The following is a 113171-nucleotide window of genomic DNA, read 5'->3' on the forward strand; positions in this document are numbered from 1 at the left end:
TTTTGAAATTTAAAGCTTGCAAAGGAATCCGAAGACACTATACTAAGTATTTGCGCACCGACGCAGTGACATATTCCCCGGTGGCGCAGTGGTAGCGCAACTGACTGTTAATCAGTGTGTCGTAGGTTCGAACCCTACCCGGGGAGCCAGAGAATTCAGAGCCGGACTTCGTGTTCGGCTCTTTTTTCATCGAGTTCGCTCTGGCTGCCTGCAAACCGACAGGGCTGCCTTTCGGTGTTCAAGGATTGTATAAACTGCCTGCAGAAACGTCGAGCTTGTGTGCACTCAGCCGACAGGCCATATCAGAGGATGCAGGGGCTGTGCTAGCATACTTACGATAGCTTGATTTCATTGAACAATGCGTAGCAACGGAGGCATCTTGGCTACCAGCGCAGCTACAAAGAGCGGGAAACTCATATCGGGCAAGGATGCCTGGTATCCTCCTGCGAAGCGCGATCGCTTCATCATCCAGCAGCTTGTAAGCAAGGACTTCAAGCTCAGGTATCGCCGTTCGGTCCTCGGCGTCGCATGGTCTGTCCTGAACCCGCTCCTCATGATGATTGTCATGTCTGCGGTCTTCTCTACCTTCATGCGCTATGCAGACGATTCCATCGGCTGCTATCCGCTCTACCTCATTCTCGGCAACACCGCCTTCCAGCTCATGAGCGATGCTACGAGCCAGGGACTCACGTCGATCATCGGCGCTGCTTCGCTCCTGAAGAAGGTCAAGATAAACCGCTATGTGTTCCCGGTGCAGAAGGTCCTCTCTGCTGCTGTGAACTATGTATTCTCTCTCATCGCTATCTTCATCGTCATGCTCTTCTTCCAGATTCCTCTGACGCCTCTGGCACTCCTTCTGCCGGTAGCGCTTGTCCTTCTGGTGCTGTTCTCGATTGGCCTTTCGCTCCTGCTCTCTGCGCTTGCGGTATTCTTCCGCGACGTGATCCACCTCTGGAGCGTTGTCCTGACGGCTTGGACCTATGCAACGCCACTCTTCTATCCGGCAAGCATCCTTCCGCATTGGATGCAGGTCTTCGAGTCCTTCAACCCGATCTATCTCTATGTCACGTTCATCCGCGACATCCTGCTCTGGCAGACGCTGCCAACGCTGAGCCTGGTCATCCGCTGCGTCGTTTGGGCTCTTGCATCGCTCGCTCTTGGCTATGTCGTGTTCCATCGCCACGAGCACAAGTTCATCCTCTACATCTAGGCATTGGAGACCCATGGCTGACAACAAGCTTCCAGACGATATCGCCGTGCGCGTCGACGATGTATCGATGATCTTCAACATCGCATCGGAACAGTTCAACTCCCTCAAGGAATACTTCATCGCAATCATGAAGCACGAGCTGTCCTTCAAGGAATTCAGAGCTCTCAACCACATTTCGTTTGATGTACATAAGGGCGAGGCATTCGGTCTTGTGGGCACGAACGGCTCAGGCAAGTCGACGATGCTCAAGATTATTGCAGGCGTTCTCGAGGCATCTGAGGGCACGTGCACGGTCAATGGCACGATAGCCCCGCTCATCGAGCTCGGTGCAGGCTTCGATATGGAGCTCACGGCTCAGGAGAACATCTATCTGAACGGTGCACTTCTGGGATACTCCAAGGAGTTCATCGACCAGGAATTCGACCACATCGTCGAGTTCGCAGAGCTTCAGGATTTCCTCGAGATGCCGCTCAAGAACTACTCCTCTGGTATGGTGGCGCGCATCGCCTTCGCAATCGCGACGATTACGGATCCCGATATCTTGATCGTCGATGAGACGCTCTCCGTCGGCGACTTCCTGTTCCAGCAGAAGTGCGAGAAGAGAATCAACGAGCTCGTGCAGAACGACAACACGACGGTCCTTCTGGTCTCCCATTCTATAGATCTTGTCGAGCGCATCTGCTCGAGGGTCATATGGATCGAGAAGGGCCAGCAGCGTATGCTCGGTCCTGTCGACGAAGTCTGCAATGCCTATCGTCATCTCGGCCAGTAGTCAGAAAGAGCTTGGCATCATCTTGGAGAGCCCTGCAGCAGATGCTGCGGGGCTCTTTTTCATGCTGAGCTTTGGGGATGCCTTTCTTCGTTCTGTAGATGATGTTTTCTGTTGTGCCGGGCTAAGGTAGGGAGTATCCTGTCTCTAGCCTTTAATGCGCGGTACGAGATGCCCGAAAGGCGCTACATAAAGAGCGGTTTCCTTATGGGATCTCTCCATGAAGCGAAAAGACGGGGTGTCTGTGCCGCCATAAGGCGGACGGGCACCTTTTGCTTTATCGGAGGGAGACTCATGGAGCAGGAACCCAAAGCGGTCATCATGGATGCTCAGGCCATGGACCGCGCCATCGTGCGCATTGCGCATGAGATCATCGAGCACAACGAGGGAGCCAAGACCATTGCTGTCGTCGGCATCATCCGCCGCGGCGAGATCCTTGCGCATCGTCTTGTCGATGCCATCGAGGACATCGAGCATGTGAAGCCGCCCTTCGGCTCGCTTGACATCAGCTTCTACCGTGACGATTTCGGCATCAACTCTGCCCCGGTGGTCCATGCGACGAACATCCCGTTCAGCGTGGAGGGCAAGGACATCATCCTCGTCGACGATGTGCTCTACACGGGCCGCACGGTGCGCTCTGCCCTCAATGCCCTCATGGACTACGGCCGCGCAAAGTCGGTGCAGCTTGCCGTGATGGTCGATCGTGGCCACAGAGAGCTTCCGATCCGTGCCGACTATGTCGGAAAGAATGTGCCGTCCTCCCGTGAAGAGGATGTCCGCGTCTGCATAGAGCCGCTCGATTCCCACACCGCTGTGGAGATCTGGAACAAGGCAGACGAACCCAGCGATGGAGGCGTTCACTGATGCTGTCTGTAAAGAATCTCATCGATACGTACAGCCTGACGGCTGACGATATCACCCAGATACTCGATACCGCCCAGGCTTTCGAGTCCGTCAACAATTCCCGAACGATCAAGAAGGTCCCGGCACTTCGTGGTCGCACGATCGTGAACCTGTTCCTCGAGCCGTCGACGCGCACGAAGAGCTCCTTCGAGCTCGCAGAGAAGCGTCTCTCGGCAGACTCCCTCTCGATGGGCGGCTCCACGTCCTCGGTCGTGAAGGGCGAGTCGCTTGCCGACACGATCCAAACGATCTCCGCCATGAATGTCGACATGTTCGTCTGCCGTGCCCGCCTTGCCGGCACACCACAGCGCATCACAGAGAACACCGATGCTGTCGTCATCAATGCCGGCGACGGCAAGCACCAGCATCCGACCCAGGCCATGCTCGACCTCTATACGATGAGGAAGCACTTCGGACACCTCGATGGCCTCAAGGTCGCAATCGTCGGCGACCTCGCCCACTCCCGCGTCTGCGGATCTCTGGCACCCGCTCTCAAGACCATGGGTGCCGAGGTCACGCTCGTCGGTCCTCCGACCTTCCAGGTCGACGATCCCGACTGGTTCGGCTGCCCCCAGACGGCACACTTCGACGATGTGATCGAGGATATGGATGTCATCTACATGCTCCGTGTCCAGCTCGAGCGCATGGAAGGTGCTGCCATTCCGTCGAGGCGCGAGTACAATCGCCTCTACGGCCTCGATATGACCCGCGTGAACCGCATGAAGGACGATGCGATCATCATGCATCCGGGTCCCATGAACCGCGGCATGGAGATCAATGCGGATGTGGCCGACTGCAGCCGTTCGCGCATCCTGAACCAGGTCAATGCCGGCGTCCTTACCCGCATGGCCGAGATGTACCTGCTCCTGGGAGGAGAGAACAATGGCATTTCTGCTTAGAGGCGCGCATGTGGTCGACCCGCAGGTCGGACTTGACGGCGTAGCCGATGTCCTTATCGATGGAGACAAGATTGCAGAGGTCGGCCAGGGCCTCGAGCCGCCTGCTGACGCTGAGGTCATCGATGCGTCCGGCAAGTACCTCGTGCCGGGCCTCGTGGATATGCATGTCCACTTCAGAGATCCTGGCTTCGAGTACAAGGAGACCATCGATACCGGTTCCCGTGCTGCAGCACACGGCGGCTTCACGGATGTCGCAACGATGCCGAATACGGACCCGGTGACCGATACGGGAGCAGAGATCCGCTACCAGATCGACCGCGGCAAGCATGTAGGACTTGTGCATATCCGCCCGATCGGAGCACTTACGCGTGGCGAGAAGGGCGAGGCCCTCTCCGAGATTGGCGATATGGTCGTGGAGGGCGCAGCTGCCTTCTCTGATGACGGACACGGCGTGCAGAGCGCCGGCATGATGAGGACGTGCATGGAGTATGTGTCGCAGTTCGACCGTGCCGTGCTTGCCCACTGCGAGATCGACTCGCTCACGACGAACGGTGTCATCAACGAAGGCAAGGCATCGACCCGCCTCGGCATGTTCGGCTGGCCGGCACTCGGCGAGGAGCTTGAGATCTATCGCGACATCGAGCTTGCAAAGCTCACGGGCTGCCGCTTCCATGTCTGCCATATCTCGACGGCCAAGGGCCTCGATCTCGTACGCGCTGCCAAGAAGGAAGGACTTCCTGTCACCTGCGAGGTCACGCCGCATCACCTGTTCCTCAATGAGGATGACATCACGCCGACCTACAACACGAACCTCAAGATGAATCCGCCCCTGCGCACGAAGGCCGACATGGAGGCCCTCGTCGAGGGCATCTGCGATGGTTCCATCGACTGCGTCGTCACCGACCATGCACCGCACGCACCGCATGAGAAGGACTGCGAGTGGGAGATTGCCTTCTTCGGCTGCGTCGGCCTCGAGACGTCGCTTCCGCTCATGCTCACGAAGCTCGTCCTTCCGGGCAAGATGAGCTGGAGCCGCCTTGTCGAGGTCATGGCTGTGAACCCGAGGAAGGTGCTCACGCTCGAGCCGGTCAAGGTCGAGGCAGGAAGCACGGCAGACCTTACCCTTATCGATCCCGCTGCAGAGATCGAGGTCACCGAGGACTGGCTGCAGGGCAAGGCGAAGAACTCTGCCTTCCTCGGCTGGCATCTTACCGGTGCTGCATCCGATGTCTTCTGCGCCGGCAAGCGCACGCTCACTGACGGTGTGGTGACGCCCGCATGAGCGCGGCAGCAGGACCAAAGCTCGCGCCATACACGCTTGTCTGGAAGCATGAGGCGGCAGAGGATATCTGGGACATCTGCCTCGAGACGGAAGGCGAGCTCGTACAGGGGCTCAAGCCCGGCATGTTCGTGAATGTCGCCGTGCCGGGCGACCCCTCCCATATCCTGCGCATCCCGCTCTCCTTCTACCGCACCGATCCGGTGCGTGGCTGGATCTGCATGATCGTAGCTGCTGTGGGCGAAGGAACGCGCCGTCTCTGCTCGCTCGAGCCGGGCGAGGGCTCGACGCTTCTGGCTCCGCTCGGACATGGCTGGAGGATGCCGCAAGAAGGCGCCAAGCGTGCGCTTCTCGTTGCTGGCGGCGTCGGCGCTCCCCCTGTCTTTGCTGCGGCCCGCATGCTCCAGGCACGCGGCATCGACTGCGATGTCGTGATGGGCGCCAAGAGCGAACGCTTCCTCTGGAAGGAGGGAGCGCAGGCTCTGAGCGGCAATGATGGCGGGGCAGGTTATGAGAGCGCGCTTTCCCGTGGTGGCTTCTGCGAAGTGTTCCTGGCAACGGATGATGGAAGCTATGGCTACCACGGCTTCACGACAGGCCTTGCCGAGGAGCTTGTGGGCAAGCATAGCTACGACGTCGTCATGACCTGCGGGCCCCAGCCCATGATGGCAGGCGTCGCGAAGGTCGCAGCAGCAGCGCATATTCCTTGCCAGGTCTCGATGGAGCGGATGATGACCTGCGGGTTCGGTGCCTGCAACACGTGCAGCGTCCAGATGGCAGATGGCACCGTGCGTGCCTGCTGCCAGGATGGTCCCGTGTTCGATGCCGAGGAGGTGCTCTGGAAATGACAAAGGTCAAGATGGATGTCGATCTTGGCGGCGTGCATATGCAGAACCCCATCTGCACCGCTTCTGGCACCTTCGGCAATGGCCGCCAGTTCGAGAGCTTCTTCGATGTATCCGAGCTTGGCGCCATCACCTGCAAGGGTGTCGCCGCCGAGCCGTGGGCAGGAAATCCTGCACCGCGCTTGGCTGAGATTACCTCGGGCATCATGAATTCGGTCGGGCTCCAGAACCCGGGTGTCAAGGGCTTCGTCGAGGAGTATGGCGAATATCTCGCCGGGCTCGATGAGCGCGGCTGCCGTGTCATCTGCCAGGTCGCAGGACACTCGATTCAGGAATACATCGATGCGCTCGACCTCTTCGAAGAGCTTGCGCCCTTCGCAGCGGGATTCGAGATCAATATCTCCTGCCCGAACATCGCCTGCGGGGGCGCTGCCATGGGTGCCACGCCTGAAGCGGCAGCTGAAGTCGTCCGTGCCCTTCGCCCGCATACGAAGCGGCCGATCCTCGTGAAGCTTGCGCCGCACGATGTCGCCGATATCGCCCGTGCCTGCGAGGCAGAAGGCGCCGATGCCCTGACGCTCATCAACACGATTCCGGGCATGGCAATAGATGTGAGGACGTACAGGAGCAGGCTCTCGCGGCCGATGGCTGGCGTCTCTGGCCCCTGCATCCATCCTATTGCCGTGCGCATGGTCTGGGAAGCGGCACACGCCGTGAAGATTCCGATCAACGGCGTCGGTGGCGTCATGACTGGCGAGGATGCGGCAGAGTTCCTGCTGGCAGGAGCGACCGCTGTCTCGGTCGGCACAGCCAACCTCGTCGACCCTGTGGCAGCACCGCGCATTCTTTCCGAGCTCGAAGCCTGGGCAGAGTCCCAGGGTGTCAAAGATATCCACGAAGTGATAGGAGCATGCAGATGCTGAGCGAAGCTGAAGCACGCAATGCCGTGATAACCGCCCTCGACTGCGGACGCGACGAGGCGCTTGCCCTCGCCGATACGCTTTCTGGCCATGCGGGCTGGGTCAAGGTAGGCATGACCCTCTACTATGCCTGCGGACCGGAGATCGTCTCCGAGATACACAGGCGCGGCCTCAAGGTCTTCATGGACCTCAAGCTCCATGATATTCCGCACCAGATCAGGGGCGCTGCCGAGGCAGCATCGCGTGCAGGTGCAGATATCCTCTCGGTCCATGCCCTGGGCGGTGCCGAGATGGTGAAGGCAGCCCGCGAGGGTGTCGAGGCGGCAGCGAAGGACCGCGACGAGCGCACGAAGATCATCGCGATCTCGGTCCTCACGAGCATGGACCAGGCAGCCCTTGCCTCGATCGGCGTGGCTGATTCTGTTGCCAATGAGGTTGCACGTCTTGCAAAGCTTGCCTATGGTGCAGGAGCCGATGGCATGGTCTGCTCTCCGCAGGAGGCTCATGAGCTCCGCGAGCTTCTGGGACCTGATGCGCTCGTCGTGACACCAGGTGTGCGCCCTGCAGGCTCTGCCGTAGGCGACCAGAAGCGCATCGCGACGCCGGCGTCTGCTATCGCATCCGGTGCCTCGAAGCTCGTTGTCGGACGTCCGATCACGCAGGCTGAAGACCCGGCAGCAGCCTTCGAAGCCATCGTCTCTGAGCTCTGTGCATAGAAGCTTCTTCAGAGCGGGGCGAATTTCGTAGGAGTTGTGTAAAGTCCCTGCGTAAAGCCCGATATTTGGCATATCTGCACTTGCAAAATGCCTGATGGATTGCGAGACTATAGTATCGCATGATGGGTTTGAAGCAGCTTCGGCACCAAGAAGAGGTGCCTGCATGCGTTTCTAGTTTGGAGGAACAATGGCTCTCCCTCAACTTACCGACGAGCAGCGCAAGGAAGCATTGGAGAAGGCAGCTGCCGCGCGCCACGCACGTGCAGAGCTCCGCGAGAAGATCAAGACCGGCCAGGTCACGCTTGAGGAGGTCCTTGATTCCGACGATCCTATTGCCGCCCGTCTCAAGGTGAGCGCTCTCATCGAGTCCCTGCCGGGCTATGGCAAGGCCAAGGCAGCCAAGATCATGGCTGAGCTCGGCATCTCCTCCACGCGCCGCGTCAAGGGCCTCGGTGCCCGCCAGCGCGAGCAGCTCATCGAAGCGCTCTCCAAGTAGTGGGCGCGACACCACGACTTTTTGTCATTTCCGGACCGTCGGGCGCAGGAAAGGGCACGCTGCTTGCAGAGCTCCGCAAGCAGCGCCCGGACCTGGGCTTGACGGTTTCGGCTACTACAAGAAGTCCACGGCCCGGCGAGGTCGACGGCACATCGTATTATTTCCTGTCTGACGAGGAGTTCCGCCGCCGCATCGCGGCAGGGGAGTTCGTCGAGTGGGCAGAGGTCCATGGGCATCTCTATGGCACGCTTGTGAGCGAAGTGAAGCGTCTCCTTGCTAAGGGGCATTCGCTCGTGCTCGAGATCGATGTCCAGGGAGCGCTCAACGTCCGCAAGGTCTATCCGGATGCCGTGCTCGTCTTCATCGAGCCGCCTTCGCTTCAGTTGCTCGAGGAGCGCCTGCGTGGACGTGGCACCGAGGATGAGGCATCGATCGAGCTCAGGCTCAAGAATGCCCGCCACGAGATGGAGCTCGCGGACCAGTACGATGTGCGTATCGTCAATGACACTGTTGACCGTGCGGCACAGGAGCTTGGCTCTGTGATGCGCCGGTTCGAGATGGATGGAGGTTCCCATTAATGTCCGTCATCAAGCCTGAAATCGACAACCTGCTCGACAAGACCGAGCACAACCCGTTCCTGCTCTGCTCGATGGCATCGAAGCGTGCCTGCGATATCAACAACATGATCCGCGGCCAGCATCTGCGTGTCGTCGACGTCCAGGACTTCGACGATATCACGACCGTCGTCTCCGGCGAGGATCCTGTCTCCATCGCAATGAAGGAGATCGAGGATGGCACCCTCGGATTCGTGAAGGATGACTTCGACGAGGCCATCAAGGGCGCAAACAAGTCGGTCTTCTGATGAGCGAACGCGTCTGTCTTGTCCACTACCACGAGATTGGCCTCAAAGGGAAGAACCGCTCCATCTTCGAGAACCAGCTCGTGACGAATCTGAAGTGCGCCCTGCGCGACACGCCCCTCAAGTGCGTGAAGCGCATCTGCGGCTATATCCTCGTGACCTTCGAGGGCGGAGCGACCCGCGACTACCAGGACCTTATCGGCAAGGTTCCGGGCGTTGCCCGCGTCTCGCTTGCCCATGAGTGCCCGCGCGACCTCGCGGAGTACTCCCAGGCTGCCATCGTCTCTCTCGGCGAGGCAGGGAGCTTCTCCACCTTCAAGGTCCATGCACACAAGTCTTCGACCGACTATCCGGTCCATACCCTCGATATCAACCGCCAGGTGGGCGCAGCCCTCTGCGAGGCCTTCCCTGACAAGAAGGTCGACGTCCACAACCCCGATGTCACGGTCCACGTGAACGTCGTGCAGGGCTCGGTCTATGTCTACGCCGTCTCCGAGAGGGGAGCAGGCGGCCTTCCTGTCGGCACTGCCGGCAAGGTTGTGACGCTTCTGTCCTCTGGCTTCGACTCGCCGGTCGCGACCTGGATGCTCGGACGCCGTGGCGCCATCTGCGTGCCCATCCACTTCTCCGGCAGGCCCATGGTGTCCGATACGAGCGAATGGCTCACGCAGGATATCGTCAAGGCCCTCGCGCCTTCCGGCGTCGTCGGCCGTCTCTACGTGGTGCCCTTCGGAGCGCGCCAGCGCGAGATCTCTCTTGCGGTTGACCAGAAGCTCCGCATCATCACGTACCGCCGTGTCATGTTCTCCGTCGCTGAGCGCATAGCACGCATAGAGGGTGCCAAGGCACTTGTCACGGGCGAATCGCTTGGACAGGTCGCCTCCCAGACGCTCGAGAACATCGCTGCTGTGGATGAGACCGTATCCATGCCAGTGCTGCGTCCTCTCATCGGATCCGACAAGCAGGAGATCATCGAGCGCGCACAGCAGATCGGCACCTATGATATCAGCTGCCAGACGGCTCCTGACTGCTGCACGCTCTTCATGCCGCGCCGTCCCGAGACGCATGCAAAGCGTGACGAGGTGCACGAAGCCTGGGATTCCTTCGATCATGAAGCGATGATCGAGGATCTCGTCGACCACATCGAGTATGTGGACTTCGACCAGTGCCCAAGCTACCGTCCTCCCCGCAAGCTTCGTGTTCGTCATGAGGAGCTCGCACCTGCCGAGTGGGAGAAGAAGGGCATCGTGTCAGAGGGCTGAGCTGGCCTTCTGCGACCTTCCGCAAGATCTTTGCCAGATGTCTGGCAGCCCGAAGAACGCAATCCTGTCTGTCATATCGCCTTCCTCATCCAGTCTGGAGAGGGAGGCGATTTTTTCATGGCACAGAGAAGGCTTCAGGACAGAACAGCATCGAGGCTCAAGGCACGGATGCCGCGGCTCAATCTTGGAAACAGGAAGGCAGCCTGCGCGCTCATCGCGGCAGGCTCTGCGGTGGCGCTCTTCCTGGCGCTTGCGGCAGCGATCAGGACCTCTGCCTTCACGGTGGACAAGAGTGCAGCCGTGAGCTCTTCGACGCCTGCAGCAGAGGAGACGAAAGATGCAGCATCTGCAAGCACGGATGCCAGCTCGGAGGACAAGGCACCAAGTCCGGTGCTTGTAGATATCGACGGAGCGGTGGCACATCCTGGCGTCTACGACATTGCCGGCACGACCGAGCGCGTGAAGGATGCGGTCGAGGCAGCAGGCGGGCTTCTGGACGATGCTGACACCACAAGCGTCAATCTCGCGCAGGCTGTCAAGGATGGCATGAAGATCCATGTGCCGAAGGAAGGAGAGGCATCCTCCTCTGCTGCCTCAGCGGCTGGCACTGCCTCAGGCTCCACTTCTGCTGCCGGCTCTTCGGGCACATCCAGCACCTTGGCGTCCTCTTCCTCCGATTCTGCATCTTCGGGCCTCGTGAACATCAATACCGCCACAGCCGAGGAGCTCGAGACGCTTCCTGGCGTCGGCGAATCGACTGCCAAGGCAATCGTGCAGGACAGGGAAGAGCATGGCGCCTTCAGCTCGAAGGAGGACCTCATGCGTGTCTCCGGCATAGGCGAGAAGAAGTACGCGAAGCTCGAGGCGAATATCTGTGTATAGGGAGCAGAAGCCGCCTGAGCGGCCATTTCTGCCTGAAACGCTCCTGGCGCTGCTCTCTGCCATCTATGCCTCGAGGCTCGCGCTCTTGTGCCTGCCGTGGGACGGCATAGGTGCAGAGGTGGAGGCAGCTGTAGCCGTATCGCTCGTCGTAGGTGCGCTCCTGTTCCTGCGCAGGCAGAAGATGCTTGCGGCAGCAGTTCTTGCCTGCACGCTCGTGGCGCTCATCTCCTCTGCTGCCTTCTGTGCCAGGACGGAGGATGCGGCAGAGGCACTTCAGGCAACAAGCGCCTCGAAGCTTGTCTTCGTCGTCGAGGGAGACAGCTCGAAAGGGACGAGCGGCTGGCGCTGCCGCGCTGCGGCCGAGGAGGATGGGCACACTGTCGGCGATGTCTGGCTTGTTGGCTCGCGGGAGCTCACAGCGGGGGAGCGTGTGCGCTGCATCGGGCGCATGAAGCCGCTTGCGGACGATGACTATGGGAGAAGCTCGTTTGCACAGGGCATCTGCTGCACGGTCAAGATGGTCCGCATCACCGGCAGGGATGAGCCTCAAGGACTGCGCGCACTGGTAGAGCATATTCGTACCGCAGGCAAAGACGCGTTTCTTGGATCGGATACGCCGGAGCGGGCGCTCGAAGTGGGGTCGGTCCTGGGCTTCAAGGCGCCGCTCCAGGAAGAGGGGCTCTCCGATCTCTTCTCTGCCTGCGGCGTCTCGCATCTTGTCGCTGTCTCGGGTGGACATCTTGCTGTCATAGCCTCTGCCCTGGCGGTCGTCCTCGGGTGGCTCCGGCTCTCGCCGAAGTGGCGCATCGCGCTCTCCATCACCCTCACCGGCATCTTTGTCGTTCTCTGCGGCTTGCCGGTCTCTGCGATGCGTGCCTGGCTCATGGCCTGCGCTGCATCAGGAGCGGTGCTTGCCGGCAGAAGGAGCCATGCGCTCTCAGCGGTCTCTCTCGTGGGCCTCATCCTCGTCTGGGCATCTCCTGCATCCGCTGCCGATATCGGCTTTCTCCTGAGCGTCTACGCGGTCTGCGGGCTCTGCCTCTTTGCATCCTATCTGGCCTACGCGCTCACGCTCCTCGTGCCTGAGCTTCCCTGGCTCCATCGTGTGCCGAAACGCCTCATGCGCGCCTTGGGAAAGCTGCGCCAGAATGTGCTTGCGCTTCTTGCAGCGACGCTTGCCGCCCAGCTTGTCACAGCGGCACTCACCTCAGAAGTCTTCGGGACATTCTCGCTCGTGGCGCCTCTCGCAAATCTTGTCCTTGCGCTTCCGTTCTCCTGCATGATCGCACTGGCGCTTCTCGCCTTTGCAATGCTCCCGCTCCCATGGCTCTCGCATCTGCTTATGGCAGGAGCGGATCTCTTTGCCGGATTCTCGCTTGCTGCCGTCAGGTTCCTTGCCCATCTGCCCTATGCAAGCATCTCGGTTGCAGCTACGACAGCAGTGCCAGAGATTGTCGTCCTGGCATTTCTTGCGCTCTGGCTTGCTGCCTGGCCCGAGCTCTCTTCGGCCTGGCTCCGGCGTTCCGCTATCGCCTGCGCCTTCGGGCTTGCCTGCCTCATTGTCTCCTGGCGCTTCTTCGCGCCGGCACGGCTTTGCATCCTTGATGTCGGGCAGGGTGATGCGATTCTCGTGCAGGAAGGAGCCGCAGCGGTTCTTATTGACACGGGACCTGAAGGCGCGGTCGCAGAGACGCTCGAGAAGTCGCATGTGCTCCATATCGATGCGGTGGTGCTCACACACCTGCATGACGACCACACAGGCGGGGTGAAGGATCTGGGAAGCGTCGCTCCGGTCGGCACGGTCTATGTCGCCGAGGGCGTCAAGGGCTCCATGAGCGAGACGCTCAGAGGAGAGATCGAGGAGCTGACCGGAAAGGATGCAGAGGAGATCTCTGCAGGCTCTGTGCTCCATGCTGGCGGCTTCACGATGCGTATGGTCTGGCCAAAGGCGGATGTCACAGGGGAGGAGAACGGCGACTCCATCGAGCTCGTGCTCGAGCATCCAGAAGGAGGCGGCACCTTCAGAGCACTTCTGACGGGCGATGGAGAGGAAGACGAGCTCAGGCAGTTTGCAGATGAGGTCGGCGACATCGATGTCCTGAAGGTAGGGCACCATGGATCGGAGATTTCAATCGATGCAGGCGAGGCGCGGGAGCTTGCGCCCGAGCTGGCCGTGGCCTCTGCCGGCGAGAACAACAAGTATGGCCACCCGACGGAGCAGTGCATCGAGACGCTCGAAGGGGCACAGGCGCGCTTCCTCTGCACGAAGGACGTCGGCACGGTCGAGATACGTCCCCGTGAGGAAGGCTATGCGGTGTACACGGAGCGCTGATTCCGTCAGAATGGAGAAGAGCAGAAAGGGGAGCCATGGGAAAGGCGAGTACGCTCCTGCCGGTCTATCTTGTCATCGGCACGAACGAGATCAAGCGCGAAGAGGCAATACGGCGCATGAAGGCAAAGCTCGATCCAGGCCTTGCTGCCTTCAATCTCGACGAGCTTGCAGCCGGATCTGTGGCCGGGCCCGATGCGCTCAAGGCAAGCCTCGATGCGATGCCTGCAGGCGATGCCTTCCGTCTTGTGATCGTCTCGGAGGCAGACAGGCTCGCCAAGCCCGTTCAGGAGATGCTTGTCTCCTATCTCAAGAATCCGAACCCGACGACCGTGCTCATGCTCGTTGTGGGTGCACTTCCCAAGGGATCGGGCTTCACGCGCTCTGCGCTCTGCAAGGCCGTGAAGGCAGCAGGTGCGCATTCTGTCATCGACTGCACGCCGCCGAAGCCCTGGCAGCTTGCAGGAGAGCTCGTTCAGAAGGTGGCACCCCAGCTAGGCATCACGCTCGACCGCGATGCGGCAGAGGAGCTCGTGAAGCGCTCCGGCACCTCGCTCATGCTGCTCAGAAACGAGATCTCCCAGCTCGGCAATCTGGCATCCGAGCCAGGGCATGTGACGCTTCGGGACGTCGAAGCGCATATCGTGCGCACGGAGGACATCAAGCCCTGGGAGCTTGCCGATGCGGTATCGGCCCGCAACGTGAAAGGCGCGCTTGAGCTGCTTTCCGGCATGGACCAGGGAAGCTATATCGGATCTCTGAGCTATCTCGAGGGCAGGATACGCGAGCTCATCTGTGCGAAGTGCCTCGATGAGCGGGGAAGCGGGGCAAGCCTTGCCGCAGAGCTCGGAAAGCAGGACTGGCAGGTGAAGAACCTCAGGGGCTGGGCGAGGAGGTTCACGATCGAAGAGCTCGTCTCTGCCTTGAAGTCCTGTGCCAAGGCAGATTCCGGCCTCAAGAGCGGAGCCGACCCCAGGGATGCAATGGTACGCCTTGTCCTGGGCATCGCCCAGGGCTAGTGTCCAAAAGAAAGGCCCCGGTGCCAGCACACACCGGGGCCTTTGCATTGTCTGGAATGAAGAAGCCTACTTCTGGAGGGTATTCACGAGCTTCTGGACGCCCGACTTGCGCTGGGCAGCCTGGTTCTTGTGAATGACACCCTTGGATGCAGCCTTGTCGAGCTTGCGGTTCGCTGCGTAGGCAGCGGTCTGTGCAGCCTCGGCGTCGCCTGCTGCCACAGCCTCGCGGACCTTCTTGACGTAGGTCTTGAGCTCGGAGCGGACTGCCTGGTTGCGGACGCGGGCCTTCTCTGCCTGCTTGATGCGCTTCTTCTGCGACTTGATGTTTGCCACGGTGCGGTTCCTTTCAGTGCTTTGAGATGAGGCCTCTCTTTGGGTCGGAAGTGGGGTTCCGCACCCGGACACGGCGAGGTCAACCACGAGAGTATAGCAGACTCTCGAGCGAGCTATCACGTGCACTTTGCTAGAATGTGCCCTGACATCTGGAAATATCCATAGCTGCCCAGACAATCGCAGCAGATGATGCTGCAGCCATGCTGGGCCCAGGCAGGGCATGAAGGACGTATGAGCATAGATACCTCCCATATCCGCAATTTCTCCATCGTCGCGCACATCGACCACGGCAAGTCGACGATATCGGACCGCATCCTCGAGCTGACCCATACGGTCGAGGAGCGCGATCTCACCTCGCAGATGCTTGACTCCATGGACATCGAGCAGGAGCGCGGCATCACGATCAAGTCGAACGCCGTGCGCGTCATGTATGACGCAGATGACGGTAAGACGTATCTCTTCAACCTGATCGATACGCCGGGACACGTGGACTTCACCTATGAGGTCTCGCGCTCGCTTGCTGCCTGCGAGGGAGCCGTGCTCGTCGTCGATGCGACGCAGGGCGTCGAGGCACAGACCGTCTCGAATGCGACGCTTGCCATGAATGCCGGGCTCGATATCGTGCCGTGCATCAACAAGATCGACCTTCCGTCGGCGCACCCTGAGGAAGTCAAGCAGGAGATCGAGGACGACCTTGCGATTCCTGCAGAGGATGCCGTGCTCGTGTCCGGCAAGACAGGAGAGGGCATCCATGACCTGCTCGAGGCGATCGTCTACCTGATCTCTCCTCCGAAGGGAGATGAGAATGCGCCCTTGAAGGCTCTCATCCTCGACTCCTACTTCGACGAGTACCGTGGGGTCGTCGCGACGGTGCGCGTCTTCGATGGGCACATCCGCAAGGGCGACCATCTCAAGATGATGGCGATCGGAGACGAGTTCCTGGCAGACGGTGTCGGCTGCAAGCGTCCGCTCGAGACGCCGCTCGATGAGCTCTCTGTCGGCGAGGTGGGCTACGTCGTGACGGGTCTCAAGGACCCCGAGATGGTGCGCACGGGCGATACGATCACCGATGCAGACAATCCCTGCGCCGAGGCCTGCCCTGGCTACCACGAGGCAAAGCCCATGGTCTTCACGGGCCTCTTCCCGATCGACACGAAGGACTACGAGAACCTGCGCGATGCCCTCGAGAAGCTGAAGGTGAACGACCCCTCCCTGACCTGGTCGCCGGAAAACTCCGTCGCATTGGGCTTCGGCTTCCGTGTCGGCTTTTTGGGCCTGCTCCATATGGAGGTCGTGAAGGAGCGCCTCGAGCGCGAGTTCGGCCTTTCGCTCATAGCGACAAGCCCCTCTGTCGAATACCACGTCTTCAAGACGGACGGCACGATGGAGAAGATCACGAGCCCGCAGGACCTGCCCGAACCGACCCGTATCGACCACATCGAGGAGCCCTACCTCAAGGCCAAGGTCATCGTCCCGCCCGAGTACATGGGTCCTGTCATGCAGCTTGTCGTCGACCATAGAGGCACGACGCAGGACATGGTCTATCTCTCCGAGAAGTCGGTCGAGCTCCACTTCGATATTCCTTTGGCAGAGCTCATCCTCGACTTCTTCGACCAGCTCAAGAGCAGGACGAAGGGCTATGCCTCGCTCGACTATGAGATCGGCGACTACCGCACTTCCGACCTCGTGAAGCTCGATATCCTGCTTGCAGGGGAGGAGGTCGACGCCCTTTCCTTCATCGTCCACAGGGACAAGGCCTACGACCTTGCACGAGGGCTCTGCGACAAGCTCAAGGAGATCATCCCGCGCCAGCAGTTCGAGGTGCCTATCCAGGGCGCCATCGGCAACAAGATCATCAGCCGCTCGACCGTGAAGGCAGTCCGCAAGGACGTCCTTGCCAAGTGCTACGGCGGCGACATCACGCGCAAGAGGAAGCTCCTCGAGAAGCAGAAGGAAGGCAAGAAGCGCATGAAGGCCATCGGCACGGTCGAAGTGCCGCAGGAAGCCTTCCTCGCCGTCCTCAAGGTGGACGACGAATGAGCATGAGACCGCAAGAGCTTCTGGAAGATAGGGCAGCATCTGCCGGCCTCTCCTCCCATATCGAGCCTTTTGCAGAAGGGGAGAGCCTGCGCGAGCGCCTCGCGTCCCATCCCTTCCTCATGGCTCCCATGGCAGGAGTCACGGATGCGGCCTGGAGGCTCATGGCACGCGCAGGCGGTGCCGGCCTTGCCTATACCGAGATGGTCTCTGTCGCAGGCATCCACTACGGCGGAGAGAAGACGTGGGAGCTTGTCGTGCCCGAAGAGGCAGAGCCCGATATCGCGGTGCAGCTCTTCGGCTCGAAGCCAGACCAGTTCGCAGAGGCGGCAGAGGCTGTAAGCGAGCGGCTCGGATCAAAGCTTGCCCTCATCGATATCAATATGGCCTGCCCGGTGCCGAAGGTGACGCGCAAGGGCGAAGGCTCTGCCCTCATGCGCGACCCTGAAACGGCGGCCAAGATCGTCCGTGCAGTGTGCGAGCACACGGAAGTGCCCGTCACTGCCAAGATCCGCCGCGGATTCGATATGGGCGAGGAGCTTGCCGTGCCGTTTGCACGGGCTATGGAGGAGGTAGGAGTCTCTGCGATTGCGGTTCATGGCAGGTATGCCAAGCAGCTCTACCGCGGCAAGGCTTCCTGGGAGACCGTTGCCGATGTGGCAGCTGCTGTCTCGGTTCCGGTCATCGGCTCAGGCGATGTGCTTGCAGCACAAGCGGCACGCAGGATGCTTTCGGATTGTGGCTGCGCTGCGGTGATGGTTGCACGCGGATCCTACGGCAACCCCTGGATCTTCCGCGATGCTGAAGAGGATGCTGCACCGACGCACAGCCTTGAGGAGCGTCTTGCCGCATTCTCGCTCCATGTGCGCCTCCTGGAGGCAACGGATGCGCATCTTGCGCGGGCAAGGAACCTTGCCGGCTGGTATCTCAAGGGGCTTCCGAATGCAGCCGCATGGCGCGAGCGTGCCATGCACTGCCAGAGCGCAGAGGAATACCTCGAACTCATCGAGGCGGCAGGTGCCACGAACCCAGAAGCAGGCCAAGACCGTGCGTGAGAAAAGTGTCTGGGAAGAGCACACAGAGGCAGATGCGGCGTCTGCCCTCTATGTGCATATCCCGTTCTGTGCGAGGAAGTGCGCCTACTGCGACTTTGCCTCCTGGGCGACGCGTGCAGAGGATCCTCTCATGAATGCCTATGCCGCTTCTGTCCTGCATGAGCTCTCCTGTCTCGAAGAGGCGGGACTTCTCGAGGGGACCGAGACAGCCTACATCGGCGGCGGGACGCCGAGCTATCTCGGTGCACGCCTTCTGCCCATCGTGGAGCGGCTCTCATCTTTCGGCGTCTTGGAGCTCACATCAGAGGCCAACCCCGATTCCCTCACAGCGGATTTCGTCTCATCCCTCAAGGAAGCAGGGCTTACGCGCATCTCGCTCGGCGTCCAGTCAACAGACGACGGAGTGCTGGCGGCACTCGGGAGGATCCATAGCGCTGAAGAGGCGCTCCAGGCGCTTTCCTCAGCCGTATCGGCGGGACTTTCAGTCTCAGCCGACCTCATGTGCGCACTTCCTGGGGAGACCGACGAGATCTTCCAGAGGAGCGTCTGCGATGTGCTTGCACAGGACGTCTCCCACGTGAGCGTCTATCCTCTGATGATCGAGGAGGGAACGGCCTTCGGGCGGCGCTATGGCGGCGAGGAGCTCCCTTCCTGGAACGATCCCGACATCCAGGCCAGGCGCATGGAGCGTGCAGAGAAGACCCTCTGCACGCACGGATTCCACCGCTACGAAGTCGCCAGCTATGCGAAGGCGGGCCATGAGTGTCGCCACAACAAGGCCTACTGGACCGGCAGGAACTATCTCGGCATTGGCACCGGCGCTTCTGGAATGCTTTCGCGAGCAGCCTATAGGCGGCTGCGCACGTGCCTGCCGCAGCTTCCCGATATCGCAGATGATATCTATCGCGTGCGGCTCAGGAATACCTCCACAAGGCCGGACTATGCAGAAGGGCATTTGCAGCGCCTCCACTTCTCGATCGAGCTTCTCGACCGGCGCCAGGCGCTCGCCGAGGACCTCATGCTGGCGGCGCGCATGTCCGAGCCGATTGACGCAAGCCTCCTTGCTGCTGCACGTGCAGAGCTTGGAGGAACGCTCGATCGTGCTATCCAGACGGCCCAGGAAGAAGGGCTTCTGGGAGAGGGCCTGGCGGTCACAGAACGGGGCTGGCTTCTTGGAAACGAGCTCTTCGAGCTCTTCTGGGATCTTGCGGGAGAGGCTCCGACACGCACGCTTGCGGTGTAGAGAAGCTGTTTTATAGGTCCTGAAGCTGCAAAGCTTTGCCGTTCCGTGTCTTTCTGGCCTCCTTCGTGGATACAATCAGGCCATGTGCGTATCGATGAGAGAATTACTGAGCAAGGAGCCTAGCCATGGCATCCATGAACGAAAAGGACTACTACGCAATCCTCGGGGTCTCGAAGGATGCATCGACTGATGAGATCAGGAAGGCGTTCCAGCAGAAGGCGCGCAAGCTCCACCCCGATGTGAACAAGGCACCTGATGCAGAGGAGCGCTTCAAGGAAGTCTCCGAAGCCTACGCCGTGCTCTCCGATCCGGAGAAGCGCAAGCGCTATGACGCGATGCGCTCCGGCTCCATGTTCTCGCAGGGAGCTGCCCCTGGCACACAGGGATATGCCAGCCCCTATGGCACCGACCCCTTCGCCGGCTGGGGCGGCTGGCCTTTTGGCGGCATGAACTATGGCTATTCGGGCAGGCGCACGCAGAGCAAGAGGTCGCGTGCATTCAACCCGCAGGCAGGTGCCGATTTCGTCTACCATATCGAGCTCGACCCCGAGCAGGCAAAGCGCGGCGTCAAGCGTGGCGTGACTTACCAGCACTACACGAGCTGCACGCACTGCCACGGTACCGGCTCCATTGCTGCAGAGCATCCAGAGACTTGCCCGACCTGCCACGGCACAGGACACATCGACCTCGATCTGGGGAGCCTCTTCGGCTTCGGCGTGATGGACATGGTCTGCCCCGAGTGCGAAGGCACGGGCAAGGTCGTGGTCGACCCCTGCCCGGACTGCGGAGGCTCGGGCCGCGTCCTCACGGCATCCGAGCTCGTCGTCGATATCCCGGCAGGATCGCATGACGGGGACGAGGTCCGTATCAAGGGCATGGGCAACGCCGGCACGAATGGCGAGACATCAGGAGACTTCGTCTGCCGCGTCGGCGTGCCAGCAGAGCGCCTGACGCCGCGTCAGGCCATGGGCTTCCAGGTGCTCGGCTTCGATATCCCGTTCCTTGTCTTCGGCGCCCTCATGGACGTGCTTTCCGGCCTCTGGATATTCATTGTCGTGCTTGCTCTCATCGGCTTCATCTTTGCTGCCTCGGGCGGCGTCACGGGCCACGGCAAGACGTGGTGGAAGAATGCGGGATCTGCGATGATGAACGGGGCGGTGCAGGGCCTCTTCATTGCCATCTTCATCACGGCCATGGTCTCGTGCACGGCAAGCCTCGGCGCTTCGGGCTATGGATCGCGCATGGTGCCGCACTACTGATAGAAGCGAATGATAGGTATCCTATCGCGTGCAAGACGCACGGCTTTGGTGGGTACACCTTGCATGGTAGTTACAGAGGGGCGCAAGCGCGCCCCTCGCTTTGTGCTGTGGGAGTATGGTGAGTGTGAGTTCGAACAAGGATTACTACGAGATTCTCGGGGTCGAGCATGATGCTGACGCCCGTACCATCAAGCGTGCATTCCTGAAGAAGGCGCGCGAGCTGCATCCAGACGTGAACAAGGCACCGGATGCCGAAGCACGCTTCAAGGAAGTCAACGAGGCCTACACCATCCTGTCTGACGAGACAAAGCGTGCGAACTATGACCGCTATGGCACGCCTGACGGGCCTTCTGGCTTCGGATCCGACTACGTGGACATGTCGGACATCTTCAATGGCTTCGGCATGGACGATATCTTCAGCTCGTTCTTCGGCGGCCAGGGCCGTGGTGGCCAGGCCCGCCGCGAGCAGCGCTCGCGCGGCCGCGATATGGGCATCACGCTCCATATCACGCTCGAAGAGGCTGCCAAGGGCTGCACGAAGACCATCTCCTACGAGAGACTCGCACCCTGCGACGACTGCAACGGCACCGGCGCTGCCGAAGGCGGCAAGACCACGACCTGCCCGAAGTGCCATGGCACCGGACACGTCACGACCGTGCAGCGCACGATTCTGGGACAGATGCAGTCGACGACGGTCTGCCCTGAGTGCGGCGGCACGGGTCAGGTCATCGACCACCCCTGCGAGACCTGCTCGGGGCAGGGCAGGACGCCTTCGCATGAGAGCGTGAAGATCGAGATTCCGGCAGGCATCCATGCGGGCCAGACCGTGACGATCAAGGACAAGGGCGAGGCAGGACTCCGCGGCGCTCCAGGCGGCAACCTCGTCGTGAGCATCGATATCGAGGACAATGAGCGCTTCCAGCGCCAGGGTGACGACCTCTACTGCACCGAGGACGTCGACGCAATCTCTGCGATGCTCGGCTGCACGATGGAGATCGGCGGCATCCTTCCAGACGAGAAGGTCGAAGTCGAGGTTCCTTCTGGCTGCCAATATGGCCAGCAGATCCGCATCCCGCGCTGTGGCATGCCGCGCCAGGGAAGCCAGGCAAGAGGCTCGCTTGTCGTCGTCGTGCGTGTGACCGTGCCTGACGACCTTACCGAAGATGATGAAGAGGCGCTCAGGGGCATCCTCGAGCGGAGGCAGGCGAAGAGCGCGAAGGCGGATGCCAAGGAGCGGGCGCATGAGAGCCACAAGGCAAAGGAAGGCCACCGCAAGCATCCGTTCGGAAGGCGGTAGATGAGCGAGAAAGCACCGGTGGTAGCCTTCATCAATCTGGGCTGCCGCGTGAACAGGGTCGAGACGGATACGATTGCGCTTGCGCTCGAGGAGGCGGGCTGCCAGATAGGCACGCCTGAAGAGGCCGATGCGGTCGTCGTGAACACCTGTGCCGTCACAGGCGAGGCCGAAGCGAAGACCCGCCATACCCTCCGCCATACCATGAACCTGCCGAACAGGCCCTATGTCGTGGCGACAGGCTGCGCGGCAAGCCTCTTTGCTGACGAGCTCTCAGAGCTCGGCGATACGCTCGAGGTCGTGCCGCTCAAGGCCGAGGTGCCGTCTCATGTTCTTGCAAAGCTTCCGGAGACGGCAACCGATGCGCTGCCCTGCACGGGCGCTGCCCCGACGCCTACCGGAAGGACCCGTCCTGGCATCAAGGTGCAGGATGGCTGCGACAACCGCTGCACGTTCTGCATCGTCTGGAAGGCACGTGGCGCCGGGCGTTCCGTGCCGCTTGGCCAGGTCATCGCAGAGGTCGAGAAGACCCTTGCCATGGGCGCCAAGGAAGTCGTGCTCACGGGCATCAACCTGGGCCAGTACCATGTCGTGGAAGAGGGGACAGAGCTCCGCCTGCCGGAGCTTCTGGAAGCAATCCTCGAGAAGACCGCGGTTGGCAGGATTCGTCTCTCCTCGATCGAGCCGCCTGATGTGGACGAGCGTCTCATCGATGTGATGGCTGCGCATCCTGACCGGATTGCCCCCTTCCTTCATATCTGCCTCCAGTCAGGATCTGACTCCGTGCTTTCCCGGATGGGCAGGAAGTACGATACGGCACTCTATGAGAATGCTGTCAGAGCTGCGAAGGCAAAGATTCCCCATCTGGCGCTGGGCTGCGACCTCATTGTCGGCTTCCCGGGCGAGACGGATGAAGAGTTCGAGGAGTCGCTCGAATTCTGCCGGCGCATGCAGTTCGCCAAGATGCACATCTTCCGCTATTCGAAGCGTCCCGGCACGCCCGCCGCAGAGGCGCCCGACCAGGTCGATCCCCACATCATGGCAGAGCGTGCAAAGCGCATGCATGATCTGGCGGCCCAGATGCGCGCAGCTGAGGCGAAGCGCCTTGTCGGCGAGGAAGAGCTCGTGCTTGTCCAGGCAAAGGGCAGAGGCGTCACAGGCGGCCTCTTCGAGGCAGAGGTCGACCCCGCGCTTCCTGTGGATACGCTCGAGCGCATGAGGATTGCCTCTTCCGATGAGCGGGGACATGTCGTTGCCGAACATCTCTAGGAATATCGCGCTCTTTGCTCTCGGCGAGAGTCGCGCTATCCTTTGAGATGAACCAGCAAGGAGGAGCATGGAGCCCACACACGTCCGTCTGACCATACCTGATTCTGTCGATGCAGCGCTTCTCATGGGGCCTGCCGACAGCCTGCTCAGGCGTATCGAAGCTGCCACTGATGCAATCATCACGGTGCGCGGCAATGTCGTCTCCATCGAAGGCGACCCTGAGGAGATTCACGACCTCACGGCTGTCTTCACACAGCTCATCCAGCTTGCCGAGGCGGGAGAGGTTCCGAACGAGACCGATGTGGACCTGGCGCTTGCGGCGGTGGCAGAGAAGGGCGCGCCGCTCCTGCGCGAGCGCGATGCCATCCTCTTGAGCTGGAAAGGCATCGCCGTCAAGCCGAAGACCGAGGGCCAGAAGCGCTATGTCGAGGCAGCGCGCACGCATGAGATCACGTTTGCAGCGGGGCCTGCTGGCACGGGCAAGACCTATCTCGCGGTAGCGCTGGCAGTGGCTGCACTCAGAAGACATGAGGTGGAGCGCATCGTGCTCACCCGTCCGGTCGTCGAGGCAGGGGAGTCTCTGGGATACCTTCCCGGCACGCTCGAAGAGAAGATCGATCCCTATGTGCGGCCCCTCTACGATGCACTCTTCGACCTCATTGGCCAGGAGACGACGCTCTCGCTTGTCGAGCAGGGGACGATCGAGGTGGCACCGCTCGCCTTCATGCGCGGGCGCACGTTCTCGAATGCCTATGTGATATTGGACGAGGCGCAGAACACGACGCCGGTCCAGATGAAGATGTTCCTGACCCGCCTCGGATTCCATTCGCGCTTCGTCGTCACCGGCGACAGCACCCAGCGCGACCTCAAGGGTCCAAGCGGCATGGAATCGGCCCGCCAGATACTTTCCGGCATACCGGGCATCGCCTTCTGCGATCTTGGCCGTGCCGATGTGGTCAGGCACTCGCTCGTTGCACGCATCATCGAAGCCTATGACAAGGCAGCCAGGAAGGATGGTCCCCATGGAGCATGAGGTTGACATCGATGTGGAGGAAGGCACGACCCCTGCCATCGCGGAAGACGAGATGGAGCGAATCGCTGCGCTCGTGCTCGATGAGGAAGGGGTGACGCGTCCCTGCCTCGTGTCGGTCTCTGTGGTCGACGATGACAGGATGCATGAGCTCAACCTCGAGTGGCGCGGCAAGGACCGTGCGACCGACGTGCTCTCGCTCGAATGCGAGCGTCCAGACGACCCCGATCTGGCTGACGGGGAGCCCTGCGAGCTCGGCGACATCGTGCTTGCCCCTGCCTATATCGAACGCCAGGCAGAAGAGCTCGGCACGACCGCAGCCGATGAGACGCGGCTCCTCTTCGTGCATGGCATGCTCCATCTTCTGGGCTATGACCATATCGCAGACGACGAGGCTGAGGTCATGGAGGCCCGCGAGGACGAGCTTCTCCAGAAGGTCGCGACCGACGAGAACCTGGGCCATGTGATACTTACAAGGCACCGGGAGGATGCATGATCCCCGGACAGAAGGGAAACCATCCGACCTTCCGCCGGAGCTTCCTCTTCGCCATGCAGGGATTCCGCTTCACGCTCAGGACCGAGCGCAACATCAAGGTCATGCTTGCGGCAGGCGCTCTTGTCATCGTCTGCGGCTTCATCGTGGGCCTCGATCCTCTTTCCTGGGCCATCGTGCTTCTGTGCTGTGCCTGCGTGATCTCTGCCGAGCTCATGAATACCGCTATCGAGACAGTTGTCGACCTGGTCTCGCCTGAATACCATCCGCTTGCAGGACACGCGAAGGATATCGCGGCCGCAGCGGTCTATGTGCTCTCCGTGATCGTCGCTATTGCCGGCGCGATCGTATTCCTGAATGCCCTCCTGACCTAGAAGAAGGTGCCCATGAACGAGATGGATGAAGACGGGCTCGACCTCGATGAGGAAGAGCGTGCAATGATGGAGAAGTTCGGGGCCGCAGCAGCTCCGGCGAAAGGCGAGGAGGATTCTGACTTCAGGAGCGGCTTTGTCGCCCTTGTCGGCAGGCCGTCTGTCGGCAAGTCGACGCTTCTCAATGCCTGCATGGGCGAGAAGATCGCTATCACCTCTCCTGTCGCCCAGACGACGAGGAAGCGCATGCGTGCCGTCATCGACCGCCCCGGCTGCCAGCTCGTCGTCGTCGATACCCCGGGCCTCCACAAGCCGAAGGATGCCCTCGGCAAGGAGCTCAACAAGGTCGCCCTGGCAGAGCTTGCCGATGTGGATGTCGTGGCCTTCCTGATCGATGCGACGCGTCCGGTCGGCAGGGGAGACGAGTGGGTCGCAAAGCATGTCGCGGCCTCGAAGGCTCCCTTCAAGCTGCTCGTGATAACAAAGGCAGACAAGGCAGAGCCCGAGACCGTGCAGCAGCAGCTCGAAGCGGCCCGTGCCCTTGCCCCCTTCGACGACGAGCTTGTCGTATCTGCCCGCGAAGGCTTCAATGTCGATTCCTTCATCGATATAGTGAGCGCACACCTGCCATATGGTCCGCGCTGGTTCCCCGAAGGCATGGATACGGACATGACGGACGAAGACCTCGTCGGCGAGTTCATCCGCGAGAAGGTGCTCCTGAACTGCCGCCAGGAGGTGCCGCACTCGGTGGCTGTGAAGGTCGAAGACATCTCATGGCCGAAGCGCGACCAGCTCTCCGTCACGGCGACGATCCTCGTCGAACGCGAGGGACAGAAGGCCATCCTTATCGGGCGCCGCGGCTCCATGATCAAGAAGATCGGCACGGCAGCCCGCAAGGACATCGAGCGCCTCTTCGGCGCTAAGGCCTATCTCGATCTCAAGGTCCGCGTCCAGCCCGAGTGGCGCCGCGATGCGAACGAGATCCGCGAGCTCGGACTCGAGGCGGACGAGTAGCAGTGCGCCGCACGCTCCACACGAAGGCAATCGTGCTCGATACGGTAAAGCTCAAGGAGCAGGACCTCATCCTCACGATGATCGGGGAGGATGGCCAGAAGAGGCGGGCGGTCGCGAAGGGTGCCAGAAAGCCCGGCGGCCGCTTTGCATCGCGCTGCGACATCCTCTGCGAGTCGGACCTTCTGCTCTCTGCCGGAAGAGGACCTCTTCCAATCGTCTCGGAAGCCTCGCTGGTCAGTGCCCATGCACCGCTCAGGGAAGATCTCGACAGCCTGAGCGCCGCATCGGCGGCAGCGGAGCTTGCCGAGAAGAGCTCCTACGAGGACATGCCGGACCCCTTCCTCTTCAAGATCCTGTCGGCCCTGCTTTCCTCGCTCGAAGGAGCGGATGAACCGCACCAGATAGTGCTGGTCTCTGCCTATGCCTTCAAGGTGCTTGCACATGAAGGGTGGAAGCCGGAGCTTGAGTCCTGCATCGCCTGCGGAGAACCGCATCCGACGCTCTTCTCTGCGGCTGCAGGAGGTGCGCTCTGTGCATCCTGTGCCCGCGAGGTTGCTGGGGCGCATGAGCTCACAGAGAACGATTTCGCCTGGATGCGGGCGCTTCTGGCGGCGACCTTCAAGGAGCTGAAGGACGCTCCAATCGATGCAGCGACCGCCCGCCTTCTTCTGATGCTTGCCCATGAATGGGGGCAGACCCATCTCGACTGCCGCCTCAAGGCATGGGAGTTCTGGCGCGGGCTCTAGGACGTGCGGCGTCTGCTTGTGCGGAGCCTGTGAGTTCGCATGCGGCTCGAGGTTCTTGGACGCTCACGCCTTTCCCTGTGGTAAAGTACTTCTCGTTGTACGTACCCTGTACCTGGTCGCACGTTCATGCCAGACGGCGAACCCAGTTCAGGGCGAATCTCATGAAAGGTGGTTCCACACATGGCAGTTACCAAGGAGCGCAAGGCCGAGCTCATGGCTCAGTACGGCAAGAACGAGAAGGACTCCGGCTCCGCCGCCGTCCAGGTCGCTCTCCTCACCGAGCGTATCAAGGGCCTGACCGAGCACATGAAGTCCCATCAGAAGGACTTCCACACCCGCCGCGGCCTGCTGATGCTCGTCGGCAAGCGTCGTCGCCTGCTTGGCTACATCAAGGCACAGGACATCGAAGAGTACCGTAGCCTCATCAAGAGCCTGGGCATCCGCGACAACATCCAGTAAGTGGGTCATTGGAAGAGGGCGCCATCGAGGCGTCCTCTTCTTTCATATGCATCCCCGAGAAGCGGGGATGCCGCATGCAGAGATGCATGCAAGACGGCCCGTCTGCAATGGGGCAGACGGAGATAAGGGGAAAAATGAAAGTAACCCATGAATTCGACCTGTACGGCAAGCACTACACGCTCGAGACAGGCGAGCTCGCGAAGCAGGCTACCGGTTCCTGCCTCGTGAAGGCTGGGGATTCCACCGTCCTTCTGACGGCGGTCGTCTCCAAGGAGCGCAAGGACTACGACTTCTTCCCGCTGACGGTCGATTTCATTGAGAAGATGTACGCCGTGGGCCGCATCCCGGGCGGCTACCTCAAGCGCGAGGCGCGTCCGAGCGAGAAGGCAACCCTCACAGCCCGCATGATCGACCGTCCGCTGCGCCCGTCCTTCCCGGATGGCTTCAGGAACGAGGTCCAGATCGTCGCGACGACGCTCGTCGCAGACCAGATCAACCCGGTCGACACCATCTGCGTCATGGCAGCATCTGCTGCCCTCACCGTCGGCGGCGTGCCGTTTGAGGGTCCGCTTGCCTGCGTGAGGATCGGCCGCAACACCGAGACGGGCGAGTGGCTCGTGAACCCGACGTACGAGGAGCGCAAGACGAGCGACCTCGACCTCGAGCTTGGCGGTTCCGCCACGTTCATCTCCATGCTCGAGGCTGGCGCCCAGGAGATCTCCGAGGACGACATGCTCGCAGCCATGGCATTCGGCCAGGAGGCCATCGCTGCCTTCTGTGAGCAGGAGAAGATCTTCTTCCAGAAGGTCCAGGAGGCCAACGGCCCGTTCCCGAAGCATGACTACATCCTCGACGAGCCCATCCCTGAGGTGCACGACCGCATCTTCGCGCACTACGACGAGATGAGCGCAGCCCTCAAGGATCCGGACAAGCTCTCCCGCATCGACAAGGTCGAGGACCTCAAGGCCAAGATCACGGCAGAGTTCACCGACGAGGAGCAGGAGACCTGGAGCCGTGCCATTCCGGTCGAGCTCAAGAGCCTCGAGAAGCATGCAATGCGCCGCATGGTCGTCGAGACCGGCGAGCGTGTTGATGGCCGCAAGGCCACCGAGGTCAGGCCGCTCATGGTGAAGCCGGACTATCTGCCGCGCGTCCATGGCTCCGGCCTCTTCCAGCGTGGACAGACCCAGGTTCTCTCGGTCTGCACGCTTGGCATGCTCAACGAGTGGCAGCGCCTTGACACGATCGAGCCGGTCGAGGGCAAGCGCTACATCCACCACTACAACTTCCCGCCGTTCTGCACGGGCGAGACGGGCCGCATGGGCAGCCCGAAGCGCCGCGAGATCGGCCATGGCAACCTTGCCGAGCGCGCCCTTCTGCCGGTGATCCCCTCCGAGGAGGAGTTCCCGTACACGATCCGCGTCGTCTCAGAGGTCATGGAGTCCAATGGCTCCTCGTCGATGGCATCGACGTGCGGTTCCACCCTTGCCCTCATGGATGCAGGCGTCCCCATCAAGCGTCCGGTCTCCGGCGTTGCCATGGGCCTCATCCAGGAGGAAGGCAAGACCGTCGTCCTGACCGACATCCAGGGCCTCGAGGACTTCCTCGGCGACATGGACTTCAAGGTCACGGGCACGACCAAGGGCATCACGGCCATGCAGATGGACAACAAGGCTACGGGACTCACGCCTGAGATCCTGCGCGCTGCACTCATGCAGGCACACGAGGGCCGCATGTTCATCCTCGATGCGATGCTCGATGCCATCCCTGCACCGCGCGAGCACACGAAGCCGACGGCTCCGCAGATCATCAGCCTCCACATTCCGACCGACAAGATCCGCGATGTCATCGGCTCTGGCGGCAAGGTCATCCGTGGCATCCAGGAGGAGACGGGAGCCACCGTCGACGTCCAGGAGGACGGCACTGTCTTCATCTCCGGCATCAATGGTGCAGGAGATGCAGCAGCCGAGCGCATCAAGGCTATCGTGAAGGTCCCCGAGGTCGGCGAGGAGTACACCGGCCGTGTCGTCGGCATCCAGCCGTTCGGCGCCTTCGTCGAGCTCCTTCCGGGCAAGGACGGCCTGCTCCATATCTCCCGTGTCGCAAAGGGCCGTGTCGACAAGGTCGAGGATGTCCTGAACATCGGCGACGAGGTCAAGGTCAAGGTCCTCGAGGTCGACGAGAAGGGCAAGATCAGCCTCGATCGCCTTGACAAGCCTGAGGCACCTCAAGGCTCCGGCAAGAGCCGCGAGAACGGCGAGCGCGACGAGCACAGGACGCGCCACACGCGCCGTCCGGGCGACAATGGCGGCCGCAGGGCACAGTCCAATGAGGGCGATGCTCCCCGTGGACGCCAGCCCCGTCGCCACCACGACGCATAAGGCCTGAAGCAAGCCAGAATCATAGTTCCATCCAGCATGGGCGGGAGCTCTTCGGGGTTCCCGCCTTTGTTCTCAAGAATAATCATGGCGCTTTGCTGGTAGCGTCGTTTGGCGCTGCCTGCTCGGGTACTATCATAGAAAGCCTTGTGCCGGCCCTTTGGCCGCACGCTATCAGCATGGGAATGCAGCCTGGCAGAATCGACGCAGCTGGCTGCATGAAATGATCTGCATCACATCGCTACATGGAAGGAGCAGGCAGATATATGGCAAGAACTGAATCCATACCTCTCAAAGTCATTCCTCTCGGAGGCCTCGATGGCATCGGAAAGAACATGACGGCATTCGAATACGGCGACGATATGATCCTCGTCGATGCCGGCATCATGTTCCCGGATGACGATATGCCGGGCGTCGACCTCGTGCTTCCCGACTATACCTATGTCCTCGAGAACGAGGACAAGCTCCGTGGCATCATCGTGACCCACGGCCATGAGGACCACACCGGCGCGCTTCCGTACCTCATCATGGACCTCACGCACCGTGTGCCCATCTTCTCGAGCAAGCTCACCCTGAAGCTCATCGAGGGCAAGCTCGAGGAGCATCGTCTCAAGAACCCGGACTTCCGCGAGGTGACCGATGGCACGAAGATCGAGCTCGGCGCCTTCACGGTAAGCTTCTTCTCGATGACGCACTCGATTCCGGCATCTCTCGGCGTCTACATCAAGACGCCTGCCGGCACCGTCATGCACACGGGCGACTTCAAGCTCGATCAGACGCCGATCGACGGCGTGCGTCCCGACTACGCCGCCATCAACCGCTTCGCCTCCATGGGCGTAGACCTTCTGCTCTCCGATTCGACGAATGCGACAAGGCCCGGCTTCACGCCCTCTGAAGCAGCCGTCGGCCCCGCTCTTCGCCACATCATCAAGAATGCGCCGGGCCGCGTCTTTGTCGCCTCGTTCTCGAGCCACATCCACCGTCTCCAGCAGATCTGCGACGCTGCGACGGCTGTCGGCCGCAAGGTCGTCGTGACCGGCAGGTCCATGGTGACGAACACGGCCATCGCACGCGAGCTTGGCTACCTCAGGATTGCCGACGAGAATATCATCGATGCCTACGACGTCGAGAACATCCCTGACGACAAAATCGTCGTCATGTGCACAGGCTCCCAGGGCGAGCCGCTCTCGGCACTCTCGAGGATGGCAAACGGCGAGCACAAGTCGCTCTCGATCCACAAGGGCGATACCGTCATCATCTCTGCAACGCCGGTCCCTGGCAACGAGAAGAGCGTCCAGGGCGTCATCAACTCGCTCTCGAAGCTCGGCTGCTACATCTACGACAAGAGCAACACGCTCGTGCATGTCTCCGGCCATGGCTCCCAGGAGGAGCTCAAGCTCATGCTCGCTATGGTGCACCCGAAGTACTTCATGCCGGTGCACGGCGAGGCAGTGCACCTGAGGGCACACGCTCAGCTTGCCCGCGACATGGGCATGGACGACGACCACATCTTCGTCGTCGACAACGGCGATACGCTCGAGATGCGCCGCCACAAGGTCCGCCGTGGCCCTTCGGTCGATTCCGGTGTCGTCTACGTCGACGGCGGCTCTGTGTCCGATGCCGATCCTGTCGTGCTGCGCGACCGCAAGCGCCTGGCAACTGATGGCATCGTCACCTGCGTCGTCACGATCTCGAGCCGCACGCACAAGGTCGCCGATATCGAGCTTTCGAGCCGTGGCTTCTCTTCGGCAAACGATGTGGAGCTCTCCGATGGCGCGGTCGATTCCGTACGCACGGCAGTCATGAAGATTGCCGATACGGCAACGGTCGATGCCATGCGCAAGGCGGCAAGGAACGGCCTTTCGAACTATCTCTGGAACAAGACGCACACGCGGCCGATGGTGATTCCGGTCGTGCTGGAGGTGTAGGTTGGCAGCAAAGAGCAAGACAGCAGCACAGAAGAATATTGCCAGGGCCCAGAAGCCGCAGGTGCAGCATAGTGCAGCGCCTGTGATAGAGCCCTCTGTCAAGCAGGACATCCTCGCCGTGCTGCTGATCGTGCTTGCCGTCGCGATGGTCGTAGCGCTCGTCACGCCGACCTCTGCCGTCGTGACGACGCTTCTCGGACGTGCGCTGTCGCTGCTCTTCGGCGTTGGCGCCATACTCTGTCCGCTCGCCATTGCGCTTTTTGCTGCGACGCATTTCATGGACCGCTCGATCCTGGGCTCGAAGCGCGTGGCAGTGGGCCTTGGCCTCATCGTGCTTGCCGTCCTCGCCCTGATCTCCGTGAATGCCGGCGTTCCTGAATCAGCACCTCAGCAGGTGCTCGACCCTGCCTATATGGAGAGGGCAGGAGGCCTTCTCGGCGGAGCGCTTGCCTGGGTGCTCCTCGTCCTTGTCGGACGCATCGTTTCCAATGTCGTGCTCGTGGGCCTCATTGTCACGGGCGCCCTTGTCTGCGGCCTTTCGCTCACGAAGCTGAAGTCCGAGATGCAGGAGAAGATGTCCGCCCTGAAGCAGAGCCGCGAAATGTCCCGTGCCCAGAAGGCGGAGGCTGCTCCGGCATCTGTTGCAGATCTCGACGAGCTCTTTGCCGATGCACAGGATCCTGATGGCACCGCGCCGACGACGCTCTTCGATCCTTTGGGTGACGGCAAGACGACCTATATCGGCGACCGCAAGACGACCGTGCTCAAGAGGAACCGCAATAAGGCTCCGGTGGAGACCGAGAAGCCTGTCGATGCAGAAGAGAATGCAGACAGCAAGACGGAGAAGGCACAGAAGAGGCGCCATCCGCGTCTTTCGCTCAAGCATGTGCAGCCCGCTGCCGATATCGAGGATTCCTCCGATGCAGCAAACGAGACGCCCGATGAGGATGAGCCTGCAGCGCAGGCAGCAGCCCCTGCACCTGCAGCAGCACCTGCGCATGAGGCAGTGCCTGACTTCCTGAAGGAGGCAGCGGCGCGTGCCGAGGGCAAGAAGACGCAGATCCAGAAGAAGGATGCGTCAGCTCCCGCCCAGACTGCGGCAGCTTCCTCAGCCGAGCCCGGAGAGCTTCCGCCGCTTTCCCTTCTTGAATCGAATCCTGATTCTGCCCAGTCCATGAGCTCGCAGGAAGAGCTCAGGTCCACGGCAGAGAAGCTCCAGAGCACGCTTGAGGAGTTCGGCCTCACGGCCAAGGTCACGGGGTGGGTCTCTGGCCCTATCGTCACGACGTTCCAGATCTCCATGGGCGAGGGCGAGCGTGTGAGCCGCATCACGAACCTCGAAGACGATATCGCGCTCTCGCTTGCCGCTACCTCGGTCCGCATCTTCGCTCCGATTCCCGGCACCTCGCTTGTCGGCATCGAGATTCCGAACCATGAGAGGCAGAGCGTGTGCCTGGGCGATGTCCTGCCGTATGCAAAGAGCAAGAGCCCGCTCGAGGTCGCCTTCGGCCGCGATACGGAAGGAAAGCCGATCACGGTCGATATTGCAAAGCTTCCGCACCTGCTTGTTGCTGGTACGACCGGCTCGGGCAAGTCGGTCCTTCTGAACACGATCATCGTCTCGATGCTCATGAGGGCGACGCCCCAGCAGGTCCGCATGATCATGATCGACCCGAAACGCGTCGAGTTCACGGGCTACAATGGCCTGCCACATCTCTATGTTCCGGTCGTGACCGATCCGCACCAGGCTGCAGGAGCGCTCCAGTGGGGCGTCTCCGAGATGGAGCGCAGACTCAAGGTCTTCGAGCACTACAAGGTCCGCGACATCAAGACATTCAATGCGAATATCGACGGCGACAAGTGGGCTGACATGGAGCATCCGCCCGAGCACATGCCGTACTTCGTGATCGTGATCGACGAGCTCTCTGACCTCATGATGGTCGCCCGCAAGGATGTCGAAGCCTCGATTGTCCGTATCGCTCAGCTCGGCCGCGCTGCGGGCATCCATCTGATTGTCGCAACGCAGAGGCCTTCGGCCGATGTCGTGACAGGCCTCATCAAGGCGAACATCGACAACCGCGTCGCGCTCTCTGTCGACTCGTCCGTGAACTCCCGCATCATCCTCGATGCGACGGGAGCAGAGCGCCTGCTCGGCTCCGGCGACATGCTCTACCGTCTCCGCGGCAGGAAGCCGAAGCGTGCGCTTGGCTGCTATGTTTCGGACGATGAGATTGAATCCGTCGTCGCCTTCGTGAAGGACCACTTCGAGAGCGACATGCACGACGAGATTCTTTCCGCTGTCGCTCCGGGAGCTCTTCCTGGAGAGTCGAGCGGCTCGCAGGGGCCTGAGGACGACGACCCGCTCGTCTGGGAGGCAGCGCAGATTGTCGTGGATTCGCAGCTCGGCTCCACATCTGGCCTCCAGCGCCGTCTCAAGGTCGGCTATGCCCGTGCCGGAAGGATCATGGACATGCTCGAGGCAAAGGGCATCGTCGGGCCGCCTGATGGCTCGAAGCCGCGCGAAGTCCTGCTCGACGAGGCAGGCCTCGAAGAGCTCAGGATAGCTGAGGAAAAGTACCGGGAGGTCGTATAGCAATGGCAGCACGCTATAGCGCTATACTTCTTGAACGCCGCAGGCAGCTGGGCATCACGCTCGGCAAGGCAGCCCGCGACCTGCGCATGAAGGAGCAGATACTCCAGGCATTCGAGGAAGGCGATTTTGCGTCCATTCCGAGCAATGGCTATACGCAGGGGATGCTTGCCTCCTATGCGCGCTATCTTGGACTTGATGATTCTGCAGTCGTACGTCAATTCAATGAGGACCTATACGTGTACGAGCACGGAAACAATGAAAGGCGAAGACGCTCCCGCGAGCAGGTGCGCTCAAGCTATTCGGACCGCAGCAGCCGTGAGCGCTCGGGTGCCGCTGCGAGGAGCAGGAGCGCTGCTCCGCAGGGAGGATATGGACGTCCATCGCAGGGACAGCCCTATTCGCAGCGTGTGCCGCAGCAGGGCTATCCTTCGCAGCAGCGAAATCCCTACATCGATGAGACAGAGCGCTTCGGGAGGCAGGGCCAGCGCATAGAGACGCGCCCTGTCGAGCGGGGCTACACCGACGATATGAAGTACGGACAGACGACCTCTCCCTATGAGGCAGCAAACTCTGTCCGTGGCCGCGTGTCGTCGAGGAACATCGCGAACGTCCAGCGTCCGAATGTGGACAGGAGGCGTCCGCAGCCTGGACGCCATCCCCAGCGTCCGAAGTCGTTCCTCTCGAACGAGAACATGGTGATCGGCCTTGGCATACTCGTCGCAATCCTTCTGACGATCATCATCGTGATGTCGGTGAGCTCCTGCGTGAATATGGCAGCAGGGGAGAGCAGCTCGGCAGCAAGCTCCTCGGTACCGGTTTCCACAGCTGACACTACGAGCTCGCAGAGCTCGACCACATCGAGCTCTGATGCTTCCGGGACGAAGAGCTCCTCTTCGAATACCTCTGCCCAGACGACGAGCACGAAGTCTGGCGGCACGTCTTCGAGCACCACGACGACGCCGGAGAAGACGGAAGTCGTCGTGACGGTCGCCGACAGCAGCGTCTCCTGGGTGGAGATCGTCGTCGACGGCAAGAGCGTCGTCGCCGAGTCCGTGACGGGTCCCTGGACGCAGACCTACGAGCCGAAGCAGTCGATGAGCATCCAGGTCGGAGATACGTCTGCAGTGACGGTCACGAAGAACGGCGAGAACCAGAGCTTCGATGCGAAGACTTCGGGTCTTGGTACCATAACGATCAAGGTGCCGCAGACGCAGACGACCACGACCGATGCGAGCAAGGATTCGAAGGGTACGGATTCCTCGAGCACATCGACCGACTCCACGCAGTCCGGCACGTCCAGCTCGACGAACGGCACGACCAGCACGGGCAGCACGTCTGCCACTACGAACGGCGCTTCGGCTACGAGCACGAAGAGCGCCTCCACCACGACCAGCAAGGCTTAAGGAGGGAACATGGCAAAGGAATCGAGCTTCGATATCGTTTCCGAAGTCGATCTCATGGAGGTCGACAACGCCTTCCAGCAGGCTCAGAAGGAGCTTTCGCAGCGCTATGACCTCAAGGGCACCGGCTCTTCGATCGAGTACTCGAAGAAGGACGGCACCATCACCATCAGTGCACCGTCCGAGTTCGTCGCTGGCCAGGTTGCCGACATCATGAATTCGAAGGCTGCAAAGCGCGGCATCGATCTTTCTGCCATCAAGTGGCAGGAGGCCGTGCCGGCAGCAGGAGCAACCGTGAAGAAGTGCGCTACCCTTGTCCAGGGCATCGACCAGGACACGGCAAAGCGCATTGCCAAGGATATCCGAGGCACCAAACAGAAGGTCAAGGCGACCGTCGAAGGCGACAAGCTCCGCGTGAGCTCCGCCTCGCGTGATGCGCTGCAGGCCACCATCGCCTATCTCAGAGAGCAGGAATATGGACAGCCGCTCCAATATGTCAACTACCGCTAGCACCGAAGATCCCCGCATCCTCTATATCACGCTCGGCTGCGCAAAGAACGAGGTCGATACCGACCGCATGCGCTCGCTTCTCGGACGTGCTGGGTATGCGGAGACCCATGAGGTGGCAGACGCCGATCTGGCACTGATCAATACGTGCTCGTTCCTCGCTTCGGCGACGTCCGAGTCGATCGAGACAACGCTCCAGCTTGCCGAGGAAGCGACAGACGAAGGCGTCCGTGGCCTTCCCATCGTCATGTGTGGCTGCGTGCCGTCCCGCTATGGTGCAGAGCTTCCCGAAGAGCTTCCGGAGGTCTCGGCCTTCGTGAAGGCTGACGAGGAGGACGGCATCGTCTCGGTCGTGTCGAAGGTCCTCGGCCGCGAAGTGCCCAAGGAGGGTCCTGCCATCGACGCCGGGGCGCTCCGTACGATCGAGGGCGCAAGCGCCTATGTGAAGATCTCTGAAGGGTGCGACCGCTTCTGCGCGTTCTGCGCCATTCCTTATATCCGCGGCCGCTACCATTCGCGTCCGGTCGAGGAAATTCTCGAAGAGGTGAGGCACCTTATGGAGGGCGGTGTCCGTGAGGTCGTGCTCATCGGCCAGGACACCGGCATCTGGGGCTCCGACTTCGAAGACAAGAAGACGCTTGCCTGGCTCCTTCGCCAGGTTGCAGAGGCTGTGCGTCCCTATCATGGCTGGATCCGCGTGCTCTATCTTCAGCCAGAGGGCATGACCGACGAGCTCATCGCGACGATTCGCGATACGCCTGAAGTGCTTCCCTATATCGATATCCCCATCCAGCACTGCTCCGAGAGGATCCTGGCACGCATGGGCCGCTCCGGCTCAGAGCCTGAGCTCCGCGAGCTCTTCGCCAGGCTCCGCCGCGAGATTCCTGGCATGGTGCTCAGGACGACCGGCATGGCAGGATTCCCGGGAGAGACCGACGAGGAGGCAGAGGAGCTTCTCGATTTCCTGAAGGATGAGGAGTTCGACTACACCTCGGTCTTTGCCTACTCGCCCGAGGAAGGCACCCGCGCTGCCGAGATGGAGGACCAGGTCCCCGAAGATGTGAAGATGGAGCGCACCCAGCGCCTCATCGACCTCGCCGAGGAGATGGGCTTCTCTGCAACGGCCAAGCATATCGGCGAGACGGTCGATGTGATCGTCGACGGCATCGAGGAAGGCGACAACGGCCCCGAGCTCATCGGACATGCCTGGTTCCAGGCGCCTGATTCCGATGGCGCGGTGCATATCGAGAGCGGCGAGGCATCTGTCGGCGATATCGTGCGCGTGAAGCTCGTGGACAGCTTCTGCTACGAGCTCGTCGGCGAGCTCCTGGGGAGCGAGTGACGTGGCAGCATCGTCGAAGAAGCTCTGGACACCCGCAAACATCGTCACCTGCATCCGCATCGTCCTCATTCCGGTGTGGTTCATCCTCGCAGCACAGCTACCAGCTGCCACAAGCAGCTTCTCGGTGCCCGCCTTCGGCATCGCGCTCTTCTACATCGTGATATCGGGAACAGACAAGCTCGATGGGTATCTCGCACGCTCGAGAAACGAGGTCACGACATTCGGCAAGTTCCTCGATCCGATTGCCGACAAGCTCGTCGTGATCTTTGCCCTTGTCTATCTCCTCATGGAGGGTTCCATGGGACCCTTCATGCTGCTTGTTGTCATCGTGCGCGAGCTGCTTGTATCGGGCCTGCGCATGGTCGTTGCAGCCAAGGGGGTCGTGATTGCCGCAAGCAATCTCGGCAAGGCGAAGACCGCCACGACAATGGTGGGCATCTGCGGCATGCTTCTGGCGCGCTCCTTCCAAGCGGGCCTCTTCCAGACGGTGCTCTACGGCCTCAGCTGGTGGATACTCGTTGCGGCGACGATCCTCACCATCTGGTCCGGTGTGGACTATCTCGTGAAATCTTGGAGCTACATTACGGAGGGATAGATCATGCAGGGAGATCAAGGCGATATCGAGGTTCCAGACGAGCAGGAGCTCTACAAGGCAGCAGAGCGCGTGCTCGATTTCGGACACAGGAAAGGCCTCACGGTCGGAACGGCCGAGTCCTGCACAGGCGGCCTTGTGACAGGTGCGCTCACGGCAGTGCCTGGCTCGTCCGCTGTCGTGAAGGGCGGCATCACGAGCTATGCGATTCCCGTAAAGCACGCCGTGCTCGGCGTGTCTGATGGCATCCTCGATGCTCCTGGTGTCGGTGCTGTCTCCTCCGAGTGTGCTGAGGCCATGGCAGAAGGCGCCAGGCGCGTCCTTCTGACCGATGTCGCTGTGTCGGTGACGGGCATCGCAGGCCCTGGCGGCGAGGAGCCGGGAAAGCCTGTCGGCACGGTCTGGTTCGGGCTCTCCTGCGGCGGATTCACGAGAAGCGAGATGCACCTCCTTTCAGGCGACCGCAAGACCGTACGCCTGAAGGCAGTACGGATTGCCTTGGGCCTTCTCGCCGAGGGGCTCGAATCGCTCTGATCGAAGATGAAGCCGGCTGGGGGCCAAGGTCTCCGGCCGGCTTTCTGCTCATGGAAGATTCGTGCCAGAAACCTGCCTTCCCGGCATGCGAAGGCTGTCAGGCAGTTCCTGTATGCTGGACAAAGACGATTGACGGCGAACGATTGTTCGTCTAGCATGGCAGAGGCTGGCACAGAGCAAGGAGTAGCAATGGCTAAGAAGACCGTGACACGTGAAGTCCATCAGAAGATGTACGGCGAAGAGCGCGACAAGATGGTGGAAGCGACGACTGCCGAGATCGAGAAGAAGTTCGGCAAGGGCTCCATCATGAAGTACGGCGACGGTGCGCAGAATCTCGATATCGAGGCGATTCCGACAGGATCTCTGGCGCTCGACGCGGCGCTTGGCATCGGCGGCGTGCCACGCGGACGTATCGTAGAGATCTACGGTCCCGAGTCTTCGGGCAAGACGACGCTCTCGCTCGAGATTCTCGCTGAGGCCCAGGCCATGGGCGGTGTTGTCGCCTTCATCGACGCCGAGCACGCCCTGGATCCGGGCTATGCGGCACGCATCGGTGTCGATATCGATGAGGTGCTCATCTCGCAGCCGGATACCGGCGAGCAGGCGCTCGAAATCTGCGACATGCTCGTGCGCTCCGGCGCCATAGACGTCGTGGTCGTCGACTCTGTCGCAGCGCTCGTGCCCCGTGCCGAAATCGAGGGCGAGATCGGCGAGACGACTGTCGGCGCGCAGGCACGTCTCATGAGCCAGGCGCTCCGAAAGCTTGCCGGCTCGCTTGCCAAGTCGAACACGACCTGCATCTTCATCAACCAGCTTCGCGAGAAGATCGGCGTCATGTTCGGCAACCCCGAGACGACGCCAGGCGGCCGTGCGCTCAAGTTCTTCGCATCGGTCCGAATGGATATCCGCCGCATCGACTCTATCAAGCAGAACGGCGAGGTCGTCGGCAACCGTGTGCGCGTCAAGGTCGTCAAGAACAAGGTCGCAGCTCCCTTCAAGCAGGCCGAGTTCGACATCATGTATGGCACGGGCATCTCGAAGGAAGGCTCCATCCTCGACATGGGTGTCGATTACGGTATCGTCGACAAGTCCGGTGCCTGGTTCACCTATGAGGGGGAGCGCTTGGGACAGGGACGCGAGGCTGCCAAGGAGTTCCTGCGCGAGAACCCCGATCTTTCACAGGAAATCGACCACAAGGTACGCGTTGCCTGCGGCCTCGTGCTGGGAGACGAGCGTGTCGGCGAGCCGGTCGTGGATGCCGGCAAGAAGCCGTCTGACGAGGAATAGGCGAGATGGCAACCGAAGCAGAGGCATTCAGCTGGTCCTGCACGATGCCCGAGAAGAAGGCATCCTCCTTCGACCGCAGGCGGCCGCAGGCGACGCTTGAAGCCGATGGCATGGGAAAGAGGAAGATCCCTGTCGAGGTCGCCCGTGCCCTCAAGAAGGCTGAGGCTGACAGGAGCTCTGGCTATATGTCGGCAGACGAGCTCCTTGAAGCCGAGGGCCAGATCGAGGAGCAGTGTGCCTGGCAGAAGACGGCCGAGACCCTGAACAGGCGCGACTGCACGGTATCGGAGCTCACAAAGCGCCTGGCCGAGCGGGGCTACGGACGTCCTGCTATCGACTCTGCGCTTGCAATTGCCCAGAAGAAGCACCTCGTAGATGACAGGAGATATGCGAAGCGCTTCTGCGAGCAGAAGATCCGTGCGGGATGGGGAAGGCGCAAGATCGAGCTCGAGCTGGCGCGGCGCGGCGTTGCGCTCGGCGAGGACATCGGCTGGAGCGAGGCGGCAGGCGACGAGGACGAGGCCGAGCACGCCCTTGCGCTTGCGCGCAGGAAGCATGTCTCTTCTGGCAACGAGTACCAGAAGCTTGTACGCTATCTTGCGGGCAGAGGCTACAGCTTCGAGCTCGCGACGCGTGCCGCAAAGCAGGCGCTTGCCGAGAGGCGCGGCTCAGAAGATATCTGAGCTGCCATCCACAAAAAAAGAAGAGCTTGTGACCTTACGAACATTTGACAGTATAAGATGTCGAACATACGATTGAATTACCAGCTTTGGTGATTCACGCCTTCGGCAAGCTCCGCAAGACGTTGTCCATATAACAATGGTATGTGCGTTCTGGCAGTCTTCCATGCTGCCGGCAGTGACACCTCAGGTGGGAGGGGCCCGCATGTGCGGACTCCGCTGATGAGAAGATGAACGACTGAGGAGTCACCATGACAGTACTAATTGCGATTGCATGTCTGGCGGTGGGTGCCCTCGTCTGCTATTTCGCCGTGACAAGGCAGAGCAGCACGAAGGTGCAGGAAGCACGCCGACAGGTCGATGATGCAAAGGCCGAGGCAGAGAAGCAGCTCGGCGATGCCCGCACCCAGGCAGAGAAGATCACTGCAGATGCCAAGAGCGCAGCCGAGAGCGCGAAGCGCGAGGCCCTGATCGAAGCCAAAGAGAAGATCATGCAGATGCGCCAGGCTTCCCTCAATGAGGAGGAGCAGCGCAAGAACGAGATTCATACGCTCGAGAACCGGCTCGTCCAGCGCGAGGAGTCCCTCGACAAGAGGAACGACTCCCTCGACCGCCGCGAGCACCAGCTCCAGAGCTATCAGGGACAGCTCGACCGCAGGAAGTCCGATCTCGACAAGATGGAAGAGAAGACGACAACCGAGCTCGAGCGCATTGCTGGCCTCTCGAGCGACGAGGCCCACGACGAGCTCATCGGCAAGATTCGCCAGCAGAGCGTGCGCGAGGAGGCACAGATCCTGCGCGAGTCCGAGCAGCGCGTCCGTGCCAAGGCCGACAAGACCGCACGCGAGATCGTCTCAACGGCCATCCAGCGCTGCGCTGCCGACCAGGCAGGCGAGATCACGGTCACGTCCGTCCATATTCCGTCTGATGACCTTAAGGGCCGCATCATTGGCCGCGAGGGCAGGAACATCCGCACCTTCGAGCAGGTTACCGGCGTCTCCCTTGTCATCGACGACACGCCTGAGACCGTTGTGCTCTCGAGCTTCGATCCGGTCCGCCGCGAGACGGCACGCGTCACGCTCGAGAACCTCATCGCAGACGGACGCATCCATCCTGCCCGTATCGAGGACATGTACAAGAAGGCCGAGACCCTCGTGAACGAGCGCGTCCGCGAGGCTGGCGAGCAGGCTGCCTTCGATATGGGTATCCACGACCTGCATCCTGAACTCATCAAGACCTTGGGTGCCCTTCGCTACCGCACGTCCTATGGCCAGAATGTCCTTTCGCACTCCGTCCAGGTCGCGACGCTCTGCGGAATCATGGCTTCAGAGCTCGGCATGGACGAGGCACCGGCAAAGCGTGCAGGACTCCTGCATGACATCGGCAAGGCCATCGACCATGAGGTGGAAGGCCCGCATGCCGTCATCGGTGCAGACCTTGCCCGCCGCTACGGCGAGAAACCGGAGATCGTCCATGCTATCGAGGCACACCACGCAGACGTCGAGCCGGATACGGTCCTCGATGTGCTTGTCCAGGCAGCCGATGCCATCTCCGCTGCACGCCCGGGTGCCCGCCGCGAGTCTGCCGAGAACTACATCAAGCGTCTCGAGAAGCTCGAGGAGATCTCCAATGCCCATGAGGGCGTCGAGCGCACCTACGCAATGCAGGCTGGCCGCGAGCTCCATGTGATGGTCGAGCCCGAGAAGATCTCCGATGCCCAGGCAACGGTGCTTGCCCACGATATCGCGAAGCAGATCGAGGACGAGATGGAATATCCTGGCCAGGTCCGCGTCGTCGTCATACGCGAATCCCGCGCAGTGGATACGGCAAAGTAGGCAATGGGCACAGACGCTGAGAGCCTTGCCGCCTTCATTGCAAAGACGGGACATGCAGCTTCGCTTCGCGTCGAAGAGAGCTACGGTGACGGCTTCGTCCGCCTTCGGGTGGACGAAGCCGAACGTCGTCAGGCGAAGCATGATATCCGTTCTGTCGAAGACGCAGCGATAGAGCTTCTGCGGAATGCACGCGATGCCGGAGCCCATACGATTCTCTTTGCGCTCCAGAAGACCGAAGGCACGCGGACGCTCACGGTTGTGGATGATGGCGGAGGAATCCCTCACGACATGCAGGAACGGATCTTCGATGCCCGTGTCACCTCGAAGCTCGATACGATGCATATGGACGCTTGGGGCGTGCATGGAAGGGGCATGGCGCTCTTCTCGATAAGGCAGAACGCCGAAGCATCCCATGTCGTTGCATCAGATCCAGGCAAGGGCACCTCGATCCAGGTTTCCTTCGATACGGCAAAGATTCCCGAAAAGGCAGACCAGTCGTCCTGGCCCGAGTGCGAGCGGGACGAAGACGGAGCAATCAAGATTGTCCGCGGCCCGCATAACCTCCTGCGCTGCTCCTGCGAGTTTGCGCTCGAGGACAAGGGCGCCTGCGAGGTCTATATAGGCTCTCCTGCAGAGACCATAGCGGCAGCACGCAGACATGTCCGCATTCCGCGCGCTGTACGCGAACGCATCCTCCAGATGAAGATCTGCGACATGCCGCTTCTGCTCCAGCTCCGGCTCGCGCCTGACGCTGAGGAGCTTGCCGATATTGCCTCAGCTCTCGGCCTCGAAATCTCCGAGAGGACCGCGCAAAGGATTCTTTCTGGCGAGATTGCGCCGGCGCAGGGCGCCTATGCGTATCTCAGAGGCAAGAAGGTTTCAGCACGCCGCAGTCCCCGGAAAGTGGACCTCGAGAAGGATGCCCGAAGTATCAAGATCTCGAAGGAAGATCTCGACAAGTTCCGTGGCATGCTTGCGCGCGATTTCCAGTATCTGGAGGATCGCTACTATATCGAGCTTGCAGCACCGCCCGAGGTCCGTGTTTCTTCAGGCCGGCTTTCCTGTACGTTCGAATTTGCCGAGGATGACTAGGCCGTAAAGTATAAGATGTACGAAGTGGTATATGGCAAGACCATATGCAGTGTGTCCCGAGAATGAGGGGCACAAGATAGAGCGAACTTCCAGGAGCAGGTATGGACTTCCTCAAGGTTTCGAGCAAATCTTCCCCCGCATCGGTCGCGGGCGCCATTGCCGGCATGGTGAAGGACGGCGTGCCCGTGAATGTGCAGTGCGTCGGTGCAGGTGCGGTGAACCAGGCCATCAAGGCTGTTGCCATCGCCCGCGGATTTCTCATACCGACAGGAGTCGACATCTCCTGCGCTCCCACCTTCTCCGATATCGAGATCTGCGGCGAGAACAGGACGGCAATCCGCATTGCAATCTACGTCCACAAGCTGACGCCGCAGACACTTTCACAGACAGCCCCTACTGATACGAGGACGGTTTCATAGCATGCAGCATTACCCGCAGTTGGCAGGAAAGACCTACTATGTAAAGACGTTCGGGTGCCAGATGAACTTCCACGATGCTGAGCGGGTGGCGGGCCTGCTTGATTCGTGTGGCTGCCTCGAGGTCGGTACCGTCGAAGAGGCAGATATCGTCGTATTCATGACGTGCTCAGTGCGTGAAGGAGCCGATACGAGGCTCTATGGCACTGCAGCGAATGCAGCAGGGGCTGCGCTTCCGCCTTCCGGCAAGCGCATCGTGGCCGTCGGTGGCTGCGTAGCTCAGCGTGCAGGCGCAGAACTCAAGAAGAACATACCGAGTGTCGATGTCGTCTTCGGCACCGGCGCCTTGGCATCGCTGCCTGAGCTTCTTGTCGAGGCCTACTCGGAGAAGAAGCACAAGGTGCTCGTCGATACGAAGGAAGACACCGAGCATTTCTCGACCGAGCTTCCGAGCCATCGAGAGCTCCGCTATCACGCCTGGGTGCCGATCATGACGGGGTGCAACAACTTCTGCACCTACTGCATCGTGCCGTATGTCCGTGGACGCGAGCGCTCGCGCACGATGGAGTCCATCCTCCTCGAATGCAGCGGGCTTGTCGCTGACGGCGTGCGCGAAATCACGCTTCTGGGACAGAACGTGAACTCCTACGGCACGAACATCTACGGGAAGCCCCGGTTCGCAGAGCTTCTCCGCAAGGTAGGAGAGACCGGTGTCGACCGCATCCGCTTCACGTCTTCGAATCCCATGGACCTCACAGACGATGTCATTGCCGCCATGGCAGAGACGCCCAATGTGATGCCCCAGCTCCATCTTGCTGTCCAGAGCGGCTCTACGAGAGTCCTGAAGGCCATGAACAGGCGCTATACGAGAGAGCAGTATCTCGACCTTGTCGGACGCCTGCGCTCTGCCATGCCGGACCTTGCTCTCACGACCGACCTTATTGTCGGCTTCCCGGGAGAGACAGAAGAGGACTTCGAGGATACGCTTTCACTCGTCCGCGAGGCAGCCTTCGATGCGGCCTATACCTTCATCTACTCGAAGCGCCCGGGAACTCCTGCAGCGAAGATTGAAGATACGACGCCTCACGAGGTCATACAGGAGCGCTTCGACAGGCTGGCACGCCTCGTCGAGGACCTCTCCTACGCATCAAACCAGCGCGATCTTGGTACGGTCTCCGAAGTGCTTGTCGAGGGTCCCTCCAAGAGGAATGACGAGATGCTTGTCGGCCACAGCCGCAAGCTTCAGACCGTTCACTTCCCGCTGCGCGAAGGCCAGAAGGCAGAAGATCTCGTCGGCAAGCTCGTCGATGTGAAGGTCGAGGAAGCGAAGTCCTGGTATCTCGAAGGCACACAGACAGGCGATCCCCGGTGAAAGGCGACCGCGTCCTCTGCATCGTAGGCCCTACTGCATCGGGCAAGAGCGCGCTTGCAGATGAGCTGGCATTCCGTCTTGCAACCTCCGTCATCTCTGTCGATGCGATGCAGGTCTATCGCGGCATGGATATCGGCACAGCAAAGACGCCGGTATCGGAACGCAGGCGTCCGCTCCTTATGGTCGATGTCGCAGATATCGGCGATGCCTATTCTGCGCAGCTCTTCCAGGAGGAAGCGCGCAGCTGCATCGATAGCCTCTGCTCGGAAGGAAAGCTCCCCATCCTCTGCGGTGGTACGGGACTCTACCTTGATGCCACGATAGACGATATGGTCTTCCCGAAGGGCGATACGTCGTCTGAGACGCGCAAACGCTATGAGAAGATGGCTGAAGACGAGGGCAACGAGGCCGTATATGCACTCCTCGAGAGCCGGGACCCTGCTTCTGCCGAACTCATACACCCGAACAATGTGAGACGTGTCATCAGGGCGCTTGAGCTCCTCGATGAGGGAAAGAGCTACGCCGTGCAGCACGCTGGCCTCCATGAACGGGCACCATGGTATAACGCTTCGATCTGGGGCATAGCCATGGATCGCGAGCGACTCTACAGGAGGATCTCAGTGCGCGTGGACCAGATGCTTCAAGACGGCCTCGTGGATGAGGTGGAAGGTCTTGTCGCTGCTGGGTTCAGAGACACGCTTACCGCGATGCAGGCCATCGGCTACAAGGAGATCGTGGACTGCCTCGAAGGCTCCTGCACGCTTCCCGAAGCGACCGAAGAGATCAAGAAGCGCACCCGCCGCTATGCAAAGCGGCAGCTCTCCTGGTTCAAGCGCGATGGCCGCGTGAAATGGCTCGATCTGGACCAGATGGACACGAACGGCGCTGCAGATATGATCATGGAGAAGGAGATGCTCTGATGCCCCGATTCAAGGCGCAGCCGACAAAGCTCGAACCGGAGCGCGCGATTCTTGTCGGTGTCGATACCGGGACCGGCGAATGGTCTCTCGATGAGTCGCTGGCTGAGCTGGGGCGCCTGGTCGAGACAGATGGGGGAGAGGTCGTCGCCACGCTTGCACAGCGTCTCGAGGTTCCTGTGGCGCGCACCTATCTGGGTTCTGGCAAGGCTGAGGAGCTCAGGGACCTTGCGCGCTCTCTCGACGCGGATGTCGTCGTATTCGACGACGAGCTCTCTCCGTCACAGCAGTCAAATCTCGAGAAGATTGTCGGCTCCCATGTGAAGGTCATCGACCGTACTGCCCTCATTCTCGATATCTTCGCTGCCCATGCAACGACGAAGGAAGGACGTCTCCAGGTTCAGCTGGCCCAGGCAAACTACCTGCTGCCGCGTCTGAGAGGCATGTGGAGCCACCTTGTCGGCGAGCAGACGAGAGGTGGCATCGGTTCCAGGTTCGGCCAGGGCGAGAGCCAGCTCGAAGTCGACCGCCGTCTTGTCAGGAAGCGTATCAGCTTCCTCACGCAGGAGCTGAAGGAGCTCTCCTCCCAGCGCCATACCCAGTCAAAGGCACGCTGGGAATCCGGTGTCTGGAGGGTCGCCCTCGTCGGCTATACGAATGCTGGCAAATCGACCATGCTCAACAAGCTTACCGGATCTTCGGTATATGCGAAGGACGAGCTCTTCGCGACGCTGGATCCGACAACACGTGCCATCGAGCTTGAAGAAGGTCGAAAGATCACCATCACGGATACAGTCGGCTTCATCCAGAAGCTTCCGACCCTGCTGGTGGAATCATTCAAGTCGACGCTCTCCGAGGCTATCAATGCTGACCTGATACTCAAAGTCGTCGATATTTCGGACCCGCATGCGGAGAAGGAACTCTCGGTCGTCGACAGCATCCTGAAAGAGATCGGTGCCGACAAGATCAGAAGCGTCGTTGTCTATAACAAGAGCGACCTTGTTCCTGAGGAGGCTCTGCGCCAGCTCGAGGCAATGCATCCGGATGCTGTCTTCATCTCGGCACTCGATGGCAAGGGACTTCGCGGCCTGCTCTTCCGCATCGCACAGGAAGCTGCGAAGGGCGATATAACGATGACAGTGGAAGTGCCGTATGAAAAGGGCATCCTCATGAGCATGCTTCATGAGAGATGCCAGATACTTCATGAGGAATACCACGAAGGCGGGCTCAGAGCTACTGCCAAGGTTCCTGAGCGCCTTGCAGGCACTTTCGAGCCTTACCGTCTGGAGAGCTGAGAAAGCCTCGTGGTGCCGGGATGCATCATAAGAGCTGTGTCCCAGTAGCAGCTGCGCACATGAGAAGAATTGCGGGCTGGTGGAAGATATAGAACACAAGCGGGTGCCTGCCGACGAATTCGAGCGGCGGGCAGGCAAGCTTCCTTGCGGTCTCAGGATATCCCTGCCGCTTCCAGAGCTTTCCCAACGCTGCTCCCGAGAGATACATGAAGAGGAAGGGGAGCACGGGATAGAAGTCGCCCGAGGCAAAGCCTGGTCCAGGAATGCCGAGCCATGCAAGGCCACGTATCTGATAGAGGGCGCGGGGGAGCGGCACGGCAAGGGGAGGAAACCCGAAAGATCCTCTCGGCAGTCCATAAGAGATGAAGAAGGCGACCCAGAGAAGGATGGCAGCTTTCCATCCATCAGGAACATGCCCTGCCTTCTGCAGGAGCGCATAGATGAGCGTGCAGGCGCCCATGCAGAAGATGATGCCGAAATTTATCGGCGTATCGACAGCTGCAATGGTCGTGGCAGCCCAGATAGCTGCAGCAAGTGCCAAATAGCGTCCTGAGCGCTTCAGGTTGTTCCTCGAGAAGCTGCACATGACGCCTGCGATGAAGAGGAAAGTCCAGGAGATGGAGTCTCGCCAGATATCCTCGAAAGGCGGCACAAACCATGCAAGCCTGAAGCCGAAGATAGCAGTCAGGTCATAGCAGGCATGAAACCCCATCATCGAAATGACAGAGAAGCCACGGATGATATCGAAGAGGCGGAGGCGCCTGGATTCCGACACGGCGCTAGCTGATTGAACGGATGAGTGCCGTCACGCGACCCAGGATGCGCGGGTTCTCGGCGTAAATCGGCTCCATCGTGTCGTTCTCCGGCTGGAGGCGGATACGGCCATCTTCGCGGTAGAACGTCTTCACGGTTGCAGAATCGTCGATAAGCGCGACGACGATCTCGCCGTCATGTGCATCGTGCTCTTCCTTCACGACGATGTAGTCACCGTCGAAGATGCCGGCATTGATCATGGACTCGCCATGAACGCGCAGGACGAAAGATGATGCATCGCCGACGATGCTGGTCGGCAGATTGAGGCGCTCTTCAACATTCTGCTCAGCCAGAATCGGCTGGCCTGCAGCGACGCGGCCGACGAGCGGAAGCGAGATCGTATTGCTGTCTGGGTCTTCGGTGACCTTGGCAAGATGCAGGTCCTCGTCGTGCTCGGAAGGATTGTTCACGACCTCGATGGCACGGGGTTTCTTTGAATCCCTCTTGATGAGGCCCTGCTCCTGGAGGACCTGGAGATGCATATGCACGGTCGAAGGCGATGCCAGACCGACTGCGGCGCCAATCTCGCGTACCGAGGGTGGATAGCCATGCTCGGCGCTATAGGAGCAGATGTACTCGTAGATGCTTTGCTGGCGCTTGCTGAGCTTCTTCTTCATGGGAGTCCTCCTTTTCCCTGGTTCCATCATACGATATTTCACATTAATCTGCAAACAAATGTTCTGATAACTATTGACACGTACTAGTGTTCGAGCAATAGTATACAAAACAGATGTTCGCTCATGCAATGCTGTCGGCGGCGATTGCTATAAACGTCAGCAGCAACGATGAGAGAAAGGCTCCAACATGATCGATGGAAACAGCGCACTGTTCGATGGAAACGCAGCACTTGCAATGGACCCAGCACCCGCATTCGTCCTGCACGAGGGAAGGGCGCCTCGCGCGGAACAGGCAAAGCCTGGACGCGGCAGCAAGGTCTTCACTGTTCTGGCTGCCGGAGCAATCGCCGCTGCATTCCTCGGCGCTTGGTATGCAGGAGATGCACTCCAGAATGCAAGGCTTCGCCAGGCAGAGGCTTCCATCGAAACGGAGAGCTATACAGTGAAGGACCAGGATACGCTCTGGAGCATTGCTGCGGCACATGGTGCTGACGGCATGAGCACCGACCAGATGGTACACTGGCTCCAGGACGAGAACGGCCTGGATTCCTCTTTCCTCCAGCCGGGCCAGACGCTTACCGTTTCTGCTGCTCAGGCATAAGCTGCGACCGTCTTAACGGCGAATTGCTGTATTACATTTCGACTCAAATTTAAATATGGACAGCGCGGACCCCGCTTTATGTGATATGTTCTTTCTGTTGAAGAGCACAAGGGGGATTCATGCGCTGTCCAAAGTGCGGGTGCGAAGAATCGAAGGTAGTAGATTCGAGGCCCTCTGAAAACAACGATGCCATTCGCCGCAGGCGTGAATGCATCCAGTGCGGCTACAGGTTCACGACCTATGAAAGGCGAGAGGAGACTCCGCTTACTGTCCTCAAGAAGGATGGCACCAAGGAGACATTCAACCGCCAGAAGCTCATGCGCGGCCTTGTTGCCGCAACCGTCAAGAGGAACATTCCTATATCGAAGCTCGATTCGCTTATCGACGATATGGAATCGGAGCTTCGTGATTCCGGCGTCTCCGAAGTGAGCTCGAAAGAGATTGGCGACATGGTGCTCAAGCGCCTCGTGAACCTCGATAAGGTTGCCTATGTGCGCTTCGCTTCCGTCTATCGCGACTTCAAAGATATCGATGAGTTCAACGAAGAGCTGAGGAGCCTGAGCAAATGAGCGAAGACCATATCATCCTGCCGATAAAGCGCCTTGACGAAGAAGTGGAACTGCCAAGCTACGCCTATGAGGGTGATGCTGGTCTCGATCTGCGTTCCGCCGAAGATGTGGTCCTGAAGCCGTTCGAGCGCCGTCTTGTGAGCACAGGCCTCGCCATCGCCATTCCTGATGGCTATGCAGGCTTCGTGCAGCCACGAAGCGGCCTCGCGCTTCGTGAGGGCCTGTCGATGGCAAACACCCCAGGCCTCATCGATGCCCATTACCGTGGCGAGCTCAAGGTCTGCGCCATCAATCTCGACCCCGAAAGAGAGATTCATATCACGAAGGGCGAGCGCATAGCCCAGCTCGTCATCCAGAAAGTCCCCCGCGTCAGCCTCATGGAAGTCGATTCGCTTGATGAGACAGACCGCGGAGTGGGCGGATTCGGATCTTCCGGCGCCTGAGAGGGGCGTCGTCGATCGGCATGCAGCGCCCGTTTCCGAGCCGGGCGCCGCATGCTTTCCCTGCAAGGTTTTTCAAATAGGAAAGGACCTCAAGGATGGAGCAATTCTTCAAGCTCAAGGAGCGTGGAACGTCTGTCGGCCAGGAAGCACGTGCCGGCCTTACAACGTTCCTGGCGATGGCCTACATCATCGCCGTCAACCCCGCACTCATGGTCATCGCGGGCGTGCCTGCCAATGCTGCCGTCACGGCAACGTGCATCGGCGCCGGCATCATGACGATCCTCATGGGCGTCTTCGCAAACCGCCCGCTTGCCTGCGCTTCCGGCATGGGCATCAACGCAATTGTTGCCTTTTCGCTCACCGCTCTTGATGGCGGAGACTGGCATGCCTCCATGGCAGTCATCTTCATCGAGGGCATCGCGATCCTCGTCCTCGTTCTCTGTGGCCTGCGCGAGGCTGTCATGGATGCAATCCCTGTGCCTCTTCGCCATGCCATCTCCGTTGGCCTTGGCCTCTTCATCGCAATGATCGGCCTCAAGGACGGCGGTATCATCGTCGCCAGTGAGTCCACGATGGTGAGCCTCGGCGAGGTGACGAGCCCGACCTTCATCGTCGGCCTCATCTCCATCATCGCCACGGTCATCCTTTATACGATGGAGGTGCCGGGCTCCCTTCTCATCGGCATCATCATCGCTGTCATCGCTGGCATTCCTCTGGGCGTCACGGCTGCTCCTAACGGCGTCGTTTCCGCTCTCGACTTCTCGAGCTTCGGCGCTCCGTTCCAGACCGATGCCAATGGTGTCATGGGCATCGCGAAGGTCATAACGACGCCCATCCTTCTTGTCTATGCCTTCTCGCTCATGATGTCCGACTTCTTCGACACGATGGGCACTGCCATGGCAGTCGCCAAGCAGGGCGACTTCCTGAACGACGATGGCTCTGTCGAGGACATCAAGCAGATTCTGGTCGTCGACTCCGCAGCTGCTGCTGTGGGCGGCTTCTGCGGCGCTTCCTCCATCACGACATTCGTCGAGTCTTCCTCGGGCGCAGCTGATGGTGGCCGCTCCGGCTTGACCTCGGTCTTCACCGGCATCTTCTTCATCATCGCTGCCTTCTTCGCACCGATCATCACCGTCGTGAGCTCCGCTGCAACCTGCGGCGCCCTCGTGGTCGTCGGCTACCTCATGATGGGCGACGTCGTCGACATCGACTGGACGAAGATCACGGATGCCTTCCCGGCATTCCTCATCATCGCCGGCATCCCGATGACGTACTCGATCTCCAACGGCATCGGCTTCGGCTTCATCGCCTATGTCCTCATCAACCTCGCGACCGGCAAGGCAAAGAACATCAAGCCGCTCATGTGGGTTGCAACCATTGCCTTTGTGGTCTACTTCCTGCTTGTCTAGCAGATAGGGCCACAAATCGCCTCTCAGAGCCTTCTGGCATGCAGCCTATCTGCTGCTGGAAGGCTCTTTTCTCTTGCAAAGATATATTGCGCGCAATATAATATGGATATGCTATGTGGGGGATAGCAATCTCATGTATAGACCATGCCCCCAAGGGGCATCCTTTGAGCAGCGAATACAAGAGCAAGGAGATATGCCATGAGCGATAAAGTACTCGATCTTGTCATTGTCGGTGCAGGTCCTGCAGGACTCACCGCATCCATCTATGCGCAGCGCGCAATGCTTGACAGCGTCGTCCTCGAGCAGGAAGCCGTGGGTGGCCAGATCATGCTGACCGCCGATGTGGACAACTATCCAGCAGTGCCGCATACGTCAGGCTTCGAGCTTGCTGACGCGATGCGCGGCCAGGCTGAGGACCTTGGTGCAAAAATCGTATCCGACCAGGTGAGCTCCATCACGCAGGACCCTGAGACGAAGATCTTCACGGTCACGACGGCGGAGGGCACCTATGAGTCCAAGACCGTCATCCTGGCAGGCGGCGCGACTCCTCGCCATGCCGGCTTCGAGGGCGAAGAGAAGCTTGGCGGCCACGGCGTGTCGTACTGCGCCACGTGCGACGGCATGTTCTACCGCAACAAGCAGGTCTTCGTGATTGGCGGCGGCAACTCAGCCCTCGAGGAGGCGCTGTTCCTGACGCGCTTTGCCTCCAAGGTCACTGTCATCGTCCGCAAGGACCATGTCCGCGCCCAGGCTGCTGTCCTCAAGAAGATCGAGGAGAACGAGAAGGTAGAGATTCGCTACATGACAAGCGTCGTGAAGCTCGAGGGCGAGACGCTTCCTGAGCGCATCACGTTCAGGAACAATGAGACCGGCGAAGAGACGACCGAGACATATCCGGCTGGCTCCTTCGGCGTGTTCGTATTTGTCGGCCGCGTGCCGGCCACGAAGCTCATCGAGGGCATGGCAGATCTCGACGAACGTGGCTATGCTGTGGCAGACGAGACTGGCAAGACGAAGACGCCGGGCCTCTTTGTTGCAGGAGACATCCGCGAGAAGAAGCTCCGCCAGATCGTGACGGCTACAGCCGATGGCGCAAACGCTGCGACTGCTGCAGCAGAGTATCTCGGCCAGCACATCGATTCGTGAGAAGGCTTCCGAGATAGTATATATGCTTCGAGAGGGGTCTGGAGAGAGCAGCTCCAGTCCCCTCTCTTTTCGTCCAGAAATGTCTGATAATATATCTTATGTAAAGTAAGACTCTCAGAAGCTTCTACATAGATGCTCCCCTTGCTATCATGATGGGGCCTTCAAGGCACTTTAGGCCATATTCCTCTAAGAGCTTCTGAGAGGCATTCTAAGACGCCGATATATCCCAAACACAACGATGTTCATGTATGACTGCTAGCGTGGCTCAAACAGGCTCTCAGAGCCTTGTTTTGCAGCATGCCATATGAATTTGTCTCATGGACAAATCCAAAGCGGGAATATGGCTATGAATGGTCCTGCGGGCTTCCATCCGTATCTGCCGTGCCTTCGATATCGCGTCTGAAGATGATCGGCCGACAGAGTTCCTGAATCTTTCTGTCATCTTCCAGCAATGACGATTTGGGGACTATGGCAGTGATGACATCAGTGGGTTCGAGCTTCGTCGTGCCGTGCGGCGTGATACGCTCGCCCGCACGCTCCACAAGTACGATGAGCGTACCCTTCGGCCACGGCAGCTCTGCCACGGTCCTGTTCTCAGCCTGGCTGCCAAGCGCTACATGATAGGTCCTGAGTGCAATGCCGTGCTCTTCCTGTGCCGCAATTTCCGGGTCGAGGTTGCCCAGAAGCTTGGTGAGCAGATGCTCGTAGAATGCGTCGATTTTGAGCAGATTCGCCGTGACGAAGGCAATCATTGCGACGATGCTTACGGACAGCAGATTCTCGAGGCTTCCTGTCAATTCGAACACAAGTACGATTGCGGTCACAGGGGCCCTCACGACCGCTGCAAAGAGCCCTGCGATGCCGAGATAGATGAAGTTCATCATATAGAGCGTCGACGTGCCGCCGACAGCGTTTGCAAGATGGCAGAAGAGCGCGCCTGCAAGCGAACCCATGACGACAAGCGGGAAAAGAGTGCCGCCAGGTGCGCCCGAAGCGAAGCTGATGGTCGTGAAGAGATACTTCCCTATCAGCAGGAAGAGGATTGCCTCCCAGGTGAGTGCCGTCGGATTCATGAGCTTCTCGATGATGGCATCGCCGCCGCACATGAGGTCGGGCAGCGTGAAGGCAATGACGCCGGAGATGGCAAAAGGAATGGCGAGCCTGCTATAGGGTACCCAGTGCTTGATCTTCCCATAGAGCGCCTGGCAGCCGAACATGCCAGCGTTGTGGAGCGCACCCAGGATGCCGCAATAGATGCCCATGACAGCGACGAGCGGGTATGAGACGTGCGGCAGGTTCGTGACGAGCGCAAAGTTGAGCGTTGGCTTCACGCCGAGCACCTGAGAGACAAGGAAGTCTGACATGATTGCTGATGCCATCGCCGTGATCACCAGGGATGCCGAGAAGACCTTGTGGATCTCTTCGACGGCGAAAAGGACGCCGGTAAGCGGCGCATGGAAGGCTGCTGCCATGCCCGCTGCAGCGCCGCAGGTCACGAACAGCGACTCGTGGTCGCGGTCCTTGTGGAGGGCCTTCGAGACTGCCTTTCCTCCCATGCCGCCGAGCATGACGGAAGGACCTTCACGGCCAAGCGAGAGGCCGGCAAAGGCACAGAGCGTGCCTTCGGCGAACTTTGCTGACATGACACGGTACCAGGGCATATCGATGCGCCCTATGGCTTCTGCATCGGTCTGCGGAATGCCCGAGCCCTGCGTATAGGGCTCCCAGAGCAGGAGCTTCGAGACGATGATGAGGACGGCTGCGAGCGTGACGAACCAGAGAAGGATCTGGAGAGGATGGCCTGCTGCGGCTCCGGTGATGCCTCTCATGAGCTTCTCTGCGCCCGAGAGCGCCATGCGATAGAGCACGACGATGCCGCCGCCGGCAAGGCCGACAAGGGCGCCTTCGAAGACGAGCCGGGCCTGGTTCGGACGGGAAAGGCTTCTCTCGAGATATCCCAGATGCTTCACGCGGCCTATCCTCCCAGATAAAGAAAAGGAAGCTGCCGGCATGCATTCCGGCAGCTTCCAGAAATCGATGCTAGCTCTAGGATAGCCCTACTGCACCTGGATGAGGGTGAAGACTTCCTCGTCGTACTTCTTGGCGATCTCCTCGCGCGGATGGAGATAGGTGAGCTCGAGCATGAAGGAGAAGCCGGCGACCTTGGCGCCGCTCTTCTCGACGAGCTCTGCCGTAGCGACAGCCGTGCCGCCGGTGGCGACGAGGTCGTCGACGATCAGAACACGGTCATCAGGCGTGAGAGCGTCCTTGTGGATCTGGAGCTCATCCGTGCCGTACTCGAGTGCGTAGGTCTGCGAATAGACCTCGCGCGGAAGCTTGCCGGGCTTTCTTGCCGGGACAAAGCCAGCATTGAGCCTGTAGGCGACAGGGGCGCCCACGAGGAAGCCGCGGGCCTCAGCGCCGACGACCTTCGTGATGCCCTTGTTGATGAAGTGATCGGCGATATCGTCGATGGCTGCAGCCATGCCCTGGGCATCGGCGAACAGCGGGGTGATGTCCTTGAAGATGACGCCTGGTTCAGGATAGTCAGGAATGCTGACAATCAGGCTCTCGTAATCGACGCTCGACAATGCAGGTCCTTTCCTTGGGTGATCGGTCTATCTATGTTCCAGGACATCTTGCTGGTCTGAGCCGAGCTCCATGTCCTTGAAAGCCTTGCTGAGCATGCGGCGTATCAGCGTATCGCGGATCGTGTCCGTGAGCGCAAGCACTTCGTCGGTTGCCTGAGCGAACTCGATGCGCTGGGAAGCGGAGGGGTCCTCTCCCCTCTTGGCATAGAGCGTTCCGAGCGCCTGCTCGAACATGCCCTCCTCGCGGTTCGCTGCGACGACATACATGCGGAGATTTCTGGGTCCTATGCCGTAATGGCGGAGACGCTCGGCTGCACGGATGATCGTGAAGTCCTTGCCGTCCACCAGGTCTCTGCCATGAGGCGATTTCCTGAGTGTCAGGACGCCGGCATCGGCGAGCTGGCGCACGAAGCTCACGGGAGCTCCGGTAAGCTCGGGCATGCGGTCGATCGGATGGAGCTTTGAGATCGTCTCCTCGTCGTCCAGAGGAAGAGACGCGACGGTGCTCGCGCCCTGTGCCTGCGCTTCCTGGGAGAGCGCCTGCTCGAGCTCTGCTGTCGTTGCATTCTCGTGCTTGCCGAGCTCTTCCTTGATGACGGAAAGCGGCATGAAGCGCGTCTTCTGGAGGTACAGAATCGTCTCGAGGCGTTTCACATCGCGCTGTGAGTAGAGACGGTATCCGCCAGGGGTCCTGGCAGGAGTCAGGAGCCCTTCATCCTCGAGATAGCGTACCTTCGAGATGGAGAGCTCGGGATATTCAGGCTGCAGCTTCTTGACGACCTTGCCGATTGTCAGATATCCCGCATCTGCCATGCGTCTACGCTCCGGTCTCGATTCTCGAGGGGATGCGGTTCGTATGGAAGATCAGGCGGAAGGTGCCGATCTGGATGGTGGAGCCATCCTTGATATAGGCCTTGCTGATGATTGCGCCATCCACCCACGTGCCGTTGAGCGAGCCCAGGTCCTGAATCGTGACAGCTCCGGAGTCGAGGCCGGAAAGATCGATCACGGCATGATGCCTCGAAACCGTCATGTCGTTCAGGAAGATGCTGTTGGAAGGATCGCGGCCAAGCGTGATCTCGGGATCTTCAAGCTCGAAGGTCTCGCCGCTCTGGGGACCCTTGACGATGGTGAGCGAAGGGTGCTTCCGCCGTGCCGCACCCATGAGATCGGGAATCGTGGCATCGGTTGCTGGCATACGGAAAATTTCAGTCTTATCGCCCTCGGGAGGGTTTGCTTGAGGCTGCATTGAGGCTCCCTTCACAGTGCTTCTTCAACATTTCTATTCTAGCGCTATCTGCAGGCGACACAGTCCATCTCGATGAGGGCATCGAGAGGAAGTTTCGAGACCTCCACGACGGAGCGTGCGGGGGCCGGCCTTCCGAACCGTTCTGCATAGACGGCATCCATTGCGGCAAAGTCCTCCATATGCGCAAGATAGACCGTTGTCTGCGCGACATCGGAAAGCTGGCAGCCTACTTCGGCAAGCAGCTGCTCGGCCAGATCGATGACGCGGTTTGTCTGATCTTCGATGCCTCCTGGGACAAGACATTCCGGGTTGACCTTGTCGAGGGCGATCTGTCCCGATATGAAGACGAAGCGTCCTGCAGTCGTTCCCTGAGAGCTCGATCCCATAGCGTCAGGGAAGCCGTGGGCATTGATGGCATACTTCATGAAGACCTCCTCGAGATGCTATCTCAGGACAGAAGCGCGCGGGCGCCGACGAAATCATGGTCCTTCCTCATGATTCCCCAAGCCTTTAGGCTCGATGCATCCACCTCATGGGGTTCTGCATCGAGCAGGAGCTTGCCCCAGGGCAGCGTCTCGGAAAGACGCTGCCGGCAGACAACGCGCCCCACCGGTGTGAGTGCCTGGAAGGAAAGAAGGCTCCTCCAGACGATGCGTGCGTATGAAGGAGGAACGAGCACGAGGTAGCTCGGCCGGCTATCAAGCTCAGGCGAGAGCACGAGCGTCGCTATCGTCCCATCGAGCGATACGTCGGAGATATGTCCAGCACGGGGCAGCTCATCGTCTTTCCTCACATAGTCGTGCAGGATGGATGTGGTAGCATCGCCCCAGAGAAGGAGCGGCACGAGTGCGGTGCTCTCCTCTTCAAGATCGAGTGCAGCGTAGGGACGGTAGCCATTCTGCTCGATATCCGACAGGAACGAGAGCCATGCTGCAAGAAGATCGGCAGAAGGGCTCGCGTCCCAGAGCACGTATTCCTCGTCTCCGGTCCTTGCCAGAAGCGGCACGGAGACCAGCCTGCCATCGCCCATAAAGACAGGCTCGAAGGCGCACTCCCCGACTGCAAGCTTACTGCCGCCAAAGGCAGCAGAGCAGAAGGCTCCTGCCGCAGTTCCTGCGATCCTCAGCGCATAGAGGCCCGAAAGATCGCAGAGCGCCGTGCCATCTGCAAGCGCTGTTGCCTCTGCGTCCTGATCGGCATAGCGAAGAGGCACGTCCGGGCCTTCTTCGTCCAGAGATCCCATGAGGGCGCCGAGCAGAAGATGCTCTGCCTCGAGGACGATCTTCTCTTCTTCGTTCACTTCATCTGCCATGCGGCAAAACCAGCTTCCATTGGAATGAGTATTTCATCGATGCTGCGCTGCTTGGGATATGGATATCCCGCCACATAGGTGGCCTCGGCAACCTGGCGTGTGCCCTGCGTCCAGACGATGCTCTGCCAGCAGGAGCCGGGAAGCGCTGCTGCCTGCGTGCTCGTGATGCTGGTCTCCACGATGTCGTCTCCACCGTACTCTGCATAGCCTGTGACAGACTCGATAGGTGTAGCATCGAGAACCCAGCCGAAGTGGTCGGCAAAGGTAAGCGTGGCTGCCTTCGTGCTGGCTTCTGCCAGCGGCAGCGTCTCAAAGGCATCGGAGAATGCCCACGAGATGAGTGCCTTCGTATCCGTGAAGCGGCCTTCTTCTGTTGTGCAGCCAAGGACGCACGTATAGACCCTTGTGCCGTCCTGCTCATAGGCACCGAGGAAGGCTGTGCCGCTCTCGACTGCGCCGGTCTTGATGCCGAGCATGCCTGCAGCCGTCTGGAGCAGCGTATCTGTGCTCTTGAACGTCTTCTGCGTGCCGCCGATTGCGGTAGTGACCGAAGAGCGGCGTATCGTCTGCGCGATGACGGGATAGTTCGCAAGCGCATACCGGCCCATGAGGGCAAGGTCTGCGGCTGCCGAGTAGTGGCCATCCTCCTCGAGGCCTGAGGGATTCATGAAATGCGTGTGGGTCATGCCGAGCTCTTGAGCTTTGGCATTCATGGCTGCGACAAAGGCCTCGCGGCTGCCAAGGACATTGGCAGCAAGCTCTTCTGCTGCATCGTTTGCCGAATAGACGAGCATGACCTTCAAAAGCTCGCGCACGGTCGTCACATCTCCTGCAGCATAGCCGGCAGCCTGGGCGCCTTCCTCGAGCGTGATGTCAGAACAGATAACCGGCATATCAAGATCATCGACATTGTCGAGCACGACCATTGCTGTCATGATCTTCGTAATCGATGCCATGGGCATCTCGGCGTCGGCATTCTCTTCCCAGAGCACATTGCCGTCGCTATCCGTGACGATGGCCGCCTTTGCCTCAGAGAGCGTAGGTGCGGTCCCCTTGGAGGCGCTGACTGCACGGGTGATGGTCGCGGTCCTTGTTGCTGAAGCAGAAGATGGGGCCGGGGTGGCTGAGTTCCGAGGCAGGAAGACGCAGACCGCCAGGAGCGCCACGGCAGCAGCGGCGCAGACAAGAGCGATGAGGACTGCTTGCCTGCGGCTTTCAGTCTTGCTGCCCGGCTGCTTCGTAAGATGCTTCGCGTGCTGCTGCTTCATGCTCTTTGCTTTCCTGCCAGAGGCTTCCTGCTTCGATCTTCTGGCCTCGCTATTGCTCTTCCTGCTCCCGTGCGGCAAGCGCTTCGTGCTTGTAGCCGATGCCTTCCTTCGTATAGATGACGGCAGTGATTGTCGAGGTGATTATGCCGACATAGACGAAGAAGATGCCGAGAGGCGCCGCGACGCTGTTGAGTCCTGGCAGCCAGGAGGCAGAGACGAGCCCCAGTCCGTGGATGACAGGAGCGCCGAGCAGAAGGTCGCAGAAGCCGAACATCAGAAGCGCTGTCGTGACCTTGCCGATATAGATGACATCGACGGGACGCTTGCGGTACTTCTGGAGGGCAAGCATGCCGAAGAACAGGTAGACGTCGCGTCCGATTACGAAGATGGCAACCCAGAGCGGAAGCTCGCCGGTGATCACAAGGCCAAGGACGCCTGTGAAGAGAAGGATGCGGTCCATGATGGGGTCGGAAATCTTGCCGAGCCAGCTTACCGTCTGCGTGCGGCGTGCAACCTGGCCGTCGAGGAAGTCTGTGACTGCTGCCACTGCATAGCAGGTGAGCGCTGCCACCCTGTGCTCATGCTGGGTGAAGAGCACGAGGAAGACGATTGTCAGGATGAAGCGGCAGAGCGTTATGACGTTCGCAACGGTGAGAATCTGGTTCGAAGGGTTGTCGGGAGTGCCAACAGGACCCAGATCCTGCCCGGCTTCCTGCTTCGCAAGAACTTCGGGTGCGACCTTCGCCTTTGCGCTGCGTTCTATCTGTTTTCTCAATGACAAAGCGTTGCCTCATGTCTTTCAATCGAGCTCGTGACTTATCCATACTACCCAATGAACGTCGAGAAACGCAATTCAGGACACCAGGCGCCACAATTATCGTCGATGCTCCAGAAAATCGGGCATACTAAGCTTGCTTTCACAGACTCTGACAAAGGGGGTCCTATGGCCAGAATCCAGGGTGTAGGTGTCGCTTTCTGCGGTGGCGGCTTCCGCTCGTTTGCAGAAGTTGCCGCTATCGAGGATATGGAGCGCAACAATATCGAGATCGGCGCAGTTGCTGGCACATCGATGGGTGCCCTTGTCGCTGCCCTTGCCGGTGCACACATCGACTCCCGGCGTATGGAAGAGCTCCTTGTCATGATGGACCAGAAGATCGTCGATGAGGGCGTCCTCAAGATGAACCCCATCAAGCTCTTCAATGCTGTCGGCACGCATGGCATCATCGACTCTGCCATCATGGAGCGCTTTGCAAGAAACATTCTCGATGAGGCGGGCATCTATACCTTTGCAGACTTCAAGAAGCCCGTTGCCCTCTGTGCTGTGGATGTGGTCACGGGTGAGCTCTGCGTCTTCACGAACGACCCTGAACTCTTCCACGACGAGAATGGCAACTGGCGCATCCTCTCCGACGAGAAGCTCGAGGTCGCAAAGTGCGTGACATGCTCCGCTTCCTATCCGCTTGTCGTCACGCCTACCGCCTATCTTGGCCGTACCTTCATGGATGGCGGGTGCCGCATGAACCTGCCGACGCCGCTCTTCGACCGCTCCATGGTGGACGCTGTCGTCGGTGTCGGCATGATCCGCCATGCCCGCCCGATTCCTGACATGACGCCACTCTCGATTGCAAAGAAGACGATGAACTGCGGAGCCAACCAGCTTGACCGCATCTACTCGCAGGCAGCAGACATCTATATCAATCTGCCGGTCTCAGGAGACGACGCGTTCCAGGCAGGAACAGGCGAGCAGGTCATAGCGGAAGCGCGCCAGATGATCGAGGAGCACCCCATAGACTGGTCCGCTGCCCGTCCATCTGCGCTCACCGCCGTGCGACGTGCTGCCGTGGATGCATTCCTGCGCATGGTCAGACAGCACGCAGTAGAATAGGCCATCCCATCAGCAATCATGGCAGAAAGAAAGAGCCTCGGTCACCCGGGGCTCTTTCCTGTCTCTGCTGCGTGTTGGCTGCGAAGGCTACTTCGTGAACTCGGTGCCGGCTGCAATCGCGGAATCGAGCTCGGCATCCTTCTCGGCGAGGCGCTTTGCCTTCTGGTCCACAGGCATCATCGAGATGTTGTCCTCGTAGACCTTCTTTCCGGTGGGGTGCTCTTCACGCCACAGGCGATCGGCCACAGGAGCCCATGCCTTTGCGTAAGGAGCGGTCCTCTTGCAGAGGTGGTCGACATCTTCCGGCGTCACATACTCGGTCGACTTTGCGCCTGACTCGTGCACGATCTGCGGAAGGATCTCGGGGTTCTCGAGCATCGGGCACGGACGGAGCATATTGTCGTTCCAGGGCCAGTGAGCACGGTAGGCCTGGAAGACCGGCTGCTGGAGGCACTCGAGGAGCGACTTGTCGTGGATGTTCGCATTCGAGTAGTGGATGAAGACGCAGGGCTCGACATCGCCGCGAGCGGTGATGTGGCAGAAGACGCGGCCGCCCGCAATGCAGCCACCGACGAACTCGCCGTCATTCTGGAAGTCCATTGCCATGATCGGCTTGCCGCCCTCGTAGTCACGCACCTCGCGGATGCGATGCAGCATGTACTCGCGCTGCTCGAGCGTCGGCATGAGGTCGGCATTGGCGCCCTCGCCCACCGGCATGTAGTGGAAGTACCATGCCCAGAGCGCGCCCTTCTCGATGATGAGGTCGTAGTACTCATCGGAAGTGACAGACTCGACGTTGTTTCTTGTGTAGGCCGTGGAGACGCCGAAGGCAAGGCCGTTCTCGCGCATGAGGTCCATGGCAGCCATGACCTTGTCGAAGCAGCCATCGCCACGGCGGCCGTCGTTGGCATCCTTGAAGCCCTCGAGGGAGAGCGAGAATACGATGTTGCCGAGGCGCTTGACGTCGTCGCAGACCTTCTGGGTCACGAGCGTGCCGTTCGTGAAGAGGCCGAAGATGCAGTCATTGTGCTTCTCTGCGAGCTTTGCGACATCCTTCCAGCGGACCATCGGCTCGCCGCCTGTCATCATGAAGAAGTGGCAGCCAAGCTCCTTTGCCTCGGAGACGATCTTGTCCATATCGTCGAAGGAAAGGTTCAGCGACTTCGAGTAGTCAGCAGCCCAGCAACCGACGCAATGCATGTTGCAGGCGCTTGTCGGGTCGAAGATGATGATCCAGGGCACATTGCACTGATACTTCTCGGCAGACTGCGTCGTCTCGCGCAGGCCGCGGAATGCTGCCTCATAGGCGCCATTGAGCGTTGCGGTCTTGAGGATGTTCGGATCGAGACGGTTGGCAAGCCCGATCAGGAAGTTTTCCCACTTGGAGCCTGGATAGAAAGCCTTCCTGAGCGAAATTGCCATATCCGGTGCGGTGTCGGAAAGAAGCTTCACGCCCATATCGAGGAACTTATCGACAGCCTCCTCGGGGTGGTCGCTCTTGACGCCCTTTATTGCCGCATCGAGGGCAAGGCTGAATGCCTTGCGCTCTGCAGCATGTGCCAACTTCGATTGCATGGTCACGCACATCCTTTCTTGCCTAGGGCAAGCCCTCTCAGATGACCTTTCTGCACGTTGCTATAATAATTGAATCGGAGTCAAAAATCCAAAACTCTTTGAAATCTTTGCGCCAAATTTATTTCGGATTGCACAAATCTTTCGGTAACCGAAAACATGCGTGTTTCCATGGAACATGACTTGAATGAAAGACAGGAATTGCTTATTGAAGAGGGAGCAATCACATGAAGCTCTTTGCCTATGCTCTGAGACCATACGATGAGCTTGGCTATATGGAAGACTTTGCGAAGGAGCAGGGATTCGAGTTTGCCTGGACGGCCGACTATCCAAGCCCTGACAACCTCGATCTCGCAAAGGGATCAGATGCTGTCTCTATCATCACGAATCCGATGACGCCCGAGATCCTTGACCAGTTCCATGAACTCGGCGTCAAGGCCATCGCGACCCGTTCCATCGGCTACGACCACATCGATGTCGCGTATGCACACAAGCTCGGCATGAAGATCGCCCATGCCGCCTACCCGCCTCAAGGCGTCGCGAACTACGCAATCATGCTCATGATGATGGCAGCAAGGAAGGTCAAGTTCATCGAGCGCGAGAACCTTGTCCAGGACTTCGGCCTCAAGGGCAAGATCGGCCTGGATATCTCGTCTGCCACGGTCGGCGTCATCGGCACGGGGCGCATCGGCGCTACGGTCGTGAAGCATCTCTCGTCCTTCGGCTGCAAGCTCTTGGCAAACGATCCCTATCCGAAGGATGAGGTGGCAAAGTTCGCAGACTATGTCTCGCTCGACGAGCTCTATGCCTCCTCTGACATCATCACCCTCCATGCACCGGGATCAGCCGACAACTACCATCTGATCGATGCTGCCGCCTTCGCGAAGATGAAGGAGGGCGTCGTGCTCGTGAATGCCGCGCGCGGCTCCCTGATCGATACAGATGCCCTTATCGCAGCACTCGAGAGCGGACACGTCGGTGCCTGCGCCCTCGATACGATCGAGAACGAGGCAGGGCTCTACTACCTCGACCGTTCGCGCGACATCCTCCCCCACCGCGATCGCGCCATCCTCGATGCCTTCCCGAATGCGATCGTGACGCCGCACATGGCGTTCTACACGAGGGAAGACGTGAAGAACATGATCACAAGCTCTACGGGAGCCCTTCTTGCCTTCAGCAGGGGCGAAGAGACGCCGTTCGAGGTGAAATAGCTTTCACCGAACTCTCCCATGCATGCATGAGACCCGGATATCGCTGCAGATATCCGGGCCTTGCCCTATGCCGCAGAGGACAATCAGAGCGTGTCAAGCGCAAGCTGCCTCGCTGATACCTTGCCTGTATCGTCGTGCATGAGGATGTTCACATGCGTGAAGCCAGCTGCAATGGCAGCTGCTACGGCCTGGTCAAAGGCACCGAGGAGCCGCTCTTTCTGGTGGGCATCGGAATTGATGAAGATCTCTCCTCCGAAGCCATGGAGCGCACGCAGGAGCTCAGGCCGCGGATAGAGCTCCTTCTTCCTGCCCCTGTTTACGGCGCCGCAGTTGATCTCGAAGGGGACACCTTCCGATACGAGGTATTCCATGGCTTCAAGGGCCGGGCCGAGATAGCGCTTCGAGGTCTCGTCCAGGAAGTGCATGTCGTCGTTGAAGCGGGTCACGAGGTCGAAATGCCCGATGAACGTGCACATCGTCCTGTCATAGACCTTCGCTTCGAGCTCGTAATAGGCTTTCGAGAGCGCATAGAAATCGCCACCGAAATGCTCGTAGGCAAGCTGCTGCATCATCTCGGGCGTATTGTCGACGCTCATGGGAAGAGGCGTCTCCACATCGAGGAAATGGGTGGAGCCAATGATGTATTCCGCACCAGGACAGCAGGCGGGGTCATAGAGATTGTCGAGCTCGACGCCCATGAGGATATCCATGCGGCTTTGGTAGTGCTCCTTGAGCGCAGAGATGGCCTTCACATAGTCGGGCCATGCCATATGGATATCGGGATCCATATGGCCTGAGAAGCCGAGATGCTTGATGCCGAGGCGGTCTGCTTCGGCGGCAACAGCCTCGGGCGTATCCGAACCGTCGCAGAGCGTCGTATGAGTGTGGTAGTTCGCAAGAAGCATGGCCAGCTTCCTCTCTGCTAGTGGCGTTCTTCCTCGTGGACGCTCTCGTACGGCACGACCTTCCTGAGGAGCCCTGTCTTCGTCTTTGCCATGCGGTTCCCGAAGGAAAGCAGGAACGCTTCGGGGTCGTCCATCTGATCGAAGCGTGCGCCGACGAAGCCTTCACGTGTGAAGCGCACCGAGAGGACGTAGGCATCTTCAAGATCGCCGTCCCTGTTCCTGCGCTGCGTATAGCCGGAAAGCGTGATGGCAGGAAGCGCTGGATTGGCAGCGAAGATGGCTGCAGCCAGATAGATGGCAAGACTCTCGATGCAGCGCACATAGTTTGCATGTGCCTCAGCCGCGGGGATTCGGTGCTCTGCGAGAGCGCCTTTAGCGGTCAAGCTCTCTTCCTCGTCGGGGATATCCTCGATTTCAGGGAGGTCCACGTCGAGCATGAGCGTATGTGATGCTGCATCGAATTCGTAGGAGGCAGAGAAGAGGTAGGGCACCTGCAGCTGCTTCAGGATCACGGCGCAGGATGCTTCGACGGCCTCTTCCGCAAGCGGCGCCGCAGAATCGAGTGCAGCGACCGAAGGCGCCTTCCTGTGCAGCTCGAGATAGGGTGAGAGGATCTCCTGAAGCGGTTGCGGCTCTTCCTGTACGGCTGGGGCCTCCTTCTCTCTGGAAGAAAGCTTCTTCTCTGTCCTGCCTTCGGCTTCGGGCTGCTCCATCTCCTTGCTCGCTGCCCCTTCTATCTTCTTCACGACGTCCTTGAAGTTCACGCCGACACCTTTGTCGGAGAGCTTCGTGCGTGACGAGAGACCTGTGCCAGGCAGTCCAGCGTTGAGATAGGTGCCCTTCTGTCCGGTGCTGACCGAGAGGCCCTTCATGCCAGGCACATGGGCCGAGAACGAGAGTCCCGATTTCGAGATATTGATGCGGAATGCCGGACCGAGCTCGATGCTCTTGCGGAAACGTATGGACATGGCCTTCCTCCTCAAATAGGAGACCTAGGAATTGCCTGCCTCTATCCTATCCGAGATGCGGGATTCTGCACGCATGGAAAAGGCCCTCCGGCTGCTTGAGACCGGAGGGCCACAGAATCATATGCAGATGCCTGTCAGACAGCCTGGATATCCCGGATCATCACATCGCGGCCGCTTACGAGGTAGGTATGGTAGCCGCCGCAGTAGGGACATGCCTTGCCATATTCTGTCGTGCGGTAGGTCTTCCTGCAGTCCTGGCAGTACGACTTTCCTTCGACGACGATGAGGTTGAGCTCGCACTCCTGCATATAGCGGGTCTTCTTGATGGCCCACTGGTAGCAGTCGCGGAAGTAGTCGGGAACGATCGTCGAGACCTCCCCCACCTCGAGGTCGAGCTTCATGACCTTGTGCACATGGTTCTCCTCGGCCGCCTTCTCGACCATATCGATCACATGGACGACGATGCCGAGCTCATGCATGGGCGGATTCCTTCCTGGAAGGTGCGCCTGGATTGCAGACGTCCAGGCGCACCGAGATTCTTGCTAGTGCTTTTCCTCTTCGACCGCATTGCCGGTGTTCGGATGGGCTGCCTGCCAATCCTTGCCGTGCGTGCGCTCGTACTCCTTGCGCTTCGCGCGCATGATCTTCGCTTCCTCGGAGCCCGAGTTTGCGACAATCTTGACCATGCGCTTCAGCTGGTAGGCAGCAAGGCCTCCGACCTTGTCCTCTGCCTTCCTCATCGTGCTCATCTCAGGATGGTCGCGATAGAGGTGGATGGCATCGAACTGGCAGCGCGTCGTGCATATGCCGCAGCCGATGCACTTGTTCGGATCGACGACCGAGGCGCCGCAGCCAAGGCAGCGAGAGCACTCGCGCTCGACCTGCTCAGGCGTGAGCGTGCCGGAGACATCGCGGAAGCGATCTTTGCCTTCCGGCTTTGCGACCGGCTCCTGGCGCTGGTAGGTGTCATAGGAGCCGAAGGAGAGGTCGTCCTTATCGAAGGGCTGGTAGTCGTGCCTGTCCCTGCCTATTGTCATCGATGCATTCTCATGCACGAAGCGGTGGAGCGACTCTGCAGCATGGTGTCCTTCGGCGATTGCGTCGATCACGAACTTCGGGCCCGTGTAGACGTCGCCGCCGACGAAGATCGAAGGCTCAGCCGTCTGGAACGTGAGCTCGTCAGCAACCGGATAGTTGCCGTGGTGGAACTCGACCTTCGTGCCATCAAGCAGCTTGCCCCAATCGATGGCCTGGCCGATAGCAAAGACGATCTTGTCGCACTCGATCGTGCGTGTCTCGGACTCATCGTAGAGCGGCGAGAAGCGGTGGGTCTCAGGATCGATCGTGCGCGTGCACTTCTTGAGGACGATGCCCGCGACATGCCCCGCTGCATCGACGAGGACCTCCTTCGGCCCCCAGCCGCACTCGACTAAGACATGATCGGCAAGCGTCTCCTGGATCTCATCCTCGGAGGCAGGCATCTCATCCCTGGCTTCGAGCGAGACCATATGGACCTCGTCGGCGCCACGGCGTGCAGCATTCCTCGCGCAGTCGACAGCGACATTGCCGCCGCCGATCACGACAACCTTGCCCGACATTGCCGGGTTGCCCTCAGCCATGGACTCCTGCAGATAATGGACAGCGATATCGGTGCCTTCTGCGGTATCGTTTGCGACACCCGGGCGACGTCCGCCCTGGCAGCCGATTGCGATATAGAAGGCCTGATAGCCCTGCTTCTTGAGGTCTTCAAGGGTGATGTCCTTGCCGATCTCGACGCCGCAGCGGATATCGACGCCCTGATCCTTGATGAGGTCGATCTCCTTCTGGATGACATCCTTCTCGAGCTTGTAGGTCGGGATGCCGTACTGCATCATGCCGCCAGGAAGCTCATGCTTCTCGAAGACGGTTGGCTTATAGCCGAGGAGGGCCAGGTAGTAGGCACAGCTCAGGCCTGCAGGGCCGGCACCGATGATTGCGATCTTCTCGTCGAAGTGTCCCTCGACGGAAGGCACGGCCTTTTTTGCAGCAAACTGCTTCGCCTGGGCCAGGTCGAAGTCGGCCACGAACTTCTTGACCTCGTCGATGGAGACCGGCGCATCGATCGTGCCCCTTGTGCAGGCATCCTCGCAGCGCTTGTTGCAGATCCTGCCGCAGACAGCCGGGAACGGGTTCTGCGTCTTGATGAGGCCGACTGCTTCCTGGTACTTGCCCTCGCGCGCCTTCCTGAGATAGGCCTGGACAGGCACGTGTGCAGGGCAGGCCGCCTTGCAGGGAGAGGAGCCCGTCGGCCACGTATTGTGCATGCGGGCCGTATCGCGGTAGTTCTCGTCCCAGGCATACTTGCCCCAGTGGATGGCATCAGGCAGGATGGACTTCGGATACTTCGGGAGCGTGCCATCCTTCTTGCAGATCTTCTGGCCGAGCTTCACGGCTCCTGCCGGGCAGGACTCGACACAGAGGCCGCAGGCAACGCAGTTCTCCGGCGTGACCTTTGCCGTATAGGCGGAGCGGGACAGGTTCGGCGTATTGAAGAGCATGCTCGTGCGCAGGGCATTGCAGATCTTCACATCGCAGTTGCAGATGTCGAAGATCTTCGTCTCGCCGTCGATGTTCGTGATCTGGTGGACGAAGCCGTTGTCCTCTGCCTTCTGGATGATCTCGAGCGCCTCATCGGACGTGATGTAGTGGGCACGGTGCGTCTCGACCGTGTAGTCAGCCATATCGCCGACCTGGATGCACCAGTCTTCGGGGTCGTCAGCGCAGCCCTCGCCGAGCTTCGTGCGCGAGTAGCGGCAGGAGCACATGCCGGCAGAGATGTGTCCCTCATACTTCTTGAGCCAGTAGGAGATGCGCTCCTTGTCGATGGCCTCGTTCTGGAAGTTCACAGCCTCCTCGACGGGGATGACATGCATGCCGATTCCGTCTCCTCCAGGAGGGACCATCTCGGTGATGCCAGCCAGAGGCACGAACGTCATGCGCTCGAAGAATGAAGCGACGGCAGGGTTCTTGTCGATGCGGTCCTTCGTCGAATTGAAGAGCTCGGCAGAGCCTGGCACGAAGTACGGAAGCCTCCAGCGCTTCGTGTGCGGTGCATCCTTGATGGGGCCGTTGTCGTCGTAGTGGTCGCCGTAGTCATACTCGAGGATGCCGATGACGGACATGTCGTCCAGGAGCTTCTGCAGATGGACCGGCTCCATGTCCGGTTCGAGCTTCATGAGGTCCTCGAACTCGTAGAACTTCCTGACCTTCATCTTGTTGCCGAGCTCGACCATCTCGTCGGTCAGGACCTCCTTGAGGCCCCAGTACTCGGCATCATTGGTGGAGACGCCGGTGATCTTGTGCTTCACGACGTCCGTGATCTTGCGGCCGAGCTTGGCCACGGCCGCATTGCGCTCCGCCTCGTTCTGGTAGATGGAGCGAGGGGATTCGAACTGTTCAGACATGCCTTAGGCCCTCCATGTTTCGTAGGCGCGCTCGATCCAGGCAGCAAGCTCATCTGTGCCGTCTCCTGTCTTGGCGGAGATCTGGATGAGGTCGCAGCTGTCGTTCCGGTCCCTCAGATACTTCTTGAACGTATCGAGGTCGAAGTCGAAGTACGGCAGGACGTCGCACTTGTTGAGGATCACGACGTCTGCCTTCTCGAACATGAGCGGGTACTTGAGCGGCTTGTCGTCTCCCTCAGGAACAGAAAGGATCACGGCGTTGATGGCTGCACCGGTATCGAACTCTGCCGGGCAGACGAGGTTGCCCACGTTCTCGAGGAAGACGATGTCAGAAGGCGTGTCCCCGAGAGAATCGATTCCCTGCTCAGTCATGCCGGCATCGAGGTGGCACATGCCACCCGTGTGGAGCTGCACGGCATGGGCACCTGTCTCTTCCTGGATCTCGTCGGCGTCGATGGCACCGTCGATGTCTGCTTCCATGACGGAAACGGAATGGTTCTGGGCGAGCTTCGGGATGAGAGCCTTGAGCGTCGAAGTCTTTCCGGCACCAGGCGAGCTCATCACATTGATGAGGAAGGTGCCCCTCTTCTTGAGGCTCTGGCGGAGCTTCTCTGCCTCAGCATCATTGTCGGCAAAGACGCTCTCCTTGAGCTCGATGATCTTGATTTCTTCCATGTGACCCAAGCCTTGTCTAATCGGTGAAGAAGCGGCGCACGAGGTCCTTGGAGTACTCGACCGTCTCCTCCATGTCGCCGAATGCCATGACCTCGCCAGCGAAGTAGGTATTCTTCTCGCCCTGGAGCGCCTCGACCTTGTCGTACCAGCCGTCAGCATAGTCCTTGCAGGACACATGCGGGAAGTAGTACCAGTCATCGATGCGCTCGGTCTTGACGACAGGAAGGCCCGACTTTGCCATGTCGGCAAGCGTCGTGTCGCGGGCCTCTTCGAACGGCACGTCCTTCATGCCCTCATGGTTCCTGAGCGTGAAGGTGACGAGCGGCTGCGGTCCGCAGTCCGGCCAGCGGTGATAGAAGACCATGAGATGTCCGCGGGTCTCAGGCGTCATGTTCGCGAAATAGTAGTAGGAGATGTCAGGCGACTTCTCGTCTTCTGTCCTCACTGCCATCGTGAAGTATTCCTTGTTCTGGATCTTGGAGAAGAGCTCGGTCTCTTCTGCGGTCGGGTCGCCGTAGCCGAGGAACATCTCGAGCGGCGTGCAGATGATGAGCTTGTCGAAGATTTCCTCCTGCTTGCCGTTCAGCGTGACCGTGACCTTGCCGCCCTCGCGCTTGATGCCGGTGACCTCGGTATTGAGGACTGCCGGATGCTCGAGATGGCTGTTCACGCCCTGCCAGATGGACTCGGTGCCGTTCTTCCAGGTCCAGAGCCTGCCGGTGGACAGGAACTGCTTCACCGTGAAGGCGTCGAGGTACTTGAGCACATAGGCTGCAGGAATCTCGTCGAAGTAGCCATAGCCGAAGGACGTGAAGGGGCCCTTCCAGACGAGCTCTGCATCCTCGCAGTGGTTGAGCTTCAGGAACTCCGAGAACGGCATCGAGAGGTCCTTGAGGTTCGGATTCTCTCCCTCGATGTGGGCAAGCTTGAGCTCGGGCGAAGGGCAGAGGCCCTCATAGCGGCCCTGGGCGACTCCACGGTGTCCATTCACGTCGTAGCCCTTGTACTTCGTGGCAAGGAGCTTCGAGAGCTTGCGCATCTTCATGACCTTCTTGAGAAGAGCAAGCTTCGACTGCTTGATCGGGGTGCCATCGGTATTCGTGAAGCGGCGTCCCATGGCCGGGCCATCGGCATGCGTGGCTCCGCCGAACTCCTCGCACTCATGCACGGCGAAGTAGGTATCGCAGCCCATGACAGCACCCATCTCGATGGTGCGCTGCTCCTTCTTGCCGTCCTTTGTCGTGACTTCCATCTTCGGCGAGAATGCCTTGCCGCCGACACGTCCCGACTTCTCATAGATCGTGTAGTTGTGGAATCCCTGCTTCTGCAGATACATTGCCATCGATGTTCCTGCGGGACCGCCACCTACGATGCAGATACGCTGGTTCTTGTCCATACAGACCCTCTCCCGTCTGTTGCTTTCCCAACACAGCAATTTCAGTATTGTACAAAAGAAGTACACAACTTGAACAAATTTCTTCAATATTTTCCTGAGGTATCTGAAAATTGGTACCTGATTGAGTCATGAAAGTGCAAAAAGGGAGCCTGCTGATGCAGGCTCCCCCCAGTTCGTGATTTCCTGTTCAGTACTTACGCAAGCTCTGCCATTGCTTCGTCTGCCGTGACAGGCTTCGTGCCGAAGCACTTCTGCATATGCTCGAGCGCCCCTTCCTGCGTCCCGACAAGGAAGGTCCTCGTTGCGTCGGTGACGACCTCCGTCGCATAGCCCAGGTTCCAGGCGTCGGCAAGCGTGTGGAGTACGCAGATGTTCGTGTCCTCGCCGACGGCAATGAGCTTGGTGACTCCGAGCTCCCTGAGCGTCAGATCGAGGTCGGTTCCGAAGAATCCCGAATAGCGCCTCTTGGGGATGATGAAGTCAAGTGCGCCAGAACCTGCCTCGAACTCTGGATTCGGACGTGCATCGCCCTTTATGCCATGGTCTCCCCAGAGCTCGAGCTCTCTGTCCACGCCCTTGATATGCTGGTCGCAGAGGAAGATGACGGGAAGCTCTGCTGCACGTGCAGCATCGACGACCGCAGCGGCCTTCTTTACGAGAGCCGCTTCTGCGGGGTCCTGCTTGTAGAGCGTGTCGTCTGCTCCGGAAACGAGGACATCGATCACGAGGACCGCGGTATCTTTCTTCATGGCTATCTCTCCTTAGTATCCGTTGTGCCCGATATGCGTGCGAGAACATCTTCGGGAATCTCTCCGACGGCAAAGCCGGTCGAGCTCATGCGTGCCACGTAGGTGCCAAGCTCATCTGTGATCCTGGCAGAATAGAAGGCAAGGTGGCGCCCGCCACGCTCCGCTCTGGCTTCTGCGATGAGGCGGGTGCCCTTCACGATCGTCAGGAAATCGATCGAGCAGCTCACTGCCACATGGGCCGTGCCCGTGGCATTCGAGGCGACGGCTATCGCGAAGTCGCCGAGCGTGAAGATGGCACCGCCCATTACTTCGTTCCTCTGGTTCCTGTGGCGCCTCTCGATTTCGAAGCTCACGCGGGCATATCCAGGACGTGCCTCTTCGATCCTGCAGCCGCAGGCATCGCTCGCGAAATGGTCCTCGGCAAAGAGCCTCTTGAGCTCCTCTGTGCCAAGCTCTGCCACGCTGCCTCCCTCCATCGGCGTTTATGCATCAAGAATGGCAGCATATAGCCGCTTATGGAAGAGGCGCAACGCACAGGAAACGGAAATGGCCTTTGTCAGATGGGGCGTGGCGCCTGCTTGAGGTATTGCCGTGCGTGCTGCCAGTCAGGATAGGCGCGGGTGAGCTCCCGATAGAATGCAGCGCTGTGGTTGGGAACAATCAGATGGCATGCTTCGTGGCAGGCCACAGCTTCGGCACAGAATATGGGATAAGCGGAGAGTGCCGAGGCGAGCCTGATCTGGCCTGTGCCGGTCGAGCAGGAGCCCCACCGCGTCTTCATGTCCCGTACATGCCAGCCAGAAGCTGCTGCTCCGACGCGTTCTTCGGCCTGCTCTGCCAGCTCGGGAAGCCGCGTCTCGAGTGCAAGCCTGCGCACCTTACGGATGGCATCATGCCGAATCTGGCACCCCTCATCGCTGTCTTCGAGCGCCGTGCGGCCGAGTCTGAGGGTCACGGTCTTCTTATCCAGATCGAATGAGACGGATTGTCTGCTTGCTTGGACTTCCTCGAGCATTACGGTGCAGGGCTCGCCCCAGAGCATCGTGTGGGAGCCGGAAAGGTAGCGCTCGGCGGATATGGCAGAGATCCTTCTCCTGGATGCCGCCATCTTCTGCTCTATCCATGCCTGGCGCTCATCCAGGAAGGACTGGGCAATAGCACGGGAGCAGCGAAGCGGGATCGACATGACACAGCGTCCCTCACGGGTTACACGCAGATTGAGATCCCTGACATGGCGCTTCGTGACCTCCACGGGGGTGTCACCTGCATAGAGGATGAAGGAGACGCCTTCCTGCGAAGGCATCCTAATGGGCACCCGCGTGTGCAAGGCCTGCGAGGAGCGCTGCACAGGCGATGACAGCGGCTATGAAGGGTACGCTCAGAAGAGCCAACACGATGCAGGCAAGTATGAGCCAGCCGAGTGCCTTGAAGGCGAAGGCAAAGGTCCACCAGACGAGCTTGAAGAAGAAGGCGATGATGCAGCCGACGAGCCAGAGCCCGAAGACCGTAGAGAACAATGCAATGAACACGGAAGGTTCCTTCCAATACGTTTGACGAATGAATTGTACCCGAGAGCGGCTTCGGCTATCTGATGTCCCGTACCGTGGAGCGCTCGATGAGAGTGCCGGGAATGCGGATGTCCTGGACCTCGTAGCCCGGCTCCCCTGCCTTGAGCGCTTCCTCGAAGGCGCGGGTGCCGCGCTGGAACATATCGAAGCGCACCGTCGTAAGGCGGTTTCTGGGTACGGTGCCGCCCAGGGAATCATCGACGCCCACGACGCTCACGTCTTCCGGCACCTGCCTTCCGGCATCCTCGAGCGCGGCAATGACGCCCAAGGCCATCTGGTCGTTTGCTGCATAGACGGCGGTCATTGACGCGTCTGTCGCAAGCGCGGCACCTGCCTCGTAGCCGCTGTCTGCGGCCCAGTCACCGGCAAGGGGCTCCACTGCTTCAATCCCCTGCTCTTCCAGCGCATCTCGCCAGCCCTTTTCGCGGAATGTGGAGTCGACCGAATATGAGGGGCCGGCAACGAAGCGGACCTCTCTGTGTCCATGGGAAAGGAGATGATTCATAACAAGGCGGGAGCAGCCATACTGGTCGGAATCGATTGTCGTGCAGCCAGGATGCGGATACATGGTCAGAAGCACGCAGCCCAAGCCCTGTGCCGGACGGAAGACATCGAAGTCCTCTGCCTTGATGCTCATGCTGACGATCATCGCATCGACAGGAAGGGCAAGCATGCGCCTCGTTGTCGCTTCGAGCGAGACAGGGCTGTCGTCACGCTCCTCTTCCATCGTTATGGCATACCCATGCTCACGTGCAGCAGTGGCGATACCGTCAAGCGTCGAGAGATTGCCGTACTGCGTGATGTTGTAGATCGTGAGGCCAACCGAATGGTAGCGGCCGCTCCTGAGCGAGCGCCCGGCAAAGTTGGGGCGGAACCCGAGCTCCTCCATCGCACGTGTCACAGCGAGGCGCGTCTTCTCGCTCACATTGGGCTGCCGGTTCACGACGCGGGAGACAGTCTGCTGGGATACGCCCGCGGCACGAGCGACATCCGCTGCCGATACCGGACGGTGCATCTGCTCTCTCTTCGTCACGCGAATCCCTCCTGCCGCTCCCCTGCCATTTGGTTCCATTGGCGAAAACAGTAGCACAGAGCCAAGAATCTCGCTGCAATTGAGCTATGCGTACGTTAACATTGTAGCAGAAGCAGGGAGGATGCATATGGTCGAGAGCTCGATGCTTGGCATGCTGCCAGATGGCAGCTGCGCCATGAAATATACGATTCTAGTAGGCAACGCTGCCCTGACCGTCACCGATTTCGGCGCAACGGTGCTGGGCCTTTCCGTTCCAGACAGGGGCGGGAACGTGGATGATATCGTGCTCGGCTTCTCCGGGCTTGAAGGCTACTTCGATGACCCAGCCTGCTACGGTGCGACGATCGGACCTGTCGCGAACAGGACCCGCGGCGCCGAGCTTACGATTGGCTCGCAGCCATATGCACTCGAGAGGAATGATGGGCCTGACAACGCAAACAACCTCCACTCGAGCCTGACGAAAGGCCTCCACAAGAGGCTCTGGGAACGCATCGAAGATGAGTCGGATGATTCTCTGACGCTTGCCTGCAATCTGGCAGACGGAGAGCTTGGCCTTCCAGGCAACCGCCGCTTCACCGCAACATTCTCTCTAGTAGAAGAGCAGGATGGCTATAGAGTCGACATACGCTACCGGTGCGAGAGCGACAAAGAGACGTTCGTGAACGTGACGAACCACACGTATTTCAATCTCGCGGGCCATGCCTCAGGTTCTGCCCTCGATACGGTTGTCGCAATCGATGCAGACAGCTTCCTGCCGATAGCAGGCGACCATGTGCCGGATGGACGCATCCTGCCCGTGGCAGGCACTCCTTTCGACTTCAGGACTCCCAAGGCATTGGGCCAAGATCTCGGTCAGGCATCGGTCCAGCTCGAGCGGGGGCATGGCATCGACCACTGCTTCTGCGAAAGGGGCTGGGAGCCTGATGGCAAGCTCCGGCATGCCCTTTCAGCTCATGATCCGAAGTCCGGACGTACGCTCGACATCTCTGTGACAGCTCCCGGCATCCAGCTCTATCCCGGAAACTGGCTCGATGATCCGGAGGGGAAAGACGGGACGAGCTACGTAGCAGGCGCTGGCTTTGCGGCCGAGGCTGAGTACTTCCCCGATTGCGCACATCACCCGTCGTGGCCTCAGCCCGTCTGCACGCCAGAGAGGCCTTACGAGATAGGCATTTCCTGGATGCTTGGCACGTATATGCAGCGATAGGCTGCCAAATGTTGGACAGACAAGACAAGGAGAGAACGAGATGGAATCCTCAAAGATGACGGAAGGACAGATGCGGGCGCACGAAGTCTTCGACGAAGCATTCGGCGAGCCAGACAAGGGAGCCAAGCTGCTTCAGGTGCATGCGCCAGGACGCTCCGAGATCGCCGGCAACCACACCGATCATGAGGGTGGCCATGTCATTGCGGGCGCCCTCGATGTCGCAATCGACGCCGTAGCCAGAAAGACAGAAGGCACGCTGATCCGCCTTGCAAGCGATGGCTACCCTCTCGTCACGGTCGATGCCTCCGACCTCTCGATCCGCGTAGACGAGAAGAATACGACGGCTGCGCTTGTGCGTGGCATGGCGGCATCCATGGCTGAGGATGGCAGGGTGCCCTCCGGCTTCGATATCGCCCTTACGAGCACGATTCCCGTGGGCGGCGGGCTTTCCTCCTCCGCTGCCATCGAAGCGGCGCTCGGCCGTGCCATGGAAGCGTTCTGGGACGGAAAGAGCTACGATGCGCTCGAGCTTGCCCGCATGTGCCAGAAAGTCGAGAACGTCTATTTCGGCAAGCCCTGTGGCCTCATGGACCAGGCTTCGGTCTGTCTCGGCGGCCTTGCCTTCATCGATTTCTTCGATAAGGAGAATCCCAAGGCAGAGAAGCTCGTCTATGACTTCGAGGATGCAGGATACGCCCTGATCTTGGCAAAGGTCGGAGCGAGCCATGAGGACCTGACCGACGCCTATGCCGCCATCCCCGAAGAGATGCAGGAAGTCGCCCGTACCTTCGGCAAGGTCCGTCTCGCCGATGTGGATGAGAAGAAGTTCCTTGATGCGGTACCGGAGCTCAGGAAGAAGCTCGGCGACAGGCCGGTGCTCCGCGCCCTCCACTACTGGAACGAGGACCGGCTCGTTCAGAAGAGGTGGCAGGCACTCCAGGAAGACAATATCGAAGAGTTCCTGGCACTCACGCGCGCGTCGGGCAAGAGCTCTGCAATGTATCTCCAGAATGTGACGACCGGCAATGCCGAGCAGCCGGCAATGGTTGCGCTTGCACTTGCCGAGCGCCTTCTAGAAGGCAAAGGCGCTTGCCGGATCCACGGCGGCGGCTTCGGCGGCACGATCCAGTGCTTCGTCCCGTTTGCAGAAGCAGGCCAGTTCCAGGAGAGGATGGACGCCTGGCTCGGCAAGGATGCCACGCGCCGCTATCACATTGCAGAAAGGGGTGCTTTTGCATCATGGGAGTAGCTGAAGACATTGCAGCAGAGATCGAAGCCATCTGCGACTATGCAGCCGTGCACGGCCTGCTAGCCTGGGAAGACCGCATCTGGGCCTACAACAGCGTGCTTTCTGCCATAGGACACACCGGCCCTGGACCTCAAGATGCATGGACACTGGCCGAGAATGCAGAAGATCCTGCTGTCTCCCCTGCTGCGTCATCTGACGTCCCTGACGAGCTCCTGGCAGAACTTGCCGAGCACGCGATTGCTGCCGGCAAGGAGGAGAATACTGCCTCGGGGCGCGACCGCATCGCAATGGAGATCATGGGGCTCCTCATGCCAAGGCCGTCCGAGATAGCAAAGAAGTTCGCCGATCTGAGGAGCACCAAGGGCGGCCAGGCCGCAACAGACTGGTTCTACAGCCTCTGCTGCGATGCCGGCTATGTGCGCAGGTCAGCCATTGCCAGAAACATCTGCTGGACATATGAGAGCGAATTCGGTCCTCTCGAGATCACGATCAATCTCTCGAAGCCGGAGAAGGACCCGCGCGAGATTGCCGCTGCCGGCAAGGCGCCTGCAGGCGAGAAATATCCTGCGTGCCAGCTCTGCATCGAGAACGAAGGATATGCGGGCCGTCCTGCGTCCGATGCCTTCGGCGCCCATCCAGCGCGCCAGAATCTCCGCATCATCCCGATCGAGCTCGGGCACGAGCGCTGGGGCTTCCAGTACTCCCCTTATGCCTACTTCAACGAGCACTGCATCGCTATGAGCGCGCACCACCGCCCGATGCATGTGGACAGGGCGTCGCTTTCCTGCCTGCTCGATTTCGTGGACCTCTTCCCCCACTACTTCATCGGCTCGAATGCCGACCTGCCTATCGTCGGAGGCTCCATCCTCTCGCATGACCATTACCAGGGCGGCAGGCATGAATTCGCAATGATGAAGGCAGAGACGGCAGAGACATTCGAGGTCCCAGGATATCCCGACATCAAGGGCGAAGTCCTCAAGTGGCCGCTCTCGGTCCTGAGGCTCACTTCTCAGAACCGGGGCCAGATCCTCGATGCAGCAGAGCACATCATCACATGCTGGAGAGCCTGGAGCGACCCCGATCTCGGCATCATCGCCCACGACGAGAATGGCGCCCACAATACGGTCACGCCTATCGTCAGGAAGCATGACGGCACCTATGAGGCCTACCTCGCTCTCAGGTGCAATATCACCTCGAAGGACCATCCGCTCGGCGTCTTCCATCCGCATGAGCAGTGGCACCACATCAAGCGCGAGAACATCGGCCTCATCGAGGTCATGGGTCTTGCCATCCTCCCTCCCCGCCTCGTGCCCGAGCTCAAGCGCACTGAGGAGCTCCTCCTCAAGGATGCCTCCCTCGAAGAGCTCAGACAGGACGAGCTCGCTTCCGCCCATGCCGTCTGGGCAAAAGGGCTTGCGCAGGCGCATCCGGAGCTTGCGGAAGACAACATCCAGGCCATCGTAAAAGATGCTGTCGGCGAAGTCTTCTCGCATGTGCTCGAGGATGCCGGCGTCTTCAAATGGGATGAAGCCGGGCGCGCGGGGCAGATGCGCTTCATAGCGTCGCTGTAGCAGCTGTGCAACTGCATGCAGGAACTGCCTGCATAGGGCACGCAGATCGAACACGTGCTCTGGCGGGGCATTCCTGCATGCGATGCCGCGTCATTGACGTAAAGATTTGCAGGACATGTCCTGCAGCGAAAGGATCATGGCTTGGGGGGTTCGTGCAGCCCTTCCCTACCGTTCCTGGACTTCCTTGCCGCTCATATGCTCGATATCGATCACGAACATCTGCACAGCGCGTCCCGAGTGCACGATCTCTTCTTCCACCAGAGCGGGATCGGGATAGTATTTCATTGCGAACTGTCTCACGTATCTGATGTTCTCTTCGGGGCTGTCTATCAGATGGCATCTCCCGAAGACGACCGTGCTCTGCATATATGGGGCCCATGGCTCGTCCTTGATCGTTTCGTTGCCAAAGACCGTGAAGCATACCTTGTCGCTCCTCTTCAGGGAATCGACCTTATGCCCTGCCCTTGCGCCATGAAAGATGATCTGATTGCGCTCTCCGTCATAAAGGAAGTTGATCGGAATGGCATAGGGATATCCGTCGTCACCATTCACAGCAAGAACTCCCCGTCTGGAACGAGCCAGCAGATCCTTTGCAGCATCGATGCCGATCTCGTTTCTCTTCTTCCTTATCTTTCGAAACTCCATAGCTCGCATTCCTTATCGCTTGCCCGTCCTGCTGCTTGGTTCAATGCATCCAGAAGACGCTTGGCGGGACCGCTTCTGTGTCTCCGTCCTTCCAGAACGGGTGTGGCGAAAGCCCCTGTTCAGAGTCATCAGTCGCGCCTTTGATTATATCTGCCGCCATCCTTCTTGCTAAGCACTCAGAGAAATGGTGCGGCTTGATCGAAGCTCCAGCAATTGACATGCTCGGCTGCTGCATGGCTGGTCTCGTATCTGAGCAGCTCATGAAAGCCACGCATACCCGGGTGCATGGGCGGGCGGTCTGGATCGGCTGTTCCGTTATGCTTCTTGTTGCATCCATTGCGGCAGCGGCTGCCAGGCGATCAGCGCAAGACCATTCATGCAGCCAAGCGCCACGCAGACCGCAAGCAGTATCAGCTTTCCGAGCGGAGCCTTGCGGGTGCGTGCTGTGCTGCCTCCACAGCAAGCGATAGCATCGTCACGGCAATCGTGAGCAGAATCCCTCCGATGACAGGACGTATGTAGTGCCTGATTGCATCGAAGGCAGGAATCGTTTCGAGCCGGTCATAGGCATAGGAGGCGACGAGGAAGGTGAGGCCGGAGATGCCGACACCGATGCCGAAGCCATCAAGCGCCATGAGCAGCGCAGCTGCACTCCCCCAGCTTCGCCGATGAGTTAACCGACGCCGACGAGCACCTTGCAGATGATGGAGCGCTTCGCCCATCTGCAGGGCACGAAAGGGTCGGCCTATTTTGCAGAGGAGCCGCTTGCCGGCCTTCCCTGCCACAGCCATGTCGCGCTCAGCGACAACGGATCTCTGGCGCGCCTCTTGTCGGAGCATGATGGCTACAACATCGCAATGGGGGTCTATCCATCTGACCGTGGCATCATTCCGGTGCCGCTCGAGACCGATGAGATCATGAATGTCGGCTATCTCGTGCGCCAGGATGCTGCGGCCGATGCGATACAGCTGACTGCTCAGTTCCTTATCCATGCGGTTAAATGCTCGTTATCAGTTGCAGCTCTTACTCCACCTGTGCCCTCTCATGAAACTAGCATCTGTTCATGTATCAATCTTGCGCCGCTCATGGAGCCGGCATGGCCTTCTGCTGAAGCCTGCCTGCGCTGCGGGCGGCACGCTCACAATGAGGAGGCTGTCAGCATGGCCAGAAATATCACACGTCGCAGCGCACTAGCAATGTTCGGAGGTGCTGCAGCATTTATGGCCACAGGCGGCCTTGCTGCATGCTCCGGCACAAGCGGCGAAAAGAAGTTCAAGATCGGTGTCCTGCAGCTCACCGAGCATGAAGCGCTCGACCAGGCAAACAAGGGATTCGTCCAGGCGCTCGACGATTCGGGCATCTCTTATACGATCGATCAGCAGAATGCGCAGAATGATCAGTCTGCCTGCCAGACCATCGCTCAGAAGCTCGTGAACGACGGCGACGACCTGATTCTTGCCATCGCCACCCCTGCTGCCCAGGCAGTGGCAGGTGCCACGACCGAGATTCCCATCGTCGGCACTGCCATCACCGACTTTGCCGCATCCGGCCTCGTCGCCTCGAACGATGCTCCTGGTGGCAACGTCACGGGCACCTCCGACCTCACGCCGGTCGATGACCAGTTCGACCTGCTTATCCAGCTCCTTCCTGATGCCAAGAAGGTCGGCGTCCTGTACTGCACCGCCGAGTCCAACTCCGATGTCCAGGTGCAGATGGCGGAGGAAGCTGCAGCCAAGCGCAGCCTCGAAGTCACGCGCTACTCGGTCTCCAGCTCGAACGAGATCCAGCAGGTCGTCGAGTCCATGGTCGGCAAGGTCGATGCCTGCTACGCTCCGACGGACAACACGATCGCTGCCGGAATGACAACGGTCGCTATGGTCGCCAATGAGAACAAGCTTCCTGTCATCTGCGGAGAGAAGGGCATGGTCGACAATGGCGGCCTTGCCACCTACGGCATTGACTACAACAAGCTTGGCTACAAGGCGGGTGAGATGGCTGTGAAGATCCTGAAGGGCGAGTCGAAACCTGCCGACATGCCGATCGAGACGCTCGATGCCAGCGAATGCACGCTCTCGACGAACGAAGAGACCGCGAAAGCGATAGGCGTCGACCTCTCTGTCATCCAGTAAGAGGACAGAGCTCTGGCAGGACCTTCCTGCCGTCCAGTATCGCTGCTCTATTCTGTGCCCGGCCCATTTTCGCCGGGCATGCTTTTGGAAAAGGAGGAAATCTTAATGCTTCTCGCTCTCTCCGGGGCCGTCTACCAGGGAATTCTCTGGGGCATCATGGTCCTGGGCGTCTTCATCACCTACAAGATGCTCGACATCGCAGATCTTACGGTCGATGGCAGCTTCGCTTTGGGCGGCTGCGTTGCCGCGACCGCATCGGTCACGCTTGGCCTCGATCCGCTTCTTGCCATTCTTCTTGGCACCCTTGCCGGTGTCATTGCAGGCGCTGTCACCGGCCTGCTACATACGGTCTTCGATATCCCCGCCATCCTTGCAGGAATCCTTACTCAGATTGCACTCTGGTCCATCAACCTGCGCATCATGGGCAAGTCCAATGTTCCGCTCCTGAATGTCGACACCGTCTTCACCCGTCTTGCTTCGCTTCTGGGTGTCTCCCAGAGCGTCGCATCCTTCATGATCGGCATCCTGGTCGCCGTGCTCTGCATCGTGCTTCTGTACTGGTTCTTCGGAACCGAGATTGGCTCTGCCCTCCGCGCCACGGGCCAGAATGAGCATATGTGCCGCGCTCTCGGCATCGATGTGCGTGTGACGAAGCTTCTTGCCCTCATGATCTCGAACGGCCTTGTCGGTCTTTCTGGCGCTCTTGTATGCCAGAGCCAGAAGTACGCTGACATCAACATGGGCACTGGTGCCATCGTTATCGGCCTTGCTGCCATCGTGATCGGCGAGGTGCTCGGCCGTCTCACCCCGGGCAAGCTCCAGGCCTTTGGCAGCCGCCTCACTTCCGCGGTCGTCGGCTCTGTCGTCTACTTCCTGATCCGTGCCATCGTCCTCCAGATGGGCATGGACGCAAACGACATGAAGCTCTTCTCTGCCATCATCGTCGCCCTTGCCCTTGTCATCCCCGTCATCCTGGAGCGCAGGCAGCAGCATCTCTCCTACTCGAAGGGAGGCGAGCGCTGATGCTCAAGCTCACGAATGTCACAAAGACCTTCAACAAGGGCACGGTGAACGAGAAGCCGGCTCTGCGCGGCGTGAACCTCGATCTTGCAGACGGCGATTTCGTCACGGTCATCGGCGGCAATGGAGCCGGCAAATCGACGCTCCTGAACATCGTCGCAGGCGTCTTCCCGCCTGATGGCGGCACGATCGAGCTCGACGGACAGGATGTCTCGCGCCTGCCCGAGTACAAGCGTGCAGCCGATCTGGGACGTGTTTTCCAGGACCCCATGCGCGGCACAGCAGCTGACATGCAGATCGACGAGAATCTTGCCCTTGCCGCACGCAGGGGCCAGCACCGCGGCCTTGCCTGGGGCATCGGCAAGTCCGAGCGCGAAAGCTATGTCGATCGCCTGAAGGAACTCGACCTCGGCCTTGAGACAAGGATGACGTCGAAGGTGGGACTGCTTTCTGGCGGCCAGCGCCAGGCGCTGACGCTTCTCATGGCAGTCCTCAAGAAGCCGAAGCTGCTCCTGCTCGACGAGCATACGGCAGCCCTCGACCCGAAGACGGCTGCCAAGGTCCTCTCGCTCACGCAGAAGCTTGTCGACGAGAACGGCCTTACGACCCTCATGGTGACACACAACATGCACGACGCCATCAGGCTCGGCAACCGTCTCATCATGATGCATGAAGGCCAGATCATCTATGATGTACGCGGCGAAGAGAAGGCAAAGCTCAAGGTCGCAGACCTTCTGAAGAAGTTCGAGGAGGTCTCGGGCGGCGAGCTTGCCAACGACCGCATGCTCCTGTCGTAATCGTTTCCCTTCACAGATTGCAACAGAGAGCCTCTCCCATTCCATCAGAGAACGGGAGAGGCTCTTTCATTCATGATGCAACGAGATTATCGCTCTCACTACGGGATGGAATCTCTGCACTGAATTACTGTCCCCGCTCTTCCTGCTTTGCCCGCCTCCAGAGCTGGTCGAGCTCCTCATCGGAGCATGCATCCAGAGGCTTTCCTGAAGCCTCGGCAGCACGCTCCATAGAAGCCCAGCGGCTGCGGAACTTGCGGTTCGCGAAGGCCAGTGCCGCTTCTGCGTCGATATGCTCCTTGCGTGCGACATTGACAAGCGAGAAGAGGACATCGCCAAACTCTTCGAAGGCGCGCTCTGAGCCAGAGGGCTCAGCTTCGAACTCCCCCACTTCCTCATTGACCTTGTCCCAGACATCATCTGTGGTCTTCCAGTCAAAGCCCATCTTGGCAGCACGCTTCGATATCTTCTGGGCCTGCATGAGGGCAGGAAGCGATATGGGCACAGAATCAAGAAGCCCAGGCTCCTCGCCGGTGGCCTCGCCCTTCGCTTCGCGCTCTTCACGCTTTACCTTGTCCCAGATGTCCGGCACCTCTTGAGTGCCTTCTGCTGAGACGCGGGACACGTCTCCCCCAGGCGTTCCGAATATATGCGGATGCCTGCGGATGAGTTTCCGATTCAGACCCCTGCAGACGTCGTGGATATCGAAGGAGCCTTCATCGGCCGCAATCTGCGCATGGAGCAGCACCTGCAGAAGCACATCGCCGAGCTCCTCGCGCATATGCGCATCATCGTGCGCCTGGAAGGTGTCCACTGCCTCATAGGCTTCCTCGATCATGTTCCTTGCTATGCTCTCATGCGTCTGCACCCGGTCCCAGGGGCAGCCATCAGCCTGTCTCAGGCGCCAGACCGTGCGCGCAAGCTCTTCGAACTCAGGCTGGCTTTCTGGAGATCCATCTCTGCTGCGGGTGTCTGCATCCACCTCGTCGCAGAGCCTGCCAAGCTTGTCTTCACCCTTTGTCGCTCTGCCAGCCTGGGCCGCAGCAGAGACATCAAGCTTTGCGTCTTCGCCCATGAGGCCATCCTCCCTCTCGTCTGTTCCGCACCATGATAAGTCCAGATGCACTCTTGAGTCAGGCCCAGAGCGGATGGTGGCAGCAAGCTGCTCAGATGCATATTGCTGTCTGTTGCCGCAGGAAGGCTATATCGGCACCTCCTCTGATGCTGGCATAGAATCAAAGCATCAGATATGACGCACAGCGAGCCAGGAGAAGAATATGGCAGCAGCTAGCATCCGCATCTTCGATCTTCATTGCGATACGTTGGACAGTCTTTCCATGTACGACGTGGAGCCCTTTTCACGCTCTGCCTCGAATGTACGGGAGGGAGACGACCTCGCGCATAACAGCCTGCAGCTTTCGCTCGAGCGTATGGCGCAGGCAGGAAGCTGGTGCCAGTGCTTTGCGGTCTGGGTGCCAGATGACCTCTCAAAGACGGGACTCAAGCCGCATGAGTTCTACCGAAAGGTCGCATCCTATTTCAGGGAACAGCTCGAGGAGCACAGACCAGAGGTCTGCCAGGTATTGGATGGCAGGAAGGTGGAGGACGCCTTCTCGGATGGACGTGTTGCCGCAATGCTCACGGTCGAGAATGCCTCTCCTCTCGAGAATGGCCTCTCCATCCTGGATGAGATGCGCTCTGACGGCGTCAAGATGATCACCCTGACCTGGAACGGGCAGAACTGCATCGGCTCCGGCAATGACGCGCGAGAAGGCCTCTCCTCCTTCGGCATCAAGGCCTTGAAGCGCATGGAGGAGCTCCATATCGTGGCAGATGTCTCGCACCTGAACGATGCCGGCTTCAGTGATGTCCTGTCCCATGCCACCCGTCCTTTCGTGGCGACGCATTCAAACAGCCGCTCTGTCTGTGCTCATCCACGCAACCTCACGGACTACGAGTTCGAGGCTATCAGGGACCGCGGTGGCCTTGTCGGCATCAACTACTGCCGCTCCTTCATCGCCGATCGCTTCAACCAGGGAAGCGGCAAAGACTCAGGCCAGCCTGATGTCACCTTCGATGAGCTAAGCTATCACATCGATCACTTCCTCGAGCTCGGAGGCGAGCACATCATCGCTCTGGGCAGCGACTTCGACGGATCCACGACGCCGTCCTGGCTCTCAGGTGCACAGGACATGCCAGCCTTCCATGCTCTGGTTGCCAGACGCTTCGGAGAGGACATCGCAGAGGCCATGTTCTTCCAGAACGCCGCGTCGTTCTTTGCGCGCAACGAAGAGGATTAGGAAAAGAGAGGATGCAGCTCTCTGCTAAGCTGCATCCTCCTATCTATACGATGAATTGCTTTTCTAGATCACGTGGCACTTCTTCCAGGCACTGCGCCTGAAGCGCACCCAGAAGATGATTCCGCGCACGGTCCAGTCGATGCCCATAGCAAGGGCAATGCCTATGACGCCCATGTTGAAGCAGATGCCGAGAATGATCGAGAACAGAAGGCGCACGACGATGGTCGTGAAGAGCGAGACGGCTGTCGTGAAGAATACATCTCCCGTCGCACGGAGTCCCTTGCCCAGAGGGTCTGCGAACGTGAAGGCAAGCGCATTGAAGACATTGTGGATGAGGACAAGCTGGATCGTAAGCCGCTTCGTCTCCTCGCTCAGGGCATAGAGCCCCACAAGCGGCGGCGTGACAGCAAAGATCAGGATGTTCCAGCCAATCGAGAAGGCAAGCGTGATCTTCGTGAGCTTCCTGAAGTAGAACTCTGCCTGTTCGATGTCGCGCGCTCCCATGCACTGTCCGATGACCGTGATGTATGCCGGTCCCATCGAGACCGAGACAAGTGCTGCCATGGTCCAGATGCTCTGCGCCACTCCGTTTGCGGCAATCTGATAGGTTCCGAAGAGCGCGGCGATGCTCGAAAGTGCAACCTTCACGAGCTGGAAGAGGCCGCTCTCGATGCCATTCGGAACGGCAATGCGCAGGATCTTCTTCTGGAGTTCCCCATCGATCCTGAAGATCCAGGAGCGCACATACTGCACCGGATTATTCTCGGAGAAGCAGAACACGGTGATGAGGACAGCAGAGAGCGTACGGGAGATGAGCGAGGGCCAGGCGACACCTTCGACACCGGCATGCAGCAGGAAGACACCGATGCAGTTGCCGACGACATTCACGATGTTGGAAACGATCGAGATATACATCGTCGTGCTCGCCTTGCCGAAGCTGCGATAGAGTGCAGCCCCTGCATTGTAGATGGCAAGCATCGGATAGGAATAGGCTGAGATGCACAGGTAGTTGACACTCCCCACGGCTGAAGCCGGGGGATTCTCGCTTCGACGCAGATAGCCTTCCTCCGCCTTGCGGCGGAAGCTGGTCTTACGCCTGCTCCACGAGCGTTCGGGACGCTTTCGCGTCCCCGGTTCCCGCAAGCCCTGCGGTACCGTCTGCTTCATTCAGAAGCCGCGCTCCTTCCCGCGCGATGTTGACCGCCGCGTTGAGGTCGCGGTCGTGGCTCGCCCCGCAGACGGGGCACGTCCACGCACGGACGGAGAGCGGCAGCTCCTCTAGGACATGCCCGCAGCACGAGCACATCTTCGAGGATGGATGCCAGCGGCTCACCTTCACGAAACGCCGCCCGTGCCAGGCGCACTTGTATTCCAGCTGGCGGGCCATCTCGGACATGGAGGCGTCCGCGACGGACTTGGCCAGACGGCGGTTCTTCTCCATCCCTCTGACGTTCAGGTCCTCGACGGCGATGGCTTGGCTCTCGCGCACCGCCTCGGTCGTGGCCTTGTGGATGGCGTCCTTCCTCTGGTTTGCTATCCGCTCATGGATGCGGGCCACCTTCCTCTTCTGCTTCTCCCTTCTCTTGGACCCCTTCTGCTTGCGGGACAGGCGCCTCTGCTCCCGGGCGAGCTTCCTCTCGCCTTTGGCAAGCGCCTTGGGGTTTGCAATCTTGATGCCATCTGAGCGCGTCGCGAGATCCTTCACGCCCGCATCCACGCCCATCACGGGCGTCCTGGCTTCAGGCCATTCTTCAACAGGCGCGTCTTCAACCCCGAGCACGCAGAAGTATTTGCCGGAAGGCACGCGCTTGATGGTCGCAGATACGATCCTTCCCTTGACCGGGCGCGAGATCCGCGCTTTGACCAGGCCCAGCTTGGGCAGCTTTATGTGGCGGGCGTCGGGCACGGAGATGCCCCAGTTGGTCCTGTAGCTCTGCCTCGTGTCCCGCTTCGACTTGAAGCGCGGGTATCCGGGCTTTCCGCCCGCCCTGCAGCGGCGGAAGAACCCATCGAAGGCCCTCCCCAGGTTCACGGCCGCCTGCTGGAGCGCGTGTGTGGGAGTCCACCTCGGCAAGCCAGGGGGCATCCGTCCTTTTCCAGGCCGTGACGAGCTTCTGGAGCTGGTAGACAGACGGCGATTTCCCGGTCTTCTCGTATTCGGCCTTCCTGGTCTCGAGACACCTGTTGTAGACCCACCTGCAACAGCCGAACGTGCGCTCGGCAAGCTCGCGCTGGGCGGCGTTGGGGTAGATGCGGATCTCGTAGGCCATTGAGACGCCCATGGGCTCACACGCCCTTCTGGTTCTCGATGTACTGCTTCACGATTGCCAAGGGCGCCCCGCCCACGGTCGAGACGAGGTAGGAGTTGGTCCAAAGAGTGGGCAGCCTCTTCATCAGCCAAGGGAACTCCTCGCGCAGGTCGTGGCTGGTCCTTCCCTTGATCCTCTTCACGGCCTTGTGGATGCCCAGCTGGGGATCCACCTCCAGGAGCATATGGACATGGTCGGGCATGACCTCCATCTCGATGATCTCGAAATGGAGGCCATCTGCCACCTGCTGGGCTATCTGCTTGAAGCGCTCGTCCAGGCCGTCCACCAGCACCGGCCTGCGGTACTTCGGGCAGAAGACCACGTGGTACTTGCAGCTGTAGACGACGTTGTTGTTGCTCTTGTATTTCATGCGGGCATTATACCGCTTGCAGATAGCTATCGCCTGACGGCGATGCGCGGCTTGACCCCATGCCTGAAGGAAGGGGCTTGCGCCGCGCTTTTGGTCACACAGGCATCCATGACAGAATCCTCGACCTTTCCGAACATGAGCCCCATCAGAGGCCTGTTGAAGATGAGGACGAGGATAGCGACCACGACAGACATGAGCACGGATGCTGTGAGGAGCTGGGAGGCAGAAGCTGCTGCCTGCTCCCTGTCCTTGCGTCCGATGTACTGGCTGATAACAACAGCACCACCGGTAGCAAGTGCGACGAAAAGGTTCAGGAATATCGTATTGAAGGAGTTGACGAGCGAGACGCCTGAGACGGCAGACTCGCCGACGAATCCGACGACGAAGACATCGGCAATGCCAACAAAAGCAAGAAGGAGCTGCTCCAGAAAGAGCGGGATGATGAGCTTCCTGAGGTCGGCGTTCGTAAATGTGGGCACATCCATTGATATCCATTCTTCAGAGTCTTGTTCTGGTACAAGTCTCTTGCAGATGGCTGCACATGTGTAATGCTTATAATGACTATCCTGTCATAAATTGATTGCATAGCAGAGCTTCCGTAAGTCTGTTCCGTGTCATCGGTCTCGCCTTCTGACATGCACCAGATCTCCATCGGTCGAGAATCCACCCATGAGAAGCACATACAGATGCTGGCACATCTAAACTTGTGGCATCAAAGCGATTCAATCGCCTGGTCTCGTCATTCGGCGGAGGGAGCATCCATGAAGATTGCAATGGCAAACGATCATGCAGGAACGGACCTCAAGAACCAGATCAAGGAGTGGCTTGAATCGGAAGGACATGAGGTCGTGGACTTTGGCACCTATGACCATGAATCATGCGACCTTTCCGACTTTGTGCTTCCTGCAGCTCTGAGCGTTGCCAAAGGCGAGTGCGACCGCGGCATCTTCGTAGACGGCGTCGGCTATGGCTCTGCAATGATCGCGAACAAGGTGCGCGGCATCTTTGCCTGTGTCTGCCAGGATCCTGTCTGTGCCGAGCTAGCACGGCAGCATAACGACGCGAATGTATTGTGCCTGGGTGGAAAGATCATAGGCCCTGTGCTGGCAATGGCAATAGCGAAGACATGGATGGAGACTGATCCGCTGACAGCTGCAAAGTATGTCCGCCGCCGCGACAAGGTAGCAAAGATCGACGAGGAATACACCCAGCCGCTGAAGTGATGGAGCAGGCTGGCTCTCAATCCCGAAGAAGCATCGTTCTTCTCTGGACATGAAGAAGCCCTGCCGCTTTATGCGGCATTCATGCAGCAGGCAGAAGATGCTCTTCCAGAATTCAGCATCCGTGTCCAGAAGACGCAGATTACGCTCTCGAACAGGCATGCATTCACCTGCGTGTCGTTTCTTGCAGTCCGCCGAAAGGCTCGGATACCCCAGCGCTCCATCACGCTGACGTCCGTATTGGACCATCCGCTCGCATCGGCGCGCATAGACGCCAAGTCAGAGGCGTATCCCGGCAGGTGGATACACCATCTGGTCATATGCGATGCAGCAGAGCTTGACAGCGAGCTTTTTGCCTGGCTGCATGAGGCATGCGAGCTCGCTGCACGCAAGCGGCGCGGAACTTAAGGCGGAAGGGACAGGCAGCCCGCTCGCGGCAGCTCATGAAGATGGGCGGCGGCAGCCATCGTTGCTGCCGCTCCGTCAGCACGGTACTCTTCGATCAGATGCCTTGTGGCATCAATTCGCGGATCTGCCTGCATCCCTGCTCCATGCTGTCATGCAACTTGGCTGCCCATACGATGCTGTGTACTGGAAGGCACTGTTCCGTCGTTCGAAGGGCGACCCCTCTGGGCGTAGCGGACAGCTAGCTTCCGTGCGGAGCCTTCCGGCACGATTCGAGGCAGCTTTCACAGGTAGCAATGCCGCCCAGGGCGGTCTCCCTGAGCTCGAATGGCAGCGAGTGTCCGACACGCTTCAGCGCATCCACCGTCTCATCGAAGAAGGCGGTCGAATGGATGCCGGCAAGTGCAAGCTCGCACGAGACGAGCGCATTGGCAGCAGCCGAAGCATTGCGCTTTTGGCAGGGCTCCTCGACAAGTCCTGCGACCGGATCGCAGACAAGGCCAAGCAGATTCGTGAGCGCGATGGCGGCTGCAGCCAGACACTGCTGGGGAGAGCCTCCGAGAAGCTGCGTCGCTGCGCTTGCTGCCATGGCGGAGGCGGTACCGATCTCTGCCTGGCAGCCGCCTTCTGCACCGGCAACCGTCGCATTCCTTGTCACGATATAGCCGATAGCGGCAGCATTGGCCAGGGCATCCCGGAGCTCTTCCTGGCTGAAATCTCCAGCTTCGTTGAGAGCGGCAATCACGCCGGGAAGGACGCCTGCCGAACCCGCGGTAGGCGCCGCCACGATGCGGCCCATCGAGGCATTCGTCTCGAGCACAGCCATGGCATAAGCTGCGGCTTTCGGAAAGATGCCGCTGAATACCTGATGCAGCTTGTCCGAGGGATGAGATTCTTCGTCGCCAGCACACAGCTGCATCAGGGCATGGGCTTCGCCGCCGATGAGTCCGCCCATCGTGTGCATGCCATGCTCCAGCGGCGCTTTGACAGACTCCCTCATCACTTGGAGTACACGGTCGAGATAGGCGTAGGTGCCAGACATATCCTTGCCCTGCATGGCAAGAAGCAGCTCTTCGCGGTCGAGGAATGCACGTCCAAGGCTGATGTTGCAGGTGTAGGCATGCGCCAGAATCGAGGTGCCATCCTGATAGTCGAGCTTCGGGAAGAGCTCCTGTGCCTCCTCAGGCGTATAGCGCGGCGTAGCGGCACCCGCTCCTTCTGGGAGCGAGAACGCCGGGATGAACCGGATGCGCAGCACTCTCGGATCTTTCAGCAGCACCTGCTGTACCTCGTCGGGAATCGCGCTGTCCACTTCGAGCACGTTGTAGGCAAGGCCGCCCTTGCGTTCCCGCAGGATCGTCGAGTTGCCGATATTGATGCCGGCATTTCCCAATGTTGATGCCACAAATCCGAGAACGCCCGGCATATCCTGTTGGTAGATGATAGCGGCGCTATATTCCCCCGTTATCTCGACCTTTATCCCATCGACCCTGGTCAGCCGAGCTGCACCGCCGCCTATCGATTCGCCGCGTACGCTCAGCACTTCGCCCGCAGCATCACGTACCCAGACATCGACCGTATTGGGATGGCGGGGCTTCGCCTTGGAGTCGACATGGAAATCGAACGAGATGCCCTGTGCCCGTGCAATCTCGAACGAATCGCGGATGCGCAGGTCATCCGGCCTGAAGCCCAGAAGGCCTGCAACGAGAGCACGGTCGGTCCCGTGGCCGCGATAGGTATGGGCAAACGAGCCATAGAGGGTGAAGCGCATCTCCTTCGGAGGCCGCCCCATCAGTTCATGTGCCATGAGCGCGATGCGTAGCGCTCCTGCCGTGTGGGATGAAGAGGGACCGACCATGATGGGACCGATAATGTCAGAAAGCCCCAGTGTCTTGCTATGGCTCATATCAGGCATCCTCTCTTGAAGGCAGCAGCATCTGCGGAAAGCCTGCATGCAGGCTTTCATGGCAGGTCCCTGCAGAGACATTCCAGCGGCATGCGCATGAACAGGAGTTCCGCTTCGATGAGTCTGTTGTATCAAAATCGAGGTACCAGAGAACGAGCGAAGGGGCATCTGTAACAAAGGAGAAGGGAAGCGGAAACGCATCCGGGAAGACGGCCCCAAGATGCTTGCTGCAGGTCTACATGTTCCCGCTGGATCCAAGAAGCAGAGCCGATGCTTCTGCCGCTTTGCCCGGAGATGCTCATACGCAGCCCTAAGGACAGGCATATACAGCAGAATCCCCCGGCCACCTGGGACCGGGGGATTCTGCAGCCCGTTGCACAGCTGCCTGCCGAGCGTGTGCGAAAGAGGGTCTTCAGGTTCAGTCCTTGGGCTCTCCCGCCAGCGCATGCAGGTCGTCTTTAGTGAACTGGACGAAAGCGCTATCCCCCACATGGTACTCATGCTTGTTCTTGGGATTGAATTCCGTCACCTTGATCAGGTGGCTGCCGCATTCGACATGGTAGTTCTGGTAGTTGCCCATGAAGCGGGACAGCACGACCTTGCAGGGAAGCTGTCCTTCGTCGGCGATGTGAGCCGCTTCGGGACGCAGGACGAGCGTGATGTTCGATCCCGGCGCCATATCCTCGACGCCGTCAACAGGAATCTCGCTATTCTCGATCTTTGCAATGCCGGTATCGCCTGTCTTGGATACGAGCGTGCCACGCAGGAAGTTCGCCTCGCCGATGAAGTCTGCCACGAACTCGTCCTTCGGACGGTAGTAGATAGTCTTGGGGTCTGCAATCTGGTCGACCAGGCCCTTCTTCATTACGATGATGCGGTCGCTTATTGCCATGGCTTCGCTCTGGTCATGCGTGACATATATGGCCGTGATGCCGGCCTCCTGCTGGATGCGGCGGATCTCGGTACGCATATCGACACGGAGCTTTGCATCGAGATTCGAGAGCGGCTCATCGAAGAGAAGCACGCCCGGCTCGATGACAAGGGCACGGGCAAGGGCGACACGCTGCTGCTGGCCGCCCGAGAGCTGGTTCGTCATGCGGTCTTCCATGCCCTCGAGGCCGACGAGCTTCAAGATGTTCGTGACCTTCTGCCTTATGGTCTCCTTGTCGAACTTGCGGAGCTTCAATCCATAGGCGACGTTGTCGAAGATGTTGTAGTGAGGCAGGAGGGCATAGCTCTGGAAGACCATGGCAGTATCGCGCTTGTTTGGCGTGAGCTCGTTGATGGCTTCGTCTCCCAGATAGACCTGTCCCTCATCAGGGCTCTCGAAGCCTGCAATCATGCGCAGGATGGTCGTCTTGCCGCAGCCAGACGGTCCAAGCAGGGTCACGAACTCTCCCGGCTCTATCGTGATGTTCGCATCATGTACGGCATAGAAATCCTTGCCGGTCTTCGGGTCCTTGTAGATCTTGGAGAGGTGCTCGAGACGCACGCCCTTCTTCTGCTTTCCCATGGATCAGGCCTCCTTGGAAGTCTTGGCGCTGGTGCCGAAGCGCTTGATGAAGGCATTCATCAAGAGGACCGCGCCATAGGTGATAAGGATGAGGATGGTGGAGAAGGCGCAGGCTGTGCCGTACTCGCCCTTGCCGGCGAACTCGTTGATCTGCACCGTGATGAGGAAGAACTGCGGCGTCACGAGCAGGATGACGGCGCTGATTGCCGTGATGGAGCGCACGAACGTCGTCACAAGGCCACTCAGGAACGAATCCTTGATAAGGGGCAGCGTGACCGTCATGAATACCTGGAAGCTGTTCGCTCCCATGTCGTATGCCGACTCCTCGATGGACTTGTCGATCTGGCGAAGGGCCGAGATGCCCGAACGCGTGCCGGTCGGAAGCGACCTCACGATGAAGACGATGACCAGGATGGCAGCAGAGCCGTAGAACCACTGCATGACGCCGGTATGGAAGATGCCGCCAGAGAAGCCGCGGATATAGCCGACGCCGAGGACGGTGCCAGGAACTGCCATGGCAAGCATGGAGACAGACTCGATGAAGCCCTTTCCATGGAAGTCCCTCTTCACGACCAGATAGGAGATGATCATGGAGAGCAGGGCTGTGATCGGGCTTGCAATGAGCGACAGCAGGAAGGAATCCCTGAACGCCTCGAGGCCATGGTAGCGCGTGAACACGAGCGTGAACCACTTGAGCGTCAGCGAGTAGTCGCGGCCCCAGGTCTTGAAGAGCGCGCCGAGCGGGACGCAGGCATACATGACCATGACGAAGACAGCGACAATGCCGCAGAAGATGGAAAGTGGGATGCGAACCGAGTTGTCGGTGATGAGCATGCGGCCGCGCGATGCCTTGCCAGTGAGCGTCGAGGTACTCTTCGCTTCGAGCACATACTTCTGCACGATGAACATGACAAGCGTGATGCAGAGGAGCACGACTGCCATGGCAGAAGCACCCTGCTTATCGTAGGCTCCCGTGATCTGCAGGTAGATGGTCGTTGCCAGCGTGTCATACGATCCGCCGATGATCATGGGGTTCGCGAAGTCAGCGATGGATTCGATGAAGGTGACAAGGAAGGCATTGCCGAGGCCCGGAAGGATGAGCGGCAGCGTGACGCTTGTGAAGACCTTCCACCGCGAGGCGCCCATGTCACGGGCAGCCTCCTCGAGGGAGGGGTCGATGTTCTTGAGCAGGCCCTTGAGCATCATGTAGCAGACCGGGAAGAACGTGAGCGTCTGCACGACGAAGATGCCCCAGTAGCCATAGACGTTGTTGTCCGGAATGCCCAGAAGCCCGCGCGTGATGATGCCCGACTTGCCGAAGAGCAAGATCATCGAGAGCGAGAGCACGAAGGGCGGAGAGACGACAGGCAGGATCGATACAACATTGAAGATCCTTGCCATGAACTTGCTCTTCAGCTCGACGTAGACCTCAACGTAGGCAAAGAGCAGACCGACGAGCGAAGAGACGATCGAGACGAGGAATCCGACCTTCAATGTGTTCGTGATGGCCGTCTCGAAGGAAGGCATAGCGAGTACGCGCTGGAAGACGGAAAGCGAGATGCCCTGGTCGGTGAGAACAGAATCGACCAGAAGGATTGCAAGCGGATAGAGGATGAAGAGCGTCAGGAACGCAATGAGCACGATGATAGTCGTCACCATGATGGGGTCGGCCATGAGCTTCTTGCGGTCGAGTGCGGTGCCTTGATTTTTTGCCATAGACGTCTCCCTCAGGGACGATAAACAGAAAGGCCGATGCAGTCATGCTGCAGGCGGCTCTCCCTTCTGCAGGAAGGGGCCGGCGCCTCGAGGCGAACCTCTGCGCCGGCCCCTCTCAGGAATTGCCGCCACAGCAGCTTTGTACGCTGCGTCTACTCGGTCTTGAAGCGGTCATCGCCGCCGCCGAGGGCATTCATGACATCAGCGACATACTGCTCGGTGTGCTCCTTGGCATCCTCGAAGTCGTAATCCATGACGTTGTCTGGATCGAGGCCATACTCGGTCGCGATCTCCGGCTGCGTCGCGTCGTCGATGACAAGGAACTGGTAAGAGCCGTTCTCCTGGCCGAGGTTCACGCACTCAGGAGAGAGCGCATACTCGACCCAGAGCTTTGCGGCATCCTCATGCTTGCAGCCCTTGAAGATGGCTGTGGCGCCTACCTCATAGGATGCGCCGGAGCTCGGGATGACAAGGCCAACGTTGTCGTAGCCCTGGTCGACGATCTGGTAGATGCCGTCGTGCAGCATGCCGAGGCCGATCGTGCACTCGCCGATGCCGATGGACTTAGAAGGACCGGAGCCCGACTTCGTGTACTGCGCGATATTCTTGTCGAGGTTTACAAGGTACTGGATGCCATCATCGTGGCCGTACTTCTGGATGACCGTGTTGATGATGAGCTTTGCTGTGCCGGACGTATTGTAGTTCGACGACCAGATGAGTCCCTGATACTTCGAATCGATGAGATCGGGATAGTCCTGGGGAGGATCGAGCTTCAGACGGTCAAGCTCGTCCTTGTTGTACATGAAGCCAAGGATGCCCTTGTAGATGCCATACCAGTCATCGTTCGTGCTCTTGAACTTGTCGTCGATGAGATGGCTGGCGTTGTTGGCCTTGTAGACCTCGAGCAGGCCCTTGCCCGATGCCACATTGTAGGGATCTGTCGTTCCGCCAAACCAGACATCGGCGGAGGGATTGCCGTTCTCTTCCTCGATCTTTGCCTCGACTTCGCCCGTGGAGAGACGCTGGTAGCTCGTCTTGATGCCGAAGAGCTCCTCGAAGTGGGACGTCACAGCTGCAAGGTATTCCTCCTCGCAGGAGCCGTAGACGACGAGCTCGCCGTCATTCTTGCCGGCATCGATCATGTCCTGGCTGGCAATCCTGTCGAGATTGTCGGAGCTTGTGCTCGGCGAAGAGCTGGAACCAGATCCCGACCCTCCGCATCCTGCCATGCAAAGCGCTGCCGCTCCCACTGCCGCTGCTTCAAAGAAGTTCCTGCGTGTCAGATTCCTCATGACGCAACACCTTTCTCCCGAGCAATGACTCCCCTGTCTGCACTGCGTTTGCAGTGTCTTTACAGTTATTTGAGTACACCTTGTAGATGGGTACGCAGAAATTTCGACAGACGGCTCTGATATTCATGTAAATGCATTTCTCTGCAATTCACCGAAAAGGTGGTTATCCAGCGTATATATGCTGCAGGTGTACCTCCAGCCCAATCCTCAGCGAAACATACAGAATCTGTCCCATTTGCCAGAGCCTGCACTGTGTCTATAAGTAATGGGTAAGGAGACAAGATGTATATGCTGCATTGCGGAATCAGGAGGTTCGACGTGTCGAAGCTGCAGGGACTTCTTTCCATGCCTGATGGCTCGGCTTGCTTCTTCCATCCACGCAAACGCTGGTTCTGGCAGGCACTTGTCACCTCATTCTGCGCCTGCTGCCTCATCGGACACTGGCTTGAATTCCCCTACTGCTGGATGACGAACAGCCTCTTCGGAATCGTCGACTCAGACTATGCGCTCTATATCGATCCCTGGTTCCATCCCTACTGGTGCTACGGCTTCGGAGCACTGGGCATGACATTGGTGCTCGAGCCAGCAAAGGATTGGCTTGTCAGAAAGCTTGGCTCGAGGAAGAAGGCCATCCCCGTCTCGTTCATCTGCGCCGTCTTTCTTGCTATGCTCATGGAACTTGGCATCGGACTTCTTGTGAACCAGCCTGATGCGACAGGGCACTATCCTTACTGGGACAACTCGTATCTGCCCTTCAATGTGGGTGGCCAAGCCTGGCTCTTCAACGATGTGTTCATAGCACTTGCTGCGATGGTCTACCTCTGGCTTGCCTTCCCGCTTGTGGCGCATGCGTTCATCTGGCTTCAGGGCAGGAAAATCCGTAGCCACAATGCAGCTAACGTCTTCTTTGCAATAGCCCTTGCAATCTTTGCGGTATGCTGCATTCTTTCCTATACGATTCTGGCGCTCTCATAATCGGGGCTCTTTCATGCCTGCGCAGGCTGCTCATTAGGTACTCATGCTTGTACATCTTGCATGCATCAACTTCTTGCTATCGTGAAACACATCCACTACGAGCCGAAGCCAGAAATGCAGGCATAGTACCGCTGACAGCTATTCCGTTGCCGCAGGCGCAGAGCCAAGAGCGCAAGCTTCTTCTGCACCTCTCTTTGCAGCATCTGGATCGAGATAGCGGCCAGGCCCCTTGAGATGGAGCTCGCCGAAGATGCCGCTCTCGAACTCATAGACGCGCGGCTGGCCGGTCGGCACGTTGACGGAGCGGATATCGTCGTCAGAGAGACCCTCGATGACCTTGATGAGAGAGCGGACGACCGAGCCATGGGTCACGACAAGGACCGTCTGTCCCAGGAGCAGAGGCGGCGTCACATAGGACTTCCAGAACGGCTCGAGTCGGGCGATGACATCCTTCAGGCATTCGCTCCTGATCGTTGCCGGATTGGGTCCGCCAAGCCCGTCCTCTGCTGCTGTTCCATAGCGTGGATCGCAACCCTGGAACCAAGGGGAATCTTCGTCTATCGCAGGAGGCCTCACGTCGAAGCTCCTGCGATAGGCTGCAAAGAGCTCGTCTCCGTACTTCGCGCGCATGGCAGGACGGGTCTGGCCCTGGAAGGCTCCGTAGTGGCGCTCGTTGAGCCTCCAGCTCCGAAGGACCGGTATCCAGAGACGGCCGAGCTCTTCTAGCGCGATATCGGCGCTCACGATGGAGCGGCTCAGAAGCGATGTGAAGACCGCATCGGGTGCGATGCCGGCTTCCTTCATGAGGACGCCAGCTTTCTTGGCCTGGGCACGTCCGCGCTCAGTCAGCGCTACATCGACCCAGCCCGCAAACCTGTTGACAGAGGGGTCCGTCCAGGCACTCTCTCCGTGCCGCATGATTATGAGCCTCGACTGTGCCATGCTGCCGCCTTTCCCACGTCTTCCTCCATCATAGCCAAGCGGTATGAAGACCCCATATCATGCAGCAGGATGCGTGGAGGCTCTATCTACCAGCTTGTCGTCTCTTCGTCGGTCACTGCATTCGTCCTCTCGTTCACGAGATAGAAGCCGACGATCTCGACTTCTCTGCCTGCATCTTCCGGATACCATTTCTCGACCACGAACGATTCGACGAGATTTCCCTGTTCATCGGACGTCTCCCCATTCGAGAGGATGCGGTACTCGACGGTGACAGACTTGTCCCCCTCGATATCCGCGCCGGTTCCGAGGCTTGCATAGGGGTTGCCCTTTGCGTCGGCATCCATCTCGAAGACGCCCGTCTTGGGTACGATTGCATTCTCTGCGAGATAGGAGGCGAGCACCTGCATCCTCTGTTCCATGCCGGCATACCCCGTGCCCGCCATGCCGATATCCGCAGTCGCGCCGGAAGCATCCTCGCTGGCAGAAGAGGCATCGGCATCATCTGCATCATCACGGGACGTATCGGCATCCGGCATGGTCACCTGCTGCCTCTCGCTGTCGTAGTAACTGGCCTCGCTCCACATCTCCATGAAGAAGAGGTCACGCGTCCGCCAGTAGTCAGTCGTTGTCTCGTCCGGATCGTATCCAGGCCAGTCGACGGCAATGAAATCATAGGTCTGGCCGGTATAGCTCTCTGGCACATCCTCTACAAGCATCCGCTCTTTCCCGTCATGCATGAAGGGCCCATCGATCGCCACCTGGAAGGCAAGGCACAGAGCGGTTATGACAGCACAGGCGCCAAGAGCTGCCCTCAGCACCTTCGATGGCTTGCCGTTTCTGCCGTAGAGCGGTGCCTTTGCGGCAGCGCGGGCAAGAAGGATGCCGAGGACAGCGATCGAAAGCGAGGCAAGGAAGCCAGCAGCCGATGCATAGCCGCAGCGGAGCTTCCAGCCAGCCTCTGTGTTCAGACCGTAGAGCATGCCGATGAAGGCAAGGCTGTGGGAAAGCATGAGAGAGATGGCGAGGATTGCCACAGGATGCATATGCTTGGAATTCCGGATGCACTTGACAGCTGCCGATGCCGCCTCGGTGCCGCCATCCTCAAGCCAGAACCTGGCTTCACCTTCATCAGGGAAGCCTTCGAATTTCTGTGCAGGCACTGCAAGGTAGCGCACAAGGGCGTCATCTGCTGTCTTTCCACCATCAGGAGCTGCTGCAGCAAAGGATAGAAGATAGCAGAGCTTGAGCTCGTCCCCTTGAAGAAGTGCAGCATCCACATGCGAAAGCGCGGCAGCAGCCTGCCCGATCCTCCCGTCTTCCACATCGGCACGAGCCATGCCCAGAAGAAGCTCTGCTGCTTTCTTCGGGTTCTTGCCAGAAGCGCCGTGGTAGAGCTTGAGTGCATAGTCATGGCGGGAGGCAGGAGCAAGCTTCCAGAGATGACGGCGCAGAGCAGATGCAGCAGAGAGCATGATGCCCCAGCCGAGAGTTACAGCTGCACACAGAAGTGCAAGCAGCGCGCCCAGGCCAGAGAAGGCATCTGAATGTGCGAGGAGGAACCACAGGGCAGCAAGGACAAGCAAGACGGAAAGGATGCGCGAGCCGATATCGAGCACTCCAGCCATCCGTGCAGACGAAAGGCCAGATCTGTCCCACGCATAGCTCTCGGGTACCGGCACGCTGAAATCGTAGATATCGCGCTCTTCTTCCGACATGACGACTCCTCAGCTTGCCCTGAGAACTTTGGCAACCGGCTTTCCGTGGGCCAGCTCGTCTACCATCTTGTCGAGCACGCGCACATCGTGCATGAAGGGGTCTTCGATATCTTCCACCTTGACGCCGCAGATCCTGCCGGTAACGAGGTTCCTCCTTGGATTGAGGGCAGGTGCCTTGTCGAAGAATTCGCCGTAGGTGCAGCCTTCCTCTGCAAGACGATCGATATCTTCCCTCGCGTAGCCCAGAAGCCACTGGGCTACGGCATACACTTCATCCTCAGTCCTGCCTTTGCGGACGGCTTTCGCGACAAGGCAGCCCCAGACCTTCTTGAGCTGCATGCTTCTGACCTTTTCAGCATCTGCCATCGGGATTTCCTCCAGAGATTATATTTGCTATCAAACGAGTAACGTATATCCTGTGATTTTCGGAAAGTTCCTTCCCCAAGAGCATATCATCGAGTGAGCAGCACCACTACCAGAGAGAAGAAGGTCACTCATGAGCACAGCACAGGACCAGCTTGCCGGCGCCCTCGTCGCGCTTGGCGCCACCATCACCGATGCAATGGACGCAGCACCCGGATTCGTTCCCTGCGGCACCCCTTCCCAGGTCATCATCGATGCCCTCAACACCTATGCAGCAGCTGACGATGCTGCCATCACACAGACGACGCCGAACATCCTTGCCTTCGTCGAGCACGTGAGCGACCACAGGGGCGTCACGGCTCACGAGCCTGCAGCTGTCAGCGGAGATGACGCTGAGCCGTTCAAGCAGGTTCTCGCCTTCGCCGCAGAGGCGGATCCTTCTGCCGTCACGCCTGACAAGGCCGAGTGGCTCTACCGCACGCTTGCATCCCTTGCCTAGCATCTGTCTGAAAATGCCATTGGCCCTGATTTGAGCCACGTGCAGATGAGGGCGGTCTGGCTTCTGTCAGACCGCCCTCATTCTTGTTCTGCTATGCCAGGAGACCTCTAGTCTTCCTGCTTCCTACTTGCCATCATCCGGTCGAACATGACCTTGTTCGCAGCTAGCTCCTCTGTATCGTCAAGAGGCTCGATCGCAATGGCGCCCTTGCCGTACTTCCGCTCGAGAGCGCGAGAAATGAACCAGTCAGCCACGCCGGGGTTCTTCGGCAGGAGCGGTCCATGGATATAGGTGCCAAGCACATTCTTCCAGAGACAGCCTTCGAAGCCTGTGATGCCGTCATTTCCCTGTCCATAGAGGACCTCGCCCAGAGGCTTCACGCCGCTCCCCAGGTGCGTTCTTCCACCATGATTCTCGTAGCCCACTATCGGATGTTCGCAGATGTCGCTCCTGATTGCGATATTGCCGATGATGCGGGGCGTGCCGCGGTCGGTATAGAGATCGACAAGCTCGAGTCCTGGCACACGCTCCTCGCCCATGAGATAGGACTCGCCGAGAAGCTGGTAGCCGCCGCAGACAGCACCAAGCACGCCACCGTCTTCCACATAGGCCTTGAGCTCGTCCTTCTGCTGGAGCAGGAAATCGCAGACGATCTTCTGCTCGCGGTCGGAGCCGCCGCCGATGAAGGCAATATCGACATCGGCGAAGCTCGGCGTATCGCCGACATGAACCTCCTGGACATCTGCCGTGATGCCACGCCACTCCATGCGCTTCTTGAGCACGAGGATATTGCCCGAGTCTCCATAAAGATTCAGGAGCTCCGGATAGAGATGGGCTATCGTGAGCGTCGGTGCATCGGTCTTCGGTGCGGACGTTGCCTCCGCGCTATTCATGCCTCTTCCCCATCCTTTCGAGCTCTGCCTTGGCCGGCCAGAGCGCACTGTAGTTTGTGAGCACGTAGAGTGGCTGGTCCTTCGGCATGTCCTTGGCCGCCTCGAGCGCCGCTGAGACATCCTTCGCTATCTGGGCATCGATGCCAGCATACTTGAAGCGCACCTGCAGGTCGTTTGCACGGAGTCCCCCTGCAAGGACAAGAAGGCTCTTTCCCTCGCCAGCAAGACGCTCGAAGTCGACATCCCAGATCCAGGAGATATCGCGTCCGTCGTTGTAGTTGTCGTTGATGACAATATAAGTAGCCTTCGGACGCTTGTCCTCGAGCAGGAGCTGGATATTCTGGTTGAAGCCTGCAGGATTCTTTGCAAGGTTGAGCACGACCTCGCGGCCATCTACATCGAAGTGCTGGAGGCGCCCGTTTGCAGGGCTGTAGGAATCAAGCGCACGCTGGAATGTCTTCGGATCGACCCCTGCCATGGTCGCCGCTGCAAAGGCGGCAAGCAGGTTGTAGACCATGTAGACGCCCCCGAAGTTGGCACGCAGATGCACCTGGTCGCCCGTAGCGATGCAGGCAGCATCGAACTCGACACCGGAACGCCCTGCATGGACATTCGTTGCCTGGTAGTCAAGCGTAGGACGTGCGAATCCGCACTTCGGGCATCTGAAAGCACCAAGCTGAGCATAGGCGCGGTAGTCGTAGACAAGCTCGGTTCCGCATACCTGGCAGAAGGCACCCTCAGGGACGCGCTCAGGCGGCATATGCAGGTCTTCTGCAATGCCGAAGGAAAGCACCTTCGTGCCCGCCTCAGCTGCACGGCGGGCCACACCCATGCTGATGGGGTCATCGCCGCAGACAAGCAGCGTCGTTTCGGGAGACGATGCCAGTGCACGCACGATCGTATCCTGCACACGGTCGATCTCCCCTTCGCGATCGAGCTGGTCGCGGAAGAGGTTCAGAAGGACCATGAGCTTTGGCCTGAGCTCCGGCACGATGTTCACGGTGCTGAGCTCATCTGCCTCGATGACGCCCCAGTCGGCGCCCGATCCAGGCAGAAGTGCAGCCACGACGCCTGGCGCCATGTTCGCGCCAGCACGGTTGCAGAGCACGCGCTGTCCTCCCGCCTCGATAGCGGAGGCGATGATGTTGTTCGTGGTCGTCTTGCCGTTCGTGCCGCAGACGACGATGGAGCCCTTCTGCAGCTTCTCGGCGAGGCGAGAGATGATATCGGGATCGACGGTCAAGGCAATGCGTCCCGGCAGCTGCGAAGCGTTGCGCCTGAACACCGTGCGGAGACCCCAGCGGGCGAGGTGCCCCAATCCCACGCCGATTTCAGATCTGACGTTCATGGACCCAATCTTTCTTCCATGCAGCAGCGCACCAGAGGCTCCAGACAGGATGTGCGGTGGCAGCAGGGCTGTCAGCGATTCCTGTCAGATCCAGCATGCAGACCCTCCCGTGCGCAGAAGCTCTATCTCTTGCAGAGGCGATGCCTTTTCAGGCTGCTCTCAGATTAGCATCTCTTGAGCAGAGGCAGGGCCCAGAAGATCCATAATACCCAGCAGAACCGGACCGCTTGGCGCCCTTCAGGAACCTTGTCATAGCCTTCCTCTGTCTGGCTCAGTCTAGCTCAAGAGCATCGTCTTTAGCCGATGTTGATTCACTCTACAGATTGGCTCCGCACTCATGCCGCGCCTTCTGTGGCGGCGCAATTCACGCCTGATATTCAGCTATGTGCCTGGATGTCAGATCTATCAGGCTATGTGCGATGCAGCAAGAGCAAGTACTCCTGGGAACCATGAGGTGAAGCGCTCAGGATGGGAAGTCACCTCATCAATTGTCTGCCGAAGCGGCACCCAGCTGAGCTCTTCCGCTTCTTCCGGGTCTGCATGTGGCTGACCTGAGCAGCGAGCCAGAAAGACATGGTCGCACTCATACTCGATGAGGTCCTGAGCAAAGACGGTGCGGTAGACGTAGGTGCCGATATCCTCTGTGCCCGAGACAGCGTCTGCTGGAAGTCCCAATTCCTCATTGAGCCGGCGCACGGCTGCTTCTCCGAGCTCTTCGCCATACCGCGGATGCGAGCAGCAGGAATTGGTCCAGAGGCCGCCTGAATGGTATTTCCCCTGCGCCCTCTTCTGGAGCAGGATTTCTGTCCCCTGCTCAGTCTTTCGCCAGAGCAGCACAGAAAATGCTCTGTGGAGGAGGCCGCTCCTATGTACTTCGGTCTTTGTGGAAGAGCCGAGCGGCCTGTCCATGAGGTCCACAAGCACGAGGCGGTCATCGCCGGCTTCATCCACAGAGCCCAGCATGCTATCCCTCCCAGGGATGGAACTTGTCATAAGGCAGGCCGAACTGCATGAGGATTTTCCCCACGATATGGTCGACCTGCTCGTCTGTCGTCTTCGCCCCATTATAGAAGGAGAGCACCGGCGGAAGGACCGTATAGCCATCCTCGGCCACCTGCAGCATGTTCCTCAGATGCGCAGGAGATAGCGGACACTCCCTCGGCACGAGAACGACCTTGCGGCCTTCCTTCCGGCAGACGTCAGCAGCGCGTACCAGAAGATCGTCGTCGAAGGCGCAGGCAATGGCCGCCAGGCTCTTCATGGAGCAGGGAGCTACGAGCATGCCGTCGGTCATATAGGATCCGCTCGAGATGGCGGCACCCATATCGTGATTGTCGTAGACATGATCTGCAAGCGCCTCGACGTCGGCGATATCCGCATCGCTTTCCCGCCTGAAGATATCGCGTGCCCCTTCGGAGATCACAAGATGCGTCTCGATGCCGGGCAGAGCATGGAGCGCTTCCAGGACACGATGTCCCAGCTCTACTCCTGAGGCCCCGGAGATACCGACAATGATGCGCTTCATGCTTCTGCTCCCTTCCATGCAATCAGTACGCAAGCTCGTCTGCCCACTTCTGCTTGTCGATCTCGAGGAACTGCGAACGGATGAAGCGGTTCTGGAGGCTATAGGGCACCGTGCAGTCGAAGATTGCCTTGCAGGCGATGCCGTGGACCCGTATCGAGGGATCCATTGCCGGATCATTCGAGGGGTCGAGCACATGGCAGTGGCAGCCAGGGATTGTGATGAGGTCGGTATCTGCCTGGAACCTTGTCGTCATAGCCCACATGACATCGGACATATCGAAGATATCGACATCAGGGTCGACGAGGAAGACATGCTTGAGCTCGGAGAAGGCGGAGAAGGCAAGAAGCGCTGCATTCCTCTGCCTGCCCTCATCGCTCTCGGCAGACTTTCTGAACTGCAGGATTGCGACGAACTTGCCGCCTCCGCAGGGAGCGGCATGCACATTGAGGAGGCGTCCTGGCATGGCAGCCTCGACCATGCGGTAGATGGATGCTTCGGTCGGGATGCCTGCCATCGACACGTGCTCCTGGGAAGGGCCGATGCAGGACTGCATGATCGGATGCGTGCGCGTCGTGACCGCCGTCACATGCACGACATTCACGTTGCCCTTGGCATCTCCCGTATATCCCGGGAACTCAGGCATGGCCTTGCCTGTATGAGAGTTGATGTCCTCCTGGATGGTATCCGTGCAGGAGAGATAGCCTTCGATCACATACTCCGCATTCGCGATGCAGCGCTGGTCGACCGTGAGGCACTTTGCGAGCTCGACCGGACGGTTTCTCAAGGCTCCTGCAATCTGGAGCTCGTTATAGCCGAGCGGCGTTGTCGGCGCCTCGAAGCCGGCACACATATAGACTGCAGGGTCGAGGCCGATGGAGATCGATATCGGCATATCTCTCCCCTGCTTCTTGTACTTCTCGAGGAAGGCGCCAAGATGGCGGGAGCCCGGCGTGATGAACATCGCGAGCGTATCCTTGCCCTCGATGCAGAAGCGATGGATTGTCACATCGGAGGTACCATTCTCAGGATCGGTGCCCATGGCAAGGCCCATCGTGATATAGGGGCCAGCATCCTCAGGCGTGTTCGTCGGCGCCGGCACGAGCTTTCTCAGGTCGAAGCCAGGCTCGTCTGCACGGTAGACCTGCTCCTGACAGTCGACATGTGCACCTTCCTCGATCATCTCAGGGGCAATCGTGTGCTTGAGCTTCTCTGCCATCTCGATGCCCAGATGCTCTGCATCGAGCCCCAGAAGATTGGCCACACGCTTCCTGCTTGCCAGAAGGCCGATAGCGACACGCGCATCATCGAAGCCCTTCACGTGGTTGAAGAGCATGGCAGGGCCTTCCTTGGTGGGACGCATGACCGTGCCGCCTGCGCCGACATAGCGATAGACGCCCGAAATCTCTGCATCGGGGTCGGCCTCTGTATCGGTCACGAGCAGCTGTCCTGGCTGGTCCTTGAGATAGTCGAGCGCGCTTCTGAGGTCATGGATATCTGGCATCATGCATCATCCCTTCTGGCTTCCTGCCTGTCAGCGGAAAGCATAGCGGTGTATACCAGGTATCGGGTCAAGGGAAGATCTCGGAAACTCTTCCTCAGACTCCATCGGCAATGCGGATCTCGAGGCGGCAGAAATCGGCATCCTGCCCCTCGGGCCTCATCACTGCATCGAGAAGGCAGCAGGAGACGACCTGTCTGTCCGGCACAAAGCGATGCTTTTCCATCCAGGCAAGAAGCTTGCCTGCCGGCTTCGGATCATATGGCATGGACGAGGTATAGAGCGTCACATAGATGCCTTCAGGGAGCTCGATGGTCTCAAGCTCCTCTGCCACATCATTCCTGGGCAGAAGCACGATGCTGCCTGCCCCCTGAAGCGGTGCATCTCCTCTGAGCGCTGTTGTCTGAAGCAGGGAACCAAAGCCCTTCGAAGGCAGAAGGCCTGCATCAAGGACCTGGTCCCAGGCATGCATGAGCGAGAGATGGAGCTTCCGTTCATCCATTTCGGCATCCGGATATGGCGCGAAAGCAGCACGGCGTCTCGGCAGCCACTCGATATGGGGCAGGCCAGCATCTGCAAGCTTTGCATCCATGTGCTCGTAGATGCCCGAGAGCTGCGTGAGTTCCTCGACCTGGAGCTCGAGCTCTTCTATCTTCTGCTCGGCAGCGCACTTGCGCTCATCTATGAGCGAGAGCATGCCAGAGGAAGAAGGCGCATCGAGGAAGCCCTCGATCTTCGCAAGCGTCACGCCCATCTCTTTCAGAAGGCAGATGAGTCGCAGCCGTGGTATCTGGTCTGCACTATAGAAGCGATAGCCGCTCCCGTTCACATAGGCTGGCTTCAGGAGCCCCTTCCGGTCGTAGAGAATGAGCGTCTGGCGCGATATGCCATGCATTCCCGCCATCTCGCTGATCTTGATGAGATCTCGCTCCATCGCACCCGTCCCTTCGCTCTCAAGACCAGCATAGACGAAAGATGCGAAATCTGGCGCATATCCGGCACGCAGGCGGTGCATCTGCCCCTAGACAAGCCCCAGCTTCCGTGCAGCCGCCTTCGCCTTGGCACGTGTCGTCACGCCGTGCTTCTGCATGATATGGGAGACATGGGCTTTCACGGTCAGAAGCTTGATTTCCAGGATCTCGCCGATAGCGGCATTCGAGAGGTCTGCGGAATGAGGCGGAGCACCTTCTCTCGGTCGGCGTGAGGGGACGCTCGTGCTTCACTGGAGGCTGCATGAATTTCGGATAGAACGTCGACTGCTGCCGTGCGAAAGCGATTGTCCTGGCGAGGAACTTCGGGTCCTCGTTCCATTCCGACTCCTGGAGCAGGGGAAGCACTGCGATGCCGAAGGTGGCAATAGGCTGCACGAAGCTGAAACGGTAAGCAGAGGCCAGCGCCCGTGCAAGCGGCTCCCGCCAGCTTCCGCCCTCACCGTCAGGGCTTTCATAGGTGCCGCCCTCTTCTTCTATCTGGGGAAATGGCAATGGCTGTGATCGTTTCGAGAATGATGAGGTCGATCGCATGCTCGCAGCGCTCGAAGATACGTCGCCACGGGGCAGGCATCGCATCGATATTAGGGATGAGGAAGTCCTCGCCACGCATAAGGAAGCTCTCCCTGATCTTCAGTATGGTCTGGCGTTCATCTTCAGCAGAGCCATAGGTCACCTGCGTGCGGGCAAGCAGTCCTGTCGCAGCGAACTCGACATCGAGAGAGCCATGGAGATAGATGTCCTGGATCTTCGACGTGATGTCCAGCATCCTGGCATGCACATCCTCGCCACACAGAAGGGCGCTTCCGCCAATGGCACAGTCAGGAAGGCAGACGCCATCAGCTCCTAATGCACGCTCGACCGGCTTTGCAAACTCGCGATAGAGCGCGGCATCGTCGGGCGTCCAGGCGCTGAAGCTACAGCCGCCATTGATGATGGAAGGAAGTCCGCTTGTGCGGAGAAGGTGAAGCTGCGGTAGGCAGGCTCATCCTCATCCATGTCCTGGTAAATCAGGGGCATGAGATCGACGACAGAGTCAGCCGAGCGGACAAAGCAGGCGATATCGAGATAGCGGATATCAACCTCGAGCTGCTTCTGCTTCTCGAAGCTATGCCCAGGACATGCTGCATAGGCACAGAGTCGGTCATACCATGAGCGGGACACGTCGAAGTCGGCCCTCAGGAATGAGACCATGGAAAGGCCCATCATAAGGATAGGAGAGTCTTGTGCCTCATCTTCGGGAACCGCAAGATAGCAGGGCTCGAGCTCGCGGAAATGCCCATGGCGGGAATCTTCATGGGCATGGCGCTCGAGGAGCTGGATGACCTTGGCATGGCGGCCGCAGAGGCCGTAGCAGCGTACGGCCATGACGACATCATGCTGCTTCTCGAAGTATGCTGCCGCCTTGAGGTAGAGCGCTTCGCGCTCCTCCGGGCTCCATTCCTGCTTCATTTTCCAGATCAGGAAGTCCTGGAAGATTGCCAGAGCCTGATTCGACCGATGTCATCTTCGCTGAACATGCAGGTTGTCCGCTGGAGGCGGCGTATCACGCTCTTGGCGTTGCTGTAGCCGGCAAGCGCCTGCGCGAGGCCTATATCGAAACGCTCGAACGGAGCAACGTTCAGGACAAGCGTGCGCTCCTCTGCAGGATGTGGTGCAAAGACGCTCCCCTGCATAGAGACGAAGAAACACAGCTTCGCGGATTCCAGTATCTCCTGAGTGAAATGCGGATGCGTTCCCTTGATGCGGGCCGTACGCTCCATCTCGTTCATCGCAAGCTCGATCATGAGCGGGCAGCCCTTAGCGCTCTCCGCCAGAATCTATGCATCCTCAGGCGCGATATCGATGCCTCGCTCACGGCAGAGGTTCACGACGCAGGGTCCGTCAAGCCGCAGGTCTTCAGGCTCGATCGTGAGCTCTTGGCGCAAGCTCATACTCGGCTAGCCATCCCGGAAGCGGGCAGCGGCCACAGAGCACGAAGAGCATCGAGGGATAGGCTGTCACCGCCTGGATGAGTGCATCCTTACCTGCCTCATCCACCAGCTGGAGATTGTCGTTGAGGATGGCTTCCTTGTGCATAGAGCCCTGGGGCACACCTCCGAGACACCCTGCAAGCTGATCCGGAAAGCCGAAGGCAGATGTATCCGCAGGAAGGATCTCGTAGCAATTGCACGCAGGCAGCTCATGGGCAGGCTGTCCTGCCGCAGCTAGCCGGAGCCCTGCAATGATGGCCCGGCAGCTTCCCTGCGCATTGCCGAAAGAGCCTATACCTGATACACCGTTCTTGCCATCCCGCAACCTCCAGGCCGCGCACTGGTTACATTCCGTACATGCCAGAAGCAGATGATTGCGACAAGCAGGAAGAGGTCCTGCAGGCAGGCTTTTCATGCTGCATCGCTTGGGAAGGAGTCATCCATGAACCATGGGGATATCTCGTCGAGCGCGGACACCGTCGGTGTCGCTGTCGTCAACTGGAAGATGCCAAGGCTTCACGACCAGGCAGGAATCCTAGCCAACTGCCAGAAGATCGCCGACTATATCAAGGGGCTCAAGAGCGGCCTGCCTGGCCTCGACCTCATCGTCTTCCCGGAATACAGCACCCACGGCATCATGTACGACTTCGATGAGATGATGGCGAACGCCACGACTGTCGATGGGCCTGAGGTCGCCATCTTCAAGAAGGCCTGCATCGAGAACCATGTCTGGGGCGTCTTCTCCCTTACTGGCGAGCGCCATGAAGAGCATCCGAAGAAGGTGCCCTACAACACCTTGATCCTCATCTCCGACACAGGAGAGATTGTCCAGAAGTACCGCAAGATCAGTCCCTGGACGCCTATCGAAGGCTGGTATCCGGGAGACCGCACCTATGTCTCCGAAGGCCCCAAGGGCATGAAGGTCTCTCTTATCATCTGCGACGACGGAAACTACCCCGAGATCTGGCGCGACTGCGCGATGCGCGGAGCCGAGCTCATCATCCGCTCCCAGGGTTACATGTATCCCGCCAAGCAGGAAGAGGTCAATGTCGTGCCGGTCATGGCATGGTGCAACAACGTCTATGCTGCCGTATCCAACGCAACCGGCTTCGACGGCGTCTATTCCTACTTCGGACACAGCTCCATCTGCGGCTTCGATGGCCATATCCTCGGAATGACAGGCACCGAGGACTACGGCTACCAGTACGCGCAGCTCTCGATCTCTGCCATCCGCGATGCCCGCCAGAACTGGCAGTCGCAGAACCACCTCTACAAGCTGCTGCATCGCGGCTACACCGGCACCATCAACTCAGGCGAAGAGCGCTATGGCGCACCGGAGTGCCCGTTCGAGTTCTACAGGAACTGGGTCGAAGATCCTGCCGGCACGCAGAAGAAGGTTGAAGGCATGACGCGTCCGCTTCCAGGCGTCAAATGGGCACCGATCGAGGGCATCCCCCACGATGAATAGCATCTCTTTCAGAGCTTCATGAGAACGCCTCCTGCAAGACATGCCAGGAGGCGTTCTGCTGCCGCAGTCCGCTTCAGATGCGGCTGACGTGAGTAGTAGGATGGTGGCAGGCATTATGGGCCGAAGGCAGCCTGCCTTCGGCCCACTGAAGCGAGAGGACACCATCATGGAATCCAGAGTCGAGGAGGCTGCGGCACGCCACCGCCGTGGCTATAACTGTGCGCAGGCTGTTGCCTGCACGTACTGCGACCTTTTCGGGGTCGACGAAAAGACCATGTTCCGTGCAGCCGAAGGCCTTGGTCTCGGCATGGGCGGCATGGAAGGGACATGCGGCGCCGTTGCTGGTGCCTGCATGATTGCAGGCCTTGCCACAAGCGACGGCAATCTCGAAGCGCCACATACGAAGGCCAAGACCTATGGCGTGTCCCGTGAGCTCGTCAACCGCTTCAACGAGGCAGTCGGCTCCACCCGCTGCGGCACGATCAAGGGCCAGGGCACCGGCAAGGTCCTCATGCCCTGTCCGGCCTGCGTGACCTGCGCCGCGCAGATCCTCGAGGATGTCGTGCTTGCAGACAAAATCAACGCGTAGCGCGAACCCATCGCTCGCCATCCCAATGCATGCCATCCTGCGGGACTTCCTGTCTGCAGGATGGCATGCTTTTATCTCAAGCTCGTTGCAGTCTCGTAGATGCTGCTCTTCGGGCCTCTCGCCCACAAGCAGATTCCTCAATGTTCCCGCACAGGATGCACGGTCTTGTGGTCAATCGCTCCTCGAAGCAGCAGGCTGGCTATACGACGTAGAGAAGGGCGCAGAGCGTGATGCAGGCAGCACCGGCGAGCACGAAGAGATGCCAGATTAAGTGGAAGTAGGGCATGCCCTTCTTCACATAGAAGAGGCAGCCCACGGTGTAGAAGATGCCACCTGCCACAAGCAGCGCAAATCCCTGCTCTGGCAGGAGCCGCATGATGTCCCCGATATGGAAGATAACGAGCCAGCCCAAGGCGAGATAGATGAGGGCAGATACCCACTTCGGCTGGCGCTCGCGCAGGAAGCATTCGCAGACGATCCCCACGGCCGCTATCGCCGATACCGTGATGCCGAGGGCGATGCCGCCCGCATCCTTCAGCGTTATGAAGCAGTAGGGCGCATAGCTTCCTGCAATCAGCAGATAGATGGCGCTGTGGTCCAGAATCCGGAAGACGGCCTTTGCCGCTTTCGGACGCAGGGCATGGTAGAGCGTCGAGAACAGGAACTCGAGCACGAGCGATATCCCCATGAGGAGGGCTGCCGCAAGATGCACCCCTCCACCATGCATGAGGGCACGCATAATGAGAAGGACCAGCGCGGCGATCGACAGGAGCGCTCCCACCCCATGGCTCACCGAGTTCGCGATCTCCTCGCCCGTGCTGTACTGCGCCTTATGAGCGTCTCCAGCTGCATCACGATCCTTCATGTGCCCCTTTCCCGTACCTGCAGAAGATATGGCTTCTTGTGGTCCTGCAGGCATCATACCAGCTCCGCTCTGCCCAGGCGCACACGTGCAGACAAAGACAAGAATCCTGAAGCTGAATAAGGAGCGGAAACGATTCGTGCAGACGAACTTGCTTTGCGCCGTTCTTCTCACCTGCAGGACAGAACCGTCGACGCCAGAAGCTATATGATGCTGCTGCGAGTAGAGCCGCAGATCTCTTGAGTCGAACGGAGCAGTTCCATCCCACTGGCCTCCGTTCCTCAGATTACGCCATGCTGTTGGCGCAGGTATGAGAGCAGCCAAGACCTCCCGGGCTTTTGGCCATCGTCCTCAGATCCAGAATCGAACCGCAGCGGATTCATGGAGAGGGACAATGGCCAACGGAAAGCAGCCTGCTCGGCTGCAAGCCATTCGCGCCATCCAGTAAGCCCAGCCGGCGCGGAGGCGAGCGGCGCGCCCGCACCGGGTCGGTGCAGAAGTTCGCCGCACTTCCGCGCCGACACCTCCAAGCCCACCCTCGCCCAATACGCTGGCACAGGGAGCAAGCACCTCTTCCCGCTCCCTGACGGCCCGCGCGACTGGTCGGCGCCGCGCCACGCCCGCAAGGGCGCGCCGCCCCGCCACGCGGGCCTTGCCGCTCGTTGGGCGAGGGAGGGCAAAGGGCCTTCCCACGTCCTAGGGAGGTCACCATGACCGAGAAGACAGAGAGCGCCGCAGCAGTGACCGAGGAGAGTCTCGTCGCCACGTGCGAGGGCGTCGTGAGAGACTACCTCGCCCACAGGGGATACGAAGTCCACGCGGGCGACGGCTGGTCATGCGACTGCGAGGACGCGCCAATCGTGGCCACGGACGGCGACGAGACGGTGCTCATAGCGGTCATCTCCGGCTACGAGGAGGGCTCGGCCAGGATGCCCGAGCTCAACGTGTAACTTTCCAAATTTACAAAAGCGACTCATAGAATTATTTCCTCCCGTTAAATAATAGATAACTATTAAAAATAGACAATACTTGCTCATAAGTAACGGTACTTAAATTGTTTACTTTGGCGTGTTTCATTGCTTGATGAAACTGATTTTTAGTAAACAGTTGACGATATTCTCGATTGACCCATTTTGAAACAAAGTACGTATATAGCTTCCAATATTTATCTGGAACATCTGTGGTATGGCGGGTAAGTTTTATTAAGACACTGTTTACTTTTGGTTTAGGATGAAAGCATTCCGCTGGCAGCTTAAGCAATTGCTGAATCGAGACTTGAGTGTGCAAGAGCAACCCTAGTGTTC

112 protein-coding genes, 1 tRNA gene and 3 pseudogenes (1 of these 116 running past the window's edge) are annotated in these 113171 nt (G+C 59.5%); 65 read left to right on the forward strand and 51 right to left on the reverse strand.

The features are described from left to right. The first annotated feature begins 74 nt into the window (after positions 1-74). From ABVS03_RS04790 to holA, 16 genes are all read left to right on the forward strand, one after another. Positions 75-149, forward strand: a tRNA-Asn gene (locus tag ABVS03_RS04790). A gap of 230 nt (positions 150-379) precedes the next feature. After that, positions 380-1210, forward strand: a complete 831-nt coding sequence (locus ABVS03_RS04795) for an ABC transporter permease (RefSeq protein WP_368018240.1) — start codon at positions 380-382, stop codon at positions 1208-1210. Positions 1211-1223: 13 nt separating this feature from the next. Further along, positions 1224-1982, forward strand: a complete 759-nt coding sequence (locus ABVS03_RS04800; RefSeq protein WP_368018241.1) for an ABC transporter ATP-binding protein — start codon at positions 1224-1226, stop codon at positions 1980-1982. A gap of 291 nt (positions 1983-2273) precedes the next feature. Continuing rightward, positions 2274-2843 carry a bifunctional pyr operon transcriptional regulator/uracil phosphoribosyltransferase PyrR gene (gene pyrR, locus ABVS03_RS04805; RefSeq protein WP_330971084.1) on the forward strand — a complete coding sequence of 190 codons (570 nt, stop codon included), beginning with the start codon at positions 2274-2276 and terminating at the stop codon, positions 2841-2843. Continuing rightward, on the forward strand, positions 2843-3781 hold the full coding sequence (locus ABVS03_RS04810; RefSeq protein WP_330971083.1) for an aspartate carbamoyltransferase catalytic subunit: 939 nt from the start codon (positions 2843-2845) through the stop codon (positions 3779-3781). Before pyrR ends, ABVS03_RS04810 begins: the two co-directional genes overlap by 1 nt. Beyond that, complete coding sequence (locus ABVS03_RS04815) at positions 3765-5063, forward strand: dihydroorotase (protein ID WP_368018242.1); 1299 nt, start codon at positions 3765-3767, stop codon at positions 5061-5063. The genes ABVS03_RS04810 and ABVS03_RS04815 overlap by 17 nt, the downstream gene beginning before the upstream one ends. Next, positions 5060-5908, forward strand: coding sequence for a dihydroorotate dehydrogenase electron transfer subunit (locus tag ABVS03_RS04820; RefSeq protein ID WP_368018243.1), 849 nt, complete (start codon positions 5060-5062; stop codon positions 5906-5908). Before ABVS03_RS04815 ends, ABVS03_RS04820 begins: the two co-directional genes overlap by 4 nt. Further along, entirely contained in the window at positions 5905-6828 is a 924-nt protein-coding gene (locus ABVS03_RS04825) for a dihydroorotate dehydrogenase (protein ID WP_368018244.1), read from the forward strand. Before ABVS03_RS04820 ends, ABVS03_RS04825 begins: the two co-directional genes overlap by 4 nt. Continuing rightward, the gene (gene pyrF / locus ABVS03_RS04830; RefSeq protein ID WP_368018245.1) at positions 6822-7541 is read left to right on the forward strand and encodes an orotidine-5'-phosphate decarboxylase; all 720 of its coding nucleotides are present in this window, start codon (positions 6822-6824) and stop codon (positions 7539-7541) included. The genes ABVS03_RS04825 and pyrF overlap by 7 nt, the downstream gene beginning before the upstream one ends. Before the next feature lie 187 nt (positions 7542-7728). After that, the gene (gene mihF / locus ABVS03_RS04835) at positions 7729-8037 is read left to right on the forward strand and encodes an integration host factor, actinobacterial type (protein ID WP_330971078.1); all 309 of its coding nucleotides are present in this window, start codon (positions 7729-7731) and stop codon (positions 8035-8037) included. After that, positions 8037-8615, forward strand: coding sequence for a guanylate kinase (gmk, locus tag ABVS03_RS04840; RefSeq protein ID WP_368018247.1), 579 nt, complete (start codon positions 8037-8039; stop codon positions 8613-8615). The genes mihF and gmk overlap by 1 nt, the downstream gene beginning before the upstream one ends. Further along, positions 8615-8899 (forward strand): DNA-directed RNA polymerase subunit omega, encoded by a 285-nt coding sequence (locus tag ABVS03_RS04845; protein ID WP_330971076.1) that lies wholly within the window; start codon positions 8615-8617, stop codon positions 8897-8899. The genes gmk and ABVS03_RS04845 overlap by 1 nt, the downstream gene beginning before the upstream one ends. Next, the gene (thiI, locus tag ABVS03_RS04850) at positions 8899-10158 is read left to right on the forward strand and encodes a tRNA uracil 4-sulfurtransferase ThiI (protein WP_330971075.1); all 1260 of its coding nucleotides are present in this window, start codon (positions 8899-8901) and stop codon (positions 10156-10158) included. Before ABVS03_RS04845 ends, thiI begins: the two co-directional genes overlap by 1 nt. A gap of 117 nt (positions 10159-10275) precedes the next feature. Then, positions 10276-11040, forward strand: a complete 765-nt coding sequence (locus ABVS03_RS04855; RefSeq protein WP_368018249.1) for a helix-hairpin-helix domain-containing protein — start codon at positions 10276-10278, stop codon at positions 11038-11040. Further along, positions 11033-13372: a DNA internalization-related competence protein ComEC/Rec2 gene (locus ABVS03_RS04860; RefSeq protein ID WP_368018251.1), complete on the forward strand. Its 2340-nt coding sequence runs from the start codon at positions 11033-11035 to the stop codon at positions 13370-13372. The genes ABVS03_RS04855 and ABVS03_RS04860 overlap by 8 nt, the downstream gene beginning before the upstream one ends. 35 nt (positions 13373-13407) lie before the next feature. Then, positions 13408-14388 (forward strand): DNA polymerase III subunit delta, encoded by a 981-nt coding sequence (gene holA / locus ABVS03_RS04865; RefSeq protein ID WP_368018253.1) that lies wholly within the window; start codon positions 13408-13410, stop codon positions 14386-14388. Between the two features lie 66 nt (positions 14389-14454). On the opposite strand, the gene rpsT is transcribed toward holA, so the two are convergent. Then, positions 14455-14721: a 30S ribosomal protein S20 gene (gene rpsT, locus ABVS03_RS04870; RefSeq protein ID WP_330971071.1), complete on the reverse strand. Its 267-nt coding sequence runs from the start codon at positions 14719-14721 to the stop codon at positions 14455-14457. Between the two features lie 231 nt (positions 14722-14952). Here rpsT and lepA point away from each other — a divergent pair, with 231 nt between their 5' ends. The 28 genes from lepA (at position 14953) to hflX (ending at position 47159) form a co-directional block, all read left to right on the forward strand. After that, on the forward strand, positions 14953-16761 hold the full coding sequence (gene lepA, locus ABVS03_RS04875) for a translation elongation factor 4 (protein ID WP_368018255.1): 1809 nt from the start codon (positions 14953-14955) through the stop codon (positions 16759-16761). Then, complete coding sequence (gene dusB, locus ABVS03_RS04880) at positions 16758-17813, forward strand: tRNA dihydrouridine synthase DusB (protein ID WP_368018256.1); 1056 nt, start codon at positions 16758-16760, stop codon at positions 17811-17813. The genes lepA and dusB overlap by 4 nt, the downstream gene beginning before the upstream one ends. Further along, positions 17806-19056, forward strand: a complete 1251-nt coding sequence (gene hemW, locus ABVS03_RS04885; RefSeq protein WP_368018257.1) for a radical SAM family heme chaperone HemW — start codon at positions 17806-17808, stop codon at positions 19054-19056. Before dusB ends, hemW begins: the two co-directional genes overlap by 8 nt. 125 nt (positions 19057-19181) lie before the next feature. After that, a complete protein-coding gene (locus tag ABVS03_RS04890; protein ID WP_330971067.1) occupies positions 19182-20315 on the forward strand; it encodes a DnaJ domain-containing protein in 1134 nt (377 codons plus the stop codon). Positions 20316-20439: 124 nt separating this feature from the next. Next, positions 20440-21612, forward strand: coding sequence for a molecular chaperone DnaJ (dnaJ, locus tag ABVS03_RS04895; RefSeq protein WP_368018258.1), 1173 nt, complete (start codon positions 20440-20442; stop codon positions 21610-21612). Then, complete coding sequence (locus ABVS03_RS04900; protein WP_368018259.1) at positions 21613-22878, forward strand: MiaB/RimO family radical SAM methylthiotransferase; 1266 nt, start codon at positions 21613-21615, stop codon at positions 22876-22878. A gap of 67 nt (positions 22879-22945) precedes the next feature. Then, on the forward strand, positions 22946-23911 hold the full coding sequence (locus tag ABVS03_RS04905) for a PhoH family protein (RefSeq protein ID WP_330971064.1): 966 nt from the start codon (positions 22946-22948) through the stop codon (positions 23909-23911). Beyond that, positions 23901-24404, forward strand: a complete 504-nt coding sequence (gene ybeY / locus ABVS03_RS04910; RefSeq protein ID WP_330971063.1) for an rRNA maturation RNase YbeY — start codon at positions 23901-23903, stop codon at positions 24402-24404. Before ABVS03_RS04905 ends, ybeY begins: the two co-directional genes overlap by 11 nt. Continuing rightward, the gene (locus ABVS03_RS04915; RefSeq protein ID WP_368018260.1) at positions 24401-24775 is read left to right on the forward strand and encodes a diacylglycerol kinase family protein; all 375 of its coding nucleotides are present in this window, start codon (positions 24401-24403) and stop codon (positions 24773-24775) included. Before ybeY ends, ABVS03_RS04915 begins: the two co-directional genes overlap by 4 nt. 66 nt (positions 24776-24841) lie before the next feature. Continuing rightward, a complete protein-coding gene (gene era, locus ABVS03_RS04920; protein WP_330971162.1) occupies positions 24842-25786 on the forward strand; it encodes a GTPase Era in 945 nt (314 codons plus the stop codon). A 2-nt stretch (positions 25787-25788) separates the two neighbouring features. Then, on the forward strand, positions 25789-26532 hold the full coding sequence (gene recO, locus ABVS03_RS04925) for a DNA repair protein RecO (protein WP_368018261.1): 744 nt from the start codon (positions 25789-25791) through the stop codon (positions 26530-26532). A 180-nt stretch (positions 26533-26712) separates the two neighbouring features. Then, positions 26713-26991, forward strand: a complete 279-nt coding sequence (rpsO, locus tag ABVS03_RS04930; RefSeq protein ID WP_330971060.1) for a 30S ribosomal protein S15 — start codon at positions 26713-26715, stop codon at positions 26989-26991. Positions 26992-27125: 134 nt separating this feature from the next. Next, positions 27126-29372 (forward strand): polyribonucleotide nucleotidyltransferase, encoded by a 2247-nt coding sequence (locus tag ABVS03_RS04935; protein WP_368018262.1) that lies wholly within the window; start codon positions 27126-27128, stop codon positions 29370-29372. A 263-nt stretch (positions 29373-29635) separates the two neighbouring features. Then, positions 29636-31297, forward strand: coding sequence for a ribonuclease J (locus ABVS03_RS04940; protein ID WP_330971058.1), 1662 nt, complete (start codon positions 29636-29638; stop codon positions 31295-31297). 1 nt (position 31298) lies between these two features. After that, positions 31299-33890 (forward strand): DNA translocase FtsK 4TM domain-containing protein, encoded by a 2592-nt coding sequence (locus ABVS03_RS04945; RefSeq protein ID WP_368018263.1) that lies wholly within the window; start codon positions 31299-31301, stop codon positions 33888-33890. Positions 33891-33892: 2 nt separating this feature from the next. Beyond that, positions 33893-35293, forward strand: coding sequence for a RodZ domain-containing protein (locus ABVS03_RS04950; RefSeq protein WP_368018264.1), 1401 nt, complete (start codon positions 33893-33895; stop codon positions 35291-35293). A 9-nt stretch (positions 35294-35302) separates the two neighbouring features. Further along, on the forward strand, positions 35303-35800 hold the full coding sequence (locus tag ABVS03_RS04955) for a YajQ family cyclic di-GMP-binding protein (protein WP_330971055.1): 498 nt from the start codon (positions 35303-35305) through the stop codon (positions 35798-35800). Continuing rightward, entirely contained in the window at positions 35784-37139 is a 1356-nt protein-coding gene (gene rimO / locus ABVS03_RS04960) for a 30S ribosomal protein S12 methylthiotransferase RimO (protein ID WP_330971054.1), read from the forward strand. Before ABVS03_RS04955 ends, rimO begins: the two co-directional genes overlap by 17 nt. Position 37140: 1 nt before the next feature. After that, on the forward strand, positions 37141-37734 hold the full coding sequence (gene pgsA / locus ABVS03_RS04965; RefSeq protein ID WP_368018265.1) for a CDP-diacylglycerol--glycerol-3-phosphate 3-phosphatidyltransferase: 594 nt from the start codon (positions 37141-37143) through the stop codon (positions 37732-37734). Positions 37735-37737: 3 nt separating this feature from the next. Then, positions 37738-38265, forward strand: a complete 528-nt coding sequence (locus ABVS03_RS04970) for a CinA family protein (protein ID WP_368018266.1) — start codon at positions 37738-37740, stop codon at positions 38263-38265. A gap of 189 nt (positions 38266-38454) precedes the next feature. Beyond that, entirely contained in the window at positions 38455-39552 is a 1098-nt protein-coding gene (recA, locus tag ABVS03_RS04975) for a recombinase RecA (RefSeq protein WP_330971051.1), read from the forward strand. A gap of 5 nt (positions 39553-39557) precedes the next feature. Then, complete coding sequence (locus ABVS03_RS04980; protein WP_368018267.1) at positions 39558-40235, forward strand: regulatory protein RecX; 678 nt, start codon at positions 39558-39560, stop codon at positions 40233-40235. A 248-nt stretch (positions 40236-40483) separates the two neighbouring features. Further along, positions 40484-42067 carry a ribonuclease Y gene (rny, locus tag ABVS03_RS04985; RefSeq protein WP_368018268.1) on the forward strand — a complete coding sequence of 528 codons (1584 nt, stop codon included), beginning with the start codon at positions 40484-40486 and terminating at the stop codon, positions 42065-42067. A 3-nt stretch (positions 42068-42070) separates the two neighbouring features. Next, positions 42071-43159 (forward strand): ATP-binding protein, encoded by a 1089-nt coding sequence (locus tag ABVS03_RS04990; protein ID WP_330971048.1) that lies wholly within the window; start codon positions 42071-42073, stop codon positions 43157-43159. A gap of 101 nt (positions 43160-43260) precedes the next feature. Continuing rightward, positions 43261-43578 (forward strand): stage V sporulation protein S, encoded by a 318-nt coding sequence (locus ABVS03_RS04995; RefSeq protein ID WP_330971047.1) that lies wholly within the window; start codon positions 43261-43263, stop codon positions 43576-43578. A gap of 1 nt (position 43579) precedes the next feature. Next, the gene (miaB, locus tag ABVS03_RS05000; protein WP_368018269.1) at positions 43580-44947 is read left to right on the forward strand and encodes a tRNA (N6-isopentenyl adenosine(37)-C2)-methylthiotransferase MiaB; all 1368 of its coding nucleotides are present in this window, start codon (positions 43580-43582) and stop codon (positions 44945-44947) included. Next, positions 44944-45867 (forward strand): tRNA (adenosine(37)-N6)-dimethylallyltransferase MiaA, encoded by a 924-nt coding sequence (gene miaA / locus ABVS03_RS05005; RefSeq protein ID WP_368018270.1) that lies wholly within the window; start codon positions 44944-44946, stop codon positions 45865-45867. The genes miaB and miaA overlap by 4 nt, the downstream gene beginning before the upstream one ends. Continuing rightward, positions 45867-47159: a GTPase HflX gene (gene hflX, locus ABVS03_RS05010; protein ID WP_368018271.1), complete on the forward strand. Its 1293-nt coding sequence runs from the start codon at positions 45867-45869 to the stop codon at positions 47157-47159. Before miaA ends, hflX begins: the two co-directional genes overlap by 1 nt. Before the next feature lie 25 nt (positions 47160-47184). Here hflX and ABVS03_RS05015 read toward each other — a convergent pair whose 3' ends face one another. After that, positions 47185-47934 (reverse strand): heparan-alpha-glucosaminide N-acetyltransferase domain-containing protein, encoded by a 750-nt coding sequence (locus tag ABVS03_RS05015; protein ID WP_368018272.1) that lies wholly within the window; start codon positions 47932-47934, stop codon positions 47185-47187. Positions 47935-47938: 4 nt separating this feature from the next. Continuing rightward, positions 47939-48589, reverse strand: coding sequence for a transcriptional repressor LexA (gene lexA / locus ABVS03_RS05020; protein WP_368018273.1), 651 nt, complete (start codon positions 48587-48589; stop codon positions 47939-47941). A 187-nt stretch (positions 48590-48776) separates the two neighbouring features. Here lexA and ABVS03_RS05025 point away from each other — a divergent pair, with 187 nt between their 5' ends. From ABVS03_RS05025 to ABVS03_RS05045, 5 genes are all read left to right on the forward strand, one after another. Next, positions 48777-49190, forward strand: a complete 414-nt coding sequence (locus ABVS03_RS05025) for a LysM peptidoglycan-binding domain-containing protein (RefSeq protein ID WP_368018274.1) — start codon at positions 48777-48779, stop codon at positions 49188-49190. A gap of 119 nt (positions 49191-49309) precedes the next feature. Then, complete coding sequence (nrdR, locus tag ABVS03_RS05030) at positions 49310-49759, forward strand: transcriptional regulator NrdR (RefSeq protein ID WP_330971040.1); 450 nt, start codon at positions 49310-49312, stop codon at positions 49757-49759. Next, positions 49756-50202 carry a dUTP diphosphatase gene (gene dut / locus ABVS03_RS05035; RefSeq protein ID WP_330971039.1) on the forward strand — a complete coding sequence of 149 codons (447 nt, stop codon included), beginning with the start codon at positions 49756-49758 and terminating at the stop codon, positions 50200-50202. Before nrdR ends, dut begins: the two co-directional genes overlap by 4 nt. Before the next feature lie 95 nt (positions 50203-50297). Continuing rightward, positions 50298-51611 carry an NCS2 family permease gene (locus ABVS03_RS05040; RefSeq protein WP_368018275.1) on the forward strand — a complete coding sequence of 438 codons (1314 nt, stop codon included), beginning with the start codon at positions 50298-50300 and terminating at the stop codon, positions 51609-51611. Positions 51612-51809: 198 nt separating this feature from the next. Then, positions 51810-52757, forward strand: a complete 948-nt coding sequence (locus ABVS03_RS05045; protein WP_330971037.1) for an NAD(P)/FAD-dependent oxidoreductase — start codon at positions 51810-51812, stop codon at positions 52755-52757. A gap of 344 nt (positions 52758-53101) precedes the next feature. Here the strand turns inward: ABVS03_RS05045 and ABVS03_RS05050 are convergent, their stop codons facing one another. The 8 genes from ABVS03_RS05050 to ABVS03_RS05085 form a co-directional block, all read right to left on the reverse strand. After that, the gene (locus ABVS03_RS05050) at positions 53102-54727 is read right to left on the reverse strand and encodes a chloride channel protein (RefSeq protein ID WP_368018276.1); all 1626 of its coding nucleotides are present in this window, start codon (positions 54725-54727) and stop codon (positions 53102-53104) included. A gap of 87 nt (positions 54728-54814) precedes the next feature. Continuing rightward, the gene (locus ABVS03_RS05055; protein WP_330971035.1) at positions 54815-55348 is read right to left on the reverse strand and encodes an adenine phosphoribosyltransferase; all 534 of its coding nucleotides are present in this window, start codon (positions 55346-55348) and stop codon (positions 54815-54817) included. Positions 55349-55375: 27 nt separating this feature from the next. Next, positions 55376-56161 (reverse strand): MerR family transcriptional regulator, encoded by a 786-nt coding sequence (locus ABVS03_RS05060; RefSeq protein ID WP_368018277.1) that lies wholly within the window; start codon positions 56159-56161, stop codon positions 55376-55378. A 4-nt stretch (positions 56162-56165) separates the two neighbouring features. After that, the gene (locus ABVS03_RS05065) at positions 56166-56546 is read right to left on the reverse strand and encodes an FHA domain-containing protein (RefSeq protein ID WP_330971033.1); all 381 of its coding nucleotides are present in this window, start codon (positions 56544-56546) and stop codon (positions 56166-56168) included. Positions 56547-56641: 95 nt separating this feature from the next. Continuing rightward, positions 56642-57022: a RidA family protein gene (locus tag ABVS03_RS05070; RefSeq protein WP_368018278.1), complete on the reverse strand. Its 381-nt coding sequence runs from the start codon at positions 57020-57022 to the stop codon at positions 56642-56644. 23 nt (positions 57023-57045) lie between these two features. Then, positions 57046-57909 carry a hypothetical protein gene (locus ABVS03_RS05075; RefSeq protein WP_368018279.1) on the reverse strand — a complete coding sequence of 288 codons (864 nt, stop codon included), beginning with the start codon at positions 57907-57909 and terminating at the stop codon, positions 57046-57048. Further along, positions 57894-59177: a D-alanyl-D-alanine carboxypeptidase family protein gene (locus ABVS03_RS05080; protein ID WP_368018280.1), complete on the reverse strand. Its 1284-nt coding sequence runs from the start codon at positions 59175-59177 to the stop codon at positions 57894-57896. Before ABVS03_RS05080 ends, ABVS03_RS05075 begins: the two co-directional genes overlap by 16 nt. 49 nt (positions 59178-59226) lie before the next feature. Next, positions 59227-59958, reverse strand: a complete 732-nt coding sequence (locus ABVS03_RS05085; RefSeq protein ID WP_368018281.1) for a CDP-alcohol phosphatidyltransferase family protein — start codon at positions 59956-59958, stop codon at positions 59227-59229. Between the two features lie 162 nt (positions 59959-60120). On the opposite strand from ABVS03_RS05085, the gene ABVS03_RS05090 reads away from it, so the two are divergent. Further along, the gene (locus ABVS03_RS05090) at positions 60121-61062 is read left to right on the forward strand and encodes a patatin-like phospholipase family protein (RefSeq protein ID WP_368018282.1); all 942 of its coding nucleotides are present in this window, start codon (positions 60121-60123) and stop codon (positions 61060-61062) included. 87 nt (positions 61063-61149) lie between these two features. Here the strand turns inward: ABVS03_RS05090 and ABVS03_RS05095 are convergent, their stop codons facing one another. Next, positions 61150-62637, reverse strand: a complete 1488-nt coding sequence (locus ABVS03_RS05095) for a radical SAM protein (protein WP_368018283.1) — start codon at positions 62635-62637, stop codon at positions 61150-61152. Positions 62638-62861: 224 nt separating this feature from the next. Here ABVS03_RS05095 and ABVS03_RS05100 point away from each other — a divergent pair, with 224 nt between their 5' ends. Further along, positions 62862-63845, forward strand: coding sequence for a D-isomer specific 2-hydroxyacid dehydrogenase family protein (locus ABVS03_RS05100; protein ID WP_368018284.1), 984 nt, complete (start codon positions 62862-62864; stop codon positions 63843-63845). 83 nt (positions 63846-63928) lie between these two features. On the opposite strand, the gene ABVS03_RS05105 is transcribed toward ABVS03_RS05100, so the two are convergent. The 11 genes from ABVS03_RS05105 to ABVS03_RS05155 all read right to left on the reverse strand — a co-directional run bounded on the left by ABVS03_RS05105 (position 63929) and on the right by ABVS03_RS05155 (position 74564). Then, on the reverse strand, positions 63929-64750 hold the full coding sequence (locus ABVS03_RS05105) for a PHP domain-containing protein (RefSeq protein ID WP_368018285.1): 822 nt from the start codon (positions 64748-64750) through the stop codon (positions 63929-63931). A 17-nt stretch (positions 64751-64767) separates the two neighbouring features. Further along, entirely contained in the window at positions 64768-65718 is a 951-nt protein-coding gene (locus tag ABVS03_RS05110) for a DUF4236 domain-containing protein (protein WP_368018286.1), read from the reverse strand. A gap of 134 nt (positions 65719-65852) precedes the next feature. After that, a complete protein-coding gene (locus ABVS03_RS05115) occupies positions 65853-66197 on the reverse strand; it encodes a hydrogenase maturation nickel metallochaperone HypA (protein WP_330971023.1) in 345 nt (114 codons plus the stop codon). Between the two features lie 63 nt (positions 66198-66260). Further along, positions 66261-69161, reverse strand: coding sequence for an FAD-dependent oxidoreductase (locus ABVS03_RS05120; protein ID WP_368018287.1), 2901 nt, complete (start codon positions 69159-69161; stop codon positions 66261-66263). A gap of 3 nt (positions 69162-69164) precedes the next feature. Then, on the reverse strand, positions 69165-69836 hold the full coding sequence (gene hypB / locus ABVS03_RS05125) for a hydrogenase nickel incorporation protein HypB (RefSeq protein WP_368018288.1): 672 nt from the start codon (positions 69834-69836) through the stop codon (positions 69165-69167). A 16-nt stretch (positions 69837-69852) separates the two neighbouring features. Next, on the reverse strand, positions 69853-71232 hold the full coding sequence (locus ABVS03_RS05130) for an FAD-dependent oxidoreductase (protein WP_368018289.1): 1380 nt from the start codon (positions 71230-71232) through the stop codon (positions 69853-69855). A gap of 194 nt (positions 71233-71426) precedes the next feature. Continuing rightward, positions 71427-71981 (reverse strand): cysteine hydrolase family protein, encoded by a 555-nt coding sequence (locus ABVS03_RS05135; RefSeq protein WP_368018290.1) that lies wholly within the window; start codon positions 71979-71981, stop codon positions 71427-71429. Positions 71982-71983: 2 nt separating this feature from the next. Further along, positions 71984-72442 carry a PaaI family thioesterase gene (locus ABVS03_RS05140; protein WP_368018291.1) on the reverse strand — a complete coding sequence of 153 codons (459 nt, stop codon included), beginning with the start codon at positions 72440-72442 and terminating at the stop codon, positions 71984-71986. A gap of 95 nt (positions 72443-72537) precedes the next feature. Further along, complete coding sequence (locus ABVS03_RS05145) at positions 72538-73284, reverse strand: M48 family metallopeptidase (protein WP_368018292.1); 747 nt, start codon at positions 73282-73284, stop codon at positions 72538-72540. Between the two features lies 1 nt (position 73285). Next, positions 73286-73510: a hypothetical protein gene (locus ABVS03_RS05150; RefSeq protein WP_330971016.1), complete on the reverse strand. Its 225-nt coding sequence runs from the start codon at positions 73508-73510 to the stop codon at positions 73286-73288. A 55-nt stretch (positions 73511-73565) separates the two neighbouring features. Next, entirely contained in the window at positions 73566-74564 is a 999-nt protein-coding gene (locus tag ABVS03_RS05155; protein WP_368018326.1) for a LacI family DNA-binding transcriptional regulator, read from the reverse strand. 145 nt (positions 74565-74709) lie between these two features. Here ABVS03_RS05155 and ABVS03_RS05160 point away from each other — a divergent pair, with 145 nt between their 5' ends. Genes ABVS03_RS05160 through ABVS03_RS05170 form a run of 3 tightly spaced genes read left to right on the forward strand, consistent with a single transcriptional unit; the run spans position 74710 to position 78609 of the window. Continuing rightward, on the forward strand, positions 74710-75789 hold the full coding sequence (locus tag ABVS03_RS05160) for an aldose epimerase family protein (RefSeq protein WP_368018293.1): 1080 nt from the start codon (positions 74710-74712) through the stop codon (positions 75787-75789). A 40-nt stretch (positions 75790-75829) separates the two neighbouring features. Continuing rightward, positions 75830-77038, forward strand: a complete 1209-nt coding sequence (locus ABVS03_RS05165) for a galactokinase (RefSeq protein ID WP_368018294.1) — start codon at positions 75830-75832, stop codon at positions 77036-77038. Further along, positions 77029-78609: a UDP-glucose--hexose-1-phosphate uridylyltransferase gene (locus ABVS03_RS05170; protein WP_368018295.1), complete on the forward strand. Its 1581-nt coding sequence runs from the start codon at positions 77029-77031 to the stop codon at positions 78607-78609. Before ABVS03_RS05165 ends, ABVS03_RS05170 begins: the two co-directional genes overlap by 10 nt. Positions 78610-78774: 165 nt before the next feature. On the opposite strand, the gene ABVS03_RS05175 is transcribed toward ABVS03_RS05170, so the two are convergent. Both ABVS03_RS05175 and ABVS03_RS05180 read right to left on the reverse strand, forming a co-directional pair. Continuing rightward, positions 78775-79254, reverse strand: coding sequence for a pyridoxamine 5'-phosphate oxidase family protein (locus tag ABVS03_RS05175; RefSeq protein ID WP_368018296.1), 480 nt, complete (start codon positions 79252-79254; stop codon positions 78775-78777). Positions 79255-79664: 410 nt separating this feature from the next. After that, positions 79665-79889 carry a hypothetical protein gene (locus ABVS03_RS05180; RefSeq protein ID WP_368018297.1) on the reverse strand — a complete coding sequence of 75 codons (225 nt, stop codon included), beginning with the start codon at positions 79887-79889 and terminating at the stop codon, positions 79665-79667. A 585-nt stretch (positions 79890-80474) separates the two neighbouring features. On the opposite strand from ABVS03_RS05180, the gene ABVS03_RS05185 reads away from it, so the two are divergent. From ABVS03_RS05185 to ABVS03_RS05195, 3 genes are all read left to right on the forward strand, one after another. Continuing rightward, positions 80475-81383 carry an ABC transporter substrate-binding protein gene (locus ABVS03_RS05185; protein WP_368018327.1) on the forward strand — a complete coding sequence of 303 codons (909 nt, stop codon included), beginning with the start codon at positions 80475-80477 and terminating at the stop codon, positions 81381-81383. Between the two features lie 105 nt (positions 81384-81488). Then, the gene (locus ABVS03_RS05190) at positions 81489-82406 is read left to right on the forward strand and encodes an ABC transporter permease (protein WP_368018298.1); all 918 of its coding nucleotides are present in this window, start codon (positions 81489-81491) and stop codon (positions 82404-82406) included. After that, positions 82406-83200, forward strand: coding sequence for an ABC transporter ATP-binding protein (locus ABVS03_RS05195; protein WP_330971006.1), 795 nt, complete (start codon positions 82406-82408; stop codon positions 83198-83200). Before ABVS03_RS05190 ends, ABVS03_RS05195 begins: the two co-directional genes overlap by 1 nt. Positions 83201-83324: 124 nt before the next feature. Here the strand turns inward: ABVS03_RS05195 and mazG are convergent, their stop codons facing one another. Beyond that, the gene (gene mazG / locus ABVS03_RS05200) at positions 83325-84272 is read right to left on the reverse strand and encodes a nucleoside triphosphate pyrophosphohydrolase (RefSeq protein WP_368018299.1); all 948 of its coding nucleotides are present in this window, start codon (positions 84270-84272) and stop codon (positions 83325-83327) included. A 202-nt stretch (positions 84273-84474) separates the two neighbouring features. Here mazG and ABVS03_RS05205 point away from each other — a divergent pair, with 202 nt between their 5' ends. Further along, positions 84475-85497: a dipeptidase gene (locus ABVS03_RS05205; RefSeq protein ID WP_368018300.1), complete on the forward strand. Its 1023-nt coding sequence runs from the start codon at positions 84475-84477 to the stop codon at positions 85495-85497. 63 nt (positions 85498-85560) lie between these two features. On the opposite strand, the gene ABVS03_RS05210 is transcribed toward ABVS03_RS05205, so the two are convergent. From ABVS03_RS05210 to ABVS03_RS05230, 5 genes and pseudogenes are all read right to left on the reverse strand, one after another. Continuing rightward, positions 85561-86664, reverse strand: a complete 1104-nt coding sequence (locus ABVS03_RS05210; RefSeq protein WP_330971003.1) for an MATE family efflux transporter — start codon at positions 86662-86664, stop codon at positions 85561-85563. Next, a complete protein-coding gene (locus ABVS03_RS05215; RefSeq protein ID WP_368018301.1) occupies positions 86588-87583 on the reverse strand; it encodes an RNA-guided endonuclease TnpB family protein in 996 nt (331 codons plus the stop codon). The genes ABVS03_RS05210 and ABVS03_RS05215 overlap by 77 nt, the downstream gene beginning before the upstream one ends. Before the next feature lie 64 nt (positions 87584-87647). Further along, positions 87648-87779, reverse strand: a pseudogene (locus ABVS03_RS05220) (helix-turn-helix domain-containing protein); the annotation flags it as partial. 4 nt (positions 87780-87783) lie between these two features. Further along, complete coding sequence (gene tnpA, locus ABVS03_RS05225; RefSeq protein WP_368018302.1) at positions 87784-88176, reverse strand: IS200/IS605 family transposase; 393 nt, start codon at positions 88174-88176, stop codon at positions 87784-87786. Between the two features lie 26 nt (positions 88177-88202). After that, complete coding sequence (locus ABVS03_RS05230) at positions 88203-88661, reverse strand: MATE family efflux transporter (protein ID WP_368018303.1); 459 nt, start codon at positions 88659-88661, stop codon at positions 88203-88205. Between the two features lie 276 nt (positions 88662-88937). On the opposite strand from ABVS03_RS05230, the gene ABVS03_RS05235 reads away from it, so the two are divergent. Then, on the forward strand, positions 88938-89399 hold the full coding sequence (locus ABVS03_RS05235; protein WP_368018304.1) for an RpiB/LacA/LacB family sugar-phosphate isomerase: 462 nt from the start codon (positions 88938-88940) through the stop codon (positions 89397-89399). Positions 89400-89408: 9 nt separating this feature from the next. Next, positions 89409-89804: a DUF5655 domain-containing protein gene (locus ABVS03_RS05240; protein WP_368018328.1), complete on the forward strand. Its 396-nt coding sequence runs from the start codon at positions 89409-89411 to the stop codon at positions 89802-89804. Between the two features lie 238 nt (positions 89805-90042). On the opposite strand, the gene sdaAA is transcribed toward ABVS03_RS05240, so the two are convergent. The 4 genes from sdaAA to ABVS03_RS05260 form a co-directional block, all read right to left on the reverse strand. Then, a complete protein-coding gene (sdaAA, locus tag ABVS03_RS05245) occupies positions 90043-91707 on the reverse strand; it encodes an L-serine ammonia-lyase, iron-sulfur-dependent, subunit alpha (protein ID WP_368018305.1) in 1665 nt (554 codons plus the stop codon). Between the two features lie 418 nt (positions 91708-92125). Next, positions 92126-93220 carry an ABC transporter ATP-binding protein gene (locus ABVS03_RS05250; protein ID WP_330970997.1) on the reverse strand — a complete coding sequence of 365 codons (1095 nt, stop codon included), beginning with the start codon at positions 93218-93220 and terminating at the stop codon, positions 92126-92128. A 3-nt stretch (positions 93221-93223) separates the two neighbouring features. After that, entirely contained in the window at positions 93224-94936 is a 1713-nt protein-coding gene (locus tag ABVS03_RS05255) for an ABC transporter permease (protein WP_368018306.1), read from the reverse strand. Positions 94937-95088: 152 nt separating this feature from the next. After that, complete coding sequence (locus ABVS03_RS05260; RefSeq protein WP_368018307.1) at positions 95089-96228, reverse strand: ABC transporter substrate-binding protein; 1140 nt, start codon at positions 96226-96228, stop codon at positions 95089-95091. Positions 96229-96546: 318 nt separating this feature from the next. On the opposite strand from ABVS03_RS05260, the gene ABVS03_RS05265 reads away from it, so the two are divergent. After that, positions 96547-97203 (forward strand): hypothetical protein, encoded by a 657-nt coding sequence (locus tag ABVS03_RS05265; protein ID WP_368018308.1) that lies wholly within the window; start codon positions 96547-96549, stop codon positions 97201-97203. A gap of 138 nt (positions 97204-97341) precedes the next feature. Here ABVS03_RS05265 and ABVS03_RS05270 read toward each other — a convergent pair whose 3' ends face one another. The 3 genes from ABVS03_RS05270 to ABVS03_RS05280 form a co-directional block, all read right to left on the reverse strand. Beyond that, positions 97342-98145, reverse strand: a complete 804-nt coding sequence (locus ABVS03_RS05270; RefSeq protein ID WP_368018309.1) for a 2,3-diphosphoglycerate-dependent phosphoglycerate mutase — start codon at positions 98143-98145, stop codon at positions 97342-97344. An 86-nt stretch (positions 98146-98231) separates the two neighbouring features. Then, the gene (locus ABVS03_RS05275) at positions 98232-99860 is read right to left on the reverse strand and encodes a hypothetical protein (protein ID WP_368018310.1); all 1629 of its coding nucleotides are present in this window, start codon (positions 99858-99860) and stop codon (positions 98232-98234) included. A 9-nt stretch (positions 99861-99869) separates the two neighbouring features. Continuing rightward, a complete protein-coding gene (locus ABVS03_RS05280; protein ID WP_368018311.1) occupies positions 99870-100226 on the reverse strand; it encodes a DUF2200 family protein in 357 nt (118 codons plus the stop codon). 130 nt (positions 100227-100356) lie between these two features. On the opposite strand from ABVS03_RS05280, the gene ABVS03_RS05285 reads away from it, so the two are divergent. Further along, on the forward strand, positions 100357-100722 hold the full coding sequence (locus ABVS03_RS05285) for a hypothetical protein (RefSeq protein WP_368018312.1): 366 nt from the start codon (positions 100357-100359) through the stop codon (positions 100720-100722). Positions 100723-100829: 107 nt separating this feature from the next. Here ABVS03_RS05285 and ABVS03_RS05290 read toward each other — a convergent pair whose 3' ends face one another. The 10 genes and pseudogenes from ABVS03_RS05290 to ABVS03_RS05335 all read right to left on the reverse strand — a co-directional run bounded on the left by ABVS03_RS05290 (position 100830) and on the right by ABVS03_RS05335 (position 108762). Then, a complete protein-coding gene (locus ABVS03_RS05290; protein WP_368018313.1) occupies positions 100830-101615 on the reverse strand; it encodes a type 1 glutamine amidotransferase in 786 nt (261 codons plus the stop codon). After that, positions 101608-102963 (reverse strand): MurT ligase domain-containing protein, encoded by a 1356-nt coding sequence (locus ABVS03_RS05295; RefSeq protein WP_368018314.1) that lies wholly within the window; start codon positions 102961-102963, stop codon positions 101608-101610. The genes ABVS03_RS05290 and ABVS03_RS05295 overlap by 8 nt, the downstream gene beginning before the upstream one ends. 405 nt (positions 102964-103368) lie before the next feature. Beyond that, positions 103369-103926, reverse strand: a complete 558-nt coding sequence (idi, locus tag ABVS03_RS05300; RefSeq protein WP_368018315.1) for an isopentenyl-diphosphate Delta-isomerase — start codon at positions 103924-103926, stop codon at positions 103369-103371. 1 nt (position 103927) lies between these two features. Next, the gene (locus tag ABVS03_RS05305; protein WP_368018316.1) at positions 103928-104488 is read right to left on the reverse strand and encodes a UbiX family flavin prenyltransferase; all 561 of its coding nucleotides are present in this window, start codon (positions 104486-104488) and stop codon (positions 103928-103930) included. A 22-nt stretch (positions 104489-104510) separates the two neighbouring features. Beyond that, on the reverse strand, positions 104511-105992 hold the full coding sequence (locus ABVS03_RS05310) for a UbiD family decarboxylase (RefSeq protein WP_368018317.1): 1482 nt from the start codon (positions 105990-105992) through the stop codon (positions 104511-104513). Between the two features lie 91 nt (positions 105993-106083). Then, positions 106084-106920 carry a MerR family transcriptional regulator gene (locus ABVS03_RS05315; protein ID WP_368018318.1) on the reverse strand — a complete coding sequence of 279 codons (837 nt, stop codon included), beginning with the start codon at positions 106918-106920 and terminating at the stop codon, positions 106084-106086. An 87-nt stretch (positions 106921-107007) separates the two neighbouring features. Beyond that, a pseudogene (locus ABVS03_RS05320) lies at positions 107008-107142 on the reverse strand (LuxR C-terminal-related transcriptional regulator); the annotation flags it as partial. 287 nt (positions 107143-107429) lie between these two features. Further along, entirely contained in the window at positions 107430-107744 is a 315-nt protein-coding gene (locus ABVS03_RS05325) for a hypothetical protein (protein WP_368018319.1), read from the reverse strand. A gap of 77 nt (positions 107745-107821) precedes the next feature. After that, positions 107822-108427, reverse strand: coding sequence for a hypothetical protein (locus ABVS03_RS05330; RefSeq protein ID WP_368018320.1), 606 nt, complete (start codon positions 108425-108427; stop codon positions 107822-107824). An 8-nt stretch (positions 108428-108435) separates the two neighbouring features. After that, positions 108436-108762: a hypothetical protein gene (locus tag ABVS03_RS05335; RefSeq protein ID WP_368018321.1), complete on the reverse strand. Its 327-nt coding sequence runs from the start codon at positions 108760-108762 to the stop codon at positions 108436-108438. Positions 108763-109390: 628 nt separating this feature from the next. On the opposite strand from ABVS03_RS05335, the gene ABVS03_RS05340 reads away from it, so the two are divergent. Together ABVS03_RS05340 and ABVS03_RS05345 are read left to right on the forward strand one after the other, a co-directional pair. Then, entirely contained in the window at positions 109391-110416 is a 1026-nt protein-coding gene (locus tag ABVS03_RS05340) for an aliphatic amidase (RefSeq protein ID WP_368018322.1), read from the forward strand. Between the two features lie 166 nt (positions 110417-110582). Continuing rightward, a complete protein-coding gene (locus tag ABVS03_RS05345; protein WP_368018323.1) occupies positions 110583-111005 on the forward strand; it encodes a C-GCAxxG-C-C family protein in 423 nt (140 codons plus the stop codon). A 199-nt stretch (positions 111006-111204) separates the two neighbouring features. On the opposite strand, the gene ABVS03_RS05350 is transcribed toward ABVS03_RS05345, so the two are convergent. Continuing rightward, positions 111205-111870: a hemolysin III family protein gene (locus ABVS03_RS05350; protein WP_368018324.1), complete on the reverse strand. Its 666-nt coding sequence runs from the start codon at positions 111868-111870 to the stop codon at positions 111205-111207. A 707-nt stretch (positions 111871-112577) separates the two neighbouring features. On the opposite strand from ABVS03_RS05350, the gene ABVS03_RS05355 reads away from it, so the two are divergent. Further along, positions 112578-112817, forward strand: a complete 240-nt coding sequence (locus ABVS03_RS05355) for a hypothetical protein (protein WP_368018329.1) — start codon at positions 112578-112580, stop codon at positions 112815-112817. On the opposite strand, the pseudogene ABVS03_RS05360 reads toward ABVS03_RS05355, so the two are convergent. Then, positions 112782-112904: pseudogene (locus tag ABVS03_RS05360) on the reverse strand (rRNA adenine methyltransferase); the annotation flags it as partial. The gene ABVS03_RS05355 and the pseudogene ABVS03_RS05360 sit on opposite strands and share 36 nt — an antisense overlap. After that, positions 112849-113171, reverse strand: the end of a protein-coding gene (erm(B), locus tag ABVS03_RS05365; protein WP_002321849.1) for a 23S rRNA (adenine(2058)-N(6))-methyltransferase Erm(B). The gene runs 415 nt beyond the window's last position; the window shows 323 of its 738 coding nt (coding positions 416-738); its start codon lies off the right edge, out of view; the stop codon is at positions 112849-112851. The pseudogene ABVS03_RS05360 and the gene erm(B), both read right to left, overlap by 56 nt.

Source organism: Olsenella sp. AGMB03486 (assembly GCF_040884255.1).
Taxonomy (GTDB): Bacteria; Actinomycetota; Coriobacteriia; order Coriobacteriales; family Atopobiaceae; genus Olsenella_L; species Olsenella_L kribbiana.

Excerpts from the sequence above, each read along its gene's own strand:
- ABVS03_RS04800 (WP_368018241.1), top strand. The coding sequence starts at position 1,224 with ATGGCTGACAACAAGCTTCCAGACGATATCGCCGTGCGCGTCGACGAT.
- pyrR (WP_330971084.1), top strand. The coding sequence starts at position 2,274 with ATGGAGCAGGAACCCAAAGCGGTCATCATGGATGCTCAGGCCATGGAC.
- ABVS03_RS04810 (WP_330971083.1), top strand. The coding sequence starts at position 2,843 with ATGCTGTCTGTAAAGAATCTCATCGATACGTACAGCCTGACGGCTGAC.
- ABVS03_RS04815 (WP_368018242.1), top strand. The coding sequence starts at position 3,765 with ATGGCATTTCTGCTTAGAGGCGCGCATGTGGTCGACCCGCAGGTCGGA.
- ABVS03_RS04820 (WP_368018243.1), top strand. The coding sequence starts at position 5,060 with ATGAGCGCGGCAGCAGGACCAAAGCTCGCGCCATACACGCTTGTCTGG.
- ABVS03_RS04825 (WP_368018244.1), top strand. The coding sequence starts at position 5,905 with ATGACAAAGGTCAAGATGGATGTCGATCTTGGCGGCGTGCATATGCAG.
- pyrF (WP_368018245.1), top strand. The coding sequence starts at position 6,822 with ATGCTGAGCGAAGCTGAAGCACGCAATGCCGTGATAACCGCCCTCGAC.
- mihF (WP_330971078.1), top strand. The coding sequence starts at position 7,729 with ATGGCTCTCCCTCAACTTACCGACGAGCAGCGCAAGGAAGCATTGGAG.
- ABVS03_RS04845 (WP_330971076.1), top strand. The coding sequence starts at position 8,615 with ATGTCCGTCATCAAGCCTGAAATCGACAACCTGCTCGACAAGACCGAG.
- thiI (WP_330971075.1), top strand. The coding sequence starts at position 8,899 with ATGAGCGAACGCGTCTGTCTTGTCCACTACCACGAGATTGGCCTCAAA.
- ABVS03_RS04855 (WP_368018249.1), top strand. The coding sequence starts at position 10,276 with ATGGCACAGAGAAGGCTTCAGGACAGAACAGCATCGAGGCTCAAGGCA.
- holA (WP_368018253.1), top strand. The coding sequence starts at position 13,408 with ATGGGAAAGGCGAGTACGCTCCTGCCGGTCTATCTTGTCATCGGCACG.
- lepA (WP_368018255.1), top strand. The coding sequence starts at position 14,953 with ATGAGCATAGATACCTCCCATATCCGCAATTTCTCCATCGTCGCGCAC.
- dusB (WP_368018256.1), top strand. The coding sequence starts at position 16,758 with ATGAGCATGAGACCGCAAGAGCTTCTGGAAGATAGGGCAGCATCTGCC.
- ABVS03_RS04890 (WP_330971067.1), top strand. The coding sequence starts at position 19,182 with ATGGCATCCATGAACGAAAAGGACTACTACGCAATCCTCGGGGTCTCG.
- ABVS03_RS04900 (WP_368018259.1), top strand. The coding sequence starts at position 21,613 with ATGAGCGAGAAAGCACCGGTGGTAGCCTTCATCAATCTGGGCTGCCGC.
- ABVS03_RS04905 (WP_330971064.1), top strand. The coding sequence starts at position 22,946 with ATGGAGCCCACACACGTCCGTCTGACCATACCTGATTCTGTCGATGCA.
- ybeY (WP_330971063.1), top strand. The coding sequence starts at position 23,901 with ATGGAGCATGAGGTTGACATCGATGTGGAGGAAGGCACGACCCCTGCC.
- ABVS03_RS04915 (WP_368018260.1), top strand. The coding sequence starts at position 24,401 with ATGATCCCCGGACAGAAGGGAAACCATCCGACCTTCCGCCGGAGCTTC.
- era (WP_330971162.1), top strand. The coding sequence starts at position 24,842 with ATGGAGAAGTTCGGGGCCGCAGCAGCTCCGGCGAAAGGCGAGGAGGAT.
- rpsO (WP_330971060.1), top strand. The coding sequence starts at position 26,713 with ATGGCAGTTACCAAGGAGCGCAAGGCCGAGCTCATGGCTCAGTACGGC.
- ABVS03_RS04935 (WP_368018262.1), top strand. The coding sequence starts at position 27,126 with ATGAAAGTAACCCATGAATTCGACCTGTACGGCAAGCACTACACGCTC.
- ABVS03_RS04940 (WP_330971058.1), top strand. The coding sequence starts at position 29,636 with ATGGCAAGAACTGAATCCATACCTCTCAAAGTCATTCCTCTCGGAGGC.
- ABVS03_RS04950 (WP_368018264.1), top strand. The coding sequence starts at position 33,893 with ATGGCAGCACGCTATAGCGCTATACTTCTTGAACGCCGCAGGCAGCTG.
- ABVS03_RS04955 (WP_330971055.1), top strand. The coding sequence starts at position 35,303 with ATGGCAAAGGAATCGAGCTTCGATATCGTTTCCGAAGTCGATCTCATG.
- rimO (WP_330971054.1), top strand. The coding sequence starts at position 35,784 with ATGTCAACTACCGCTAGCACCGAAGATCCCCGCATCCTCTATATCACG.
- ABVS03_RS04970 (WP_368018266.1), top strand. The coding sequence starts at position 37,738 with ATGCAGGGAGATCAAGGCGATATCGAGGTTCCAGACGAGCAGGAGCTC.
- recA (WP_330971051.1), top strand. The coding sequence starts at position 38,455 with ATGGCTAAGAAGACCGTGACACGTGAAGTCCATCAGAAGATGTACGGC.
- ABVS03_RS04980 (WP_368018267.1), top strand. The coding sequence starts at position 39,558 with ATGGCAACCGAAGCAGAGGCATTCAGCTGGTCCTGCACGATGCCCGAG.
- rny (WP_368018268.1), top strand. The coding sequence starts at position 40,484 with ATGACAGTACTAATTGCGATTGCATGTCTGGCGGTGGGTGCCCTCGTC.
- ABVS03_RS04990 (WP_330971048.1), top strand. The coding sequence starts at position 42,071 with ATGGGCACAGACGCTGAGAGCCTTGCCGCCTTCATTGCAAAGACGGGA.
- ABVS03_RS04995 (WP_330971047.1), top strand. The coding sequence starts at position 43,261 with ATGGACTTCCTCAAGGTTTCGAGCAAATCTTCCCCCGCATCGGTCGCG.
- miaB (WP_368018269.1), top strand. The coding sequence starts at position 43,580 with ATGCAGCATTACCCGCAGTTGGCAGGAAAGACCTACTATGTAAAGACG.
- hflX (WP_368018271.1), top strand. The coding sequence starts at position 45,867 with ATGCCCCGATTCAAGGCGCAGCCGACAAAGCTCGAACCGGAGCGCGCG.
- lexA (WP_368018273.1), bottom strand. The coding sequence starts at position 48,589 with ATGAAGAAGAAGCTCAGCAAGCGCCAGCAAAGCATCTACGAGTACATC.
- ABVS03_RS05025 (WP_368018274.1), top strand. The coding sequence starts at position 48,777 with ATGATCGATGGAAACAGCGCACTGTTCGATGGAAACGCAGCACTTGCA.
- nrdR (WP_330971040.1), top strand. The coding sequence starts at position 49,310 with ATGCGCTGTCCAAAGTGCGGGTGCGAAGAATCGAAGGTAGTAGATTCG.
- dut (WP_330971039.1), top strand. The coding sequence starts at position 49,756 with ATGAGCGAAGACCATATCATCCTGCCGATAAAGCGCCTTGACGAAGAA.
- ABVS03_RS05040 (WP_368018275.1), top strand. The coding sequence starts at position 50,298 with ATGGAGCAATTCTTCAAGCTCAAGGAGCGTGGAACGTCTGTCGGCCAG.
- ABVS03_RS05045 (WP_330971037.1), top strand. The coding sequence starts at position 51,810 with ATGAGCGATAAAGTACTCGATCTTGTCATTGTCGGTGCAGGTCCTGCA.
- ABVS03_RS05060 (WP_368018277.1), bottom strand. The coding sequence starts at position 56,161 with ATGGCAGATGCGGGATATCTGACAATCGGCAAGGTCGTCAAGAAGCTG.
- ABVS03_RS05065 (WP_330971033.1), bottom strand. The coding sequence starts at position 56,546 with ATGCCAGCAACCGATGCCACGATTCCCGATCTCATGGGTGCGGCACGG.
- ABVS03_RS05070 (WP_368018278.1), bottom strand. The coding sequence starts at position 57,022 with ATGAAGTATGCCATCAATGCCCACGGCTTCCCTGACGCTATGGGATCG.
- ABVS03_RS05075 (WP_368018279.1), bottom strand. The coding sequence starts at position 57,909 with ATGGCAGATGAAGTGAACGAAGAAGAGAAGATCGTCCTCGAGGCAGAG.
- ABVS03_RS05080 (WP_368018280.1), bottom strand. The coding sequence starts at position 59,177 with ATGAAGCAGCAGCACGCGAAGCATCTTACGAAGCAGCCGGGCAGCAAG.
- ABVS03_RS05090 (WP_368018282.1), top strand. The coding sequence starts at position 60,121 with ATGGCCAGAATCCAGGGTGTAGGTGTCGCTTTCTGCGGTGGCGGCTTC.
- ABVS03_RS05095 (WP_368018283.1), bottom strand. The coding sequence starts at position 62,637 with ATGCAATCGAAGTTGGCACATGCTGCAGAGCGCAAGGCATTCAGCCTT.
- ABVS03_RS05100 (WP_368018284.1), top strand. The coding sequence starts at position 62,862 with ATGAAGCTCTTTGCCTATGCTCTGAGACCATACGATGAGCTTGGCTAT.
- ABVS03_RS05105 (WP_368018285.1), bottom strand. The coding sequence starts at position 64,750 with ATGCTTCTTGCGAACTACCACACTCATACGACGCTCTGCGACGGTTCG.
- ABVS03_RS05110 (WP_368018286.1), bottom strand. The coding sequence starts at position 65,718 with ATGTCCATACGTTTCCGCAAGAGCATCGAGCTCGGTCCGGCATTCCGC.
- ABVS03_RS05115 (WP_330971023.1), bottom strand. The coding sequence starts at position 66,197 with ATGCATGAGCTCGGCATCGTCGTCCATGTGATCGATATGGTCGAGAAG.
- ABVS03_RS05120 (WP_368018287.1), bottom strand. The coding sequence starts at position 69,161 with ATGTCTGAACAGTTCGAATCCCCTCGCTCCATCTACCAGAACGAGGCG.
- hypB (WP_368018288.1), bottom strand. The coding sequence starts at position 69,836 with ATGGAAGAAATCAAGATCATCGAGCTCAAGGAGAGCGTCTTTGCCGAC.
- ABVS03_RS05130 (WP_368018289.1), bottom strand. The coding sequence starts at position 71,232 with ATGGACAAGAACCAGCGTATCTGCATCGTAGGTGGCGGTCCCGCAGGA.
- ABVS03_RS05135 (WP_368018290.1), bottom strand. The coding sequence starts at position 71,981 with ATGAAGAAAGATACCGCGGTCCTCGTGATCGATGTCCTCGTTTCCGGA.
- ABVS03_RS05145 (WP_368018292.1), bottom strand. The coding sequence starts at position 73,284 with ATGCCTTCGCAGGAAGGCGTCTCCTTCATCCTCTATGCAGGTGACACC.
- ABVS03_RS05155 (WP_368018326.1), bottom strand. The coding sequence starts at position 74,564 with ATGCACCGTCCGGTATCGGCAGCGGATGTCGCTCGTGCCGCGGGCGTA.
- ABVS03_RS05160 (WP_368018293.1), top strand. The coding sequence starts at position 74,710 with ATGGTCGAGAGCTCGATGCTTGGCATGCTGCCAGATGGCAGCTGCGCC.
- ABVS03_RS05165 (WP_368018294.1), top strand. The coding sequence starts at position 75,830 with ATGGAATCCTCAAAGATGACGGAAGGACAGATGCGGGCGCACGAAGTC.
- ABVS03_RS05170 (WP_368018295.1), top strand. The coding sequence starts at position 77,029 with ATGGGAGTAGCTGAAGACATTGCAGCAGAGATCGAAGCCATCTGCGAC.
- ABVS03_RS05175 (WP_368018296.1), bottom strand. The coding sequence starts at position 79,254 with ATGGAGTTTCGAAAGATAAGGAAGAAGAGAAACGAGATCGGCATCGAT.
- ABVS03_RS05180 (WP_368018297.1), bottom strand. The coding sequence starts at position 79,889 with ATGGCGCTTGATGGCTTCGGCATCGGTGTCGGCATCTCCGGCCTCACC.
- ABVS03_RS05185 (WP_368018327.1), top strand. The coding sequence starts at position 80,475 with ATGGCCACAGGCGGCCTTGCTGCATGCTCCGGCACAAGCGGCGAAAAG.
- ABVS03_RS05190 (WP_368018298.1), top strand. The coding sequence starts at position 81,489 with ATGCTTCTCGCTCTCTCCGGGGCCGTCTACCAGGGAATTCTCTGGGGC.
- ABVS03_RS05195 (WP_330971006.1), top strand. The coding sequence starts at position 82,406 with ATGCTCAAGCTCACGAATGTCACAAAGACCTTCAACAAGGGCACGGTG.
- mazG (WP_368018299.1), bottom strand. The coding sequence starts at position 84,272 with ATGGGCGAAGACGCAAAGCTTGATGTCTCTGCTGCGGCCCAGGCTGGC.
- ABVS03_RS05205 (WP_368018300.1), top strand. The coding sequence starts at position 84,475 with ATGGCAGCAGCTAGCATCCGCATCTTCGATCTTCATTGCGATACGTTG.
- ABVS03_RS05210 (WP_330971003.1), bottom strand. The coding sequence starts at position 86,664 with ATGAAGCAGACGGTACCGCAGGGCTTGCGGGAACCGGGGACGCGAAAG.
- ABVS03_RS05215 (WP_368018301.1), bottom strand. The coding sequence starts at position 87,583 with ATGCCCCCTGGCTTGCCGAGGTGGACTCCCACACACGCGCTCCAGCAG.
- tnpA (WP_368018302.1), bottom strand. The coding sequence starts at position 88,176 with ATGAAATACAAGAGCAACAACAACGTCGTCTACAGCTGCAAGTACCAC.
- ABVS03_RS05230 (WP_368018303.1), bottom strand. The coding sequence starts at position 88,661 with ATGGATGTGCCCACATTTACGAACGCCGACCTCAGGAAGCTCATCATC.
- ABVS03_RS05235 (WP_368018304.1), top strand. The coding sequence starts at position 88,938 with ATGAAGATTGCAATGGCAAACGATCATGCAGGAACGGACCTCAAGAAC.
- sdaAA (WP_368018305.1), bottom strand. The coding sequence starts at position 91,707 with ATGAGCCATAGCAAGACACTGGGGCTTTCTGACATTATCGGTCCCATC.
- ABVS03_RS05250 (WP_330970997.1), bottom strand. The coding sequence starts at position 93,220 with ATGGGAAAGCAGAAGAAGGGCGTGCGTCTCGAGCACCTCTCCAAGATC.
- ABVS03_RS05255 (WP_368018306.1), bottom strand. The coding sequence starts at position 94,936 with ATGGCAAAAAATCAAGGCACCGCACTCGACCGCAAGAAGCTCATGGCC.
- ABVS03_RS05260 (WP_368018307.1), bottom strand. The coding sequence starts at position 96,228 with ATGAGGAATCTGACACGCAGGAACTTCTTTGAAGCAGCGGCAGTGGGA.
- ABVS03_RS05270 (WP_368018309.1), bottom strand. The coding sequence starts at position 98,145 with ATGGCACAGTCGAGGCTCATAATCATGCGGCACGGAGAGAGTGCCTGG.
- ABVS03_RS05275 (WP_368018310.1), bottom strand. The coding sequence starts at position 99,860 with ATGTCGGAAGAAGAGCGCGATATCTACGATTTCAGCGTGCCGGTACCC.
- ABVS03_RS05280 (WP_368018311.1), bottom strand. The coding sequence starts at position 100,226 with ATGGCAGATGCTGAAAAGGTCAGAAGCATGCAGCTCAAGAAGGTCTGG.
- ABVS03_RS05285 (WP_368018312.1), top strand. The coding sequence starts at position 100,357 with ATGAGCACAGCACAGGACCAGCTTGCCGGCGCCCTCGTCGCGCTTGGC.
- ABVS03_RS05290 (WP_368018313.1), bottom strand. The coding sequence starts at position 101,615 with ATGAATAGCGCGGAGGCAACGTCCGCACCGAAGACCGATGCACCGACG.
- ABVS03_RS05295 (WP_368018314.1), bottom strand. The coding sequence starts at position 102,963 with ATGAACGTCAGATCTGAAATCGGCGTGGGATTGGGGCACCTCGCCCGC.
- idi (WP_368018315.1), bottom strand. The coding sequence starts at position 103,926 with ATGCTGGGCTCTGTGGATGAAGCCGGCGATGACCGCCTCGTGCTTGTG.
- ABVS03_RS05305 (WP_368018316.1), bottom strand. The coding sequence starts at position 104,488 with ATGAAGCGCATCATTGTCGGTATCTCCGGGGCCTCAGGAGTAGAGCTG.
- ABVS03_RS05310 (WP_368018317.1), bottom strand. The coding sequence starts at position 105,992 with ATGATGCCAGATATCCATGACCTCAGAAGCGCGCTCGACTATCTCAAG.
- ABVS03_RS05315 (WP_368018318.1), bottom strand. The coding sequence starts at position 106,920 with ATGGAGCGAGATCTCATCAAGATCAGCGAGATGGCGGGAATGCATGGC.
- ABVS03_RS05325 (WP_368018319.1), bottom strand. The coding sequence starts at position 107,744 with ATGCTGGACATCACGTCGAAGATCCAGGACATCTATCTCCATGGCTCT.
- ABVS03_RS05330 (WP_368018320.1), bottom strand. The coding sequence starts at position 108,427 with ATGAAGCAGGAATGGAGCCCGGAGGAGCGCGAAGCGCTCTACCTCAAG.
- ABVS03_RS05335 (WP_368018321.1), bottom strand. The coding sequence starts at position 108,762 with ATGATCGAGCTTGCGATGAACGAGATGGAGCGTACGGCCCGCATCAAG.
- ABVS03_RS05340 (WP_368018322.1), top strand. The coding sequence starts at position 109,391 with ATGAACCATGGGGATATCTCGTCGAGCGCGGACACCGTCGGTGTCGCT.
- ABVS03_RS05345 (WP_368018323.1), top strand. The coding sequence starts at position 110,583 with ATGGAATCCAGAGTCGAGGAGGCTGCGGCACGCCACCGCCGTGGCTAT.
- ABVS03_RS05350 (WP_368018324.1), bottom strand. The coding sequence starts at position 111,870 with ATGAAGGATCGTGATGCAGCTGGAGACGCTCATAAGGCGCAGTACAGC.
- ABVS03_RS05355 (WP_368018329.1), top strand. The coding sequence starts at position 112,578 with ATGACCGAGAAGACAGAGAGCGCCGCAGCAGTGACCGAGGAGAGTCTC.